This is a genomic window from Candidatus Poriferisodalis sp. (genome assembly GCF_965208485.1).
GTDB lineage: Bacteria > Actinomycetota > Acidimicrobiia > Acidimicrobiales > Poriferisodalaceae > Poriferisodalis.
This window is the reverse complement of the sequence record NZ_OZ242344.1, coordinates 2925242-3040341: the sequence shown is the minus strand read 5'-3', so window position 1 is coordinate 3040341 and position 115100 is coordinate 2925242. Positions and strand designations below refer to the sequence as shown.

102 protein-coding genes, 2 tRNA genes and 2 pseudogenes (2 of these 106 running past the window's edge) are annotated in these 115100 nt (G+C 66.2%); 77 read left to right on the top strand and 29 right to left on the bottom strand.

From position 1 onward, the window contains the following. On the bottom strand, positions 1-2298 hold the start of the coding sequence (locus tag ACOGXQ_RS14235) for an Ig-like domain-containing protein (protein WP_419944285.1). Its footprint begins 6450 nt before the window's first position; the window shows 2298 of its 8748 coding nt (coding positions 1-2298); the start codon lies at positions 2296-2298; the stop codon falls past the left edge of the window. Between the two features lie 607 nt (positions 2299-2905). Between ACOGXQ_RS14235 and ACOGXQ_RS14230 the strand changes: the two genes are divergently transcribed. Further along, positions 2906-4237, top strand: a complete 1332-nt coding sequence (locus ACOGXQ_RS14230; RefSeq protein WP_419944284.1) for an IS1380 family transposase — start codon at positions 2906-2908, stop codon at positions 4235-4237. Positions 4238-4426: 189 nt separating this feature from the next. On the opposite strand, the gene ACOGXQ_RS14225 is transcribed toward ACOGXQ_RS14230, so the two are convergent. The 5 genes from ACOGXQ_RS14225 to ACOGXQ_RS14205 form a co-directional block, all read right to left on the bottom strand. Further along, complete coding sequence (locus tag ACOGXQ_RS14225) at positions 4427-5299, bottom strand: IS5 family transposase (protein WP_419947325.1); 873 nt, start codon at positions 5297-5299, stop codon at positions 4427-4429. Between the two features lie 919 nt (positions 5300-6218). Beyond that, complete coding sequence (locus ACOGXQ_RS14220; RefSeq protein ID WP_419944283.1) at positions 6219-6740, bottom strand: hypothetical protein; 522 nt, start codon at positions 6738-6740, stop codon at positions 6219-6221. Further along, positions 6741-8171, bottom strand: coding sequence for a ThiF family adenylyltransferase (locus tag ACOGXQ_RS14215; protein WP_419944282.1), 1431 nt, complete (start codon positions 8169-8171; stop codon positions 6741-6743). After that, entirely contained in the window at positions 8153-8533 is a 381-nt protein-coding gene (locus tag ACOGXQ_RS14210; protein ID WP_419944281.1) for a hypothetical protein, read from the bottom strand. The genes ACOGXQ_RS14215 and ACOGXQ_RS14210 overlap by 19 nt, the downstream gene beginning before the upstream one ends. A 10-nt stretch (positions 8534-8543) precedes the next feature. Continuing rightward, positions 8544-8816, bottom strand: coding sequence for a multiubiquitin domain-containing protein (locus ACOGXQ_RS14205; RefSeq protein ID WP_419944280.1), 273 nt, complete (start codon positions 8814-8816; stop codon positions 8544-8546). Positions 8817-8919: 103 nt separating this feature from the next. Between ACOGXQ_RS14205 and ACOGXQ_RS14200 the strand changes: the two genes are divergently transcribed. The 8 genes from ACOGXQ_RS14200 (at position 8920) to ACOGXQ_RS14165 (ending at position 16199) form a co-directional block, all read left to right on the top strand. Beyond that, complete coding sequence (locus ACOGXQ_RS14200; RefSeq protein ID WP_419944279.1) at positions 8920-9279, top strand: helix-turn-helix domain-containing protein; 360 nt, start codon at positions 8920-8922, stop codon at positions 9277-9279. A 3-nt stretch (positions 9280-9282) separates the two neighbouring features. Then, positions 9283-9894, top strand: coding sequence for an ImmA/IrrE family metallo-endopeptidase (locus tag ACOGXQ_RS14195; protein ID WP_419944278.1), 612 nt, complete (start codon positions 9283-9285; stop codon positions 9892-9894). Further along, entirely contained in the window at positions 9894-10763 is an 870-nt protein-coding gene (locus ACOGXQ_RS14190; protein ID WP_419944277.1) for a trypsin-like peptidase domain-containing protein, read from the top strand. Before ACOGXQ_RS14195 ends, ACOGXQ_RS14190 begins: the two co-directional genes overlap by 1 nt. A gap of 166 nt (positions 10764-10929) precedes the next feature. Next, positions 10930-11856: a DNA adenine methylase gene (locus ACOGXQ_RS14185; protein ID WP_419944276.1), complete on the top strand. Its 927-nt coding sequence runs from the start codon at positions 10930-10932 to the stop codon at positions 11854-11856. A gap of 35 nt (positions 11857-11891) precedes the next feature. Further along, positions 11892-12743, top strand: coding sequence for a DUF7687 domain-containing protein (locus tag ACOGXQ_RS14180; protein ID WP_419944275.1), 852 nt, complete (start codon positions 11892-11894; stop codon positions 12741-12743). A gap of 657 nt (positions 12744-13400) precedes the next feature. After that, complete coding sequence (locus ACOGXQ_RS14175; protein WP_419944274.1) at positions 13401-14294, top strand: hypothetical protein; 894 nt, start codon at positions 13401-13403, stop codon at positions 14292-14294. Beyond that, positions 14287-15999 (top strand): hypothetical protein, encoded by a 1713-nt coding sequence (locus ACOGXQ_RS14170; RefSeq protein ID WP_419944273.1) that lies wholly within the window; start codon positions 14287-14289, stop codon positions 15997-15999. The genes ACOGXQ_RS14175 and ACOGXQ_RS14170 overlap by 8 nt, the downstream gene beginning before the upstream one ends. Positions 16000-16126: 127 nt before the next feature. After that, positions 16127-16199: transfer RNA gene (locus ACOGXQ_RS14165), tRNA-Arg, on the top strand. 320 nt (positions 16200-16519) lie between these two features. On the opposite strand, the pseudogene ACOGXQ_RS14160 reads toward ACOGXQ_RS14165, so the two are convergent. The 5 genes and pseudogenes from ACOGXQ_RS14160 to nthB form a co-directional block, all read right to left on the bottom strand. After that, positions 16520-16600 (bottom strand): annotated as a pseudogene (locus tag ACOGXQ_RS14160) (hypothetical protein); the annotation flags it as partial. A 505-nt stretch (positions 16601-17105) separates the two neighbouring features. Further along, a complete protein-coding gene (locus tag ACOGXQ_RS14155) occupies positions 17106-17912 on the bottom strand; it encodes a DM13 domain-containing protein (RefSeq protein ID WP_419944272.1) in 807 nt (268 codons plus the stop codon). 332 nt (positions 17913-18244) lie between these two features. Further along, a complete protein-coding gene (locus tag ACOGXQ_RS14150; RefSeq protein ID WP_419944271.1) occupies positions 18245-18598 on the bottom strand; it encodes a nitrile hydratase accessory protein in 354 nt (117 codons plus the stop codon). A 10-nt stretch (positions 18599-18608) separates the two neighbouring features. Beyond that, positions 18609-19235, bottom strand: coding sequence for a nitrile hydratase subunit alpha (gene nthA / locus ACOGXQ_RS14145; RefSeq protein ID WP_419944270.1), 627 nt, complete (start codon positions 19233-19235; stop codon positions 18609-18611). Positions 19236-19257: 22 nt separating this feature from the next. Beyond that, positions 19258-20001: a nitrile hydratase subunit beta gene (gene nthB / locus ACOGXQ_RS14140; protein ID WP_419944269.1), complete on the bottom strand. Its 744-nt coding sequence runs from the start codon at positions 19999-20001 to the stop codon at positions 19258-19260. Positions 20002-20136: 135 nt separating this feature from the next. Between nthB and ACOGXQ_RS14135 the strand changes: the two genes are divergently transcribed. Beyond that, entirely contained in the window at positions 20137-20787 is a 651-nt protein-coding gene (locus tag ACOGXQ_RS14135; protein WP_419944268.1) for a 5' nucleotidase, NT5C type, read from the top strand. Between the two features lie 10 nt (positions 20788-20797). On the opposite strand, the gene ACOGXQ_RS14130 is transcribed toward ACOGXQ_RS14135, so the two are convergent. Next, positions 20798-20932 carry a hypothetical protein gene (locus ACOGXQ_RS14130; protein WP_419944267.1) on the bottom strand — a complete coding sequence of 45 codons (135 nt, stop codon included), beginning with the start codon at positions 20930-20932 and terminating at the stop codon, positions 20798-20800. Positions 20933-21232: 300 nt separating this feature from the next. Between ACOGXQ_RS14130 and ACOGXQ_RS14125 the strand changes: the two genes are divergently transcribed. Beyond that, complete coding sequence (locus ACOGXQ_RS14125) at positions 21233-21823, top strand: TetR/AcrR family transcriptional regulator (protein WP_419944266.1); 591 nt, start codon at positions 21233-21235, stop codon at positions 21821-21823. Here the strand turns inward: ACOGXQ_RS14125 and betA are convergent. Further along, positions 21733-23448: a choline dehydrogenase gene (gene betA, locus ACOGXQ_RS14120; RefSeq protein WP_419944265.1), complete on the bottom strand. Its 1716-nt coding sequence runs from the start codon at positions 23446-23448 to the stop codon at positions 21733-21735. The two genes, ACOGXQ_RS14125 and betA, sit on opposite strands and share 91 nt — an antisense overlap. A 626-nt stretch (positions 23449-24074) precedes the next feature. Between betA and betC the strand changes: the two genes are divergently transcribed. Together betC and ACOGXQ_RS14110 are read left to right on the top strand one after the other, a co-directional pair. Further along, a complete protein-coding gene (betC, locus tag ACOGXQ_RS14115) occupies positions 24075-25577 on the top strand; it encodes a choline-sulfatase (RefSeq protein WP_419944264.1) in 1503 nt (500 codons plus the stop codon). 182 nt (positions 25578-25759) lie between these two features. Beyond that, positions 25760-27148: an ammonium transporter gene (locus ACOGXQ_RS14110; RefSeq protein ID WP_419944263.1), complete on the top strand. Its 1389-nt coding sequence runs from the start codon at positions 25760-25762 to the stop codon at positions 27146-27148. Between the two features lie 188 nt (positions 27149-27336). On the opposite strand, the gene ACOGXQ_RS14105 is transcribed toward ACOGXQ_RS14110, so the two are convergent. Then, positions 27337-29871, bottom strand: coding sequence for a leucine-rich repeat domain-containing protein (locus ACOGXQ_RS14105; RefSeq protein ID WP_419944262.1), 2535 nt, complete (start codon positions 29869-29871; stop codon positions 27337-27339). A gap of 517 nt (positions 29872-30388) precedes the next feature. On the opposite strand from ACOGXQ_RS14105, the gene ACOGXQ_RS14100 reads away from it, so the two are divergent. From ACOGXQ_RS14100 to ACOGXQ_RS14040, 13 genes are all read left to right on the top strand, one after another. Beyond that, complete coding sequence (locus ACOGXQ_RS14100; RefSeq protein WP_419944261.1) at positions 30389-31285, top strand: DUF368 domain-containing protein; 897 nt, start codon at positions 30389-30391, stop codon at positions 31283-31285. 94 nt (positions 31286-31379) lie between these two features. Next, positions 31380-34169, top strand: coding sequence for a type I DNA topoisomerase (gene topA / locus ACOGXQ_RS14095; protein WP_419944260.1), 2790 nt, complete (start codon positions 31380-31382; stop codon positions 34167-34169). A gap of 97 nt (positions 34170-34266) precedes the next feature. Beyond that, the gene (locus tag ACOGXQ_RS14090; protein ID WP_419944259.1) at positions 34267-35757 is read left to right on the top strand and encodes an MFS transporter; all 1491 of its coding nucleotides are present in this window, start codon (positions 34267-34269) and stop codon (positions 35755-35757) included. Further along, complete coding sequence (tmk, locus tag ACOGXQ_RS14085) at positions 35754-36488, top strand: dTMP kinase (protein WP_419944258.1); 735 nt, start codon at positions 35754-35756, stop codon at positions 36486-36488. The genes ACOGXQ_RS14090 and tmk overlap by 4 nt, the downstream gene beginning before the upstream one ends. 100 nt (positions 36489-36588) lie before the next feature. Beyond that, on the top strand, positions 36589-37965 hold the full coding sequence (locus tag ACOGXQ_RS14080; RefSeq protein WP_419944257.1) for a hypothetical protein: 1377 nt from the start codon (positions 36589-36591) through the stop codon (positions 37963-37965). Between the two features lie 280 nt (positions 37966-38245). After that, a complete protein-coding gene (locus ACOGXQ_RS14075; RefSeq protein WP_419944256.1) occupies positions 38246-39430 on the top strand; it encodes a UTP--glucose-1-phosphate uridylyltransferase in 1185 nt (394 codons plus the stop codon). 122 nt (positions 39431-39552) lie between these two features. Next, a complete protein-coding gene (gene glp, locus ACOGXQ_RS14070; protein ID WP_419944255.1) occupies positions 39553-40764 on the top strand; it encodes a gephyrin-like molybdotransferase Glp in 1212 nt (403 codons plus the stop codon). Positions 40765-40991: 227 nt separating this feature from the next. Then, entirely contained in the window at positions 40992-42020 is a 1029-nt protein-coding gene (gene moaA, locus ACOGXQ_RS14065) for a GTP 3',8-cyclase MoaA (RefSeq protein ID WP_419944254.1), read from the top strand. A 223-nt stretch (positions 42021-42243) separates the two neighbouring features. After that, positions 42244-42687: a cyclic pyranopterin monophosphate synthase MoaC gene (gene moaC, locus ACOGXQ_RS14060; protein WP_419947405.1), complete on the top strand. Its 444-nt coding sequence runs from the start codon at positions 42244-42246 to the stop codon at positions 42685-42687. 346 nt (positions 42688-43033) lie between these two features. Further along, positions 43034-43552, top strand: a complete 519-nt coding sequence (locus ACOGXQ_RS14055) for a hypothetical protein (RefSeq protein ID WP_419944253.1) — start codon at positions 43034-43036, stop codon at positions 43550-43552. Between the two features lie 85 nt (positions 43553-43637). Further along, positions 43638-43710 (top strand) — tRNA-Ala (locus tag ACOGXQ_RS14050). Positions 43711-43733: 23 nt separating this feature from the next. Beyond that, a complete protein-coding gene (locus ACOGXQ_RS14045; RefSeq protein ID WP_419944252.1) occupies positions 43734-44450 on the top strand; it encodes an SCO family protein in 717 nt (238 codons plus the stop codon). Positions 44451-44452: 2 nt separating this feature from the next. Beyond that, positions 44453-45355 (top strand): cytochrome c oxidase assembly protein, encoded by a 903-nt coding sequence (locus ACOGXQ_RS14040; protein WP_419944251.1) that lies wholly within the window; start codon positions 44453-44455, stop codon positions 45353-45355. A 146-nt stretch (positions 45356-45501) separates the two neighbouring features. Here the strand turns inward: ACOGXQ_RS14040 and ACOGXQ_RS14035 are convergent, their stop codons facing one another. Continuing rightward, positions 45502-48087 carry a M1 family metallopeptidase gene (locus tag ACOGXQ_RS14035; protein WP_419944250.1) on the bottom strand — a complete coding sequence of 862 codons (2586 nt, stop codon included), beginning with the start codon at positions 48085-48087 and terminating at the stop codon, positions 45502-45504. Between the two features lie 77 nt (positions 48088-48164). Between ACOGXQ_RS14035 and ACOGXQ_RS14030 the strand changes: the two genes are divergently transcribed. Further along, positions 48165-49337, top strand: a complete 1173-nt coding sequence (locus tag ACOGXQ_RS14030; protein WP_419944249.1) for an adenosine kinase — start codon at positions 48165-48167, stop codon at positions 49335-49337. Here the strand turns inward: ACOGXQ_RS14030 and ACOGXQ_RS14025 are convergent. Further along, on the bottom strand, positions 49334-51049 hold the full coding sequence (locus ACOGXQ_RS14025; RefSeq protein WP_419944248.1) for a phospho-sugar mutase: 1716 nt from the start codon (positions 51047-51049) through the stop codon (positions 49334-49336). The two genes, ACOGXQ_RS14030 and ACOGXQ_RS14025, sit on opposite strands and share 4 nt — an antisense overlap. Positions 51050-51240: 191 nt before the next feature. On the opposite strand from ACOGXQ_RS14025, the gene ACOGXQ_RS14020 reads away from it, so the two are divergent. Then, entirely contained in the window at positions 51241-52692 is a 1452-nt protein-coding gene (locus tag ACOGXQ_RS14020; RefSeq protein WP_419944247.1) for an MBOAT family O-acyltransferase, read from the top strand. 3 nt (positions 52693-52695) lie between these two features. Beyond that, positions 52696-53844: a DUF459 domain-containing protein gene (locus tag ACOGXQ_RS14015; RefSeq protein ID WP_419944246.1), complete on the top strand. Its 1149-nt coding sequence runs from the start codon at positions 52696-52698 to the stop codon at positions 53842-53844. A 96-nt stretch (positions 53845-53940) separates the two neighbouring features. On the opposite strand, the gene ACOGXQ_RS14010 is transcribed toward ACOGXQ_RS14015, so the two are convergent. The 3 genes from ACOGXQ_RS14010 to ACOGXQ_RS14000 all read right to left on the bottom strand — a co-directional run bounded on the left by ACOGXQ_RS14010 (position 53941) and on the right by ACOGXQ_RS14000 (position 57160). After that, positions 53941-55650: a polysaccharide deacetylase family protein gene (locus tag ACOGXQ_RS14010; RefSeq protein ID WP_419944245.1), complete on the bottom strand. Its 1710-nt coding sequence runs from the start codon at positions 55648-55650 to the stop codon at positions 53941-53943. 79 nt (positions 55651-55729) lie between these two features. Beyond that, positions 55730-55816, bottom strand: coding sequence for a 50S ribosomal protein bL37 (locus ACOGXQ_RS14005; protein WP_419947404.1), 87 nt, complete (start codon positions 55814-55816; stop codon positions 55730-55732). 204 nt (positions 55817-56020) lie between these two features. Then, a complete protein-coding gene (locus ACOGXQ_RS14000; protein WP_419944244.1) occupies positions 56021-57160 on the bottom strand; it encodes a CaiB/BaiF CoA transferase family protein in 1140 nt (379 codons plus the stop codon). A gap of 526 nt (positions 57161-57686) precedes the next feature. On the opposite strand from ACOGXQ_RS14000, the gene ACOGXQ_RS13995 reads away from it, so the two are divergent. From ACOGXQ_RS13995 to ACOGXQ_RS13985, 3 genes are read left to right on the top strand one after another with little or no spacing between them, the layout of a single operon-like run. Further along, positions 57687-59834, top strand: coding sequence for a DNA methyltransferase (locus ACOGXQ_RS13995; protein WP_419944243.1), 2148 nt, complete (start codon positions 57687-57689; stop codon positions 59832-59834). A 24-nt stretch (positions 59835-59858) separates the two neighbouring features. After that, the gene (locus tag ACOGXQ_RS13990; protein ID WP_419944242.1) at positions 59859-60113 is read left to right on the top strand and encodes a type II toxin-antitoxin system Phd/YefM family antitoxin; all 255 of its coding nucleotides are present in this window, start codon (positions 59859-59861) and stop codon (positions 60111-60113) included. Further along, a complete protein-coding gene (locus tag ACOGXQ_RS13985; RefSeq protein ID WP_419944241.1) occupies positions 60106-60519 on the top strand; it encodes a type II toxin-antitoxin system VapC family toxin in 414 nt (137 codons plus the stop codon). The genes ACOGXQ_RS13990 and ACOGXQ_RS13985 overlap by 8 nt, the downstream gene beginning before the upstream one ends. A 122-nt stretch (positions 60520-60641) precedes the next feature. Here ACOGXQ_RS13985 and ACOGXQ_RS13980 read toward each other — a convergent pair whose 3' ends face one another. Continuing rightward, positions 60642-61436, bottom strand: coding sequence for a hypothetical protein (locus tag ACOGXQ_RS13980; RefSeq protein ID WP_419944240.1), 795 nt, complete (start codon positions 61434-61436; stop codon positions 60642-60644). Between the two features lie 374 nt (positions 61437-61810). After that, positions 61811-62527, bottom strand: coding sequence for a hypothetical protein (locus tag ACOGXQ_RS13975; RefSeq protein WP_419944239.1), 717 nt, complete (start codon positions 62525-62527; stop codon positions 61811-61813). Between the two features lie 416 nt (positions 62528-62943). Here ACOGXQ_RS13975 and ychF point away from each other — a divergent pair, with 416 nt between their 5' ends. From ychF to rsmI, 3 genes are read left to right on the top strand one after another with little or no spacing between them, the layout of a single operon-like run. After that, positions 62944-64053 (top strand): redox-regulated ATPase YchF, encoded by a 1110-nt coding sequence (gene ychF, locus ACOGXQ_RS13970; protein WP_419944238.1) that lies wholly within the window; start codon positions 62944-62946, stop codon positions 64051-64053. 2 nt (positions 64054-64055) lie between these two features. Beyond that, positions 64056-64391, top strand: coding sequence for a DUF192 domain-containing protein (locus ACOGXQ_RS13965; protein WP_419944237.1), 336 nt, complete (start codon positions 64056-64058; stop codon positions 64389-64391). After that, positions 64388-65245 (top strand): 16S rRNA (cytidine(1402)-2'-O)-methyltransferase, encoded by an 858-nt coding sequence (rsmI, locus tag ACOGXQ_RS13960; protein WP_419944236.1) that lies wholly within the window; start codon positions 64388-64390, stop codon positions 65243-65245. The genes ACOGXQ_RS13965 and rsmI overlap by 4 nt, the downstream gene beginning before the upstream one ends. Positions 65246-65552: 307 nt before the next feature. Here rsmI and ACOGXQ_RS13955 read toward each other — a convergent pair whose 3' ends face one another. Further along, a complete protein-coding gene (locus ACOGXQ_RS13955; RefSeq protein WP_419944235.1) occupies positions 65553-66857 on the bottom strand; it encodes a geranylgeranyl reductase family protein in 1305 nt (434 codons plus the stop codon). A 201-nt stretch (positions 66858-67058) separates the two neighbouring features. After that, complete coding sequence (locus tag ACOGXQ_RS13950; protein ID WP_419944234.1) at positions 67059-67832, bottom strand: c-type cytochrome; 774 nt, start codon at positions 67830-67832, stop codon at positions 67059-67061. 306 nt (positions 67833-68138) lie between these two features. On the opposite strand from ACOGXQ_RS13950, the gene ACOGXQ_RS13945 reads away from it, so the two are divergent. The 24 genes and pseudogenes from ACOGXQ_RS13945 (at position 68139) to ACOGXQ_RS13830 (ending at position 91637) form a co-directional block, all read left to right on the top strand. Continuing rightward, complete coding sequence (locus ACOGXQ_RS13945) at positions 68139-68573, top strand: hypothetical protein (RefSeq protein ID WP_419944233.1); 435 nt, start codon at positions 68139-68141, stop codon at positions 68571-68573. A gap of 12 nt (positions 68574-68585) precedes the next feature. Beyond that, positions 68586-69002, top strand: a complete 417-nt coding sequence (locus ACOGXQ_RS13940; protein WP_419944232.1) for an ATP-binding protein — start codon at positions 68586-68588, stop codon at positions 69000-69002. Positions 69003-69149: 147 nt separating this feature from the next. Further along, the gene (gene extP, locus ACOGXQ_RS13935; RefSeq protein WP_419947403.1) at positions 69150-69866 is read left to right on the top strand and encodes a selenite/tellurite reduction operon b-type cytochrome ExtP; all 717 of its coding nucleotides are present in this window, start codon (positions 69150-69152) and stop codon (positions 69864-69866) included. 47 nt (positions 69867-69913) lie between these two features. Next, positions 69914-70699 carry a menaquinol-cytochrome c reductase cytochrome b subunit gene (locus ACOGXQ_RS13930; protein WP_419944231.1) on the top strand — a complete coding sequence of 262 codons (786 nt, stop codon included), beginning with the start codon at positions 69914-69916 and terminating at the stop codon, positions 70697-70699. A gap of 12 nt (positions 70700-70711) precedes the next feature. After that, a complete protein-coding gene (locus ACOGXQ_RS13925; RefSeq protein ID WP_419944230.1) occupies positions 70712-71602 on the top strand; it encodes a ubiquinol-cytochrome c reductase iron-sulfur subunit in 891 nt (296 codons plus the stop codon). Then, entirely contained in the window at positions 71595-72767 is a 1173-nt protein-coding gene (locus ACOGXQ_RS13920) for a c-type cytochrome (RefSeq protein ID WP_419944229.1), read from the top strand. The genes ACOGXQ_RS13925 and ACOGXQ_RS13920 overlap by 8 nt, the downstream gene beginning before the upstream one ends. Continuing rightward, positions 72764-73681 carry a hypothetical protein gene (locus ACOGXQ_RS13915; protein WP_419944228.1) on the top strand — a complete coding sequence of 306 codons (918 nt, stop codon included), beginning with the start codon at positions 72764-72766 and terminating at the stop codon, positions 73679-73681. The genes ACOGXQ_RS13920 and ACOGXQ_RS13915 overlap by 4 nt, the downstream gene beginning before the upstream one ends. A gap of 68 nt (positions 73682-73749) precedes the next feature. Beyond that, positions 73750-74388, top strand: coding sequence for an NADH-quinone oxidoreductase subunit A (locus ACOGXQ_RS13910; protein WP_419944227.1), 639 nt, complete (start codon positions 73750-73752; stop codon positions 74386-74388). A 35-nt stretch (positions 74389-74423) separates the two neighbouring features. Further along, positions 74424-74886 (top strand): annotated as a pseudogene (locus ACOGXQ_RS13905) (NADH-quinone oxidoreductase subunit B); the annotation flags it as partial. Between the two features lie 121 nt (positions 74887-75007). Then, positions 75008-75535, top strand: coding sequence for an NADH-quinone oxidoreductase subunit C (locus ACOGXQ_RS13900; RefSeq protein WP_419944226.1), 528 nt, complete (start codon positions 75008-75010; stop codon positions 75533-75535). 320 nt (positions 75536-75855) lie between these two features. Next, a complete protein-coding gene (locus tag ACOGXQ_RS13895; protein WP_419944225.1) occupies positions 75856-77148 on the top strand; it encodes an NADH-quinone oxidoreductase subunit D in 1293 nt (430 codons plus the stop codon). Positions 77149-77206: 58 nt separating this feature from the next. After that, a complete protein-coding gene (gene nuoE / locus ACOGXQ_RS13890) occupies positions 77207-77842 on the top strand; it encodes an NADH-quinone oxidoreductase subunit NuoE (protein WP_419944224.1) in 636 nt (211 codons plus the stop codon). 61 nt (positions 77843-77903) lie between these two features. Beyond that, the gene (gene nuoF / locus ACOGXQ_RS13885; protein WP_419944223.1) at positions 77904-79355 is read left to right on the top strand and encodes an NADH-quinone oxidoreductase subunit NuoF; all 1452 of its coding nucleotides are present in this window, start codon (positions 77904-77906) and stop codon (positions 79353-79355) included. After that, positions 79348-81867: an NADH-quinone oxidoreductase subunit NuoG gene (gene nuoG / locus ACOGXQ_RS13880; RefSeq protein WP_419944222.1), complete on the top strand. Its 2520-nt coding sequence runs from the start codon at positions 79348-79350 to the stop codon at positions 81865-81867. The genes nuoF and nuoG overlap by 8 nt, the downstream gene beginning before the upstream one ends. Positions 81868-81937: 70 nt before the next feature. Further along, complete coding sequence (gene nuoH / locus ACOGXQ_RS13875; protein WP_419944221.1) at positions 81938-83176, top strand: NADH-quinone oxidoreductase subunit NuoH; 1239 nt, start codon at positions 81938-81940, stop codon at positions 83174-83176. Next, positions 83176-83883, top strand: a complete 708-nt coding sequence (gene nuoI, locus ACOGXQ_RS13870) for an NADH-quinone oxidoreductase subunit NuoI (protein WP_419944220.1) — start codon at positions 83176-83178, stop codon at positions 83881-83883. The genes nuoH (ACOGXQ_RS13875) and nuoI overlap by 1 nt, the downstream gene beginning before the upstream one ends. Next, the gene (locus ACOGXQ_RS13865) at positions 83883-84521 is read left to right on the top strand and encodes an NADH-quinone oxidoreductase subunit J (protein WP_419944219.1); all 639 of its coding nucleotides are present in this window, start codon (positions 83883-83885) and stop codon (positions 84519-84521) included. Before nuoI ends, ACOGXQ_RS13865 begins: the two co-directional genes overlap by 1 nt. Further along, positions 84518-84832 (top strand): NADH-quinone oxidoreductase subunit NuoK, encoded by a 315-nt coding sequence (nuoK, locus tag ACOGXQ_RS13860; RefSeq protein WP_419944218.1) that lies wholly within the window; start codon positions 84518-84520, stop codon positions 84830-84832. Before ACOGXQ_RS13865 ends, nuoK (ACOGXQ_RS13860) begins: the two co-directional genes overlap by 4 nt. Positions 84833-84925: 93 nt before the next feature. Continuing rightward, complete coding sequence (gene nuoL / locus ACOGXQ_RS13855) at positions 84926-86830, top strand: NADH-quinone oxidoreductase subunit L (protein WP_419944217.1); 1905 nt, start codon at positions 84926-84928, stop codon at positions 86828-86830. Between the two features lie 193 nt (positions 86831-87023). Further along, positions 87024-88658: a complex I subunit 4 family protein gene (locus ACOGXQ_RS13850; RefSeq protein ID WP_419944216.1), complete on the top strand. Its 1635-nt coding sequence runs from the start codon at positions 87024-87026 to the stop codon at positions 88656-88658. Continuing rightward, positions 88658-90247 carry an NADH-quinone oxidoreductase subunit N gene (locus tag ACOGXQ_RS13845; RefSeq protein WP_419944215.1) on the top strand — a complete coding sequence of 530 codons (1590 nt, stop codon included), beginning with the start codon at positions 88658-88660 and terminating at the stop codon, positions 90245-90247. The genes ACOGXQ_RS13850 and ACOGXQ_RS13845 overlap by 1 nt, the downstream gene beginning before the upstream one ends. Before the next feature lie 191 nt (positions 90248-90438). After that, complete coding sequence (locus tag ACOGXQ_RS13840; protein WP_419944214.1) at positions 90439-90642, top strand: CopG family transcriptional regulator; 204 nt, start codon at positions 90439-90441, stop codon at positions 90640-90642. Beyond that, on the top strand, positions 90639-91034 hold the full coding sequence (locus ACOGXQ_RS13835) for a type II toxin-antitoxin system VapC family toxin (RefSeq protein WP_419944213.1): 396 nt from the start codon (positions 90639-90641) through the stop codon (positions 91032-91034). Before ACOGXQ_RS13840 ends, ACOGXQ_RS13835 begins: the two co-directional genes overlap by 4 nt. Before the next feature lie 21 nt (positions 91035-91055). Further along, a complete protein-coding gene (locus ACOGXQ_RS13830) occupies positions 91056-91637 on the top strand; it encodes an HAD family hydrolase (RefSeq protein WP_419944212.1) in 582 nt (193 codons plus the stop codon). Between the two features lie 142 nt (positions 91638-91779). Here the strand turns inward: ACOGXQ_RS13830 and ACOGXQ_RS13825 are convergent, their stop codons facing one another. After that, complete coding sequence (locus ACOGXQ_RS13825) at positions 91780-92991, bottom strand: FxLYD domain-containing protein (RefSeq protein ID WP_419944211.1); 1212 nt, start codon at positions 92989-92991, stop codon at positions 91780-91782. Between the two features lie 140 nt (positions 92992-93131). On the opposite strand from ACOGXQ_RS13825, the gene ACOGXQ_RS13820 reads away from it, so the two are divergent. The 6 genes from ACOGXQ_RS13820 (at position 93132) to ACOGXQ_RS13795 (ending at position 100075) form a co-directional block, all read left to right on the top strand. After that, positions 93132-93338 carry a hypothetical protein gene (locus ACOGXQ_RS13820; RefSeq protein ID WP_419944210.1) on the top strand — a complete coding sequence of 69 codons (207 nt, stop codon included), beginning with the start codon at positions 93132-93134 and terminating at the stop codon, positions 93336-93338. Positions 93339-93491: 153 nt separating this feature from the next. Continuing rightward, positions 93492-95258, top strand: coding sequence for a zinc-binding dehydrogenase (locus ACOGXQ_RS13815; protein WP_419944209.1), 1767 nt, complete (start codon positions 93492-93494; stop codon positions 95256-95258). Next, positions 95255-96193, top strand: coding sequence for a 1-phosphofructokinase family hexose kinase (locus tag ACOGXQ_RS13810; protein ID WP_419944208.1), 939 nt, complete (start codon positions 95255-95257; stop codon positions 96191-96193). The genes ACOGXQ_RS13815 and ACOGXQ_RS13810 overlap by 4 nt, the downstream gene beginning before the upstream one ends. Next, entirely contained in the window at positions 96190-96867 is a 678-nt protein-coding gene (locus ACOGXQ_RS13805; RefSeq protein ID WP_419944207.1) for a hypothetical protein, read from the top strand. The genes ACOGXQ_RS13810 and ACOGXQ_RS13805 overlap by 4 nt, the downstream gene beginning before the upstream one ends. Then, complete coding sequence (ptsP, locus tag ACOGXQ_RS13800; protein WP_419944206.1) at positions 96864-98570, top strand: phosphoenolpyruvate--protein phosphotransferase; 1707 nt, start codon at positions 96864-96866, stop codon at positions 98568-98570. The genes ACOGXQ_RS13805 and ptsP overlap by 4 nt, the downstream gene beginning before the upstream one ends. Continuing rightward, complete coding sequence (locus ACOGXQ_RS13795) at positions 98567-100075, top strand: BglG family transcription antiterminator (RefSeq protein WP_419944205.1); 1509 nt, start codon at positions 98567-98569, stop codon at positions 100073-100075. The genes ptsP and ACOGXQ_RS13795 overlap by 4 nt, the downstream gene beginning before the upstream one ends. Before the next feature lie 853 nt (positions 100076-100928). Here ACOGXQ_RS13795 and ACOGXQ_RS13790 read toward each other — a convergent pair. From ACOGXQ_RS13790 to ACOGXQ_RS13770, 5 genes are all read right to left on the bottom strand, one after another. Next, on the bottom strand, positions 100929-101231 hold the full coding sequence (locus tag ACOGXQ_RS13790; protein WP_419944204.1) for a hypothetical protein: 303 nt from the start codon (positions 101229-101231) through the stop codon (positions 100929-100931). Between the two features lies 1 nt (position 101232). Further along, on the bottom strand, positions 101233-101496 hold the full coding sequence (locus ACOGXQ_RS13785) for an HPr family phosphocarrier protein (protein WP_419944203.1): 264 nt from the start codon (positions 101494-101496) through the stop codon (positions 101233-101235). A 37-nt stretch (positions 101497-101533) separates the two neighbouring features. Then, positions 101534-102001 (bottom strand): PTS sugar transporter subunit IIA, encoded by a 468-nt coding sequence (locus ACOGXQ_RS13780; protein ID WP_419944202.1) that lies wholly within the window; start codon positions 101999-102001, stop codon positions 101534-101536. Positions 102002-102009: 8 nt separating this feature from the next. Further along, positions 102010-102339, bottom strand: a complete 330-nt coding sequence (locus ACOGXQ_RS13775; protein WP_419944201.1) for a PTS lactose transporter subunit IIB — start codon at positions 102337-102339, stop codon at positions 102010-102012. Positions 102340-102457: 118 nt separating this feature from the next. After that, positions 102458-103612, bottom strand: a complete 1155-nt coding sequence (locus tag ACOGXQ_RS13770) for a PTS transporter subunit EIIC (RefSeq protein ID WP_419944200.1) — start codon at positions 103610-103612, stop codon at positions 102458-102460. 429 nt (positions 103613-104041) lie between these two features. On the opposite strand from ACOGXQ_RS13770, the gene ACOGXQ_RS13765 reads away from it, so the two are divergent. The 12 genes from ACOGXQ_RS13765 to ACOGXQ_RS13710 form a co-directional block, all read left to right on the top strand. Next, the gene (locus tag ACOGXQ_RS13765) at positions 104042-104407 is read left to right on the top strand and encodes an NADH-quinone oxidoreductase subunit A (protein WP_419930652.1); all 366 of its coding nucleotides are present in this window, start codon (positions 104042-104044) and stop codon (positions 104405-104407) included. A 20-nt stretch (positions 104408-104427) separates the two neighbouring features. After that, positions 104428-104976: an NADH-quinone oxidoreductase subunit B gene (locus ACOGXQ_RS13760; protein WP_419930653.1), complete on the top strand. Its 549-nt coding sequence runs from the start codon at positions 104428-104430 to the stop codon at positions 104974-104976. Positions 104977-104978: 2 nt separating this feature from the next. Continuing rightward, positions 104979-105713 (top strand): NADH-quinone oxidoreductase subunit C, encoded by a 735-nt coding sequence (locus ACOGXQ_RS13755; protein WP_419944199.1) that lies wholly within the window; start codon positions 104979-104981, stop codon positions 105711-105713. Continuing rightward, on the top strand, positions 105710-106891 hold the full coding sequence (locus ACOGXQ_RS13750) for an NADH-quinone oxidoreductase subunit D (protein ID WP_419930654.1): 1182 nt from the start codon (positions 105710-105712) through the stop codon (positions 106889-106891). The genes ACOGXQ_RS13755 and ACOGXQ_RS13750 overlap by 4 nt, the downstream gene beginning before the upstream one ends. Beyond that, positions 106888-107916 carry an NADH-quinone oxidoreductase subunit NuoH gene (gene nuoH, locus ACOGXQ_RS13745; RefSeq protein ID WP_419863466.1) on the top strand — a complete coding sequence of 343 codons (1029 nt, stop codon included), beginning with the start codon at positions 106888-106890 and terminating at the stop codon, positions 107914-107916. Before ACOGXQ_RS13750 ends, nuoH (ACOGXQ_RS13745) begins: the two co-directional genes overlap by 4 nt. Then, positions 107917-108534: a NuoI/complex I 23 kDa subunit family protein gene (locus ACOGXQ_RS13740; protein WP_419944198.1), complete on the top strand. Its 618-nt coding sequence runs from the start codon at positions 107917-107919 to the stop codon at positions 108532-108534. Between the two features lie 8 nt (positions 108535-108542). Then, on the top strand, positions 108543-109037 hold the full coding sequence (locus ACOGXQ_RS13735) for an NADH-quinone oxidoreductase subunit J (protein ID WP_323671378.1): 495 nt from the start codon (positions 108543-108545) through the stop codon (positions 109035-109037). Positions 109038-109043: 6 nt separating this feature from the next. Continuing rightward, a complete protein-coding gene (nuoK, locus tag ACOGXQ_RS13730; protein WP_419930657.1) occupies positions 109044-109343 on the top strand; it encodes an NADH-quinone oxidoreductase subunit NuoK in 300 nt (99 codons plus the stop codon). Between the two features lie 10 nt (positions 109344-109353). Next, on the top strand, positions 109354-111537 hold the full coding sequence (nuoL, locus tag ACOGXQ_RS13725; protein WP_419944197.1) for an NADH-quinone oxidoreductase subunit L: 2184 nt from the start codon (positions 109354-109356) through the stop codon (positions 111535-111537). 145 nt (positions 111538-111682) lie between these two features. Next, positions 111683-113254: a complex I subunit 4 family protein gene (locus tag ACOGXQ_RS13720; protein WP_419944196.1), complete on the top strand. Its 1572-nt coding sequence runs from the start codon at positions 111683-111685 to the stop codon at positions 113252-113254. Positions 113255-113256: 2 nt separating this feature from the next. Next, on the top strand, positions 113257-114921 hold the full coding sequence (locus ACOGXQ_RS13715; RefSeq protein ID WP_419944195.1) for an NADH-quinone oxidoreductase subunit N: 1665 nt from the start codon (positions 113257-113259) through the stop codon (positions 114919-114921). 47 nt (positions 114922-114968) lie between these two features. Next, positions 114969-115100: the beginning of an SAM-dependent methyltransferase gene (locus ACOGXQ_RS13710; RefSeq protein WP_419944194.1), read on the top strand. It continues 1182 nt past the right edge of the window; 132 of the gene's 1314 nt are visible here — the first part of the coding sequence; it begins with the start codon at positions 114969-114971; the stop codon falls past the right edge of the window.

The window sequence follows — 115100 nt, the reverse complement described above, 5'->3', positions numbered from 1 at the left end:
AGCGCTGTCGGCGAGCACCAAGAACGACTCCGCCCCGGTCGGGCCGACCTGCACCGACACCGTCGCCGCCGCATCCAAAGTGAATGTGTGGCGACGCGCGTAGTGCGTGTCGGTGCTCTGGGGGTCGCGCAGCGACGACGTGCAGCTGCCGTCCACCGCGATCGTCCCGGAATCCGACGGCGACGGGTTCGCGCCGTCCAGCGTGCCCAGGTCCTGCTCGCACGCATCCGCCGCGGCCCACGACACGCCGAACGAGTAGCCACCGGTTTCGCCCGCGGTGACCGTTGTCGCCTCGATCGTGTAGGTCCCCGCCTGAAGCAGCAGATAACTCAGCCCCGAGCCGCCATAGCGATGGTGACCTGCGGCGCGGCCCACCTCTGTTCCGGCGCCGTCAGTGAGCACCAGATACGTCACCACCTGCCCCGGCAAAGAGCGGCTCAGACTGACCGATACCGTCGCCGCCGCATCCAGCGTGAACGTATGGCGCCGCGCATAGAACACCTCGGTGGCCTGGGGGTCGCGCAGCGACGACGTGCAGCTGCCGTCGACCGCGATGATCCCCGAACCCGACACCGACGGCGTCGCAGCGTCGAGTGTCCCCAAGTCCTCTGCGCATGTGTCCGCGGGCCACCATCGCGCCTGCAGCGAGAACTCGCCGGTGTCGTCGGCCCTCTCGGTTGTGGCCTCCACGGTGTAGGTGCCGGCGTCGAGCAGCAATTGCGGACCGCTGCTGCGGCTGATCACCATCCCCGAGCTGTCAGAGAGCACAAGATGAGTCCGAAGCGGCGTCGCCCCGCCCAGCTGCACCGACACGGTCGCCGCGGCGTCGAGCATGAACGTGTAACGCCGCGCGTAGAACACATCGGTGCTCTGGGGGTCGCGCAGCGCCGACACGCATCCCGCGTCCTGAGCGATCACCCCCGAGACGGACACAGTCGAGTTCGAACTGCCGAGCGTGCCGAGGTCGCGCACGCACGAATCCGCCGCGAACCATTCCACCGAAGCGGTGTAGTGGCCGACGCTTCCAGCGTCGGATTTGGTGGCCTCAACGGTGTAGGTGCCGACGGGCAGCCGGAACGCCCGACGCGCCGGCTGGGATCGCGCATTGTGGCTGCCCGATGTGCCTTGGGCGCGACCGATTTCAGCCCCGGTGCCGTCGCTCAACACCAGAAACGAACTCGGCCCCGCGGGGTCGACCTGCACCGACACCGTGGCAGCCGCGTCCAGCGTGAACGTATGACGTCGGGCGTAGTAGGTGTCGGTGCTCTGGGGGTCGCGCAGCGAAGACACACAACTGTTGTCCACCGCGACGATCCCCGACCCCGACAAACTCGAATCGGCGCTGCCCAATGCGCCGAGATCCTCGACGCACGCATCCGCCGGCTCCCAATACACCCCCAGCGTGTAGCGTCGGACAACCTCGGGGTTCGCAGTCGTCGCTTCAAGGGTGTAGGTGCCCGCTTGAAGCAGATACAGACCTAACCGCGCCGGGCGGCTCCCGCGTCTGCCCGAGTGGCCTTGATCGCGGCCGACCTCGACGCCGCCGCTGTCGATGAGTATCAGGAACGACTCCGACCCGGCCGGCCCCAGCTCCGCCGACACCGTCGCCGCCGCATCGAGTGTGAACGTGTGCCGCCGCGCGTAGTGCGTGCTGGTGCTCTGGGGGTCGCGCAGCGACGACGTGCAGCTGCCGTCCACTGCGATGATCCCCGACCCCGACACCGACGGATTCGCGCCGTCGAGTGTTCCGAGGTCGCGCACGCACGGATCCGCTGCAGCCCACGACACTGCCACCGAGTAGCCGCCTATAGCACCCGCGGCGACCGTGGTGGCCTCGATCGTGTAGGTGCCTGCCTTCAGAAGCAGATAACTCAGCCCCGAGCCGCCGTGACGGTGATGCCCCGCATTGCGGCCCAACACGGTCCCCGAGTCGTCTGTGAGCACCAGGTACGTCACCACCTGCCCCGGCGAAGAGCGGCTCAGACCGACCGATACCGTCGCCGCGGCGTCCAGCGTGAACGTATGGCGCCGTGCATAGAAGACCTCAGTGCTCTGGGGGTCGCGCTGCGACGACGTGCAATCAGGATCCGCGTCAATCGACCCTGACGCCGACAACGAGACAGATGTCGCGGACAGCGTCCCCATATCGCTCCCGCATGTGTCCATACCACTCGACTGCGCCCCGGACAGCGCCGACGGCACCAACGCCAACACGAAGAACGCCACAGCAGCGGCGGTCCACAACGACCTACGCGCCGTGACACCGCGCAGCCGGCCCGTCGCCCGAGACAGATCCACGCAAGCGAACAATTGGGGACTACAACTTTCGCTTGACAGCGGTTGCTACCGGTCTCGGTAGCGGGGGTGCTTGCACCTGGCGCAGTGCGCTTACTTCGCTGACAAGAGCGCTAACACGCCGACAGCGATCTTCGGGTCCTTGTCGCGCTTGAATCGGATGTAGGCCGATCCGCACCGCGGGCACGGCGTCAGCGCTTCCATGTCGTGCACAGGGAAATTGCCGGGTTCGATTTCCGCAGCACGCCAGCACAGCCGAGTCGCGACCAGATCGGCCTCCATCTGCTCGTGTTCCTCGCCAGTCGCTGCCTTCCACAGACGAAAGTGCTCCTTCGCAGCAGGCTGCGCACATTCCTGCCCAGTACAGGCCGTCAGCACGAGCGACGGCCATCATGTGCGCGGGCGACACGACAGTGCTCATGGGAGGCCCCTCTGGTCAGCGTGCGCCGCGACGGGTCGCATCTCGGTTGTGGTCGCGGCCGTCACACTTAGCCCAGATCCATCGGTTTGGTTGGGCTGGTGGGGTTTGCGTCCACCAGAAAGGCCTCCTGAGGTGGCATTTTGCCGGTTGTGAGATCGCGGCGTGATGCCATGACGGGAGGCGCTTTCTGTGAGCGATGATACGCGGTTGTTGGACCGGGTCGTGGCAGTGTTCGACGAGGGCTCGTTGGTGGGGGACGCTGGTCTGCTGGCGGTGGGCACGCTGGCGGGCCGGCTGGGCTTGGAGGGCTTGATCGACGAGACGGTGCGCCCGCCGGCGGCGGGCCGCGGGTCGGGAGCGAAGGTGCTCACGGCGGTGTGCTCGATGCTGGTGGGCGGGTCGTTCTTTTCTGACGCGGACAGGCTGCGGGCCGGCTCGGCGGGGTCGGTGGTTGGGTTCGCGCCGGTGGCGCCGTCCACGTTGGGGACGTTCTTGCGGTCCTTCACGTGGGGTCATGTGCGTCAGCTGGACCGCGTCCAGGAGCTGGCTTTGGGCCGCGCGTGGGACGCAGGCGCCGCCCCGGCGGCGGAACGGGTCACGGTCGATGTCGATTCCACGGTCGCGGTGGTGCACAGCGACGCGAAGGGCGGCGCTGCATACGGGCACGGTGGGCGGCTGGGATATCACCCGCTGGTGGCTTCACGCGACGACACCGGCGAGATCGTGCACAGCCGGATGCGCAAGGGCTCCTCCCAGCGGGGCCATGTCCGCTTCTTCGCCGAGACCGTCAACCGGGTGCGCCGTCTCGCCCCGGACGCGGAGCTGACGGTTCGCGCGGACGCGGGGTTCTTGTCGTGGGGCCTGGTCGACAAGCTCGACGCGCTCGACGCCAGGTTCGTGATCGCTGTCGCCTCCAACCCCGCCGTCGGCAGGGCCGTCGCGGCCGTCGACGATGCGGACTGGACCCCGATCGGCTACACCGACGACGGCGAGGCCCAAGTCGCCGAAACGACGCTCACCAGCGCACGGCGGCCCAACCGCAAGCCCGAGCGCACGGTGCGGCTGGTGGTGCGCCGCACCCGCCTGGTCGGCGACCAGGCCGACCTGTTCCCCAACTGGCGCCACCACACATTCGTCACCGACATCAGCGAAGCCGAACTCGACACCAAAGCAGCCGACGCCGCCTGCCGATCCCACGCACGCGTCGAGCTCGCCACCGCCGACCTCAAAGCCGGCGGCCTCGCCCACAGCCCCTCAGCCAGCTTCACCGCCAACGCCGCCTGGCTCGCCTGCGCCGCCTTGGCCCACAACATCGCACGCTGGACAGCACGCATCGGCCAAGTCCACGACCCCCGAAAGCTCACCGTTGGGGCCACCATCGCACGCCGCCTGCTCACCATGCCCGGCCGGCTCGTCAACCGCAGCGGCCGACCCACCCTGCGGCTCCCGGCCCGACGGCCCTGGGCCGACACGTTCACCACAGCACTGCGACACATCCGCAACCTGCCCCAGCGCTGCTGAACAAACCCCAGCGCCACGCCACGCCGCGCAGCACACCCCCCGGGCGCAGCACACAAACCACCCCCCAAGCCGCCGCCGACCACCCACGCGTCCGCCCAGCCCTCACCCCGCCCCGACCCCAAACCGCACCACCGACATCCCACCCGACCCCACACCGCACACCCCACCGGTGGATCTGGGCTAAGAGCGTCAGCGGATAGGTGGTTCGGTGGGCTGCCAGCGGTTGCGGTGGTCGATGAGTTTGATGACGATGATGAGCGTTATGGCGAGGGCGAGTTGGGCGAGGCGGTGCTGGGGTTTGCGGTCGGTGTTGCGTCGTAGCTGCCCGTAGTTGGACAGCCAGGAGTTGGTGCGCTCCACTGTCCAGCGCAGCCCCATGGGGGCGGCGGCCGGTTTGGGGTCTGTGGTTGTGGGGGGCCGCTTGGCGGGCCGCTCGATGTCGGCGATGCCTGCTTTGTGGACGGCCCGGTCGACGCGGGCGCCGATGTAGCCGCGGTCGAGATGGACGGTTTCGATGTCGTGGTGCAGGCCTCGGCGTTCGATCTCGGCGAGGGTGGGCTCGAACAGCATGATGTCGTTGCGGTTCGCGCCGTCGGCGGCCCACGCGACCGGGGTGCCCGCCGCGTCGGTCGCCAGCGACCACTTCCAGCCCAGTTTCCGCCTGTCAACAGGGCTTTTGCCAGTCCCCGCCCCGCCGCAAGGGGCCTTGTGGACCGAGCCGTCGACGCACAGATCGGCGAGCCGCAGGCCCATGATGCGGTCCCACGCGGCGATCGCCTCGGCCGCGATGTGATCGAACACCCCGGCGGCGACCCATTCGTCGCGGCGCGACCGCAGCGTCGTGTCAGACACCTCGCCGTCCAACAGGTGCTCAACGGACTCCCACGAGCAGCCCGTCACCAGCCTGATGATGATCCCCCGCAGGCACAGCCGATCCGATATCCGAGGCCGGTGACAGCCCAGCGGATGCGACCGGGGACGAGCCAACCGCGGCTCGACCGCAGCCCAGATGACATCCACCACCACCTTGCTCAAAGCGCGCATGATGAAACCGGCCTCCACGGTCGTCAAGTTCAGGACAACCCGACCAATACACCGGCGAACCAGACGACCCGTGGACGGCCGCCTATCCGCGCGGCCTCTAACAAGACGCTCTAACAAAACGCTCACATTTCGGACACACGCGGGCACACAGACGCATAGGATCGGGTGGCTCCCTCCGAGCCGGGGGCGTCCGTGTGCGACCACAACCGCGCTGGCCGGCCCGGAGGGAACCATGTCTGCCCCGTCCGGTCAACGCCGGACAATTCAGCGCGCCCCGCGGATGCACGGAGCTTCGTCGTGGCCGCAGCGGACACGCTGGGCCGCGCATCGAATGCATGCAGGGGCTCGCTGGATGCCTCTGCGGACGTCTGCACGCAGATGCCATGACGAGCGAACCCGCCCGAAACCGGCGTCCGAGCGGGTCACGGTAGGGCGCCTTGCTCCGAGGCAGAGCAGCCGGTTCAGGACCGACGCGGCACGGGCTCAAGCCCCGCACCGTCCACCTCACGCCTATTGATACAGCCCAGCGGATACAGCCCAGTGCAGGCTTGCAGGCACGGTGCTTGACTGCGCAGCACGCCACAAGATCGCACGAGTGTTCGCAGTATGACGGCCCGCTGAGACCCAGTTCGTCAAGTCAAACTTGCAATCCCCCAGGCTGAGCAAAGCCAAGGGATTCGCCGAGCGGACCGAGTTCTGTCTTTGGTTCGTTGTGCCTGGGTGTCGCGGTGTCGATCGCCTCAGTTCGGAGTCGGTCGGCTTGACGTGTGCCGGCCTGGCCCGGTAGTTGACGATGTCGTCGTGGACGCTGGCGCAGCCGGCTTCGGAGGGACCCGGGCGGTTCGCCTGGGTCCCTCTCGGCGGTGTCGCGCGATGCCGACGCGAGCTGCGCAGTTCCTCAGTGTTGGTGTGTGTGCGTCTGCGCCGAACATGCGGTTCATCGTCGCCGCGTTCGGCGTGTTCGACTTCGGCGACCGCGGCTACGGCTGCGATGGCGAGTTCGTTGTCCTGATCGGCGTCTGCGGCGGCGACGGGGTGGACGGCCTCGGAAGCGGCTGTCGTTGTCGTCGTCGGAGCTGCCCAGCAGATAGACGACGAGCATCACGATGGCGATTGCGGCGCTGACGATGAATGCCAGGAACAGCACAGCGGACACGGTGAACACGGAGGCGTGCAGGACTCTTTGCCCGCCGGTGGACCACTTGAATTCGCGCCATGCGAGCCATGCAGAGAGAAAGGTCGCTGCGGTGGCTGCGAGGTTGAGGATGGTGAAGGCGGGCCATGTGAGCCATGCTTTGGCGGCCCCGAGCCATCCGTCGCTGATTGTCAGGTAAGCCACATATGCGAGCGACAGTCCGGTGAGCGTCGTTGCTATGAGCGCGAGCGGATGGTCGAGCAGCCGTGCGGCTGCCGATCGTTCGTCTACGGCGGTCGGGGTTTGATGGGTTGTGTGAGTCATCTATTGGCTCCGTTCTCGTACTGGCAGGGGCTCGAGCGGTCCTGCTGCGAGGTGCCCTCCGCACTGCGGGCAGCCGGGCTCGCTGGCTGTTTTGAGCTGCGCGAAGTACTCGCTGAGGGGGTGGTGCCTGATCCACTCGGCTCGCGCGCTCGGGCTGGTGAGTCCGACGGTGGTGAACAGGTAGTCGTCGACGGCGTGAGCTGCCGCGACGGCGTTGAGCGTGATGACGCTGGGGTTGGGGATTTCGTCGATGTAGGTCTGCGCGGCGCGTTGTTGGGGCGAGGCGGCTTCCTCGGCGAGCCGGGTGCGGTCGATCAGTCCGCTGCACCACAGGCAGGACTCGCCGGGCACGAGTCGGCGGACAACAGAGAACACGTCTGCGATGTCGCCTGTGGAGTCGTTCAGGTGGACTTTGGTGCCTGCCTGCCAGACCGGGATCAGGTAGCGGTGGCAGATCGAGTTGACGACGTGGCGGGCGCGCATGGTGTCGGCTGCGAGGAAGATCGCGTCGCAGTCCACGAGCCGGTCCGCGGCGTGGGGGTCCACGATGTCTGCTTCGATCGCGTCGAACCTGATGTCGGGGTTGGCCTCTTTGGCGACTCGTTCGGCGATCCGGACTTTGGGGGTCGGCTTCCATCCGAGCAGGCGGGCGATCTTGGCCGGCAGCCATGTGGGTTTGCAGTCCGAGGCTCTGGCGCCGACGACTCGTGAGATATTGGTTGCCTCGATCGGGTCGTGGTCGATGACGACGAGATGGCCGATGCCGAGCCTGGACAGGTATTCGTTGACGAGCGAGCCGATGCCTCCGGCTCCGACGATGCCGATCTTCTGTGCCCCGAGGGCTTGCTGGCCGCGGTCGCCGAACAGTCTCGCTTGGCGGTCATAGCGCGCGTCGGCCGCGCGAGGCTTTCGCGGCGCCGGGTGGAGCACGTGCGGTGTGCGGCCGGTGACGACGGCGTGGTCGAGCTCGATCTGGTGCTGTGGGGACAGCCAGATGTCGCCGGCCGCTGCGTTGCGGGCGAACACCAGCGCCCCAGCCGGCGAGCCGTCGAGTATGTCCAGCAGCGCCGGGTAGCCGCGTCGGTGCGATGCCATATCGTCGCCTGAGAACGCGACCCGGTCGCTGCCGGGGTGGTTGTGCACTGCGAGGTACGCGAGTCCTTGCTGTGCGCAGGCGCGCACACAGCGCAGCACGAAACAAGGGGTGAGCATCCGGTGGCCGCGTTCTCCCGGCACGTAGTCGATGCCGTCTTCTGCCAGGAACAGGCGACGCGCGAGCAGCCGAATCCCTCGCCCGGTCTCGATGACCGATGCACCGATGACTGCCCCGTGCTCGTCGCCGTCTGGGCGGAACAGGTGCTCCCGCAGGTCGCCCATCAGCGCGGCGGGCAGTCGGAGGCACGCTGTGCTGTTCATTGTGCGTGCAGCCATTCGATGACTTTGAGGACTTTGCGGGCTGCGGTGTCGAACTCGGCGGTCCGATGGTTGCTGCGGCGTGAGAGCTGCAGCGCTGATTCGTCCCGGTACGACCCCGTGGCGAAGCCTTTTCCGTGCCTGCGGCCGTCGACTCGACGAAGGTCGGGGCGCACGAACAGCGGATAGACGTCGGCGTCGGGATACATGTGGTTGATGTGGAACTTCAGCCGCGTCCTGCTCTGGCGGTACGCGGGACCCGGGTCGATCGGGTCGATGGTGACGAACGCTCCCCCGCTGCCGTCGTCGTCGGCTGTGACGACGGCGGCGGGGAAGCACGCTCGCAGCTCCGCGACGGCTTCTTGGACTTTGGGCTTCATCAGCCGGTTCCTAGGAGTTGTCGTCCCCGGCGACAGCGAAGAACTCCGAGCCGTGATGCAGTCGGACAGGCTGGTCGTCGCGGACGGGTATCTCCTTGCCGTCTTCGCCGATGACTGACAATTTGAAGTCGAGCTGGATCGACACCCCTTGGTCGATCGCGGCCTGCTTGATCTGCAGGCCGGTCGCGGTCGGCCCGTCGACCTTGACGGGTTTCTTGTTCACCTTGATCGGCACGGGCCGTTCGCGGCCCGGCTCGCCTGGTGTTTCTGCCTTGTCATTCATCAGCTACCCTCCCGAGTATCAGTTGCGTTTCTGATGGCGGATTGCCATCGTGCATTTGCACTATAGAGGTGTAATTGCGAAACTGCAACTGACGGAGGGGCGCATGGATGGCAAGAGCGGCTGGTTCGACAGTGACGCGTTCTACGAGGCTCTCGACGCCGAGCGCCAAGCACGCCGGCTCACCTGGAAGCAGGTCGCCGGCGAGTCTGGCGTGAGCGCCTCGACGCTGACGCGCATGGCCCAGGGCCGGCGGCCCGACGTCGACGGGCTCGCTGCGCTCGCGGCCTGGTCGGGACTGTCAGCCGACGACTTCGTGCGGTCCGAATCCGACCGCCCACAAGCCGAGCCGCTCGCCCAGATCGCCACTCACCTGCGAAGCGACAAGAACCTCACACCCGAAGCCGCCACAGCGCTCAACGAAGTCATCAAGGCCACCTACGCAAGGCTCAGAGCACAGGACTAGGCCATGGCACTGCGACGCGGGTTCAAGACCGAAGCGACCGCTCTCGCGTCCGAGCTGAGAAGCGAACTCGGACTCAGGCCGTTCGACCGGCTCGACCCGTTCGCACTCGCGCACCATCTCGATGTGCCCGTGCTGCCGCTCACCGAACTCAGGGCCATATGCACCGCAGCTGAGCACTTCATCACCGAGGAACCCGAAGCCTTCTCCGCGCTCATAGTGTTCGAAGGCCGCCGGCGCATCATCGTCTACAACGACACGCACTCAACAGCGCGTCAGCACAGCAGCATCGCCCACGAACTCGGCCACTGCATCCTCCAACACACTCCCGCACCCGCACTCGATCCGCTGACCGGGTGCAGAGACTGGAGAGCCGACCACGAACAAGAGGCCGACTGGATCGCCGGCGCACTCCTCGTCACCAGACAGATGGCACTCGCCACCGCCCGCGGCCGGTTCGCCTTCGCCGGCGCCCTCCGACGTCTCGCCGTCAGCCCTGAGATGCTGAACTGGCGCATGAACGTCACAGGCGCACGCTCGCAAGCCCAGCGCGAGCGCGGCAACGGCAGCCGTACATCCACAGCCGGCGTGGCGTCGCGAACAGGAGGCCGCGCATAGTGAGCATCGACGACGCTCTACATGCCGTGTCAACGATCATCGAGGCAGAGTTCCCGGTCGGCAGCTCACAGGCCACAGCCTTCTTCTACAACCAACTCGAGTCCAAGAACGGGAACGGCCCCCAGTGGAGGACGGTGATCGAAACTTGGCTGGTCACCAACCGGCACGCCCTCCTGCACCCATCCGCGCAGAACGAGACGCCAGCAAGTCTCATCACTTTCAACTTGCGCGAGTACACAGACGCTGGAACACTGAAGTGGGTGCCCATCGAGCTGGGTTCAGACGAATGGATCGACCGCGCACTCTTCCATCCGGACCCTTTTGTCGACATCGCAGCGATCCGAATGTCGGACTTGATTGCCGAAGGCGTAGAGGCTGGTGCCAACTACATGTCCACTTGGATGCTCAGCGCGGAGAATTTCGCGGGTCAGAACAACATCGACGTCAATACAGCGAGTGATGTGCTAGTCGTCGGCTATCCAGAAGGATTCTACGACAAGACCAACGTGTTTCCGATTATCAAATCAGGCGTAGTCGCATCCCGTTGGGGCATGCACTTCGGAGGCAATCCTTACTTCCTGATCGACGCAAAACTCTTCCCGGGATCATCGGGCAGCTTGGTCATCTCAAAGCCCACCGACACCGTTATGAAGAACGGACGCATGCTCTACTCGCAGGAGAAGCAATTCGCATTGCTCGGTGTTTTCTCCGGCACATACCAATATGCTGAACCGCCAGTTCAGGTGGGCAACCTGTCGATATCCGTAACGGCTGGCTACGATCTCGGCATAGTGTGGTACGCGGAACACATCGAAACGACAGTGCAAAAAGGCGTGCCGCTTGATCAGGCGGTTACTAATCACGCCTAACGTTGTTCTGCCGTTCGGCCGAAGCAGTACGTGCCCTGAACGCCGCCCTCCCTCTTGCCCAGGCTTGGAACTTAGTCACGCAGAGTCAGTCAGGCATCTATGAAGTGGAACCAGCCAGAAAGAAAAATAGCTTGACGCCAACTCTTCTGGCGACTAGTACGTGTCTATGGAAATCCATTCAGCGATTGTGCAACGCGGCTATGCTGATGAAGTGCTTCAGCTGACATTGCCTAGCCTTGATGAAGAACCGAGATCGGTTGCCCCTTTCAAGACGCAACTGCTCAAGTGGATCGGCAATAAACAGCGATTCGCCCATGAGATCATTGAATGCTTCCCGCATAATTTCGGCACGTATTTTGAGCCGTTTCTCGGCAGCGGCGCCGTCTTGGCGACACTAGCGCCCGAAAGGGCTGTGGCAGCTGATGCTTTCTGGCCATTGATCGACATCTTTGTGGCACTTCATGAGCGGCCAAACGAGTTGCGTCAATGGTATCGGTCTCGCTGGGAACTCATGAATGCAGTTGGCAAGAAGGATGCCTACGAGCGGGTACGAGCTTCATACAACGCGCGACCGAATGCAGCTGATCTGCTCTACCTGAGCCGTGCCTGCTACGGAGGTGTGATCCGGTTCCGCAAGGATGGTCACATGTCGACGCCATGCGGCGCGCATTCGCCCATAGCTCCCGAATCGTTCTCGCGGCGCGTCTCGATCTGGTCCCAGAGAACCGCGGGTGCCCGATTCTTGCACCAGGACTTCAGAGACACCATGGCACAGGCGACGGCGGGTGATCTGATCTACTGCGATCCTCCGTACTCTGATACGCAGAGCATCATCTACGGGGCGCAGGCGTTCGATCTTGCCGATCTCGTCGAGTCGATCGCTGACTGCAAGCGCCGAGGGGTCCTTGTCGCCTTGAGCATCGACGGCAGCAAGGCATCGGGCCGCACCGTCGTCGAATTCGATTTCCCGCGTGGACTCTTCGAACGCGAAGTCGCCGTGAACTGTGGACGATCAATGCTGAAGCGCTTTCAGATGGCGGGAAACTCCCTAGAGCACGAAGTCGTCACCGACAGGCTCCTGCTGACATACTGACACCCGTTTGTGGGTGCCCACGTCGGGAGTCGAGAATGCAACCTGATCCACGCTTTCTGAACCAATCTGATTTCTTCTGGGCGTACGTCCGAGCCGTCGGCGAACAGCACGGGTATTCGATACACGGGAAATCCGAAGTCAAGGCTCCCAACGAGCGGGCTCTGGACCAGACGGCCCAGAAGCTCGGCATCCCCAACACGCGAATTCGTACCACCGATGGGCTGACACCACTCGGCGAACACCTACTCGACTATTTCCAGTATCGCGCCGAGGCACTCAATTCCCATGTCCAGCACCACCTAATGGACGTAGAGGAAGTCAGCACGCTCTACATGAGCAAGTTGGCAGAACTCGATCCGTCCAGTCCTCAGCCCATGAACAAGCAAAGAGGCGAAAAGAAGGTGCCGGCGTACTTCACGGGTCTCATCAACATGCTCATCGAAGCAGCAATCGGCGATACTGAATGTGATTACGATCCCAAGCAGCTTACAAAGGTAACAGATGATGCCGGCCTTGTTGGAACTCTCGCCCGCCGTGTAGACGGCGCATATCGCTCAGTCATCGACCCGATAGCGATATGGGAGATCAAAGAGTATTACTACACCACCACCTTTGGGAGCCGGGTCGCCGGGGGAATCTATGAAACGCTGCTTGACGGCATGGAACTCAAGAAACTTGCTACAGTGTCAGAAAAGAGTGTCGCACACTATTTCTTCCTCGACTCTCACAGAACCTGGTGGGGCATGGGCAGGTCGTATCTGTGTCGGCTAGTCGATGCCATGCACATGGGTTATGTCGATGAGGTGATCTTCGGCCGCGAGATTGTCGATCGCATCCCGGCTCTCGTAAGGGATTGGACCGAAGCGACCCGAGATCGACAGGTGTAAGCTACTGTCGGAACCCTTAGACGCCTCTATAGCGATCGTGTGATCAAGCGAGCTTATTCTGAGCTAGGTCTCCGGTCTCCGTGCCCCTGCTGGTCTTAGGGGCAGCGGTAGAGCGGCGATGGCCCTTTGATTTTCCTAACGTACATAGCTCGCTAAACAATTAGACTCAACTGCAGTCTCAACATTCAACACAAGTTCTCGGTGTTGGATCACTCGCCGAACGCAATTCGAGTGCAGATTTCGGGGCCGAACTCGGATCGCTAACACGTCCGCTAAAGCCTTGACATAAGCGACATTGGCGCCTTACGGTTTTCTCGCCCACTGGTCGCGCCGTTGCCGCGATTCACGATGTTCGGACTGTCAGATGGCCGCATTTTCATTCAATGGCGTGAACGGCTCAAATTTAATTCGTGACCGATTCCGGCAAAACTCACTAAACTATGCGCACCACACATATTTGAAGCAACCGGCCACAGCGCCCAAATTGCACCTGGAACGCTGCAGCCGGTCACCAGTGCCATGGAACATAACGTCAATTTCTCGCCGACTCTGTTTCCGCTCGCCGGGAACACCTGGGGCACAGACGCGCGAGAAATCATCGACTCCGAGACATCCCACTATATCCGTGCGGCTGTATTCGCTTTGGAGCTTCAGTCGATGAATGAGCCTCGGATCGAGTGCTGGATACCGGCAATCATCGAAGCGGTCCGTGCGCGCTATATCGCAAACGCCGCGACCGCGAAGAAAGCCACCGAGGAAGCGACCCGTCTTCTGAGATATCTGAACAGCGTCGCGCGCACGTGGGATCGGGTCGTCATGGAGATGGTGTCGAACTGGTGCTGCACAGCACGGCCGAACGCGATGGGTGAGTACCGGCAGGTGGCGCCGAACACCGCGTCGAACAGGGCGTGGGCCGCGAGGTCGGTGCTGGAGGCGGCGCAGGCATTGGGCGCGAATGTCGAGGCTGCGTCGCTGCTCTGCGAGATGCCCAGGCGCCAGACGAGCGAGTCCGCTATGCGTCCTCTGACGGCGGACGAGACGCGGCTGGTGCGAGCCAGCGCCAAGGGCGGGATGATCACAACTGATCTGCCTCTGCTGGTCGCGCTCAGCGGTGCCGGCGCCACCGCGTCGGAGATCGCCACGATCACTGCGGGCCACATCGACCCGGTGCGCGGGTTCGTGCGCCTGCCCGGCGCCAAGGGAATCGCCGAGCGCGTCAACCCCTTCGACGACTGGGGACAGATAGAAGTCAGGTTCCAGCTGCGCAACCGCAGCGGTCTGTGCGCCTCGGCACCCTTGTGCGTGACGGCGGGACTTTCGCTGGACCGAGCGAAGCACTCGGTCACGGTGAGACTGCGAAGAGTGCTCGAAGACGCCGGCATCGCACACCGCCCGGGGGTCGTGGCGCGCTCGATCCGCTACACCACGGCGCACCGCATCGCCCACGCTCACGGGATCATCGCCGCCGCCAATTTCCTGGGTGTGGACTCCGTGGACGATGTCATCAAGGTGTTCCGACGCGCCCTGCCCGAAGGCGGCAGCGATGGCTGAGAACACGACCGTCGACCGAACATGCGAGACCCGTTATCGGGCGCTGTTCGCGGACGGCGAGCCGATCCGTGTCAAAGACCTCGCCACCGCCACCGCCGCTAGCAGACCCGACCACGACGACAAGCACAACAATGAAGACGACAAGGAGCGCAAGTTCAAAGGCTTCGGGGTGCGCGCCACCCGGGTGCAGCTGATCTGCGCGGTCGCCGCGATGGAGGCGACCTGGCAGATCGCTCAGGACTTCCAAGAAGAGATCGACGCCATTCGCCAGGGCACCAGAGGGCGCCGTCCCGGGTACACAGCGTTCGACGCGGTGGTGTTCTTGTGCGGCACCTACATCTTCGGCGGAGCCACCGCGATGCACTTCGAGATCAACCCCGATCTTGCTGCGGGACCTGCCGAGAGCCTGTGGCAAACGATCAACAGAAGACTGGACGCGGCCCGTCCCGACAGGCCCGAACAGCGGCTGTCTGCGAGCTTCAGCCGGTTCTGTCACGACCGGGTCCGCAAGGAGTACCTCGACGGCACAGTGCTCAACAAGCTCGAACGAGCCGCGATGGGACACTGCGTCGACGCGCTGCTCTCGATGGGACAGTTCAACCCGTCATCAGGCACCTACACCCTTCCCGACTCCACCCAGCTGATCGTCGCTGACGGCTGCAAGGTCGACGGGCTGTACAACAACACCGACCCGACCAAGCTCACCAAACGAGGCAACCCCCGAAACTGCGACCGCGAGGCGTTCACACCCGAAGCAGAACCCGGCAAGACCGCGCCCGGGCCGAACTTCGAGTACTGCATGCTGTTCTCGCGCACCCCCTACCCCCAAGAGCGCATGCTGCTCGGCTGCTACATCAAAGGCGAAGCGCAGCGCTCGTTCTCCGATGCCACGCTGTGCGTGCAAGTGCTCGCACAGCTGCTCGAAGAACGCACCGAAGTCATCGAAGGGCTCTACGGATTCGGGTACGACATGGCGCTGCCCGCAGCGGACCGCGACTGGCTGCTCAAGACAGGCATCCAGCCGATCGCCAAGCTGCGGCGCGTCACCAAGGAAAAGCCGGTCATGCGCAACTACGGCGAACAGGTCTTCACTCACAAGACCCTCGACGAGACCACCGGCGTAACCACCGAGACCATCGCGCTCGCCACCGAGGTCATCGCCATAGACGGCACCAAGACCGTCATCATGCCCAACGGCGACGGAGACGACTGCTATGTGCCGCTGAGCTGCATCCGCCGATACAGAGTCACACAGAGAACAAGCGGCTACGCCGTCTACAACGACCTCGCGCTCCCCGACCACCCCATCGTCCCCAAACACCAGCAAGGCGCGACGATCAGCATGCGCATGGACACACCACTCGAAGAACTCAAACTCGACAAGAACACAAGGCGCCCCGGCACCATCTCATCGATCCCCGAATCCGACCCCCACTTCGAAGACGTCTTCGGATGCCGAGAAGACGCCGAGTCCAGCAACCGAGACCTCAAAGCAATGCTCCGAGACAAGCGATGCATCACCAAATCCCGCGACAACAACCGCTACCAGGCACTCGGCTTCCAGCTTCTCCAGCTCGCCCGAGCCATGCTCGCCCACGCCAAACGCACCAACGATCACCACACCGAAATCTTCGGACAGCTCCTCGTCCCCGACGAACAGCAACAGCAGCAGCCACCGCCCCCGAAACTGACGATCGCGGCCTGAAACACCCCAAAATCAGCCCCGAAACCCAGCACAGCCGCCCCCACAGGCCACAATCAGACTGAACGCCGGTCTCCAATTCCGCACTTAATTCCGCACCGTATTCCGCACTACATTTCGCACACACCCCGCCCTCGTAGCTCAGGGGATAGAGCGTCGGTTTCCTAAACCGTGCGTCGCAGGTTCGAATCCTGCCGAGGGCGCAGAGATAATGCGGCTGTCTCAGCCCAATAGCGTGCTCAAGGTCGAGGTCAGGACGGCCTCTGTCTCGGTGGCGGACAGGCCGCGGCGGCGGAACGACGGCCAGCGATTCCAGCACCTTGGCCTTCAGCTCCTCATCCGCGAGGAAGCGGTCACAAGCCTCGGTGTGCAGCGGGGAACGCAGCGACTGCGGGTCCACTGGGATGACCCCGCCCTTGGGGCTGGCAACATCGACCGACATGCCAGCATCGGCGATCGACCCTGTGTCGACGGCGATGGTGAGCGACACCACCGTGCGGGAGCCTCGCTCGTCGAGATGCCAAGTGCTCTGCAGCGACCGGACCATGGCAGGCAGCCCCTCGATGACATAGCTGAGTTGTTGGCCGGGCGCCCACTCGACCACTCGCTCCACCAGCGTCCTGCGTCCGGTTCGGATGCGACGTACCGTGTCCACGCCCTCGGACTGGGCACTCAACAGGCATGAGTGATCGACGTTCGGAGTTCAGCGCACGATCTCCCCGAAGTCCGCCAGCGTTTCCCATACGTCGGCAGAGCGACCGGGATCGCCAACATGGTGGTTGTCTCGGCCACAAGCGAGCCCTAGCGGCGGGTCCATCTATTGCCGTTCTGACTGGCAATTGTGCCGTCCGCGTATCCAGTCTGGTGCACGGCCCTGGCCGCGGGCTGCGGCAGTGCGGCCGATTGCAGCAAGATGGCCCTTCGCCGAGCAGCGCCGAACCAGAGGAGACGCCATGCATGTCAGCGCGACACTGCCCCAGCGCAACCTGCAGCCGGATAGACCTGCCCGTCCTCTACCGCACCCGCCGACGCCATGCCCGGACCTCAGAGACTGTGCCCGATGGATGCGTCCGCCGTGCGGGACGGCGAGGCCCTGACAAGGCTGGAGATCAGCTCATCGGCACCAGCTCAGCGGTGCCGAAGACCACGCGGAAGCGGACACACCAGACTGATACGGTGCTGTAGCGGTTGAGGTCCACGTCGTCGGGAACCACGTAGTTCTGCGCCCCGATATTGCCCTTCAGGTCGCCCAAGTCGATGAAATCGCCCACTAGATCGTCAACCGAGGCGTCCGGACCCGCAGTGTGCAGGTACACGTTCAGATCGGGGCCGTTGTCGGTAGCGAAGTCGTCGTCGAACCGCAGGAAGGTCTGCGTACCGTCCGTGAGCACGACCGCCGTGCCCTCCGCGGGGTGCGACCGGGACCCGAAGCTCCCTACGTAAGCGACGCGGACGCCGCCGTCGTCGGGTTCCGTCGTGGCCGTCGCGGCTGCTGTAGTGGCTGGAACTGTCGCCGCGGACGCGTTCGCAGCGGGCGCATCTGTGGCGGCGGTGGCTGCCTCGCCTTCGTCATCAGGATGCTCGGCCACCGACATTGACTCGTCGGCGACCGGTGTGGCCCCTGAACCAGCGGTGCCGGATTCGCCGACATCGGACCCGCCCGTCGAGCCAGCCGATGCACTTGGCGCTCCCGCCGTCCCGACGGTGTCAAGCGCTTCACGGATCAGCTCGTCGATGTCGGCCTCGACGGCGAACTCAGGACCCTCCTCGTCGACCACCTCGTCCACGAAGATCAGATGAAACGCGAAAACGAAGAAGACCAAGTAGATGCCGACCCCGACTACAGCGGCAACGCCGAGGCCAGCCGCCCAACGCCCGCTGGTGGACCGGGGAATCAGTCTTGACAGAAATCTCATGGAAGCCTCGTAGTTCCTCACAGATCCTTGGATTCATCACCACCGTACGAGCCAAACGCGTCAGTTCATAGTCAAGAGCGGGTTGTTGTCGGCGACAGCCGGAGAAGAAGACGAGGGCTGCAAAGCTCAGGACGACCGAGAGATGTGGAAACCAGAGAGGGTCAATGGTCCACCCTGACCGAACACAAACCACAGGTCACAAGCCCACCACCACCCCAAACAGCCGCCGACCCGCCAAATTCAGGCCAGACACCCGTACGGTTCGGGCGCGTGCTGGCAGAAGCCGACAGATGCAGGCCGATGTCTGCGGACTCAGACGGACTCAGACGGACTCAGCAGTCGCCTGAATGGTCGTGGCCAGCCGGGCGGGAGGCGTACGCGGCGACGTGATCGGCAACCGCATCACCGCTCAGCAGGTCGCGTTCGGCCACTGTGTGCTCGAGTGCTGTCAGCCAGCACTGGTAGTAGTCCCACGGCTCAGCCACCTCGCCGCCGCCGGATGCCGTCTCCCAACGTGAAATGGCCTTGATGAGGTGGACGCGGAACTCGTCCCAAGTGAAGCAGCCGCCGTCGACGAGGTCGGCTGCCAGGCCGAATGCCCGGACTTGCCACGGTTCGGAGAAGACCAGCTCACCGTTGTCGCGCGGCATGGCGGCCGGGGTGCCCTCCAGCAGGTCGATGCTCATGGGCGCCGCCTCATTGATTGCCAGGGTCAGCCGCCCGCGCCACGCCGATCATGGAATCCCTGGTCACCAGTTCGGCGAGGCGCTCGACGGGCCAGCCCTCGGTGCCCGCAGGCCGCTCGGGCAGCACCAGAAAGCGCGTCTCCGAGCTGGAATCCCAGACGCGCATCTCAGTGTCAGGTTCGAGGTCCAAGCCCATCTCGGACAGCACCGCACGGGGCTCACGCACCATGCGTGCCCGGTACTCGGGACTCTTGTACCAATTCGGCGGCAAGCCCAGCAGCGCCCACGGGTAGCACGAACACAGCGTGCAGACCACCACGTTGTGCACGCCAGGCTCATTGGCCTTGATCTCGATGTGCTCGATCTCGGCGCCGCGCACGCCCAGCTCAGCCACGACGGCGTCGGCATCGTCGAGCAGGCGTGTCCGCAGGCTGGAGTCGACCCAGGCTCGGGCCACGAGACCGGCGCCGATCATCGGGCCGACATCGTGCTCGAAGCGCTCGATGGTGGCGTCGATCCGCTCACGGTCGGCAATGCCTCGCTCCACCAAGAGGTCTTCCAGCGCCTCAACGCGGATCTGCGGCGATGACGCGTCGCAGTGATCGTGAGTGTTCCCGTGTCCGTGATCGTCGTGCATCGGTTCCTCCGTTGCCGGCAGCTCAGTCTTCTGACGGTGCCGCCTGCAGGTAGCACTCGTAGAGGTCGACGTGAATGGTGGTGTTCGGTTCAGCCTCATCGCCCCACAGCGTCCGGGCGTCGTAGCCCACGCAGTAGACGTGCTGAGGTCGCTCGCCCATGTCGTGCGCCGTGCTGTCGGGCAGCACCTCGGCCGGGTGCAGCTTGGTGACCATGCCCACCTTGCCCACTGCGTAGTCCGGCCGCCGTGTGTGGCCCGGTTGCGCTGGACCCGGGGCAATCACCCGGTCGCCCACGCTGAAGCGGGGGCGCTCGGACAGTTGGCGTCGCACCGTGCGACGTCGGGGAGTCGGCGTGGGCCGATCAGGCGGCAGACGTCCCGAGTCAAGGACGGCAACGGGCGCAGCACGCTGAACCGGAGATGCACCGGCCGCCTCGGAGAGGGGAACTTCGGTGCGCTCAGCGACTTCGCTGGTCATCTTGCCGGGGCTGATCACGCTGTACTCAGCGAGCAGGACCTCGAAACCCGCCAGCCAGCGCCCGTAGTAGCCGTGATCGAAGTAATCGGCCGGGTCGAGGCGCTCAAGTGCGTAGCGAAATTCGCCCGGCCGACGGGCCGTCGCCGACGTCACGGCGCCCAGCAGGCCGAACACGCGCTTCTCCCAGTCGGCATGAAACGGTGGCTCCGCCGGATCATGCGGCACCGGCCCGTACCCCCTCACGCCGCCGAGGTCGTGAACGTTGCTCTCATGGGACTCGGACTGCATCTGCCACAGCTTCGCACTCCGGCGGCAGGCGACGCCGCCGAATGCACCAGTGGCGGAAACGGCGGCGACTGCGCCGGCGCGGGAACGACGGCAATTCACCCGAGTGAACACAGGCCGCGTTGTTAGGTTGCAGGGATGCCCGCGTTCGTATTGGCAGTGGATCTCGACGGTGTGTGCGGGAAGCACACCGAGGCATTCCGCCGCGTCGTGGCCTCCGAGCGCGGAGTTCCCGAAGAATCTCTGCCGCTTGTGCGCGGCTGGAACTTCACCGAATGGGACCTCACCGACGGCGAATTCGAGAAGCTGCACCACATCGCGGTGGTCGACTACCGCATGTTCCGCAACATGGAACCGATGGAAGGGTGCTCGGAGGCGCTGTGGCGACTCTCTGATGCCGGTGTGTGGATACGCGTGCTGACGCACCGCCTGTATGTGAGCTGGGGACACCGGGTCACGGTGAGCGACACGGTCGAATGGCTCGACCGCCAGCGCATCCCCTACCGCGACATCTGCTTCGTCGCCGACAAGGCGATGGTGAACGCTGACGCCTACATCGAAGACGCACCTCACCACATCATCGACATTCGCAAGGCAGGTGGACACGCAATCACCTTCGATCAGCCCTACAACGCCGATGTCGACGGACCACGCGCTCATGATTGGGCTGAAGCCGAAGAGATGGTGGTGCAGCTGCTGGCACAGCACAGCGGTGCGGTGTCCCGCCCGCTTCCCGGCATGGACGCCGGCTCGGATCGGCTGGAACGGCGCACACGGGACACCGCGTGAACGACTCCGCTCAGACGACGTCGCCGCCCCGGCCGATCGATGCAGCAACCGTCGTCGTCTTGCGCGACGGCACGCCGGCCGCTGCGCCGGGCCACGGCTTCGACGCTGCAGAGAGCGACGCCGGAGCGCATATCGAAGTGCTCATGCTGCGGCGCGGGGCCGTCGGGGCCACCATCGCAGCAGTGCGAGCGAAATCCGTCTCATATGGCTCTCGCACCGCTCGGCGGCCATGGCGGAGGAACCATTTCTCCATAGAGCTTGCCGAGCCTCCGTGTCCGACTCCATGGCCGGATTACCGTCCAGCCGGACGGGTTCGAGGTCTCGGTACGCTGTGCTGATTGTGGCACGAGTTCACCCCCGCGATGCGACGCATGCCGCAACGCCGGCTCCGGGTACCAAAGCGGAGGCAACCGGGTCGCGAACGGGTCCCGTTCAAGAACGCGCGGTGCAGACCCGCGAGCGCATCCTGCAGGCCGCCATTGAGGTCATCCAGACCGACGGCGCCGCCAGTCTCACGCTCGATCGGGTCGCGCTGGCCGCCGGGCTCAGCAAGGGGGGGTTTCTCTACCACTTCGGCTCGAAGGACGCCCTCATGGCCGGCCTGCTCGACGAGACGCTGACCGTGCTCGACGACGAGCTCGACATCCGCGAGGCCAGGTTCCGCGACGACGACCCCGCCGCCCGCGGCACCTTCGCGCTCGCCTATCTTGACTACGTCCGCGAGCCGTACAAGGCGGCAGCCGACACCTCGGCGTCGATCCTGGCGGCGGCGTCGCTCGACGACGAACTGCTCGCGAACACCCGCGCAACGTTCGAGCGCTGGCAGGAGCGCCTGCTGCACCATGACGGGCTGGCGGAGGCAACGGGTCTGCTGGCGCGCATTGTCGGCGACGGCCTCTGGCTCATCGATCTCTTCGGTCTCGCGCCGCCGACCAAGGCCGAGCGTCACGAGGTGCTCGACCTCGTATCGGCGATGATCTCCGGAGACGACGGCAGCGAGGGTCCCGGCGACGAGGACCCGCACGACGGTCCGTAGACTGGCACATCCAGCGGTTTGAGCGGCTCGTTGCCGAGCAGCAGGTCGGCAGCCTTCTCGGCGATCATCATCACCGGGGCGTAGATGTTCCCGTTTGTGACCGTCGGCATCACCGAGGCATCCACCACGCTGAGGCCCGAGGTGCCTCGAACGCCCATGGTCGCCGGGTCGGTCACCGCCAACTCGTCGGTGCCGAGCCGAGCCGTGCCTGCGGGGTGCAGCGCCGTCTCGGCGTCGCGCGCTACCCAGTCCATGATCTCGTCGTCTGTCTGGGTGTCTGGGCCGGGGGACAGCTCGCCGTCGTTGTACGGCTCAAATGCCGGCTGGTTCATGATGCGGCGTGTCACCCGCACGGTCTCGATCCACTCCCGACGGTCCTGTGCAGTGGAGAGGTAGTTGAACCGGATCGCAGGCTTCGCCTCGGGGTCGCGAGAGCGGATCCGCACCCAGCCGCGGGCATCGGAGTACATCGGCCCGACGTGCACTTGGTAGCCGTGCTTGCTGACCGGCGCCGAGCCGTCGTAGCGCACGGCGAGCGGCAGGAAGTGGAACATCAGGTTCGGGTAGGCCTCGGACGTGTTGCTGCGCACGAAACCGCCCGCTTCGAAGTGATTTGTGGCACCCGGCCCGCGCCGCGCCAGCCACTGCAGGCCGATCCACGGATGCCGCCATCGACGCAGATGCGGCTGCATGGAGACCGCCCGCTTCGAGGCGTACTGGATATAGACCTCGAGATGGTCCTGAAGGTTCTCGCCGACGCCTTCGAGCGGCGAGACGACATCGACGCCGTGTCGGTCGAGCAGCGTCGGCGGCCCGACACCCGACAGCTGCAGCAGCTGAGCGGAGCCGAATGCACCCGCACAAAGGATGACGTGCCTGGCGCGGGCGACACGCTGCCGGCCCTTGCGGCGATAGGAGACGCCGGTCGCACGGGTGCCTTCGAACAGTACCTGACCGATGAGCGCGCCGGTTCGCAGTTCCATGTTCGGGCGGTCCAGCACCGGATGCAGGTAGGCGCGCGATGCAGACAATCGCCGGCCGCGGTGGATGTTGCGGTCGAACGCTGCGAAGCCCTCCTGGCGAAATCCGTTCACATCGTCGGTGAGCTCGAAGCCGGCCTCCTGCACAGCGGCGAAGAAGGCTCCGAACAGCGGGCTGGCGGCCGGACCGCGCTCCAGCACCAGCGGTCCCTCGTCACCGCGCCACTCGTCGCCCCCCGCTAGGCACGTCTCCATGCGCTTGAAGTACGGCAGGCAGTGCCGGTAGTCCCATGCCTTCATGCCGGGCTGGTCGGCCCACTTGTCGTAGTCGGCGGGATTGCCTCGCTGGAAGATCATCCCGTTGATGGAGCTGGAGCCGCCCAGCACCTTGCCCCGAGCGTGGTACACGCGTCGCCCGCCCATGTGGGGCTCGGTCTCGGTCTCGTACTGCCAGTCGTAGAAGCGGTTGCCGATCGGCATCGTCAGGGCCGCCGGCATGTGGATCAGCACATCCCAGCGGTAGTCCCGGCGGCCGGCCTCGAGCACGAGCACCTTGGTGCTGGGATCGGCGCTGAGGCGGTTTGCGAGCGCGCAGCCGGCTGATCCGCCGCCGACGATGACGAAGTCGTATACGGGGTCCGTCATGGGTTCACCGACTCAACTGGGCGAAGGATGTCCTCAGACGTGCCGGACGAACCCCGCCGACGCCGACCCAGGCGGGCCGACGCCGACGGGTCGCCGTCTCGCTGGGAGATGTCCTGCGGAGCCATTGGAGCCAAGCGCTCCAGGTCGCCTCGTTGTCAGCGATCCACTGTGCAGCGGCATCGTCTGCCACGGGCTCGGGAGCCGCGTCATCGTCGCCCGTGCAAGCTGCTGCGAGCAGCCCGCAGGCTGCGAACAGCGCTAGTGGTGTGTCGTGGTTTTCTTGCGGGCAGGTCGCGGCCCGCTGACCTGCGGAAACAGGCTTCGGCAGGCCCTGTGCAAATTGCCGACGCACCACTAGGAGCAGCTGCCAACCCCGCAGTCTCGGACGTCGATGTGTTCGTCGGTCGGTACTGCGTGTATCGGACATGGGCACCCCCCGGTTCGTCGTCCGACCGTCCCCTACGCCTGGTGCCTGCGCCGAGCAGTCGGCCTGGCCGGTTCCGGTCCCTGGCCTTCCTCTGCTAAAACAGGCTACTTAGACGGTTTTGAATATTATAGCACGGTCGGTAGCTGCCTTTGCCGCGCACTGGCGCGCGTTGAGTTCCGGGAGGCGTACTGTTCGAATGATGACAGCTCCCAACGTGTTGCTCGTGATGGCCGATCAGCTCGCGCCGCACTTCACCGGTACCTACGGACATCCGGTCGTCCAGACGCCCGCCTTGGAGGCACTGGCAGAGCGGGGAGTCCGGTTCGATGCCGCGTACTGCCCGTCACCGCTGTGTGGGCCCTCGCGCTACTCGATGATGACCGGTCGCCTGCCTTCGAGGATCGGCGCCTGGGACAACGCCGCCGAGTGGAGCGCGGCCGCTCCCACCGTGGCCCACTGGCTGAACCTCGCGGGCTACCGGACGGTGCTGGGCGGCAAGATGCACTTCGTCGGCCCCGACCAGCTTCACGGCTTCAGCCGGCGTCTCACCACCGACATCTACCCGGCGAATTTCGCCTGGACCCCCAACTGGGACGCGGCCGACGAACGGATCGATGCCTGGTACCACAACATGTCCAGCGTTACCGATGCCGGCCAGGCGCTCGCCACCTACCAGATCGACTACGACACCGAAGTCGGAAACGCCACCCGCCGTTGCCTGTACGACTTGGCCCGCGACAGCGACACGCGTCCGTTCTTCCTGGCGGCGGCCTTCATCCACCCGCACGACCCCTACGTGGCTCGCCCCGAGTGGTGGAACCTGTACGACCACGACGACATCGACCTGCCCGGACCGTTGCCGTCCGGACTGGACCCGCACACCGAGCGCATTCGCCGCGGCATCGGGGCCGAGAGCGTCGGCTGGACCGACGAGCAGTGCCGCAACGCCCGCCGTGCCTACTACGCCAACACCAGCTATTTCGACTGGTGGCTCGGCGAGCTGCTCGCAGTCCTCGACGAGACGGGCCGAACCGATGACACCGTGGTGATCGCCACCAGCGATCACGGCGACATGCTCGGCGACCGGGGCGCCTGGTTCAAGATGTCGTTCTTCGAGCGGTCTGCCCGAGTCCCGCTGGTGATGGCCGGCCCCGGCATCGGAAGCGGCACCGTGCCCAACGTGTGCTCATTGCTGGACCTGGGTCCGACGCTGACGGACATCGCGGGGATCTCCGCTTCTGAGCTCGGCGCACCGCTGGACGGGCACAGCCTGTGGCCCGCGGCCACCGGAAGCGACGATCCGATCGACGAGACCGTCGGCGAGTACATGGGCGAGCTGACCTCCCACCCGATGTTCATGATCCGCCGCGGTCGCTACAAGTACATCCACTGCGACACCGATCTGCCGCAGCTCTACGACATCTCCGCCGATCCGGCTGAGCATCGGAATCTGGCTGAGTCGCCCGATTCAGCCGAGCTGGCTGATCTGTCGGCTGGCTTCGCTGCCGAGGTCGCCCAGCGCTGGGACTCTGCAGCCATTCGCGAGCAAGTGCTCGCCTCACAGCGGACCCGGCGGGTGGTGCATGCCGCTGCCGTGCAGGGTTGGGACTACCTGCCGCCGCGGAATCCGGCCAACGAGTACATCCGCGATCACATGGACTGGGCCGAAGCCGGTCCCAAGCTGCGGTATCCAGCCGACTGAGCAGTTGGTCCCGCGGCTGAGCGGGGCACGCAACGCGGCCGAAACATCACGGCAACAGCGCCGACCCGCGCTGTGCATCGAGCGGTCACAGCGAGGTGACCCTCGCGCAACACGCCGTTCCTAGGTTCGCCCCGTCAGCCAGATCACTGCCAGCCAGCAAGCCGAGTCCTAGGAGATTCGACATGAGGAGATTCGACATGAAACGCAAGCTCTTCGTCGTTCTCGCGGGCGCAGTCGGCGGTCTGTTCCTCTTCGTCGGCCCTGTCGGCGCACAGGACGACGCCGTTACATCTGAGGTCGTTCAAGCTGTCATGGACAACCTGTGGGTCTTCATCGCCGGCGTGCTGGTGTTCCTGATGCAGGCCGGCTTCGCCATGCTCGAGTCGGGCCTCGCCCGCTCGAAGAACGTGGCCAACATCATGGCCAAGAACCTGGCTGACGCATCCATCGGCATCTTGGCGTTCTTCGCGGTCGGCTACGGGCTGGCCTACGGCGACGGCGGCAACAGCCTGTTCGGCTGGGGTTCGTTCGCCTTGGCGGGAGTCGACCTGTTCGACATCTCCGAGGGACTGTCCGGCTCGACCGACTTCTTCTTCCAGGCGGTCTTCGCCGCTACAGCCGTGACGATCGCCTCGGGCGCGATGGCTGAGCGCACGAAGTTCAGCACCTACCTCATCTTCAGCCTCGTGACCACGGCGATCATCTACCCGATCGTCGTGCACTGGACTTGGGGCGGCGGCCTGATCGCCAGCATCTCCATCGGCGATGCCGTCTACAGCGACTTCGCCGGCTCCACCGTCGTGCACAGCGTGGGCGGCTGGATCGCCCTCGTCGGCGCCTGGATGCTCGGACCCCGCATCGGCAAGTACGCCCCCGACGGGACATCGCGCACCATCCCGGGACACAACGTGACGCTCGCCATCCTGGGCGTGTTCATCCTGTGGTTCGGCTGGTTCGGCTTCAACGCCGGCTCCGAGCTGGCAGCCAGCGCCAACGTGATGTATGTGGCGCTGAACACGGTGCTGGCGGCATGCGCCGGGACCATCGGCGCCACGGCGCTGAACTGGCTGCGCACCGGCCGGCCCGATGTGCCGATGGCAGGCAACGGGGCGCTGGCAGGCTTGGTCGGCATCACCGCCGGCTGCGGCACGATGACGCCCTGGGGCGCGATCGTCACCGGCTTCATCGCCGGGCTCATCGTGGTCGTCGTCGTCGGCTTCGTGGATCGCAAGCTGAAGATCGACGACCCCGTCGGGGCCTTCGCCGTGCACGGCGCGGCGGGCATGTGGGGCACGCTCGCCATCGGCCTGTTCGGGCGTTACGACGACGCGTTCTTGGGACGCGAGAACGCGGGTCTGTTCTACGGCGGCGGCATCGAACAGCTCGTCGTGCAGTTCCTGCTGGTGGTGATCGTGGCTGTGTGGGTGATCGTGACCGCAGCGATCCTGTTCGGGGTGCTTCGGGCTGCGATCGGGCTGCGAGTGTCGACAGAGGAGGAGAGGGTGGGCCTCGACGTGTCCGAACACGGGGGGCCTGGCTTGGCGCTGGACGATGTGGTCTCGAGCGGCTGACACTCGGCCATGGGCTGAGTTGCCCAGCGGCCACCTGCTCTGTTGTCAGCGGAAGTCCCCGGGTTTCGGCCCGGGGACTTTCCGCGTCCAAGACCGACGCGCTGCGCAGGATGCCGTCAACGACCGACAAACCCGACTATGCACAACAGGAGCCTTCGCGTTTGTGGGTTTGGACCTGCTGGTGCGGGTCAGTTTCCTTCGAGGATGTGCCGGGCTGCTCGGACGGCGGTGTCGGTGCGGTCCTGGCCGCTGATGCGCTCGATGCCAGTGCCGTCGGGCGCTGCCGCGGCGACAGCGTCGCGGACCTCGTCGCTGACCGCCGAGCGGCCCCCGACGATGATCACCGACACCGGCTCGTACTCGTCGATGACCGCCTCCGCGGCCCCGGACAGCACCCCCGCCGCGGTGTAGACCACAGCCGCGTCGTCGGTCACCGCCGCCAACGCAGCCGCCACGCCCACATCAGCCGCGGACCAGCCGTTCGCCACCACCAACGTGACCCCGCCGGCCGAAGCGGGGTCGCCCAGCACCCGCCGCGCCGCGGCCGCCGCAGTCTCCACACGATCCTGCCCGGTCACACGCGACACACTCGCCTGCTCACCCGCCGCCTCCCGAGCCTGCTGCTCCGCGGCCGCGCTGACCGCCGCCACGCCGCCCACCAGCACCACCTCCTCGGTGGGATACTCCCGCAGCAACGCAGCCGACTCCTCAGCCAACGCATCACCGCCGGTGTACAACACCGCCGCCCGGCCCCCGCCGGCAGCCGCCAACGCAGCCGCCACGCCCGCATCAGCCGCGGACCAGCCATTCGCGACCACAAACGTGACCCCGCCGCCCGCGACACCGCCCAGCGACTCCCGCGCCGCAGCCGCCGCAGTCGCGACACGACCCTCCCCCGAGACCCGCCGCACCTCAGAACCCGGCGACGCCTCCCGGATCTCGTCCACCACCGCCCGCGACACCGCCGCCGGGCCGCCCACCACCAGCACCTCAGCCGGCAGCGCATCCCCCAACAGCCTCTCCACCCCCGCGGGCAACTCCCCCTCAGCGACATACACCACCGCGCCGCCCTCACGAGCCGCCAGCACCGACGCCGTGCCCACATCAGCAGGACTCCACCCATCAGCCACCACCAACGTCGCCACACCCACATCCAAACCAGAACCGCCGCCCGCACTGCCAGTGCTCACGCGATAACCGCTACTGCCGCCGTTGCTCGCACCGTCGGCCACAGTGGTACCAGGCGCCTCGTTGTCGGGCACGTTGTCAGCAACCGGCACGGTGTCATCGAGCGGGGTGTCATCGAGCGGGGTGTCATCGAGCACGGTGTCATCGAGCACGGTGTCATCGAGCACGGTGTCATCGAGCACGGTGTCATCGAGCACGGTGTCATCGAGCACGGTGTCATCGAGCACGGTGTCATCGAGCACGGTGTCATCGAGCGGCGTGCTGGTGATGGGCGGTATGTCGTTGTCGAGCGCTTCCCTGTTGAGCGGCATGTCTTCAGGACTGCATTCGCTCAGTCGGACGAGCTGCCCTTTCAGCAGATCTGCCAATTTGACAGGAATACACCCCGACAGGTCGTTGCCGAATAGCATGAGATAGTCGAGGTTGGCGAGGTCACCCAAGGTTCGCGGAATCTCACCCGTCAATCCGTTAGCTCTCAGGGAGAGGTTTCTGAGGTTTCTGAGGTTTCCTAGCTCGGACGGAATCGCGCCCGTCAACGCGTTTTCGTCCAGATAGAGGTTTCTGAGGTTTCTGAGGTTTCCTAGCTCGGACGGAATCGCGCCCGACAGATTGTTGGCGGACAGCCGGAGTTCGGTGAGGCCGGTGAGGTCGCCGAGCTTAGGCGGAATCGCGCCAGACAGCCTGTTTTCATGCAAATAGAAGCTGCTGAGGCTTCTGAGGTTTCCTAGCTCGGACGGAATCGCGCCCGTCAACGCGTTTCCTTGCAGCTGGAGCGAGGTGAGGCTTCTGAGGTTTCCTAGCTCGGACGGAATCGCGCCCGTCAACGCGTTTCCTTGCAGCCAGAGCTGGGTGAGGCTTCTGAGGTTTCCTAGCTCGGACGGAATCGCGCCCGTCAACGCGTTTCCTTGCAGCCCGAGCGAGGTGAGGTTGGTGAGGTTTCCTAGCTGGGTCGGAATCGTGCCCGTCAACCCCGCGCCCGACAACCCATTGAAGGACATCTGGAGCGAGGTGAGGTTGGTGAGGTTTCCTAGCTGGGTCGGAATCGTGCCCGTCAGCCTGTTTATCTGCAGCCAGAGCTGGGTGAGGTTGGCGAGGTTGCCCAGTTCGCTTGGGATCGAACCCGACAACCTGTTTGCGCGCAGGTGAAGCGAGGTGAGTTTGGTGAGGTTTCCTAGCTGGGTCGGGATCGAACCCGTCAGCCAGTTTGAGGCCAGCCAGAGCCGGGTGAGGTTGGTGAGGTTGCCCAGTTCGGTCGGGATCGAACCCGACAACCTGTTGTACGACAGGATGAGGTCGGTGAGGTTGGTGAGGTTTCCCAGCTGGGCCGGGATCGAACCCCAAAGATCCTTGAAGGGCAGCACGAGGCGAGTGACGCGGGCGGGGTTGCCCGCGACGGTGATGCCGTCCCAGCGGGACATCGCCACGGTGGTGCTCCAGTTCAGTGGATCGGCGCTGGTGGCGCGGAAGGTCGGCTTCGCTGCGAGCAGGTTGTCGCAGTCGGCGATGAGGCCGGTGTTGGTGGTGGAGTGCGACACCGCAGCAGTGCCAGAGCACACCGAATTCATTTGAGCCCCAACAGGCCCGCCTAACCCGAGAACTGCCACGACCGCAGCAACGAGCACCTGTGCCGGCATCGTGGACACGAACCTGCGTCTGCCGACATGCACCTCAAGGAGAAGTCCGCCCGTCCGCGGCGTTGAGTTTTCTCGAGGAGGGCGTCGGCTCATCTGCGGAATCCTTCTGCTTGCTAGATTCTGGGCATCCTATCTTGACTGCGCGCGCGGGTTCGCTGGTCGTCTCTTGACCTTTCGGCCCTTCGCGACTTCGTGGGATGACGGGAGTCGAGATTCCGTTTGCAGGAGTCGAGGCCCTGCTGGGATCGGTGTGTGGTGAGAGTGTCCGAACCCGGGGTGTGAATGCACGCCTCACCCGACTCATCGCCCTCACCGCCGCCATCTGGCACAACCAAACCACCAACCGACCCGGCCCCGCACGCTCACTCACTGACTACGACAGCTAACCCCTTGGAACTAATCATCTAGTGTCCTCCCGATGGCTTGGCGGGTGGTCGCGAACGTGGCGCGGGGCTTGGCGATGGGCGCCGCCGATGTTGTGCCGGGTGTCTCGGGCGGCACGATCGCCCTGCTGCTGGGGATCTACGACCGGCTGGTGCACCAGCTAGCGCTGGGAAGCGCCGCAGCCGGCCAATTGCTGCGAGGCCGGCTGCGACTGGGGTTCGCGACTGCAAGGCGGGTGGAGTGGACGTTCTTGGTCAGCTTGACTGCCGGCATCGTGACTGCGGTAGTGGGTCTCGTCGAGCTGGTGCGGCTGGGCATCGAGCGCCAGCCGGTCGCCCTGTCGGCAGCCTTCTTCGGACTCGTGGCGATGACCGTGGTCATGACGCGCCGCGAGGTGCGGCAATGGCGCCGGGGACTCGTGCTGATCGCTGCTGCCGTGGCGGTCGTGGTGCTCGTACTCGGCGGGGTACGGGCGGGCAGCGTTGCCGACCCGGCCGGGGCGGTCATCATCGGTGCCGGCGCGCTGGGGGTGTGCGCCATGATCCTGCCTGGCATCTCCGGAGCGTTCATCCTGTTGCTGGCAGGCCTCTACGACCCGATCACCGAGGCGGTGGCCGCTCGCGACGTCGCCACCGTCGCGTTGTTCATGCTGGGGGCTGCAATCGGGCTGGGCCTGTTCTCGCGCTTGCTGCAGCGTCTGCTGGAGCGCCGCCGTGACGTCGTCGTGGCGGCGATGATGGGTCTCATGGCGGGTTCGCTGCGCGTGCTGTGGCCGTGGCCCGTCGGCGACCTCGACGCGGAGGGCTTCGGGAACTCGGCACTCGGTGCGCCGGTTGCAGGCGATGTGGCGGTGGCCGTCGTGGTCGCCGCTGTGGCCGCCGCCGTTGCCTGGGCCCTGCACCGGCTGGGTGCACAGCAACAACCGCGCTAGCGGCAGGCCACCGCCGCACGCCGAGCCCGTTCCGCTACCGTCCGGCGCCGGCGCACCCGGCACCCTCCGGCAGTCGCGCTCAGTTCGGAGGCTCATGGCCACCTCTCTTGTCATCGTCGAGTCACCCGCGAAGGCGCGAACCATCTCGCGTTTTCTGGGTGACGACTACGTCGTGGAGTCCTCCGTCGGTCACATCCGGGATCTGCCGCGCAACGCCTCGGAGGTGCCCGCGGCCTTCAAGTCCGAGCAGTGGGCGACGCTGGGCGTCAACCCTGACGACGGCTTCAAGCCGCTGTACGTGGTCACGGCCAAGGACCAAGTGCGACGGCTGAAGTCGCTGCTGCGCGATGCCGACCGGCTGTATCTCGCCACCGACGAAGACCGCGAGGGCGAGGCCATCGCTTGGCACCTGCTCGAGGTGCTCAACCCGCAGATCCCGGTGCACCGCATGGTCTTCCACGAGATCACCGCGGCAGCCATCCAGGAGGCGATCGATCGTCCCCGTGAACTGGACCGGCGGCTGGTCGACGCCCAGGAGGCAAGACGGATCTTCGACCGGCTCTACGGCTACGAGGTCTCGCCGGTGCTGTGGCGCAAGGTGGCCCCGAGGCTGTCCGCCGGACGCGTCCAGAGCGTCGCGAACCGGCTCATCGTGGAGCAGGAGCGCCAGCGGATGGCCTTCCGGGCCGCCGAGTACTGGAGCCTGGTGGCCACGCTCGACGCCGGCGCCAATCCCACCGGCGCCGCCCGGCCCGAGCAGTTCGATGCGTCGCTGGTGTCGCTCAACGGCCGCCGCATCGCGACAGGGCGGGACTTCGACCAGCAAGGCGAGATGCGCTCGAACGAGCCAGCGGTGCTCGACGGCGTCGCAGCGGCCGCGCTGGCCGGCAGCCTCGACGGCGCAACCCTCACCGTTGCGTCCCGCGAGTCCAAGCCGTACCGCCGCCGCCCCCCGGCGCCGTTCATCACCTCGACGCTCCAGCAGGCCGCGGGCGCTCGCCTGGGGTTCTCTGCCTCACGGACCATGGCGGCGGCCCAGCGGCTGTACGAGAACGGCCGCATCACCTATATGCGCACCGACAGCACCACTCTGTCCGATCAGGCGCTGGGCGCGGCACGGCGGATCGCGGCCGGACGCTTCGGCGCCGAGAACCTGCCGCCCAAGCCACGCATCTACACCCGCAAAGTCAAGAACGCGCAGGAGGCGCACGAGGCCGTCCGCCCGGCCGGCGAGAACTGGCCCGCGCCGGGGGGCGTCAGCGACCTCGGAGGCGACGCTGCCCGCCTGTACGACCTGATCTGGCAGCGCACGGTTGCCAGCCAGATGATCGACGCCACCGGCGAGACCGTCACCATCCGGCTGAACGGATCCGCCGACTGCGAGCTGGCGCCGGTGCTGGCCGGCGGTTCGGGTGGGATCGGCCCTCACGACGTGGAGTTCTCCGCCGCAGGCACGGTGGTGCGCAGCCCGGGATTCCGGCTGGTGTACGCGCCGGCCGCGGCGGGCGCTGACGAGGAACCCGAACGCATTCTGCCCGACATCGACGCCGGCGACACGGCGACGGCGGTGGCGCTCGAGGCGTCCGAGCACTCCACCAGCCCGCCGGCCCGCTTCACCGAGGCGTCGCTGATCCGGCGCCTCGAGGAATTGGGCGTCGGCCGGCCGAGCACTTACGCCAGCATCATCGAGACGATCCAGGCACGTGGGTACGTGTGGAAGAAGGGATCGTCGCTGGTCCCGGCGTTGGTGGCGTTCGCCACCGTCGGTCTGATGGAGCGTCACTTCGACCACTTGGTCGACTATGCGCTCACGGCCCGCATGGAGTCCGACCTCGACGAGATCGCGAGCGGCGAGCGTGACGCCGAACCGTGGCTCACTGCGTTTTACTTTGGCGATCGGGATGCCCCCACGCCCGAGGCGGCCGGCGGCCTGCGCTATTTCGTCTCGGACGATCGGCTGGCAGACATCGACCCGGCTGAGATCAACAGCATCCCGATCGGCGTCGATGCCGACGGCGAGCTGGTGATGGCCCGGGTGGGGCGCTACGGCCCGTACCTGCGGCGTGGCGATGCCACCCGACCGCTGCCCGAAGATCTCGCGCCCGACGAGCTCACCTTGGACCGGGCACTCGAACTGCTGTCCGAGCCCACCGAACGGGTGCTGGGCACCGACCCCGACACCGGTCTCGACGTGATCGTGCGGCCCGGCCGGTTCGGCCCGTACGTCTCGGCGGGCCGGCCCGATGAGACCGAAGAGCGTCCCCGTACCGCATCGCTGCTGTCAGACCAGACGCCCGAGACGGTCACGCTGGCCGATGCGCTGGCGCTGCTCTCGCTGCCGCGCGCCGTCGGCGCCGACCCCGCCGACGGCGCGGAGATCACCGTGCGCAACGGTCGTTTCGGGCCATACCTGACCAAGGAGGCCACTGAGGGAGGCAAGGCGGAGAATCGCAGCCTGGAATCGGAGTCACAGCTGTTCACGCTGACGCTCGAAGAAGCGTTGGCACTGCTCGCGCAGCCCCCTCGCCGGCGCGGTCAGAGGGCGGCGAGCGCGGGTCGCGAGATGGGCACTGATCCCAACAGCGGCAAGCCGATGATCCTGCGGGACGGTCGCTTCGGCCCGTACGTGACCGACGGCGAGTACAACGCGTCGCTGCGCCAGGGCGATGATGCCGAGACGCTCACGGTCGAGCGGGCGGCCGAGTTGCTGGCCGAGCGGCGGGCGAAGGGTCCGGCCAAGCAGCGAGCGGCCAAGCGCAGGACGGCATCGAAGAAGAAGGCGCCTGCCCGCAAGAAGGCCGCTGCCCGCAAGAAGGCCGCCGCGAAGAAGTCACCTCCCCGCAAGGCGTCAGCTCGAAAGAAATCTCCCGGCACGAACGGCTGATGGCGTGCGGTGCCGCGGTGCACGAGCCCGCGTCGGACCGACGCACTGGTCTGGTGAGAAAGCGCATGACGCGCCCGCTCCTAGCCTGCTGAGTGCCATGAGTTCGGATCGCTCGACGCAGTCGTCCGGCGGCTCGGACGCGCCCGACGCTGACGCCGACACTGAGGCCGAAGCCGAGGCCGGGGTCGAGCCGGCGCAACCGGGGTTGTTCGCTGCGCCGGGGTTCCTGCGCCTGTGGATCGCGCAGGCGGTGAGCTCGTTCGGCGACTGGATCGGCTTGCTGGCAATCCTCGTGGTGGCGAACCGTGTCGGCGGCGATCAGCCGGGCGGGGCCATCACGCTCGTCATCACGGCTCGGATCCTGCCGGGGTTCTTCCTCGCGTCTGCGGGCGGCATCATCGTGGACCGCTTCAACCGCAAACGCCTCTTGGTGATCTGCGACATCGTGCGGGCCAGCGTGCTGCTGACCATCCCGTTCATCGACCGGGTGTGGACCTTGGTGCTGGCGTCGCTGGTGCTGGAGCTGGCGACCTCTCTGTGGAGCCCGGCCAAGGAGGCCATCATCCCCAACATCGTGCCGGAGAGGCATCTGACGGCGGCCAACTCGCTCGGCATGGTTGCTGCGTACGGGACCTTCTTCGTGGGAGGGCTGGCATTCGCCGGTATGGCCAAGCTCGGCGCGGCGTTCGGCTGGACCGACATCGGGCAAGTGGAGATGGCCCTCGTCGTTGACTCGGCAACGTTCTTGGTGGCTGCTCTGCTGATCGCCACACTGCCCCTGGCGCCGCACATCACCGCAGCACATCGCAAGCGTGACACCGATCGCCGCATCGACTGGGGTCAGGGCTTCCGCGACCTGCGCGAAGGCTGGGACTTCATCTTCCTGAGCCCGCAGGTGAGAGCGGTGCTGGTGGGACTGAGCACCGGCATGATCGCCGGCGGCATGCTGATCCCGCTCAGCGTGGTCTTCAACGACGAAATCCTCGGCGCGGGCAGCGCCGGTCACAGCACGATTCTCGTCGTCATGGGCGTCGGCGCCGGGGTGGGCGTCAGTCTCGTCACGCTGCTGCAGAGCATCACCAGCCGCCGACGCCAGCGCGCCGGCAGCGAGCCGCTCGGTCGGACACGGCAGTTCGTGACGTCATTGTTCCTCGCGGGCGGGGCGCTGGGACTCGCTGCGACCGTCTCGATCTCCCTTGCTGCATACGCAGCTGTGTTTGTCCTCGGCGTGGCCGCCGGTTCGGTCTATGTCAACGGCGTGACGCTGCTGCACGAGAACGTGGAAGAAGTGCTGCGAGGGCGGATTTTCGCTGCGATGTTCACCCTCGTGAGATTCTTCGTGCTCGTCGGCATGGCGATCGGCGGGTTCCTGTCCGACGGCTTCAACTGGCTTTTCGGTGAGCTCTTCGACAACCGCATCGAAATCGGCGACTGGGAGCTCGCGCTGCCCGGGGTGCGCGGGGCGCTGTGGCTGGGCGCGCTGCTGATGCTGCTGGCCGGTGCTCTGGCCGGCATGTCGCTGCGCAGCCGCCGGGGCGCGGGCCGCCGGGCGCCGCAGTCGGCGGGAACCGGTGAGGATGCGTCATGACCGACCGCGGCCGTTACATCGCGCTGGAAGGCTGGGAGGGCAGCGGCAAGACCACGCAGGCCGCTCTGCTGGCGGAGCGTCTCGAAGCGGTACTGAGTCGCGAGCCTGGGGCAACTCCCTTGGGCGAACATCTGCGTGAGGTGCTGCTCGGCGCGGACTACTGGCCGAGTCCGCGGGCGGAAGCCTTGCTGTTTGCAGCTGACCGGGCCCAGCACATCGCCGAAGTCGTTTCTGGGCACTTGGCGCAGGGCCGGGATGTCGTCACGGACCGTTCGTACGGTTCGACCCTTGCGTACCAAGGTTACGGGCGAGGTTTGCCTCTCGAGGAGCTGCGAGCGCTGATCGAGTACGCCTCAGGTCGCCCCGATCCGCCGTCGGCGGGTCACGAATTGCCAGAGGTGATCCTGCCCGATGTTGTCGTCCTGCTCGATGTGCCGCTTGCTCATCGCCGAACTCTTCAGCGCCAAAAGAGCAAGCAAGCCAAGAGGAAGGACGACATCGATGGGATCCAAATGACGCTCTTAGGCGCCGGGGAGTCTCACACCGCGCTTCAAGGAGACAAGTTCGAGGATGCTGACAGCTTGTTTCGCGAGAGGGTCTGGCACGGGTTCAGGGACTTGTGTGCAGCGGAGCCCGAGCGCTGGGTGCTGGTCGATGGGACTGGCCGAAGACCAGAAGTTGCGGAGCGTGTCAGGGAGGCTGTCGCGGGAAAGCTCGCGGGAGATGCGTAGGGCGTCCTCGCACGCAGGTGCTGTTCCACTGCATCCGCCCCGGAGGTCGCCGCGTATCAGGTCAGCACGGCAGCACGGCTCGGCGAGCTGAGGGACTGCCGTGTCGCCAGACTCCGGCAACGAGGAACAGGTGGCTCCGGCCGAACCGGTAGAGCTCTCGTTGTTCGATTTCGGCGATGCGCCGGCTGCGACAGCACCGGAAGCCGAGCCGCCAGCTCCCGAAGCAAAGACTGCGCCTCCGCCAGCGTCGGAGTCGCCGCCGCCTGCACCAGGACCACAGCCCGCGCCCGACGTCACGCCGGGACAGCTTGACCTGCCGAAGCGTGCGCCTGAGGCGAAGCCGGAGGCAACCGAGAAAGCGCCGCCGGCCGCAGATGCTGCCCGTGCTCAGTCCGCCCCGTCATCGCTCGACCAGCCGCCAGTCGACGAGCCGCCGGTCGGCAACCTGCTGGACGGCATCGTCGGGCAGCCGTCTGCGGTTGACCGTTTGCGGGCAGCGCTCGACTCACCGCTGCCGTCCTACCTGTTGGTGGGCCCCGCAGGCGCCGGCCTGCGCGCCGCGGCCTGCCGGTTTGCGGGCGAACTGCTCGCGGCCCGCAGCGCCACGCCGGAGCGGGAGCGACGTCTCGCCCTCGCCGAGCAGCATCCTGGCCTGCTGGTATTCGACCGCGTTGGCGCCGCCATGACGGCAGAGCAGGCCCGTGACGCCGTCAAGGCCGCGGCCGCGGCGCCCGTCTCCGGAGACCAGAAGGTCATCGTGCTCAGCGACGTCGACCGCGCTGGGCTGCAAGCACCGATCCTGCTGAAGTCCGTGGAGGAGCCGCCGCCGTCGTGCGTGTTCGTGCTGCTCGCCGAGGAGGTCAACCGGTCGATGGAGACTCTCGCCTCCCGCTGCGTCCGCGTCGACTTCGAAGCGCTGAACGAGGCGGACCTGCGTGCCGTGCTGCGCGACGACGGCATCGCTGATGAGCGTGCATCGTTTGCCGCAGCCGCAGCCGGAGGTTCGATCGAACGCGCCCGCCTGCTGGCCTCCGACGACGCTGCGGCGGCGCGCATCGACATGTGGCAGGGCCTGCGCCGCTCACTGGACGGCACCGCGTCGAGTGCCATGACAGCCGTCGATGCCGCGCTGGCAGCCACCGAGGCCGCGGCAGCCCCGCTCGAGACCCGTCACAAAACCGAGCGGGTGGAAGCCGATGAGCGTGCCGAGCTCTATGGCACCAACCTTGGCCGCAGTTCCCTCGACGAACGCCACCGACGCGAGCTGCGACGGGTGCGGACCGACGAGCTCTCGATGGGCTTCGCCGTGTTGTCAGCGCAGATCCGCGAAGAGGCCGGCTCAGGCGTACTGCCGCCGGAGGCCGCGGCCACCGAGTTGGGCGCCATCGCAGATGCCGCCGAGGCCCTGCGCTTCAACGCCAACCAGCGGCTCGCTCTGAGCTGCATGTTCATCCGCCTCGGCCGTTCCCAGCGCTAACGCGCAGCCGCGGATGCAAAGCGGAGTCGCAGCCCGAGAGCGTCGACAATCTTCAGCACGGTCGCGAATTCGGGATTGCCGTGTTTTTGGTGCCAACCTTGGAACCAATCATCCAGAAGACTGCTGAGAAAGCCGGTTCTTGGGCAGTGGCCGAATATGAATCCGCAGTTCAGGGGCTTGCACCTTTGGCCACACCCGCATATTTCAGCATTCTGCCAGGCGCAGAAGGCGGAGTATCCGTCGATCGCTGCGGGCGCGTTCTTGGTTAGGTTCAGTCGCCGTGCAGCACGCCGATCTCGTTGACCGTTACGGCATCGACCAAGGTCCGGCGGAGACGCTTGCCGCCTATGGGTTCGACCCGGACGTGTTCGACAAGCTGCGGGCACGACTGGTCAGTGGCGCCCGATCAGGCGACGGCGGCGCTGCTTCGAACTGGATTCGAGGCGACATCGAGCCGCCGCGGGACGCCGACCTCGTGCGATTGCCGCCGACGGGTTCCCCTGAGCGCTCTCGACTCGACCGTGCTGGCCGCGACGCGATCGCCAGTGGGTACGTCGGCGTGCTGCTCCTCGCGGGAGGCATGGCGACGCGCTTCGGCGGAGGAGTCAAGGCACTCGCTGAAGTGCTTCCAGGCCTGACGTTCGTCGGTGCCAAGCTGGCTGACCTTCGGCGCCTCGCAGGCGAATTGGGCTGCACTATCCCGCTGTGGCTCATGACCAGCTTCGGGTCGGATCGAGTCCTGCGGGAATGGGCGCAAGCATCGAGAAGTTCCACGGTTCCGACCGGCTGCGTTCCCCAAGGCGTCTCGATGCGCCTTACCGCGGGGGGTGATTTGTTCCGGGACGCTGACGGCGCCGTCTCGTTGCACGCTCCCGGGCACGGCGATGCGCCGTGGGCGATGTCCCACAGCGGTGTGCTAGCTCAGTTCGGCGAACGCGGCGGACGGCACCTGTTCGTCACCAACGTCGACAACGCCGCTGCCACACTCGACCCTGCCGTCATCGGAGCACACTTGGCCGCGGGCCGTCCGCTCACCTGCGAAGTCGTCAGTGGCGACGCAGTCGGCGGCGCGCCGTGGCGGGTGGACGGGCGGCTGCAGATAGTCGAGGCTTTCCGCTTGCCGCCGACCGTCGATCCGCAGGCGTCCGATGCCACCAACACCAACTCCCTGATCGCCGACGCGGAGGTATTCGAGGCGGATTGGCCGTTCACCTGGTTCGAGGTGCGCAAGGTCACAAACGGCGTCGAGGTCGTCCAATTCGAGCGCTTGATCGGCGAATTGTCTGCCTTCGTGGACACCACGATGCTGTGGGTCGATCGCGAGGGACCTGACGGCCGCTTCCAGCCGGTCAAAGACCCCCAAGAACTCGAGGCACGTCGTCCAGAGATCGCCCGCATCCTGGCCGGCAGAGGCATCCAGAGGCTGAGCCACGGGCCAGAACGGCCCGCGAGCGAAGCGAGCTAGAGCGGGAGGCACAGGGCGAAGCCGTGGCCCGAGGGGTCCGTGAGGCCGTGTTGAATCGAGATTGGGAACAAGAGCGGGGAGCACAACCCAAGGGGTAGCGCAGCGCCGGTACATTGCTCCCTGTGCTGCCGCTCGAGACTGCCCGCACCTACGTCTTGGACCGATGCAAAGCGCCCAAGCCGGTGCGTGTGCCGGTCGCTGACGCACTGGGTTTGGTGACGGCCAGCGAGATCATCGCATCGGAGAGCATTCCCCAGTTCGCAAACACGGCGATGGACGGCTTCGCGGTGCGGTCTGCCGATGTGACGGACGCCCCCTGCGAGCTGCGTGTCGTCGAGACGATTCCGGCAGGCCACGCACCGCGGGTCACCGTGGGCCCCGGCGAGGCAAGCCGCATCATGACCGGCGCAACGATCCCGCCCGGCGCCGACGCCGTCGTCATGGTCGAACGCACCGAAGTCATCTCAGCACCGTCCGCCGACCCCGAAGTCGTCCGGGTCGAGGTCAGCGTCCCTGCGGACAATCACGTCCGCCCTGTCGGCGACGATCTGCACGCCGGCGACAACGTGTTCCCGGCCGGGACAGAGCTCACCGCAGGCCGCCTCGGTGTGCTGTGCAGCCTCGGCATGACCGATGTCGAAGTGTTCGGGCGCCCGCGAGTCGGGGTGATGTCGACCGGCGATGAGCTGGTCGACGACGGCAGTCCACTGCAACCGGGCCAGATTCGCGACTCCAATCGCCGGACGTTGCTGGCGCTCGCACATCGGGCGGATGTGACGCCGATCGATCTCGGCTTGGTGCCCGACGACCCGGCCGAGATTGAGGCTGCATTGCGAACCGGGGTCGAGACGTGCGATGCGATCGTTACCTCCGGGGGCGTCAGCATGGGCGACTTCGACTACGTGAAGGCAGTGCTCGATCGCATCGGCGACATGAGGTGGATGCAAGTTGCCATCAAGCCGGCCAAGCCGCTGGCGTTCGGCACGGTGGGTGACGTGCCGGTGTTCGGGCTGCCCGGCAACCCGGTGTCCTCGATGGTGTCCTTCGAGCTTTTCGCCCGCCCCGGCCTGCGCTCGATGATGGGCCATCGGGAGCCGATCCGGCTCACGAATCTGGCATTCGCCGCAGAAGACCTGCCCCGGCGTCCCGACGGCAAGACGCATTTCATGCGAGTGCTGGCGACGCCGGTGGGCGGCCGGATCGAGGTGCGTTCAGCCGGCGGGCAGGGTTCGCACATGCTGTGGGCCATGGCGAAGTCGAATGCGCTGGCGGTCGTGCCTGACGGGACCGGGATTCACGCCGACGACAAGGTCGACGTGCTCCTGCTGGACTGAAGTTCTTCAGGTGTTCAGAGGCAGAGTCCCGGGTCCGAGCGGCCCGCGAACCCGCAGTGAATCGAGATCGGGAGCTAGAGCGGGAGGCACAGGGCGAAGCCGTGGCCCGAGTGGCTCGTGAGCGGAGCGAACAACAGCGGGAAGAAGCTGGTGCCGCGATGGAAAGTTCCGCAAATCCGCGCATGCACTGAAGAATCTGTCATCGGGCACTGGGTACGCTCACATCGATGAATGGTGCAGCGGGTGCCGTAGCGCAAGCGCGACCGGCGGATCTCGTCGATCCGTTTGGCAGGATCGTGGGTGATCTGCGCATCTCCGTCACCGATCGGTGCAATTTCCGCTGCCAGTACTGCATGCCTGCGGAGGGCATGACGTGGCTGCCCCGTTCGGAGATCCTCAGCTTCGAGGAGATCGAGCGTTTCGCCAAGGTCTGCGTAGAGCGCTTCGGCTTCGAGAGCATCCGGCTGACCGGAGGCGAACCCTTGGTGCGGGCGCACCTGCCCCAGTTGGTGCAACGCCTCGCCGCGTTGGGTGTCGATGTGGCATTGACGACCAACGGTGCCACCTTGCGCATGCACGCCAAACCGCTGGCGGACGCGGGACTGTCACGAATCAACATCAGCCTCGACTCGTTGCAGCGGGACCGCTTCTTGGAACTGACCCGTCGGGATGAGCTGGATCGCGTGCTCGACGGCATCGACGCAGCCATCGATGCTGGGCTCGCCCCGGTGAAGATCAACACGGTCATGATGCGCGGCATCAACGACGACGAGGTCATCGACTTCGCCCGGTTCGGGCGGGAGCGCGACATCGAGGTCCGCTTCATCGAGTTCATGCCGCTCGAGGCCGGAGACGTCTGGACCTCAGCGGTGGTGGTGCCCGCCGGCGAGATCCTGGCGACGATCTCGGCGGTATTCCCGACCGAGTCCGTGCTGCGTGCCCACGAGCCTGCCGAGCGTTACCGCTACCTCGACGGCGGCGGACATGTCGGTGTCATCGCGAGCGTCACCAAGCCGTTCTGCGACAACTGCGACCGGGTGCGTCTGACGGCCGAGGGCCAATTCCGCACGTGCCTGTTTGCGCTCGACGAGTTCGACATGCGCAAGATCCTCCGCAGCGGCGCCGTCGGCCCCGAGCTCGACGACCGGCTCGCATCGGCAATCCGAGATGCGGTTGGCACCAAGTGGGCAGGCCATTCAATCGGCCAGGTCAACTTCATCAAGCCCAAGCGAACAATGAGCCAGATCGGTGGCTGAAAGCCGCCGATCCATCAGATACAGGGGGTGGCTAATGGTCGCCGATCCATCAGATACAGGGGTGGCTAATGGTCGCCGATCCATCAGATACAGGGGTGGCTAATGGTCGCCGATCCATCAGGCACAGGGGCTGCTGAAAGCCACCGATTCATGAGACACAGCGGAAGTTGAGGTTGTGACCGAGTCTCCATTTACTCACCTCGATCCGCTCGGCCGTGCGCGCATGGTGGATGTAACGCCGAAGGAACCCACGCATCGGCGGGCGATTGCCCGGTGCCGAGTGCACATGGCGGCCGACACGGCCTTGCTGGTCGCCCGCGGCGCTATTGCGAAGGGCGATGTGATCGCCGTTGCCCGGGTAGCGGGCATACAGGCCGCCAAGCGCACGCCGGACCTCATTCCGCTGTGCCACCCGCTGCTGGTCGGCTCGGTTTTTGTGAACTTCGAGATAGCCGACACTTGGATCGAGATCGAGGCGCAGGTCGAGACGGTGGATCGCACCGGCGTGGAGATGGAGGCGATGACCGCCTGTTCGGTCGCTGCACTGACCATCTACGACATGTGCAAGTCGGCAGACCGTTCCATGGTCATCGGCGACTTGGTCCTGTGGGAGAAGACGGGCGGCAAGTCAGGCACGTATCGGCGGTCAGAATTGGCCGAAGATTGAGACACGCCCCGGGAGGACACTCCCCGGCTGGAGCTGTTGATCGCTTGCTGCAGCGTGCAAAACGGGGAGCAACTTCCGAGCATCAGCGAAGCTTGGGCCCGATCAGAACGGCCACAAGAACGATCGAGCAGTGGCTTGGATGAGCTTGGAAAGCCAGTGGTGCGTCGCGGGTTTCGTTGCGCGGTGCGCTGGTCATCTGATCTGCGCAAACAGCGGATGGCACCCCGCGAGCAAACCTCAGACATACCACTAGTCTCCGACTCTGCGTGCGCGGAGCTAATGCGCGTTATGAAGCGCGTAGGATGGCACTCTGTGTGGGCAGGCCAGCCAGCGAGGCAGGTATTGCGTGACACAACTGGTCTTGGTGCTGTTGGCGATTGCATGGATTGTCGTCTTGACGCCCGATGTCGCGCGACTGTTTCAACCGAGACGCCGAGTGACCTCATCGGTCGATCAATTCCGCCAGCAGCTCGACTCGCTCGGCCGGTCGGTGCCCGCTGCTGCCCGCCTCTCGCAGCGACACCGCGTCAAGGACTCCGACGCATCGCAGCCTGGCCCAGGGCGGCGTTGGGCCGGCCCGTCCACGACGATGCCCGCCACACCGCATCAGGCAGCAGTCCGTCGTCGCGACATCGGATCGCTGCTCGTGCTGTGCATGCTGGTGACCTTGGCCGGGACGCTGGCTACCGGATCTTTGTGGGCGCTCGGCGCCTTCGTGTGCATGCTCGGATTCACGACCGCCTACGCCGCATTGGTGGTGCGCCGTCGCCGTGCGGCGCCGACGGCTGAGGTTCACTACCTGCCGCTGCGAGACCAGTCCGCTCCCTCGACGGTGAAGATGGTTCGCCGTACGGCGAACGAATAGACCTGACGCCGGAGGAAGCCCGGCGCTCAGCGGCCCCAGACGGGTCCCGCCAGAGCCGCAGGTATATTCGGCCCCCGCCCGTTACGGGGGTGTAGCTCAGTTGGTAGAGCGCTTCGGTCGCATCGAAGAGGCCAGGGGTTCGATTCCCCTCACCTCCACGGCGAGCTTTGCGGATCGTGCGGTGGCGTTCCGGCGGATCGGAAATCCCTCGAATCTGAGCCGGATCATCGTGTGCCTGCTGGTGGCTGCGGTCGCGGCGGTCGCCTGCGCCTCTGCGGACGAGGCCGAGTCGCGCTATGAAGGTCTCGCCGTGGCACCCTCACAGCTGCGGCAGATCCCCCAGATGGCGCTTGCGGACACGTCCGGCAACGACGTCCATCTCGCGGCCGACACGCAGGGGAAAGTGCGGCTGGTGTACCAGCTCTTCACGAACTGCCCCGACATCTGCGGGGTGCAACTGGCGCAGCTCGCCAGCGTGCTCGCACGGCCGGGTGCGCCCGGCAACGTGGCTGTGCTCGCGGTGACCGTCGACCCAGATCGGGACACGCCCGAGGTTTTGCGCTCTTATCTCGACCAATTCAGCACGGACTTCGTCGGCCTCGTCCCCCGCAGCGAAGAGCAGCTGACCGACCTGCAGAATGCGCTCGGATCGCTGGCGTCGATCAAGATCTTTCCTGAGACCGCCACCACAGAGCATGTCCACGACGACGGCGAGGGGGCCATGACGCACGACCACGGCGCTTACGACATGGCCCACGACGGCCGTGTCTTTGCGTTCGCCCCCAACGGCTACGGCTACGCGCAGTATCCGTATCCCACCCGGCAATCGGAGTTCGACCACGACTTGCCGATCCTGGCGGGCATCGAACCCGATGCTCCGGCTGAGGCAGGCTTGTAGTCATGCGGTTCTGGTGCTCAGCGCTGCAAGAGCCCTGGACGTGGGCGTGGCGCGCCTACCCAGGGGTGTGGGCAGCGACGGCGGCCATCGCCGTGCCGTACGTGTTCGCCCGACACCGCATCCGGCGGACTCACGCTCTGCCGCTGGAGGAAGCAACCGTCGCGTTGTGGCGGCGGCAGACGTGGTTCTTCGGGGCCGGGGTGATGGCGTTCTGGCTGGCCTCGGACTGGCCGCTGGGCGTCCTCGGCGCCGGCTACTTGGCCTCCGCGCACATGGCACAGTTCATGCTCTACACGCTGGTGGCGGCACCGCTGCTGGTGCTGGGAACGCCCGAGCCGATGGCCCGCCGGATCCTGGCGAAGCTGCGCCTGTACCGCTTCATGACCCGGCTCACCCATCCTGTCTGCGCAGGCCTCGCGTTCAACGGCTGCCTGGTGGCGACCCACTCGCCGTGGGCGACCGACACGCTGCGGGCGAATCAGTTCGGCTCGTTCGTGATGGACGTGGTGTGGCTGACCTCCGGGGTGGTCGTGTGGCTGCCGATCTGCTCCCCGCTGATCGAGCACAGGCTGCGCGCCTACCCCGGAAAGATGGTGTACCTGTTCTTGGCACTCGGCGTGGTGCCCGCTGTACCGGCCGGGTTCTTGACCTTTGCCGGCTTTCCCCTCTACGCCACCTACGAGTTGGCGCCGCGTTTCTACGGGCTTGACGCAGCCACCGATCAGCAGATGGCCGGACTCATCATGAAGCTGGGCGGAATCCCGATCGTGTGGGGAGCGATCATCGCGATGATGCTGCGCTGGGCCGACGAGTCACGGGCCGAGGCTCGAGGGGCGCTGCCGGCGGTGCCGCCTGCCCCCGGCAAGCGGGTTGAAGCGAAGCGATCAGGACCCGCAGGCGACTGAGACGGCCAGGTTGGGATGTCAGTCGACGATGACCACCGCCCAGTAGATGACCACGGCCAGCAAGGCTGCAGCGGCAGCGAGCGCTCGCACGGACAGCCACACCTCGTCGCCTGGCCGCATCGGCCGCCGAGGTGGCCGGCCGAACATCAGCCGATGCGGGCGCTCTCGCGCTCGCGCAGCCGGACGTTGACCCACATCTTCTCGATGTGCTGGGCCACGGTGAGCGCGCCTTGCGGCACTTCGTGCTCGGCGAAGAATGTCTCGACCTCGGTAGCGAGCTCACGGGTGTGCAGGCCGCGTATCCCGCCCACCATGCGGGAGATGGAGTTCTGCGGGAAGCGGCTGGTCAGCTCGTCCCACTGATCCCGGACGAACTCCCACGCCACCGGACCACAGTTCAGATGCGTCATCGCAGCGCCCAGCAGGTACGGCGCGTTCTGCGTGCGCACCTCGGTGGCGAACAACTCGAGCGTGCGGGCGAACAGATCGCGCTGGGAGAACAGCAGGAGCGCCTGCAGATACCTCAGTTCGCTCTGCGGCGTGTCGGCCGAGCGGTACAGGTCAAGCATTCGCTCGTAGTCGGTCTGGTCGCCGGCTGCTGCAACGACCTGTAAGGCAGCGGCCGCCAGGTTCGGCTCGATGGCGGCGCTGCTGCCGATGGAGGTCTTGAAGATCTCCCGCGCGCGAGTCCGTACCAGCTCGTCACGCCCCCGGCCGCCTGCGGCCTCGAAGAGCACCCCGCGCAGTTCCCGGTCGAGGTCCGGCTCGCCCGGTTGGGGCTCGAATCCCAGCACTCCCAGTGCAGTCGTCGCCACGTCCCGGATCAGCACCTCCAGCGCGGCCTGCCCCGGCGCTTCGGCGATGGCGTGCAGTCCCTTGAGACCCCAGATCATCCGCTGCCACACGTGCAGGTCCGTCTCGAGTCCCAAGTCGGTGACGAGCTCGATGAACTCGGCTGCACTTGCGTCGCCGGCCACGACGGCTGCGTAGGTGTCGTCCACCAGTCCGTATCGCTCGATGGGAGCGAGCACCTCGAGGGCCTGTCGTGCCACTGCCCCGAGCAGATCGCCGCCGTAGCGCACCCGGTAGTAGCCGTGCCCGCCCGAGTTGACGACAGCCCACTCCACCGGCCCGCCCAAGTTGACCACGGTCGAGGTGCCCGAGAGCAGCAACCGCTGTTCGACGGTGGTGCCGTCACCGAGATGAGCGCGAATCATGACCGGCACGCTCCACAGCGAGTCGCCGCCCGACACTGCGCCTTGGGCACTCCCGGCATTGTTGCTATAGACGAATCGCTGCTGGGATATGGTGAGTCCGTCGGGGTGCCGCTCGACGGACACGATCGGGTAGCCGCCCTTGAAGATCCAGCCGTCCATGACTGATCGCACCGGCTCGCCGCTGGACGACTCGAGAGCGTCCCACAGGTCGGTCGTGGTGGTGTTGGCGTAGCTGTGGCGTTCGAGGTAGTGCTGCACGCCTGCCGCGAACCGGTCCGCGCCGAGGTACTGCTCGAGCATGCGCACCACCGCCGCGCCCTTCTCGTAGGTCAGCACGTCGTACATGCCCTCGGCGTCAGCGGGCGAGATCACCTCGTACTCGACCGGACGGGTGGTGCTCAGGGCGTCGACGTCGAACGCGGCGCCCCGTTCGATCGAGAACTCGTCCCAGCGCTTCCATTCCGGCCGGAATGCATCAGTGGTCGCCACCTGCATGAACGTGGCGAATGCTTCTTTCAGCCAGATGCCGTTCCACCAGTCCATCGTGACGAGGTTGCCGAACCACATGTGGGCCAGTTCGTGCGCCACGACGTCGACGATCCGCAGCAGCTCTGCGGTCGTGGCCTTCTGCGGGTCGGCCAGCAGCAGCGTCTCGCGGAAGGTGATGGCGCCCATGTTCTCCATCGCACCGAACGCGAAGTCCGGCACGGCGATGAGGTCCACCTTGGTGCCCGGGTAGGAGATGCCGTAGTAGTCGATCAGCCACGCGAGCGCGAAGGCCCCGGCTTCCAGTCCGAACTCCGTCAGGTTCGATTTGCCGCGTACGTGGACGATCCGCAGCGGCACGCCGCCCACATCGACTGGCTCGGTTGCCTCGAGATCACCGACGACGAAAGCCATGAGATAGGTGGACATCAGCATGGTGTCGGCGAACGTGTCGCGCCGCCGGCCGTCAGCCAGGATCTCCGACGACGACACCTCGCCGCAGCTGACTGCCAGCAGGTCGGCGGGCACGATCATCGTGACGCCGAAAACGGCCTTGAGATCCGGCTCGTCGAAGCAGGGAAACGCCCGCCGGGCGTTGGTGGATTCGAACTGGGTCGTGGCGACCGTGCGGGTCGCTCCTGTCTCGTCGACAAACGTGGATCGGTAGAAGCCCCGGAGCTGGTCGTTCAGCATGCCTGCGAATGCGCACGAGATCTGGATGTCGCCGGGTTCGAGCTGGCTGCCGTCGATCGGCTGCAGCGTCATGCGCTCGGTATCGGCGTCGAACGAGACGCCGGCCTCGACGACCCTGTCGCCCTGTTGCAGGGTTGCCGATGAGCAGTCGAGCTCCGCAGCGTTGAGGGTGACGCTGTCGACGGGCGCCTGCACCGCCGCCGAGATCACGACCTTTCCGACAAACCGTGCAGCGTCGAGGTCGGGCTCGATGACGATGTCGTATCGGGCCGGCAGCACATCTCGGGGCAGCCGGTAGGGATTGGCACCGGGCGGGCCATCAGGCAGGAACGTCACGGCGCGCACACTACCGACGCCTCGGCGGTGGAGGCAGATCGTGCGAGTGGGCAGGTCGAGGTGCTAAGCCCACGGGCGTGGAATCGGGGGAGCAGCTTGACGCGGTCGGCATCGGGAATGCGCCCGATGCCTCTGGCCGTGCAGATGCGCTTGATGTGGTCGGCATCGGGAATGCGCCCGATGCCTCTGGCCGTGCAGATGCGCTTGATGTGGTCGGCATCGGGAATGCGCCCGATGCCTCTGGCCGTGCAGATGCGCTTGATGTGGTCGGCATCGGGAATGCGATGGTGGATGTCCTGCTGCGAGCCGATGACGCCGTCGTCGAGCGACTCGGCATCGTCAAGGGCGCAATGACGCTGGTGGACACCCGGCGAGCGACCGAGCTTGCCGCGATGGTGGAGTTGCTCGGCGGCGCCGACGAGATGACGCCCGGCGGCTCGGTCGCCAACACGATGCTCGGCATCGCCGCGCTCGGCGCTCGTGCCGGCTATATGGGACGGGTGTGCGCCGACGGACTCGGCGACCTGTTCGTGGCTGACATGGCTGCCCACGGCGTCACCCAGGCCACCGCGAGAGCGCCGCGTGACGACCCGACCGGACGTTGCACGGTGGTCATCACGCCCGATGGCGAGCGCACGATGAACACGTACCTGGGAGCGTCCGCCGGCTTCGCCCCTGCCGATGTGGACTGGGACATGGTGGGCCGTGCCCGCACCGTGCTGCTCGAGGGCTATCTGTGGGATCCCACGGCCGCCCGGGCTGCACTGCGTGAGGTCGCGGAGCACTGCGCCGCGCCCGGCAACGACTGCCAGGTCGCGCTCAGCCTCTCGGACTCATTATGCGTGAAGCGCCATCGTCGCGAGTTCGTCGACATGGTCGAGCGCTGCACCAACATCCTGTTCGCCAACGCAGCCGAGCTGAAGGCCCTTCACCAGACCGACGACCTCGACGAGGCCCTCGCCGCAGTGCAAGGACGCGTCGACATCGCATCGGTCACGCTGTCGGCGGCCGGTGCCGTCTTCGTGACTCCTGACGAGGTCGTGGAGGTGCCCGTCGAACCGGTCGATGAAGTCGTCGATCGCACGGGGGCGGGCGACTTGTACGCAGCCGGTGTGCTGTACGGCCTCGCCAAGGGCTGCGACTTGGAGCAGTGCGGGCGACTCGGCTCGCTCGCTGCGGCCGAGGTCATCTCCCATGTGGGCACGCGCCCCGCGGTGCCGCTCGACGAGCTGGCCGCCGACTTGCTCTAAGCGTTCTCGAACCAGGCGCTGACGTCGGCAGCAATAGCGTCGAGCAGCGATCGCAGCCGGCGACGTTCGGCCGGAATGTCACCGGGATTCTGCGCGACAGCTTCAAGGTAGATCTTCGCTTTGGGTTCGGTGCCGCTCGGTCGGATGCAGACGCGCACCTGGGCGTCGACGTCATCGTTGCCGTAGTCGGCTGCCAGTGCCCCAAGTTCGAGCTCGACGAGGTCGGCGGGATGAGACGTTGCGGTCTCGAGCCAGTCGGTGAACTTCCTGACGGGATAGCCGCCGATAGTTCGGGGAGGATCAGCCCGCAAAGCCGCCATGACGGCCGTGATCTCGGGCGAGCCGGCACGCACCGACGCTGCGCCGGTGACATGCAGTCCGACCTCGGCGGCCAGCTCATCCAGTCGCTCCAGGGGGCCGATGCCGCGAGCAGCCAAGGCTCCAGCCATCCGCGTGAATTCCACTGCAGCCGTGATGCCGTCCTTGTCCAGCACGGCATCGGTGACCGAGTAGCCCAACGCCTCCTCGTAGCCGAACAGCCAGCCGGCGTCGGGGCGAGCGAGGCGCGGTTCCATGATCCACTTGAACCCGGTCAGGGTGCGGTGGTGTGCGACACCTCGGGAGGCGCACAGGGCCTCCACCATGCGTCCCGACACCACCGACGATGCCGAGGTGAGCGGTTGCGCAGCCCGATGCTCACCCGGCAGGTCGCTGAGCCAGTCGCACAACAGCACGCCGAGCTCGTCGCCGCTCAGACGGTGCCACGAGCCGGACTGATCTCGAACCGCCACCGCCAGTCGATCCGCATCGGGATCGTTGGCAAGGACAAGATCGACTCCCTGATCAGCAGCAAGTGACATGGCGTCGTCGAGCGTGCCGGGCTCCTCGGGATTGGGGAAGGGCAGCCCCGGAAACGACCCGTCGGGACGTCGCTGGTGCTCGACGTAGTTCGGGGGCGGCAGGCCGGCGGCGGCAAAGGCATGGCCCAGCGTCTCGGCGCCGACTCCGCACAGAGCCGTGTAGATGATCGGCGGCACGTCGATCGGATCGACCGGTCGACCGTTCGTGTCGAAGACGGGACGGCGCACCGCAGCACCGACGTATTCGGCGATCACCGACCGCACGTCGAGGCTCTCGACCTCATGCCGGGTGGCCAGATCGCTGTCGCTCGGGAGCGACGAGAGGTCCATGCGTGCCTCGATGCGCTGGTCGATCGGCGGCCGGATCTGGGTGCCGTCGACCCAGTACACCTTGAGGCCGTTGTCGTCGCGGTGGTTGTGGCTGGCGGTGATCATCAAGCCGGCGCCGGCCGAACGGGCGAGCATCTGGCGGGCCAGCAGGGGCGTCGGCGCAGGTCCGTCGATGATCGCCGTGGGGATCCCCATACCCGCCAGCAACCGGGCGACGTCGATTGCCATATCTGCTGAGCCCGGCCTGGCGTCGAACCCGACGACCGCACCACGGCCGCCGAGGCCGCTGGCAATCAGTTCAGTGCCGACCGCTCGGGCTGCGACGCGGGCCATCACGCGGTTCATGCATGCTGGCCCAGGGCCGGCAGCCGCGCGCATCCCCGCGGTGCCGAAGCGCAGCACGCTCCCGAAGTGTGCCTCCACCCATTCGGGGCGATGGCGCCCGGCCTCGATGGCTTGACGGGTGGAGGGGTTCGGGTCGACGTCTAGCCAGGAGTCGAGCAGCAGTGCGGGAGTCGTCATGTCGTCACTCACCGCTGTCCATCTCAGCCTCTCGTTTGCCGCTCATGTTCGCTGTCGCTCACGGGCCGCTCGGGCCACGGCTTCGCCCTGTGCATTCCGCTCTAGCTCGCTTCGCTCGCGGGCCGCTCGGGCCCAGCGGCTCAGCCTCTCGCCCCGCTGGGCAATAGGAGCGCCAGTATGTTCGGCCCGGCATGTTGTTCCCGACGTTCGTCTTCGGAGCGTTCTTCGTCGTCGTCTTCGTCGTGAACTGGCTCACCCGGCCGCATCCGACGCTGTGGAAGCCGCTGATGCTGGCCGCCAGCATCGTGTTCTACGGCTGGTGGAGCTGGCGCTTCGTCTTCCTGCTGCTGGCGACCATCATCATCAACTGGGTCGTGGGGCACTATGCCGCAGCATCGCTGCGCGAATCTGATGCGGCAGCCGTCAGCGGCGCAAAGCGCAGAAGGTGGTGGATCCGGCTCGGTGTGACCGCCAATCTCGGCATCCTCGGCGTCTTCAAGTACTGGGACTTCTTCGCCGTCGAGATGTCGAACCTGCTCGAGAGCTTCGGCGTTTCGGGCGCCCTGCCGGTGCTGGAGTACACGCTGCCGGTCGGCATCTCCTTCTACACGTTTCAGGCGATGAGCTACATCATCGACATCGGCCGGGGTCGCATCCGCGAGATGGCGCCGATGGATTTTGCGGTCTACCTGTCGTTCTTCCCCCAGCTCGTGGCGGGTCCTATCGTGCGGGCCGCGGAGATGGCCCCGCAGCTCGCCGCCCGACCCGACCCTCGCTACGTGCCCGCGGCGGAGGCGTTCGGCTTGATCCTCAGCGGGCTGTTCAAGAAGGTGGTGATCTCGAGCTTCTTGGCGAGCGAGATCGTGGACGGCGTCTTCGCCGATCCTTCGGCGCACAGCGGGCTGGAGGTGGTGCTGGCTGTCTACGCCTATGCCGTCCAGATATACGCGGATTTCTCTGGCTACACCGACATCGCGATCGGCGTGGCCCTGCTGCTCGGCTTCCGCTTCCCGCAGAACTTCGACAACCCGTACCGGGCCCTCACGCTGCAGGACTTCTGGCGACGCTGGCACATGACGCTGTCGCGCTGGCTGCGCGACTACCTGTACGTGCCGCTGGGAGGAAACCGGCTGGGTCGGGCCAACACCTACCGCAATCTCATGATCGTCATGCTGCTCGGCGGTCTGTGGCACGGCAGCACTTGGAACTTCGTGATCTGGGGCGGCATCCACGGTGTGGTGCTGGCGGTCGAGCGGCTTCTTCGGGAGCATCGCGAGCGCACCGGCATGAGTCCGCTGCTGCCGTCGGGCATCGGCGAGACGGTGCGCTGGCTCGTCACGTTCCATGTTGTGTGCTTGGCGTGGGTGTTCTTCCGGTCCGAGTCGCTGTCGGCGGCGATGGAGATGCTCGGCGCCGTCGTCAGCTTCGGCAACTACGCCGGTACTGCGACGCCGCTCGTCATCGCCGTCACCTTCGGGGCGCTGGCCTTCCAGTTCATGCCGTCGGACTGGTTCGAACAGCTCCGCGACGGCTTCGCCAGCTTGGGCTGGGCCAGCCAGGGGGCTGTGGTGGGACTGTCCCTCGTAGCAATCGACGTGCTTGGCCCGACGGGCGTAGCCCCGTTCATCTACTTCCAGTTCTGAGTCATGCCGGCATCGCACGCACCCTCCGAGTACCAGAGCGGACCGTCACAGGACCATCCGCGTCTTGATGCGACGAATCGTCGCACTGGCGTTGCTGCTGGCAGGGCGCTTGCCGCCGGCGCGCTCGGGCTGGTGCTGGCGATAGCGCTCAACGCTCAGCAGCTTCTGCGTGAGGCACAGCAGAAGCCGTTCGGCTGGGAGCGCGACTCGTCAGTCGCGATCTGGGAACCCGTCGATAGCGCTGTGAGCGCCGCGGGGCTGCACCTGCCTCGCCTGTGGGTTGACGAGGCGCTGGGCCGCACGGCGGCTGATCCAGGCGGCACGCCTGCTGCACCCACCGGCGTCAACGCCGAGGTGACTGTGCCAGCCGCAGGCAGCACCGACGCACACCCCAGCATCGTTGTTGCGGAGGCCGACGACGATGGCGAGGCGCCCGGGGTCCCGTCGACGAACCCAGTCTCCGAGACTGTGCCGGATGCCGTCGGCGAGCCGGTGCCTGCGGTCGCCCCGACACCGGACAATCCGCTGCGCCTGGCGGTGATCGGCGACTCGATGGTCAGGTTCTTCGGCGACACCATGGTCTCGCTGGCCCATGAGACCGGTGTCATCGAGGCCCAGACCGAGCATCGGCTTTCCAGCGGCCTCACCCGTCCTGACTTCTATGACTGGCCGACGCGCATCGTCGAGGTCATGGCCACCGACAATCCCGACGCGGTGGTGCTGATGTACGGAGGCAACGATGCGCAGGGGCTGGTTGTGGACGGCCAGATCGCTCGCCCGTTTTCGGACACTTGGTCGGGCGAGTACTCCGCTCGCGTCGGTCACGTGATGGACCTGGTCACGACAGATCCCGACCGCCTGCTCATCTGGGTCGGACAGCCGATCATGCGCGACCCCGACTTCGATCACAAGATGGTTGAGCTCAACAAGATCTACGCAGCTGAGGCCGCCGCTCGTGAGCAGGTCCGCTACGTCGATACACGGGACCTCTTCCGGGGACCCGACGGCGGCTTCAGCCGTTACGTGATTGACGAGGCAGGTCAGCGCACCGACGTGCGCCTCACCGACGGAGTCCACCTCAGCACGATCGGCGGCCAGTGGCTGTCGCAGCTCCTGCTCGATGAGCTCGGCGAGATGGTCGACTTGGGTTGAGTTCCGGCGCCGTGTCATAAACCGGCACCGCCCGCGATCGGCGGGCGCCGATGCGGACTGATGTCTCGCGTGCCCACGCAGCGGCAGCCCAGTCTCTCAACGGCAGAGCGCCTTGAACTCGAATCCGGAGTCGGCCAGCTGCTCGAGCGCCATATCGAGGCCTCGGACGGTTGACGAGCGATTCCCGCCGCCATCGTGCAGCAGGATCACTGCGCCCGCAGACGCACTGTTGACGATGCCGCTCGCGATGGTGCGGGCGGACGGTCTCTTCCAGTCGTGAGGGCTGTAGGACCAACTCGCCAATCGCAGCCCGTGCTCGGCAGACCACTGCTGTGTATGCGTGCCGATGTCGTAATAGGGCGGCCTGATGCACGCTGTGGCGAGTGGCCCCAGTATTTCCTGGGTACGGCTGACCGAGCGGTCGAACGCCGCCCTCGACATGCGAGCCACCGACCGGTGATCCCAGGAGTGATTGGCCAGGGTGTGGCCCTCATGTGCGATCCGCTGCACAATCAATGGATGTCTCTCTGCGAGGTAGCCCACGACGAAGAACGTCGCCTGTGCGCCGTGCTTCGCCAGCACATCGAGCACTTGCGGCGTGTAGGTCGGATGCGGGCCGTCGTCGAACGTCAGATACATCGTCGGGCCGTCGTCGGGCACCACCGGAGGCGACGTGCGGGTGCTCGACCAGAAGCCGTCGAGGTCGCGCGTCGCAATCCGGTCGCCCTTTCCGAGGGGAAGCACCTCGATCGAGAGCCGGTAGCCGGTCGGCTCTATGAGCGACGAGACAACCGTGACGTGCCAGGCGCCTCCCTCAGGCAGCCGGCTCGCGAACCGCTGGGTCTGCTCGGCGACGGGCACCAGGACAGTGTCGGGGCTGAGACGAGCCTCCAGCCAGACGCCATCGGGCGCCTCGAGCGTTGCCACCATGACATCGTCCTCGGAGGCGTGGACCACGAACGGATGCCGTTCGCGCAGTTCGATCCGCTCCGACATGGCGGCGCCGAACTCGTCGAGCTGGAACGCCACGGGGACCGGGGATCGCGTGAGTTGCAGCGACGGCATGTTGTGGATGGGTTCGACCCGGGTAGCCGTCACGGATGCACCCAGGCGGTCTGTGCCGTCTGCAGCGTCGGCGCTGTCTGTCTCGTTGGCCTCGTCTGCGCTGTCGACCCTGATGCTCAGCGTGACCCGTCTCGTGATCACCGTCGGCGGCTCATACGGCGACCGGTCGAAGAGGGACACTTCGATGGTGTTGTCCCGGATGTCGATCGTCTCGATGATGACGCGTCGTCCGAGCTCGATCGGTTCCCGAAGTCGGAATGCCCCGCCTGCATCGACAGCGGGGACGAGCCAGTCGGTCGGCAGTGAGCCTGAGGCCTCCTCGGTGACATGCAGGACGTAGTCATCGATGCCGTCACCGTTCAGATCGCCTTGAACCATCCCGGGCTGCAGTGCGAAAGCGCGATCTGGGAATGACGACGCGAGCGTCGCCTCGACAGCCGTCGCAAACCTCTCCTCCTCCGGTACGTCGGCGTCGGTGTCTCTGGACTCGAGCGGAGACTTGATGATGGGCGGGCCGTCAGCCTCGCCGGTCGGTGCCTCGCTTGTCGAGCGCGGCGCAGCCGATGTCGAGGTGGGTGGCGGCTCAACTGATGTCTCGGGCGTCGCCGCGCCCTCGGTCGCAGCGTCGTCGGGCGTCGCAGTATCCGGCGCGCCCTCGTCGGCGAACTGTGCGTTGCACGCTCCGCATATCAACGCCATGCCGAGCACGCCGACCAGCGCATGTCCGCGAAATCCGCACATTGGCACTGACAATGGCCGATTCAGCACAGCGCGATGCAGCGCGTGAACTCTGCCCGAACAGCGGCGCGGCAGCGGGCTTCTAGCCGCGACCGCAGTTGGGGCGCTTGCCGTGATTGGCCCTGCTGCGGCGCGCCCGGAGCTTCCGTTTCTTGGTGCGCTTCGACATCGGAGACTCAGGCTACCGATGCAGTCGGTGTAAGCGTCTTGAGTCACCGGACGCGGTGTCAGGAGCGGCGCTGGCGGGCGAGTCTTCCCGTTGTTGTTCGATTTGTTTCCCGCTCTTGTTCCCAATCCCGATTCAGCATGGAATCACGGTCGACACGGACTCACGGGCCGCTCGGGCCACGGATTCGCCGAGCGGATCCGCCTCTCAGCCGACGGCGCCCACCTCGCGCAGCTTCTCGATGCCGTCTGCGTCGAATCCCCAGTCGGCCAGCACCTCGTCGGTGTTCTCGCCGGGGGATGCGGGCGGCCGGGCGACCTCGCCGGGGGTGCGGCTGAAGCGAGGCGCGGGAGCAGGCTGCATCACCCCTTCCACCTCCACGAAGCTGCCACGGGCGACGTTGTGCGGGTGGTGGGGTGCTTCGGACAGGTCCAGCACCGGGGCGTAGCACACGTCGGAGTCAGCCATGACCCTGTCCCACTCGTCGCGGGTCTTGGTCCTGATGACCTCCGCCAAGCGCGCCCGCTTGTCCGCCCATGCGTCCCGGTCGTTGCGGTCCACGGTGGGAGCGTCGGTCAATCCGGTTTTCTCGAGCAGTTCGTCGTGGAACTTGCCCTCGATGGAACCCACCGAGACGAACTTGCCGTCGGAGGTCTCGTATACGCCGTAGTAGTAGGCACCGCCGTCGAGGAAGTTGGACTCCCGTTCGTCCGCCCAGCCGCCAGAGCCGTAGATGCCGTAGATCGCCGCCATCAGCGATGCTGCGCCCTCGGTCATGGCCGCGTCGACCACCTGGCCCCGGCCGGAGTCGCGCGCTTCGAGCAAGGCGGCACACACGCCGAACGCCAGATACATGCCACCGCCGCCGAAATCGCCGACCAAGTTGAGGGGCGGGCTCGGCGCCTTGGAGGGGCCGATGGCGTGCAGTGCACCGGTGAGAGCGATGTAGTTGATGTCGTGACCGGCGGCGTGCGCCAGCGGGCCTTCCTGCCCCCACCCGGTCATGCGGCCGTATACGAGCTTCGGGTTGCGGGCGAAGCAGTCATCAGGCCCTAGGCCGAGCCGTTCGGTCACGCCCGGTCGGAATCCCTCGATCAGCGCGTCGGCTTGCTCGACCAGCTTGAGGACCGTCTCGACGCCGTCGGGTGACTTGAGGTCGACTGCCACCGAGCGGCGGCCGCGGTTCAGCACATTGAACTTGCGGCCCCGGTCGATTCCCAGATCCTCAGGCGCCATGCGATCGATGCGCACGACGTCGGCACCTAGATCGGCGAGCAGCATCGCGCAGAACGGTCCTGGGCCGATGCCGGCCAGTTCGATCACCTTGAGTCCTTGCAACGGTCCCATGGGTTCCTCCCTGTGCGTGGGCGTCGCGGGCCGCAGCGCCCGCGTCGGGGGAGTCTTGCACGCCGCACTTCGTACCGTCCAGGAGCCCTGCCCTGTGCTTCCCGCTCTTGCTCGCTTCGCTCACGGGCCGTTCGGGCCACGGCTTCGCCTGCTGGCTCAGCCCCTTATCTAGCAGGCTGCTGAAATATGCAGGTCTGGCCGGAAGCGCAAGCCCCTGACCTGTGGGTTTGCAACTGGACACCGCCTGAGAATCGACTTTTTCAGCATCCTGCTAGAAGCCAGGGTCAACGGTTGCGGTCGCTGGCCACGTCGGATGCCTTCGCCACGTCTGCGGAGAGCTGAGCCGTCGCGTTTCTCGTGTGGCTGGGTGAGAATCCCGACGCGTTGCGTCCAGTCGTGTCGCACCCCTTCGGCAAGCTCGGGATCGTGTTCTGGTGCAGAACGGCATCCCTGACCGGCTCCCTGAGGCCTCTTAGGCTTGACGAAGTGTCTGGGCCTCGCTTGAGCGGCACGAAGGTGTCGGGCGATGGCTGACACGACGCCACGGGACGTGGCACGCCGTGCCGCTCAGACCCGGTTTCCGATGACCTCGGACATCCGGGGCGGCAAAGGAAGCGTCTTCTACCGTGCGCACTCGTATCACACGAAGGTGCCGGTCGAGAGCATCGTTCAGCTCATCGAGCATTACACGGACATGGGCGATGTTGTGGTTGATCCGTTCTGCGGATCCGGCCAGACTGGTGTCGCTGCGGTGCTCACGGGCCGGCACGCGGTCGTCTCGGACCTGTCGCCAGCGGCGGTTCATATCGCACGCGGATACACCGCGCATGTGGACCCTGTCAGCTTCGGCCAAGTCGCTTCGCGGTTGCTGGACGGACTCGCGCCGCTGGAGCGGGAGCTGTACGGGGTGCCCGGTGGACGCATCGAGTACACGGTCTGGTCGGACGTGTTTCGCTGCTCGACGTGCGCGAGGGAAATTCTGTTCTGGGAAGCGGCCGTCGATCACAGGGCCGGTCAGGTGAAGCGATCGCTCTCCTGCCCCGTAGGTCATGGACCCTTCAACAAGAGCGAGCTCGATTGGGCCGGCACCCGTCCCGTGCAACGGAACATCAGCGTCGACGGTCAGCGAGCCCGCGCGGTGGCGCCGGTGTGTGCGTCGAGCGACCGGGGCGCTCACGACCGGTCCGGCATTCCCCTCTGGTTCCCGACGGAGCCGTGGGAACGCTGGCGCGAGATGTGGCGCGCCCAGCACGACGTGCAAGGCATCGACACCTCCGCGGACTTCTTCACGGACAGAAACCTCTGGGCGTTGGCGGCACTGTGGGATGCGATCGGGCAGGTCGACGACGAAGCGATTCAGACTGGCTTGCGGTTTGTCTTCACCGCCAGCGTCAATCGGGCGTCACGCCGCTACCAGTGGCATCCGTCGCGTCCCACCAACGTCCTGTCGTCCACGATGTACTTGGCATCGCTGAACTACGAGTTCAACGTGTTCAGCCTCTTCCGCCGCAAGCTCTCGACGATCGCTCAGATGTACGAGCAGACATGGCTGGCACCCGGTTCATGCGAGGTGCACCTGGGTTCCGCCGACAGCTTGGACTGGCTGGCCGACGGCGTCGCGGACTACGTGTTCACCGATCCTCCGTTCGGTTCCAACATCTTTTACGGGGACTCGTCGTTTCTGTGGGAGGCATGGCTCGGCGAACGGACCGACATCGCCGCTGAGACCGTGATCAACAAGCGGCTGAACGATGACCTCGGCCGCACGACTCTGTATGGCTACGAGAAGTCGATGAGTCGTGCGATGGAAGAGATCGGCCGCGTGCTGCGCCCGGGTGCGTGGGCATCACTGCAGTTCCACAACTCCGACGACGCTGTCTGGTCTGCGATCCAGCGCGCAGTCGATGCTGCTGGGCTGAGCGTTGAGGCCGCAGTCGTCATGGACAAGGGCCAAGCGTCGTTCAAGGGCCTGCGTCATCAGCAACGAGGCGAGAAGGTCGCCAACTTCGACCTCGTGCTGCACCTCGCCTCGGTGTCACAGCGGGGGACATGCCCCCAGCGTCGCGAGATTGGGCGAACCGACATTCAGCGAGTGCTCGAGGAGTATGTGGCGCACCAGCCGCCGTCGCGCTGCACCACGCCGTGGCTGCACTCCCAGGCGATGCGTCATCTGATAGCGAGCGGCGCGTCGCCGGCGGGATGGAGCTTCGCGGCGGTGGAAGCACTGTGCGACGAGACATTCGAGAGGAAAGGCAGCTCATGGCGTCTGCGAACAACAGCCGAAACGAAGACCGACAGCTTCGACTGGGCCTCGGGCAGGTCCTCAGCTACGCGTATTTGGTCGATTGGGGTGCCGCGACGAATCGTCCCGTCCTCGCAGTCGAACGAAAGCCGTCAGCCCCGCACTGGCCCGACCTCTGCGCATCACACGGCGTCAAGCTCTCTTGGCCCGAGACCTTCGAAGAAATGCTCGACGCCTGCACTTGACCCGTCGCCTGCAAGACACCGTCAATACGCCGGGTCTCCGTCACCGGCTCTGGGGCATCACCGCCTGCGCTGTGCTCGGCTAGGACGAGGCCGAGTTCGCCTAGCAGGCGCTCCGAACCCGAGTACGCCCATCAGCGCTCGATACTCGACCGGCACGGAGCGAGACCGCCTGAAGCCCGGCATGTAGCACTGTGTGCTACACTCATGGTGCATGAGTGCTGAGATCAGCCAGCGAGAGCTGCGAAACGACAGCGGTCGCATCATGCGCGCCGTCATCGAAGGCGAGACCTTCATCGTCACCCGTAATGGTGAGCCAATCGGCGAGCTCAGTCCGCTCCGGCGCCACCGGTTCGTGCGAGCCGAAGCGGCTATCGAACTGTTCCGAACCGCGCCGGCCATCGACTTCGAACGCCTCCGCCGCGACCTCGACGGCATCGCCGGCCAGACCATCACCCCACGTGCGTAGCGGCGACCGGCCCGAGCGCGGCCTGCTGGACACCTCGGTCGTCATCGACCTCGAAACCGTCCCCGCCGCCTCCCTCCCCATCGAGGTCGCCATCAGCGCCGTCACGCTCGCCGAACTCGCCGCCGGACCACACGCCACTGACGACCCCGCCGAGCGCAGCCGCCGCCAGGATCGACTGCAACGAACCGAAGCTGCCTTCGACCCCCTCCCATTCGACGCCGATGCCGCCCGGGCGTATGGCCGCGTCTTCTCGGCCGTCATCGCCGCCGGACGCAAGCCTCGCGGGGTCCGAGCCGTCGACCTGCTCATCGCCGCCACCGCCCTGGCCGCGGGCCTCCCGCTCTACACCCGCAACCCCGACGATTTCCAGTCGCTCGACGATCTGATCGAGTTGATCGCTGTCTGACGAAGAGCGCCGTGACTGGCGGAAGCTCGAGACCGGCGTGACCTTCGACGCCGATGCAGCCCGCTCCTGCAGCCCTCGTGGGCGTCCAGACGATTGGTAGTTTCGGCAACGAACCAAGCCGACTAGCCCTGATTGTTCACGTGAATTGCTCTGATCGTTTTGGCTCTTCGTTTTTTGGGTGTGGTGGGTGCCGGTTTTGGGCGGTGTGTGGTGGCGGGGCCGGTAGGGGTGGGGCCGTTGGGGGTGCGCTGCGCGCCGGGGTGGCGGGGCTCTCGGCGCACCACGAGCCGCGTGCGGGGCGGCCGGCCTGAGAGATCGGCGAGGTCCGCGACCTGAGCGCGGCTGCGGCGCTGCTTTGGGCGGTCGAGGACGTCGTGGCACAGGCTCGGCTCCCCCAGTGCGCTGCGGACCGCCGCTGTGACGGCCGGCGAGGAGCGCGCCGAGATGACATAGCCGATGTTGCGCTCGACCAGTTCGCCGACCAGTGCCGGCGAGGCGCCCGCGGCGTCGACGCGCGCCACCAGCGGGCCGCCGCGGTCACGACCGGCCCACATCTGCGGGCGCACCTGCGCTGCTGCGCCCAGCAACGCCGCCGCGCCGCCCGCGCCCAGCCCGGTGATCACCCGGCACAGCGCCGAGTCCGACGCCACACCGCCGAACAGCTCCCGCTGCGCTCGCAGATGCTCGATGTCGCTGCACGCCTCCCCGCCCGCGGCCACCGTCAACAACGCGTGCACCAGCACCGCGCCCCGATCATGAACCGGGGCGCGCTCCCCGCGTCGGGGCACCGCGGCCGACAGCGCGCCGGTCAGCCCCACGCAGTCCGCGAAGCCCCCCAAAGCGAACAGCCCGGCGCCCCACACGACCCGATCCCCGCCGCCTGCCAGACACGCGTTCGCGACACTGACAGACTTCACCTCGCAGATGCCCCCCTGAACCCGCCGATGCGGTCGTTGAACACACGCATCGTCGCAGGCCAGAGAGGCTTTTCCGCGGACCCCAACAGCCCCGAACACCACACTCGTGAATAGTCAGGGCTAGTGGTGCGTCGGCAATTTGCACAGGGCCTGCCGAAGCCTGTTTCCGCAGGTCAGCGGGCCGCGACCTGCCCGCAAGAAAACCGCGACACACCACTAGCTGCGACGACACTCGCTGCGGCGCTTGGCGAGGTGCAGTCGAAGCGTGTAGTGCAGTCAGAAAGCTCTCGACGAAGGCGAACTGGCCGATCACGAGCGGAGTTGAATCGTGCGCCGTGGAGCTTTGGGAGATTGCTCGATCGAGTGGGCGTTGGTCACTTGGAGTAGTGGCACGATCCCGTGACGGCGATTTCTCCGAAGTGCTCTGCGAGGAATTCGGAAATCGGCGGGTCGTACGCAGCGAGTTCGTGCCGCTGGCGGGACAGGTCGAACGGCCGGTTGAGGGTCATGGTCCACACGTAGTCGTTGTCGTTGGTGCCGGACCAGTACTGGAACATCTCTGCGAAGTACTCGCGGTTGTTGGTTGCGGCGTAGTGGCCTTCCCAGATGCCCGATGCGATTGCGTCCTCGTAGAGGCGCTGCAGTTGCGCGTCGAACGTCTCCGGATCGTCCCATGCGAGACCTGACGACTGCTCTTGCATCTCGAACGACGAGTGGATGCCGTGGGCCAGCTCATGCACTGCGACGTCTTCGGTGGTGTGAGTGTCGATCGGATGGCCGCTGCACAGCACGTTGGCCTCAGAAACCATCGTGTGCGGCGTTGCACCGCCGCCTTCGCATCCCAGACACACCGACGGACCCCAGCCGCCGCCGATGATCTGGTCGAAGTCCACTTCCCATTCCTCGATCAGCTGCTGCGGCAGCGCCCGGACCTCGGGCACACTGCTGATGAGCAGCTGTGTCTTGCCGACTACGACGTAGGTCCAGCGGGCCATCTGCTCGATGACATCGGGCCGGTTCGCGAGCATCTGCGTGATGATGTACGCCGTCCGCTGAAGGGCCTCAGGGTCGACCCCCGCGTCGGCGATCACGCAGCGACCCGACAGCGACTGCCACGGACACCACGACGAGCGACGCTGTCAGCAGTGCAATCGCCGCGGTCAGCGCAGTGTTCGTCCGCCTCCTGCGCATCTTCGATCTCCTGTAACTGATCCGACCCAGTCCAGCGGGCAACACCATAGAGTTGGACTTTGACGTGTCAGTGCACTCGCCGCATGCTCTAGGCGGCACTGAAATATGTAGGTCTGGAATATGTAGGTCTGGCCGGAAGCGCAAGCCCCTGACCTGCGGGTTTGCAACTGGACACCGCCCGAAAATCGACTTTTCGGCATCCTGCTAGTGGTGCGTCGCGGGTTTCGTTGCGCGGTGCGCTGGTCCTCTGACCCGCGCGAACAGCGGGTGGCACCCCGCGAGCAAACCTCAGACATACCACTAGCCTCGCCGGGCGATGGAGCGCTTTGGGTTCGTCGGCCTGCCCAATGCGGGAAAGTCGTCGCTGTTCAACTCCCTCGCCGTCGGCGGTGCGCTGGCGGCGCCATACGCGTTCGCCACCACCGATCTCAACGTCGGCGTCGCCCGCGTACCGGACGCGCGGCTCGAGGCGCTGGCCGCGATGAGTTCGAGCCGCAAGGTGGTGCCGACGACGACCGAATTCATCGACATCGGCGGTCTGGTGGAAGGCGCCAGCAAGGGCGAGGGGCTCGGCAACCGTTTCCTGGCCGGTATCCGCGAGGTCGACGCGATCGTGTTCGTGCTGCGCGCTTTCGGTGATCCGGATGTGCCCGGCCCGGCTGACCCGCTCGAGCACCTGCGCATTGTCGAGACGGAGTTGACACTCGCCGACTTGGAGTCTGTGGAGTTGCGGATCGACAGGCGGCGCAAGGCATCACGAAGCCAGCCGTCCGATGGCGCGCTCGCCGCCGAAGTGGTGGCACTGGAGGCGGCGCTCGAGCATCTCGAGGCTGGTACGCCGCTGTTCCGGGCCTGGCCGATGGCCGCGACCTGCGACGGCTCTGATGCGCATCCGTTCCGAGCAGCGCTGCGAAGCCACTTCTTGCTCACCGACAAGCCGGTCATGGCGGTGCTGAACCTCGGCGAAGATCAGCTTGACGAAGCCGACGGGCTGGCTGTGCCCATCGAGGCCGAGCTGCCAGGCGCCACCGTGCTGCCGCTGTGCGTGCAACTCGAAGCAGAAGCAGCGCAGCTCGATCCGGATGGGCGCGCTGAGATGCTGAAAGGACTCGGCTTGGGCGAGGGCGCTCTGGAGCGATTCGTCACTGCAGCACACGGCTTGCTGGGCTTGCGCACTTTCCTCACCACGGGCGAGAAGGAATCCCGCGCTTGGACATTCCGTGCCGGCTGGCGGGCACCGCAGTGCGCTGGGCGGATTCACACCGACTTTGAGCGCGGCTTCATCCGGGCCGAGGTGATCAACTGGTCTGAGCTGCTGGACTTGGGTTCGTGGGCTGCAGCGCGTGACGCCGGTCGGCTGCGAATCGAGGGGAAGGACTATCCGATGCGCGACGGCGACGTCGTGGAGTTCCGCTTCAACGTGTAGCCATGCCGTGGCTGGCGTGCGGGGACCGGGTGGTGGCGAGCCTCGAGGTCGCTCGTGCCCGTTCGGAACGCCGCCGGGGCCTGCTGGGGCGTGACGACCTGATCGGGGCGTTGCTGATCGAGCGGTGCCGCGCCGTGCACACCATCGGAATGAGCTTCGACATCGACGTGGCGTTCGTGGACGCTGACGGGTGCGTGATCGGCATCGTGACGATGCCGCCGGGGCGGATCGGTCGGCCTCGCCTCGCGGCCCGGTCGGTGATCGAGGCTCGAGCGGGCGCATTCGAGCGTTGGGGGGTGGCCGTCGGCGATGCGCTCGATGTCCGGCTCGACCGATGAATGCTCAGCAGCCCGTCGGGTTGTGGCTGGTGGCGACCCCGATCGGCAATCTGGGGGATATCCCAGAGCGGGCGATCGACGTGCTGCGCGACGTCTCGTTCGTGGCCTGTGAGGACACCCGCCGCACCGGCTTGCTGCTGCAGCGGCTGGGCATCGGACATCGTCCGCTGGTTGCGCTGCACGAGCACAACGAGGCCGCCGCTGCGCCGGTCATCGTTGAGCGATTGACGGCGGGGGAGACCGCCGCCTATGTCACCGATGCCGGCATGCCCACGGTGTCCGATCCGGGACAGCGCTTGGTGGAAGCCGTGGCTGCGGCGGGGCTGGGGGTCAGCGTGGTGCCCGGGCCGTCGGCGCCGGTTGCCGCGCTGGCGGTGTCGGGCTTGCCGGCGCGGCGCTGGGTCATGGAGGGCTTCCTGCCTCGCAGCCGCAAGGCGCGTATGTCCCGCCTCGCTGAAGTCGCGGCTGAGCAGCGCACGGTGGTGCTGTTCGAGTCGCCCAGACGGCTCGGCGCAACGCTGGCCGATCTGGCTGAGGCGTGCGGCGCCGACCGGCCTGCGGCGGTGGCGCGTGAACTCACCAAGCTGCACGAGGAGGTGGTGCGCGGCACGCTGGCCGATCTCGCCGTCGCCTATGCCGAGCCTCCCAAGGGCGAAATCGTGCTGATGGTGGGCCCGGCGCCGCCCGCAGCCCCCACAGACCACCAGATCAGAGCCGAGCTCAGAGCCGAGCTTGACAGCGGTGCCAGTGCACGCGACGCCGCTGTAGCAGTGGCACAGCGGCTCGGCGTGAGCCGCAGTCGGGTGTACCGGCTGGCTGTCGAGTTCGCCGGTATGAAATGCGCCGAGGGCTGAGGCGCACGACTCTGGATTCTGCCCCAATTCCTCGAACTCGTTCCTCGAACTCGCTGAGCCACTGAGCCGACACCCCCACACGGCTCGCTGCCTCAGCCTGGGTGAGTCCGAGGCGGCGGCGGACTCGCAGAGATCGGGCGAGACGACGCGACATGCGCACGTCGAAATCGATGGGTTCGGCGGGTCGCCGGATCAGTCATGGAACTAGATTCCGTGAGAAGCATCGATACCTGCTGGCCGGCACGGTCGTCGTGCAGGCGTCGGCGAAACATGACACCGCCGAATGATCAGGGCTCTGCGGGGTCGGCTAGGTGCGGTCCCGCCACAGGCGCGCCACCGACGAGGCGATCTGGTAGATCCGCCGGGGAGTCTTGGGACCGCCAGCGCTGGCCAGCAGATCGGTCGAGACGCGCATCGCCAGGTCGCCCATCCGGGGAGACCGGATCGCGAGCTGCGTCAGCTTCCGCATCAGCCCGGGTCGGCCTAGGGCGCGGGTCGTCAGGCGGCCGAGGTGGTGGTAGCGCTCCCAGCGCTCGGCGAGGGCTGCCTCGTAGCGGCGCAGCATGAGACCGTCGTCAGTGTCGAGTGCATGACCGATGACTTCCGCGGCCAGCCGTCCGGTTGCCAGTGCTGGCCCGATGCCATCACCATTCCACGGGTTGATGCTGCCCGCTGCGTCGCCGACGACGACCCAATTCGGCCCTGAGCGAGGTCGCACGGAGCCGCCCATGGGCAGTCGCCCGCCGACCGGCTCCGAACGCGCCCCGGTTGGGTCGATTTCCCAGCGGTCGGGGATCTGCTGCGTCCATTGCTCGAAGAGCCGCTCGAGCGAGATGGCCTTGTTGCCGTAGTGGTGGCTGAGCAGCCCGACCCCGACATTCGCGGTGCCGTCGCCGACCGGGAACACCCAGCCGTAACCCGGCAGCTGGTCGCCGCTGGAATCAGTCAGGGCGAAGACCGACTCGATCCATGGCTCGGCGTGCCGTGGCGTGGGGTAGTACGCACGCATCGCCAAGCCCTGCGCGTAGGTCCGGGTCCGCACGGTGCCGAGGGCACGGCCGAAGCCCGAACGCGGCCCGTCGGCGATGACGACATACCGGGCGCGCGCGGTCAACTCCCCGCGGCGACCGTCACCGCCGTGCGCTGCGATGGCACGACAGCCCCGCAGGTGCCCGTCGGTGATCAGCGGCGCCGTGACCTCGATGCCCGTGAGCGTGCGCGCTCCGGCAGCTTGGGCGCTGGCGAACATCAGCGCGTCCAGCCGCGGTCGGCGGACGACTGCGCCGTAGTTGGGCCATCGAGCACCTTGCGGCCACAGGACCTCGAGGCTCTGACCGTGCGCCGTGATGCGCAGTCCCCGGTGCAGGTGCCAGCGCGCGGCGCCCGGATCGCAGCCCATTGCGATGAGCTCGCCGACGGCGACCGGCGTGAGCGCATCGCCGCATGCGCGTTCACGCGGGTGCGACGAGCGCTCGATGAGCAGAACATCACGCCCTTCGCGTGCCGACCAGTACGCGGCTGCGCAGCCGGCCGGACCGCCGCCTACGACCAGCACGTCGCACGACAGCGTCTTGGGAGCCGCGCGGGTCGATGTGCCTTCTTGTTGTCGCACCAGTTGTTGCCCGCTTTTGTTCCCAGTTTGCATTTGATTCGGGCTCACGGGCCGCGCGGGCTGCGGCCTCGTACTGTGCCTTCCGCTTTAGCTTGCTTCGCTCGCAGGCCGCTTGGACCCAAGGCTCAGCCTCTCAGTCACGATCTCGGTTCGGGACAGGGCGCGGTGTCACGGATGGGCCGACGACCTACCCGACGGGCTCTAGTGGCCTCCGCCTCCGCCCCCGCCAGTGACCGCGCCACCTCCGAGGTGCTCCCACTCCGCGTCACGTTCAGCGGCGACTTCGTCGCTGATGTCCTCGCCGCCGATCACCTCGCGCACGTATCGCGCCACCGAATAGATCTGGTGCTCGTTCAGCACCTCGCCGAATGCAGGCATGTTGGAGCCTGTCTCGCCGGAGATGTGGGTGCCGCCGGGACGATTCGGATCGCCGTAGGACTGTCCCAGCCCAATGCCTTCGGAGCCGACGGCGAGCCACTCGATGAACGAATCGTCCAAGCTCGGGAACGTCAGCAGCACCTCGCCGTTCCACAGCGGCCGCCCCACGCCGCTGCCGTCGCTGCCGGAGCCATCGCCGACATGGCAGCTCGCGCAGCGCACTGCGTAGGTCGCCGCTCCCTCGTTGATGGCAGTGATCGGCTCGGGTGGCGGTTCGGTCAGCTTCACGTACACAAATGCCCACAGCGGCAGGCAGAACAGCACAGGCAGCACCCAGATCGGGATCCGGTGCCGGGTCTGCGCCGCCACGACCCACGTCGGGTCTGCCGGGGCCTCGGGTTCGACTTCGAGCTTGGCGGCCTCCTTGGCAGCAGCGATCATCTGCGCCTGCGAGGGTCCCGCTGCCGCAGTCTCGGCTGTCGCGGCGGCCGCGGGTGCCGCCGCGCCGCCTGCGCCGCTGCCGTCGTCTTCGAGTACACCCAAGGCGATGCGACGCTGTCGCGAACGCTCCAGCAGGTACTCGGGAACTTCGGTCACGGGTTCCTCCGCGGGGTTGCCCACTGGGGTTTGGCATGGGCGGCGGCGCCTGGTTCGCGGGGCACGATACGCGCCCCGGCACACCGAGGCGCAAGTCTGCCATGCCACCGTGCCGATGGCGCGGCTGGAAGCTGAGCTGATGGTGGCGACCGTACGCTGCCGTGCTAGAACATCACGCGCCATGGCCGGGGCGCCGGTAATCTTTACCCCGGTCTTGCTGCGGCCATCGCACCCGATGCACTATCGGATGCACTGGCACCAAGCAGCCGACAGTCGCCGACGGGAGAACGTGGGAGGAGCGAAGGAGTGGTCGCACTCGTCACATCCATCCTCGTCACCGCGCTGATGGTCTACGGCATCGTGTGGTACGGCAAGCGCCGTCCGTCTGACCGTCCCACGACGTGGGGCGAAGCCATGCTGGGCGCGGCCTACGTCTTCATGATCCTGCTCATGGTCTTCGGCATCGTTCCCGACCGCTGGGTCCGTCTCACCGACAACGAGTGGGGCTGGTCCGTCGAGCGCTTCCTGGTCACCGAGGGGCAGTTCCTCACCTCGCCCATCACCTTCCCGCCGATGCGCATCGACCTGAAGAAGGTCAGCGACATGGTGGTGGTGATCGAGCACGTCGCGGCATTGGTGGGCCTGCCGATGCTGTGGCTGTGGTGGCAGCGGCGCGACAAGGCCCAGCCCACCGCCGAGCCGACTTCTGACTACGGCCGACCCCTCATCAAGGGCAACTGAGAGCGCGATCCGATGGCTGCGACCGACGCAAACCCGCCAATGCCCAAGTTCCGGGATGACTACGTCCTGCATCAGGTCGACGCCGCCTATCTCGACGCCGCGGTCAAGCCCAAGCAGTTCATCAACATCGATCAGTCCGAGTGCATCCAGTGCGAGGGCTGCGTCGACATCTGCCCGTGGAAGTGCATCTGGTACGTGTCCACCGAGGCGGTGGACGAGGCCGTCGGCGTGGATCTGCCGGGGCTGGACCCCACCGACAACGCGATCTTCATCATCGACGACGACGTGTGCACTCGCTGTGCGCTGTGCGTCGATCGCTGCCCGACCGGCGTGATCACACTCGGCAAGGTCAGCAACAATCCCCCGCCGTCGGGCGACGTCCACGGCCGGACGCACACCCACGGCTACGCCTACGGGATGCGGCTGTAGTCCGGGCCCGATGCTTGTAGTGCTGCGACAGCGAAGGATCTGATCCACCTAGATCGAACAGTTATGGCGAACACCCTCGAGTCCCCCAAGAGCAAGCCGAACCTGCCGCAGCGCCTGCAGAACGCGCAGCAGCAGGCGGCCGATTGGATGCAGGACAGCCAGTTCTGGACATCGATCTTCCGGCCCGGGTCGATCTTCCGCAAGGGCTACACCGACAGCCCCCGGAACCGCTCCTACGTCATCATGAACAGCGTCCTCTACCACCTTCACCCGGTGAAGGTGAAGCGGCACGCCGTCAAGGTCAGCTACACGCTGTGTCTCGGCGGGCTCAGCTTCTTCCTGTTCATCCTGCTGACCATCACGGGCATCTTCCTGATGTTCTTCTACCGGCCCACCGACACGGCGGCGTGGCCAGACATCGAGAGCCTCCATACGCAGGTCGCGTTCGGTCTGCTCGTGCGCAACATGCATCGATGGGCGGCGCACCTCATGGTGCTCACAGTGTTCCTGCACATGGCCCGCGTCTTCTACCACGGTGCCTACAAGGCGCCGAGAGAGTTCAACTGGGTCATCGGCGTGATCCTGCTGAAGCTGACGCTGTTGCTCAGCTTCACCGGCTACCTGCTGCCGTGGGACCAACTGGCACTGTGGGCAGTGACGGTGGGCACGAACATGATGGGATTCACGCCCGTCTTCGGCTCTCAGGTTCGATTCGTGCTACTAGGAAGCCAGAACATCGGATCCGAGACGCTCTTGCGGTGGTACGTGCTGCACGTCTTGATGCTGCCGTTCGTGATCGTCATCTTCATGGCGATCCACTTCTGGAGAGTCAGAAAGGACGGCGGCATATCGGGACCCCTGTAGGTCCCCCTCGATGCCTCCAGCGATTGCATGCCGATGAGTACTCGCAGATGACTGAGATTCCTGAACACCTCCTGCGGCGCAGCGCCGAAGCCAGGGTTCGTGCCACGGGCGCGCCCGCGCCCGGCGACGCCGATGCTCCCGCTGGCGCGCAGCCGGATGATGACGACGGCGTCACGATCCCGCGTTCGCTGCTCGAGGCCAGCCAGCAGCCGGGCGGGGTGCCCGCAGTGGCCGGCCTGGCGCCGTATGGAGCGGCGCAAGCAGGCTCAGGGCCGGCCGCGGCCGGCGGCGGTGTGGCCACGACGCTTCCGCCGCTCATGGCGGGACCGGCGGGCAACACCCACCGCCTGCTGACGGTCGTCAAGTCGGGTTCGATCCAGGACGTCAAGGCCTCCCCGGGCGACAAGGTTCATGTCTGGCCGCACCTGCTGGCGGCCGAGTTCACCGCGGCGCTGTTCATCACGGCCTTCACGCTGGTGTTCTCGCTGTTCATCAATGCGCCGCTGCTGGAGCTGGCCAACCACAACGAGACGCCCAACCCGTCCAAAGCGCCGTGGTACTTCCTGGGTCTGCAGGAACTGCTCACGATGTTCGACCCGATGATCGCGGGCGTGACGATTCCCGGGATCGTGCTGGTGCTGCTGGGGTTTGCTCCCTACATCGACAAGAACCCGTCACAGCGACCCGAAGATCGCAAGTTCGCCATCTCCGTCCAGACGATCCACCTCATGTTCTGGGCGGTTCTGGTCATCATCGGCTCGTTCTTCCGCGGGCAGGGCTTCAACTTCACCTACCCGTGGGACACCGGTCTGCACGGCATCTTCCACTTGTAGGAGCACGTCGGCATGTCCACCGGAATCATCCTCGCGATTGCCATCCCGGTCATCTTCGTGCTGGGTGCGGTGGTCGCGTCCGTGTCGTTGCGCCGCCGCGATGTCTCCGGTCTCGGCTACCTGTCGCGTGAGACGCGCCGCCGTGACGAGATGGCGGCCGCGAGCGCAGGCGCGACACCGGCCGAGGACGACGCCGGCGTGTTCGGCGTCAGCTCGGAGGCACGCGAACTCGAACGCGCGGTGGCACTGGAGCGCCGTCCCCCACCGGTGGCGGTCGACGAACCCGCGCTGCCGCAGGACTGGGCGCCGCCGCCTGCCGCAGAGGTGGGTGTCACGCGCCGGCAGTTCCTGAACCGGTCGTCGGTCATCTTGATGGCAACCGGCTTGGGCACCTTCAATGCCGCCATGATCGCCTTCCTGTGGCCCCGGCCGACGGGCGGCTTCGGCTCGAAGGTCAAGATCGGCACGGTGGATTCCGTGGACGAGGCGATCGCTTCAGGGACGCCCGCGGAGAACTTCTCGTATTTCTCCGAAGCCCGCAGCTATATCCAGCCGTATCCGACCGATGCGGCGACGCTGGCCAATGCCGAGGCGACCTATGGCGGTTCTGTGCTCGAAGGCATGAAGCTGGGCTACGTGGCGCTCTGGCAGGTGTGCCCGCACCTGGGCTGCAAGGTGCCGGTCTGCGGCAGCTCACAGTGGTTCGAGTGCCCCTGCCATGGTTCGAAGTACAACCGTGTCGGCGAGAAGAAGTCAGGTCCCGCGCCGCGCGGCATGGACCGATTCCCGGTGACGATCGAAGACGGGAACGTCTTTGTCGATACCGGGCGCGTCTCGCAGGGCCCCGCCATCGGCACGGACACCACGGGGCAAGGCCTCGAGGGGCCGCACTGTCGTGCCTGAGTTGAGCTACATGCTGGGCGTCAGCACGGAGCGGTCGATCGCGATCGTGCTCTTGGCGATCGTGGTGCTCGGTTGGGCGATCTACGTCTTCGTCAACATCCGCCAGGCCAAGGCCGAGATTGGCAGCGAGATCGCGTTGGCCCCCAATCGCGGCAGCCTGCCCGACGACGAGGAGCTGGAGGGTCGTCGTTTGGAGAAGGTGCAGGCCTTCGGTGTCCTGATGCTGCTGATCATGGCGCTCGTCCTGCCCATCTACTGGATGCTCGAAGGCGGACGCCGCTCCGGCGCCGAGACGGCATTCTCGGAGCAGTCCGTTGCCCGCGGCGAGAGGTTGGCGGCTGAGTACGAGTGCACCGACTGCCATGGCGCCGATCTGGGAGGAGCGCGCTTCGCTGCAGTGGTGCTGGACATCGGCAATCAAGTCGCCGACAAGGAGTCTTTCATCATCAACACGACTTGGGAGGCGCCATCCCTTGACGACGTGTTCACCCGGTTCGATACCGATGCAGAGACGTTGGATGACGTCACCGAAGTCCGCCAGATTGTTGTGTACGGCCGCGGTGTGATGCCGGCGCACGGCCTTGAGGGCGGCGGCCAGCTGAACGACCAGCAGATTGACGATCTCTTGGCCTGGCTGTGGGACGCGAGGATCGGCAAGGAGGATGAAGCAAGTGACGGAGACGACGACCCCCTAAACGAGGCGGCGAACGCTCGGGCCAAAGCTCGCTTCGACGTCGCCAAGGCGTCTGAGGAGTACAGCGGAGCCTCCGATGGCAAAATCCTGTTCGACTTGCACTGTGCGCGCTGCCACACACCGCGTTGGCCGGGCCGCGGACCCGCCCAGTTGCCGAACAACGGCGGCACCATCATGGTCGAACCAGGACCTGACGGCGCAGGGCGCTATGGGCCTCCGCTCAACCAGGTGAGCTTGGAGCGGCTCTTCCCCGACATTGAAGATCACATCTCGTTCGTCTCTGAGGGTGCTGCCGACGATGTGCCGTATGGAGAACGCGCGAGATTGGGCAACTACGGCATGCCGGGCTTCAAGAAAGTGCTGAGCGAAGAGGACATCCGGAAAATCGTTGAGTTCGAGCGCGGCCTCAAGGCGGAGGACCAGATGTTGCCTACCTTCGAGGAGTTGCATGAGCCGGAGGACGACGAATGAACGCCGCGTACCTACTCGGCATCGTCAGCTGGGACCCGGTTCTCACCGGCTACCTGGCTGTCATCATCAGCGTTCTCGTCCTGTGCGGGTCGGTGTACCTGCTGCTGGCGACCAACCTCGGCGTCCGGCTCGGCTTCCTCGTCGCGTGGACGGGGCTGTGGGGCTGGATGCTGCTGATGGCGATCGTGTGGTGGGTGTTCGGCATCGGCTGGATAGGCAGCCAGCCGGGCTGGAACGCATTGCAGGTGACTGGAAATCCGCAGACGTCACTGATCCCCGAAGTGCAGCAGATCTCGGCATACCGCGTCGATCAGCCACCCCGCGACTGGATCGAGATCCCGGTCAAGAGTGCCGAGGAAGAAGATGACGAAGAGGACGCGGACAGCGCCGACGAGATCGTCGATCCTGAAGTCCTCGAGGCTCAGGCATTCGTTACGGACATTCGGTCAGCAGCCGACAGCCACATCGTGTGCGACGACGCCGACCCACGCCGCTTGCTGGCGGTGAACTCGTGTCTGTTCAGCGCGCCCGACCAGTACAAGACGTACCGAGTGCTGATTCGGGGCGGTGAGCGCTACCGGCCGCTGGGCATTCCCGACAACGTGATCACGCAGTACTTCTTCCCGAGCCGCGGCAAGCCGCACTATGCGGTCGTGCAGATCCAGTCGTACCAGCCGAGGGCCGATCTCGATCCGAACCTCATCGATGACGAAGGCAAGATTGTCAAGGTAGTTCCCGTTGTCGACGACGACGCTCCCGTGTACTCCGTCGTGATGGTGCGAGATCACGGCAGCGTGAGGCTCCGACCGGCCCTGCTGACGATCTTCTCGGCGTTGCTGTTCGGATTGGGCTGCTATCACCTGCATCGCAGGGACCAGGCCATCTGGGCGGTACGCGAAGCTGCGGGCCAGTGACCGTCTGGCCTCGTCTGGGCCAGACTGGGACCGGCATCTGATCGACGGCGCGCGAAGGAGGCCAGCTCATGAACAGCGGCTTGGCTGAATACCTGCCAGTTCTCGTGCTCGGCGTGCTGGCCGTCGTGTTCGTGCTGCTGAGCATCGTCGCGTCACGACTGCTGGCGCCCCAGCGCAGCACCAACGCCAAGCTGGCGTCCTACGAATGCGGCATCGTCGACCAGGCGGCCATCCCCGAACGCTTCCCGGTCCGCTTCTATCTCGTGGCGATGCTGTTCATCATGTTCGACATCGAGATTGTCTTCCTGTACCCATGGGCGGTCGCGAACGCCCAGCTGGGACTCTTCGGGTTCATGGCAATGCTGATCTTCGTCGTGATCTTCTTCCTGTCGTTCGTCTATGAGCTGGCGATGGGCGGGCTGGAATGGGGGCCGCGCAAACGCCGGGCGGTCCCGTTGCCGCCGGCCACCCGCAGTGGCGTGACCGGGGTGCGAACCGTCGGGCTGGTCGGCCGCGAGTTCGTGCCGACCAGCGCCGCATTGAGCGGCGTAGATCAGCCCAGCGCCGCATTGAGCGGCGTAGATCAGCCCAGCGCCGCATTGAGCGGCGTAGATCAGCCCAGCGCCGCATTGAGCGGCGTAGATCAGCCCAGCGCCGCATTGAGCGGCGTAGATCAGCCCAGCGCCGCGATGGCGGAGACCGGCTGATGGCTGGGATCGACGATCTCAAGTCGCGTCTCGGCATGGGTGACGGTCTCGCCGGACTCGGTCACAACGTCTTCACCGCACCGGTGGAAGAGCTGGTGAAATGGGCTCGGCGACGCAGCCTGATGCCGGCCACGTTCGGGCTGGCCTGCTGCGCGATCGAGATGATGGCGACCGGCACCGCGCACTACGACCTGGCCCGCTTCGGCATGGAGACGTTCCGGGCGTCGCCGCGGCAGGCAGACCTGATGATCGTGGCGGGTCGTGTCAGCCAGAAAATGGCACCGGTGCTGCGCCAGATCTACGACCAGATGATGGAGCCCAAGTGGGTGCTGTCGATGGGCGTCTGCGCATCCAGCGGTGGGATGTTCAACAACTACGCCATCGTGCAGGGCGTCGATCAGGTGGTGCCCGTCGACATGTACGCGCCGGGCTGCCCTCCGGGACCCGAGACGCTGCTGCACGCCATCTTGGCACTCCACGAGAAGATCCGCACTGGCGAGCTGATGCAGCGGCGCTCCGAGCGCGGCGGCGGTGCCGCGCTTGAGCTGGCGGCACTTGGTGTGCCGCAGTCGGGGTCAGCGGCAGGATCGGGCGAGCCGAGCGCGGCGGTCACGCGCTGATGGCTGACGCCGCCGCAGAGACCGACGACATAGCGCCTGAAGAAGCGGCGGCTTCGGGGCCGACGATGTACGGCGTGCCCTGCACGGATGGGCGCGGCCAGACGGTGCTCTATCCGAGTCGCGAGGAGTATCTCGATGTGCTGGCTACGGCCGCCGCGGACGGCTTTGAGCTCTGCGTCGACCTGTGTGCCGTCGATGCGCTCACGAATCACGCCCGGGTCTTGCCCCCCAGCGTCGAGCCGGAGCGATTCGAGGTCGTGGTGAACCTGCTGGACATGCGCGGGCGGCGGCGGCTGCGTCTCCGCACGCAGGTGCCCGCTGACGATCCGGAGGTGCCCTCCGCAGCGGGCCTGTACCCGGGCACGGAGGCACCGGAGCGGGAGGCGGCCGACCTGTTCGGCATCAGCTTCAGCGACCACCCTGACCCGAGCCGGATTCTCATGCCGCCAGACTGGGTTGGCCACCCGCTGCGCAAGGACTACGCGATCGGCGTGATTCCGGTGCAGTTCAAGGCGGTGGAAGGCTGATGAGTGCTGCCACGGTGCCCTTGTGTTGGTCAGCCGATGTCGTGTTGCGCGAGGACACTGCGTCATTCGGCGTGATTCCGGTGCAGTTCAAGGCGGTGGAAGGCTGATGAGTGCTGCCACGGCGCCCTTGCGTCGGCCAGCCGATGCCGTGCTGCGCGAGGACACTGCGTCATTCGGCGTGATTCCGGTGCAGTTCAAGGCGGTGGAAGGCTGATGAGTGCTGCCACGGCGCCCTTGCGTCGGCCAGCCGATGCCGTGCTGCGCGAGGACACTGCGTCATTCGGCGTGATTCCGGTGCAGTTCAAGGCGGTGGAAGGCTGATGAGTGCTGCCACGGCGCCCTTACGTCGGCCAGCCGATGCCGTGCTGCGCATCTCCGAGGATGAGGCGTTCGCTGCCGCTGTTGTCGACGATGAGGCGGCGGTGACTATGGCGGAATCAGACACCGCCGACGAGCCGATGCTCATCAACATGGGTCCCCAGCACCCTTCCACCCATGGCGTGCTGCGCATCGCGATGGAACTCCAAGGCGAGACGGTGCTGCGGTCCAAGCCGATCATCGGGTACCTCCACACCGGCATGGAGAAGACCGCCGAGGATCTCACCTACCTGCAAGGGCCGACCAACGTCACCCGGATGGACTACGCCTCGCCGCTGTTCAACGAGCTGGTGTTCTGCTTGGCGGTCGAAGATCTGCTCGGCACCGAGATCCCTCCCCGCGCCACGTGGATCCGCATGCTCATGTGCGAGCTGAACCGCATGAGTTCGCACCTGCTGTTCCTGGCGACGAACGGCATGGATCTCGGCGCGGTCGGCATGATGCTCTACGGCTGGCGCGAACGCGAGGAGATCCTGCGGTTCTTCGAGAGCGTCACCGGTCTGCGGATGAACCACAACTACATCCGGCCGGGCGGCGTTGCTGCCGATCTGCCCGATGAGTGGCAAGCGGATGTGGAGCACATCCTGGCTGTGCTGCCTGACCGGCTGGAAGAGTTCGACACGCTGATGACCGGTCAGCCGATCTGGCGCGACCGCACCCAGGGTGTCGGCGTCATCACCGCGGACGAGGCCATCGCCATGTCCGCGACGGGCCCGCTGCTGCGCAGCACCGGCGAGGCGTGGGACCTTCGCCGCACCATGCCGTACCTGGCCTACGACGAGGTGGAGTTCGATGTCGTCGTCGGCGCCTACGGCGACACCTTCGATCGTTATTCGATCCGGCTGAACGAGATTCGCGAGTCGATGCGCATCGTCTCCCAGTGCCTCGACATGATGCCGAAGGGTCCCTACCGCACCGAGGATCGCAAGGTCACGCCGCCGCCGCGTGCCCGCATCGACGAGTCCATGGAAGCCCTGATCCACCACTTCAAAATCTTCACGGAGGGCTTCAAGGTTCCGCCCGGCGAGACCTATGTGGCGGTCGAGTCGCCGCGCGGCGAGCTGGGCTGCTACCTCGTGTCCGACGGTGGCCCCAAGCCGCAGCGAGTGCACATCCGGGCACCCTCGTTCGTGAACCTGCAGAGCCTGCCTCACCTCATGTACGGCGGCCTGATCGCCGATGCGATCGCTGTCATCTCCTCCGTCGACCCGATCATGGGGGAGGTGGATCGGTGAGCATTCGCGACCGCCGCGTTCTCGCCCATCCCGCGCCGGACGGTGGGAGGTGCAGCAGATGAGTTTCTTTACCGAAGCCAATCGCATGCTGGCGCGCGAGATCATCGGCCGTTACCCGAAGCGTCGCTCCGCGATGATCCCGTTGCTGCATGTGGCTCAAGGTCAAGCCGGCTGGGTCACGTCCGAGGCGATGATCGAGATCGCCGAGCTGGTCGGCACCACGCCTGCGGAGGTGCTCGGCACCTGCTCGTTCTATGAGATGTTCAAACGTGAGCCCGTCGGCAAGTACCTCGTGAACATCTGCGTCACGATGTCATGCGCGCTCGCCGGAGCCACTGAGCTGATGGAGCATGCAGAAGAACGCCTCGGTGTGCGCGCCGGCGGCACGACCCCTGATGGGTTGTTCACCTTGGCGTCAGCGGAGTGCCAGGCGGCCTGCACCGAGGCGCCCTGCCTGCAAGTGAACTACCGGTACCGGTACCGGGTCGATCCCGGCCGGTTCGACCAGCTCATCGACGATCTGACATCGGGAAGCCTCGACGACGAGATCCCCCAGCACGGCATCACCGCGCGCGTGCGCCAGCGCATTCCCGGCGATCGGGCCGTCGGCGCCGTTCCACCCGATGAGGTGACCGAGGCACCTGTGTGGCTGGCCGCTGCAACGAACGGGGCTTCCGGCGGGGGTGCAGGCTGATGAGGGCTGACGGCCGCCGCGTTGCTGTTCGCTCCACGTGGGACGGCGAGAGGCTCAGTTGATGGCGTCCTACACGATTCCCCACGCACCCGGCTTCGTGGCCACCGACGCGCCGCGCATCGTCACCGGGCGGTTCGACCATCCCGACAGCTACACGCTAGAGCGCTGCTTGGCCACGGGCGGTTACGAGGGCATCCGGGCCGCGCTCGAGCGCTCGCCGGCGGATGTCCACAGCGAGGTGCGCGATGCCACCTTGCTCGGGCGAGGCGGTGCCGGCTTTCCCGCGGGCGTCAAGTGGGGCTTCTGCCCGCCGGGAGTGTGGCCCCGCTACCTCGTCGTCAACGGCGACGAGTCCGAGCCGGGCACCTACAAGGACCGTCTCCTCATGGAGCTCGATCCGCACCAGCTCATCGAGGGATGCCTGATTGCCTGCTACGCCGTGGGCCTGTCGCAGTGCTTCCTGTACATCCGGGGCGAGATGGCACTGGCGCAGGAGCGCGTAGCCCAGGCGCTCAACGAGGCGTACGAGGCCGGCTGGGTGGGACGCAACATCTGCGGCACCGACTTCTCAGTGGACATCGTGCTGCATTCGGGTGCCGGTGCCTATGTCGTCGGCGAGGAGACAGCCCTCATCGAGAGCCTCGAGGGCAACCGCGGCATGCCGCGTCTGAAGCCCCCTTATTTCCCCGCCGCGATCGGGCTGTACGGCCGGCCCACCATTGTCAACAACGTGGAGACGCTCGCGAACCTGCCGTGGATCATGCGCAACGGCGCGGCGGCGTTCACGGCCATCGGCACGCACACCTCGCCGGGCACGCGCATGATCGCTGTCAGCGGCCATGTTCAGCGACCCGGCGTGTACGAGATCACCAACGGCACCACTACCTTTCGTGACCTCATCTACGGCGAGGACTACTGCGGCGGCATGCGTCCGGGCCGCGAGCTGAAGGCGTTCGTGCCCGGCGGCGGCTCAGCCCCATGGTTCACGCCGGCACAGCTGGATCTGCCTTTCGAGGCCTCCGAGGTGGGTCCGCAGGGCTCGATGCTGGGTTCGGGGGCGGTGATGGTGATGGACGACACCACTGACATTCCCGCCGCTGCGCTGACGTTGACGAAGTTCTACGCGCATGAATCGTGCGGCAAGTGCGTGCCGTGCCGGGAAGGGGCCACTTGGCTGGAGCGGGTGCTGCGGCGTGTGTGCGACGGCACGGGCACGCCGCGCGATCTCGACGTACTGGCAGAGGTCGGCGCTTCGATCAGCCCTGGGGATTTTCCTCACGCAGCCGTGCCCGAGAGAGGTCTCGAGGCGAAGCCGTTCCCGTACCAGATGACCACCATCTGCTTCGTGGGCCCGTCGGCATTCGCGCCGCTGCACTCGGCCTTGACGCTGTTCCCGGAGGAATTCGACGCTCGGGTTGCTCCGAATGCCCACCTCGATGCTGAGATTGCCGGCTCAGGGCTTGCTCAGGGTCAGCAGGTCAGCGCCGTGTCGGAGGTGACCGTAAGTGTCTGACGCGACTGCCGCCAAGGCGGCACCCAGCACCGCGGCGTCGAACGCCGCGGCATCCGACGCAGTCGAGGTGACTATCGACGGCGTCGAGGTCGATGCACGTCCGGGCGAGCTCGTCATCGCCGCAGCGGAGCGCGCCGGAGTGCACATCCCGCGCTTCTGTTACCACGAGCGGATGAGCTCGGTGGGCATGTGCCGCATGTGTCTCGTCGAGATCGACACCGGCCGCGGGCCGCAGCTGCAGGCGTCCTGCATGGTCCCGGTCTCGCCGCAGATGGTGGTGGACACCGCCAGCGAGCGCACTCAGCGCGCCCAAGAGGGCGTGCTGGAGATGCTGCTCATCAACCACCCGCTCGACTGCCCCGTCTGCGACAAGGGCGGCGAGTGCCCGCTGCAGGACCAGACGATGGCCTACGGCCCGGGCGAGTCCCGCTTCGTCGAGGAGAAGCGGCACTTCGAAAAACCGATCCCGATCTCCGAACTGGTGCACCTCGACCGGGAGCGATGCATCCTCTGCGATCGCTGCACCCGGTTCGCGGACGAGATCGCCGGCGACCCGCTCATCGACTTCGTCGAGCGCGGCAACGAGACCCAGGTGCTGACGTTTCCCGGCGAGCCGTTCTCGTCGTATTTCTCGGGCAACACGGTGCAGATCTGTCCGGTGGGAGCGCTCACCGCGGCGCCGTACCGCTTCAAGGCGCGGCCGTGGGACCTCGCCCAGACCGAGTCCACGTGCACCACATGCGCGGTCGGCTGCCGGATTGCGGTCCAGTCGTCACGCAACGAGCTGGTGCGCTGTCTCGGGGTCGACATCGATCCGGTAAACCATGGCTGGCTGTGCGACAAGGGCCGGTTCGCCTATGGCTCGGTCAGCAGCCCCGAGCGCGTCACGCGGCCCCTGCGGGCGCGCTCAGGGGGTCGAGCTGCGGACATCGCCGACGTCGAGTCGATGCGCAACTTCGAGCCGTCGGACTGGGCCGGAGCGCTCGATGCAGTAGCCAGTGCCGTCAAGGCTGCGCGGCCCGGGGCGATCGCCGTGCTCGGCGGCGCTCGCGGCACGAACGAGGACGCGTATGCGTGGTCGAAGCTGGCTCGCACCGTGCTGCGGACCAACCACGTCGACGCCCAGATGGGCGATGGGCTGGCTGCGGAGCTCGTCGTCGGCCTCGGGACGGCGACGATCGACGACGCGTGCAACGCCGACACCACCCTGCTCGTCTGCGGCGACCTGCGCGAAGAGCTGCCGGTGCTGCAACTGCGGCTGCGGGGGGCGGCCCGAGCGGGCACGACGCGCTTGGTCGAGATTTCCCCGGTCAAGACCGGCCTGAGTGGCGATGCCGCGAGGAGCGAGCGGTGCCGGGGCGGCGAAGCGGCCTCGGTCCTGCGTGATCTGTTGAACGGGGACGACCCGTTGGGTGACGAGTTGGCCGGTGGCTCGGTGGTGGTGGTGCTGGGGCGCTCCTCGGTCGCGGAGTCTGCCGATGCGGCCGCCGAGGTGGCATCGGTGATCGCTGATCGGGTGCCCCACGCCAAGTTCTTGGTAGCTGCCCGTCGGGGCAACGTCCGGGGCGCGCTCGACATGGGCCTCGCGCCGGGCTTGCTGCCCGGGCGCAGCCTCAGCACCGATCCGACTCCCGGGCTTGTCGCAGCGTGGGGCGAACTGCCGGCTGAGCTGGGCTGCGAAGCGGCGGGGATCCTCACCGCAGCCGCCGCGGGAGACATCGACGTGCTCTTTCTGCTCGGCGCCGATCCGGTGACCGATTTTCCCGACAGCGTGCTGGCACGGCTCGGTATGGCGGGCGCCCGCACGGTCGTCGCGGTGGACACCTTCTTGAACCAGTCGACGATTGAGGCCGACATCATCCTGCCCGCGTCTGCGTTCGGGGAGAAGTCCGGAACCACCACCAATATCGAAGGGCGAGTGTCTGCGCTGAGCGAGTTGGTGACGCCGCCGGGCTCGGCGCGTCCCGACTGGATGATCGCCGCCGAACTGGCGATGCTCTGCGATGCCGACTTGGGATTCGTGTCGGCCTCGGAGATCACGGCCGAGATCGCCGTGGTCTGCGAGACGCATGCCGACGTGGCCGGACCTGGCATCGAAGGCGACGGCGTGCTGGTGAGGGGTGCAACGTTCGAGCCTGAGCTGCCGCCCGCGCATGCAGCGCCGCCCCGGGATGCCTACAGCCTCCGCTTGGTGTGCAACCGCAAGCTCTACGACGGGGGGGTGACGGTCGGGATGACCCCGGCGCTGGCGTCTTTGCGGGCCGAGACCGCCTTGCGCGTGCATCCCACCGATCTCGAGCGCGTGGGCGTCGAATCAGGCACCGAGGTGGAGGTTCACTCCGAGCGCGGCGCCTTGCGCTTGCCGATCGTGGCGGATGCGGCCGTCGGTCGCCATAATGCCGTGCTGTTGCTGCCGTCGCCCGCGCTCGACGTGGGTGCGCTCATAGACGCGACGGCAGCAGTCACCGATGTGCGCATCGAGACCCGCGTAGGGAAGGAGCCGGCGTCGTGACTTGCGACCCGCTCTTTGCGGATGGCCCCGCAGGGCATGGCGATGCCGCGGCGTGTAATGGAGCGTTGTCGTGACAGGCGATCCGCTGTTTGCAGACGGCGCCGACTGGGGCGACATCGCCGTCATGGGCGTCAAAGTGCTCGTGGCCTTCGGCGCGTTGCTCGTCGCCACCATGTTCATGATCTGGTTCGAGCGCAAGCTGATCTCGGACATGCAGCACCGCATCGGCCCCAATGTGGCCGGGCCGTGGGGGCTGCTGCAGGCGTTCGCCGACGGCGTGAAGTTCTTCTTCAAGGAAGATCTGCGCCCCGCCAATGCAGATCCGCTGGTGTTCCGGCTGGCCCCGTACATCTCCGCTGTCACTGCCTTCGTGGCGTTCGCCATCGTTCCCGTCGGCGGCGTTTTTGCCGACGAGCCGGGTCGTCAGGGCACGGTCACGCTGTTCGGCAAGGAGACGATCCTGCAGGTGGCCGACCCGCCGGTCGGCGTCCTGCTGCTGCTCGCCATGTCTTCGGTTGCCGTCTACGGCGTGATGCTGGCGGGCTGGTCGTCAGGCTCGAAGTACCCGCTGATCGGCTCGGTGCGCGCGTCCGCTCAGGCGATCTCCTATGAGGCGGCACTGGGCATGTCGGTCGTCGCCGTGGTGATCGTGGCGGGTTCGCTCTCCACCCAGAGCATCGTGGCGTCCCAGGCCGGAGGCGTGAACACCTGGCTGCTGCTGACGACCGGCATCGTGCCGTTCCTGGTCTTCCTCATCTCTGCCACCGCCGAGCTGAACCGGCCGCCGTTCGACCTGGTGGAAGCCGAGCAGGAGCTGGTGGGCGGCTTCCACACGGAGTACTCGTCGATCCGCTTCGCCTTGTTCTTCCTGGCCGAGTTCATGAACGTCATCACGATGTCGGCGATCATGGTCACGCTGTTCTTCGGCGGTCCGGCTGGGCCGGTGTTCTTCGGCTGGACGTGGCTGTGGCCGACCGTGTGGTTCTTGGCCAAGGTGCTCGCGTTCCTGTTCATGTTCGTCTGGTTCCGGGCGACGCTGCCGAGGTTGCGCTACGACCAGCTCATGTCGCTGGGGTGGAAGGTGCTTATCCCGGTGATGCTGTTCTGGCTGATGTTCTTGGGTCTGCGGCAACTGGTGTTCGAGCAGGAGGGTTGGAGCGTCGCGCAACGGCTCGCTGTGACGCTGGGGGTGAGCGCCGCAGTGTTCGCGCTGGGGTGGCTGCTGCTGTCAGCAGCCTTGCGAGCGGCCAAGCGCAACACGGCGGATGCGGACGAAGAAGTGCCGGCCTCGGCCACAGGGAGAAGCTGATGGGATATCTCGACGGGTTCGTTGTCACCTTCGGCAAGCTCTTCGATGAGCGTGTCACCACCGAGTATCCGCATGACAAGCGGCCGAAGCCGCCTCGCTTTCACGGCCGCCATGTGCTCAACCGCTACCCCGACGGCATGGAGAAGTGCATCGGATGCGAGCTGTGCGCCGGGGTGTGCCCTGCCCGCTGCATCTACGTGCGCGGAGCCGACAATCCCCCTGATAACCCGGTCGCGCCCGGGGAGCGCTACGGCTACGTCTACGAGATCAACTACCTGCGCTGCATCCACTGCGATCTGTGCGTGGAGGCCTGTCCCACCGAGGCCATCACCGAGACGAAGGTCTTCGAGTTCAGCTTCCCCACCCGGCGCGACGCCATCTACACCAAGGACGAGCTGCTCACTGACGACGACGGTCGTCCTCGGCGACAGCCATGGGAACTGTGGCATCCAGGCGACGACGAGCACACGTCAGGCTGGATGCGGGCGACATCCCCCTCGGGCCAGCCGGCCTATGAAGGGCGCGTCGCGTGGAGCGGCGAGCTGGGCTACGGGGTGAGAGCGCCAGAACAGGGCCAGCACGCCGAGCCGGACGACGATCTCGACGCTGCGTCGCCGACGGCAGCCGAGACAGCAGAAAGCAGCCACGCCGCCGCAGGTGAGCACCGGGACTCCGGTGATGAACACGGTCACGGGAACGGCCTCTGATGGTTGAGGTGGTCGTGTTCGCGGTTGCCGCCGCCGCGTGCCTCGTCGGCGCGATCGGCGTCGTGCTCTCGCGCAATCCGGTTCACGCGGCGCTCATGCTGGTGATGACGCTGTTCGGCATCGCAGTGCTGTTCGTGGCCCAGCAGGCGCACTTCATCGCAGCGGTGCAGGTCATCGTGTATGCGGGCGCGATCGTTGTGCTGTTCCTGTTCGTCATCATGCTGCTGGGTGTCGACCGGGCCGCTGATCTCTCGTTGGGGGCGCTGCCGGCACAGCGTTGGACCGCTGCGGCGTTCGGCCTCGGCGGTGCGGCCGTACTGGTCTGGCTGGTGGCTGCCGTCGACCGGCTGTTCAAGGGCGCCAAGTCGCTGGCGCTCGAGACCGCAGCAGCGGAGGGCGTCGATGTCGGCGAAGACCCCACGGACTACGTCGCTGATGTCAGCGCCCTTGCCCGATCGTTGTTCTCCGATTACGTGTACGCACTCGAGCTGACCTCGCTGATGCTCATCGTGGCCGTCATCGGCACGGTGATCCTTGCTCGTCGCAGCGATGGCGCCGATGGGCGGCGCACCAGCCAGCACAACGGCGGTGCATCAGGGGTTCGAGGGGTCAGCAGTTCGACCGAGGCCAACCGATGAGCGGTCTCGAGGTGGTGACGAGCTGGTACCTGATCCTCGGCGCGTTGCTGTTCATCATCGGCGGCACGGGATTGCTGGTGCGGCGCAACCCGCTGATCATGCTGATGTGCGTCGAGCTGATGCTGAACGGCGTCAATCTCAGCTTCATCGCGTTCGCGGATCGCTTCGGCGACGTGCACGGACAGACGGTGGTGCTGTTCGTTCTGGTGGTTGCTGCTGCCGAGGTCGTGGTGGGCCTCGGATTGGTGGTCGCGGTGCTGCGTGCCTCCCCGCACGCCACGGCGGACGATTTGTCCGCCCTGCGGGGTTAGAGGCGGAGGACTGAAGCGATGGTCGAGCCTCGAAGAGCGCTGCATCGGACAGTGGCAAGGTTCCTCCCGGCGACTGGCGGAGAGATCTGAGTCATGGTCGAACTGGTGTGGCTCATCCCCGCGCTGCCCTTGGCCGGGTTTGCGGTGCTCTTGGCGGTGGGACCTCGCCTGGGCGAGCCACGGGCCGGCTGGCTGGCGACTGCCGCCAGTGCTGGATCGTTCCTGCTGACGCTCATCACGTTCGGCGGCTTGCTGGGACTCGACAGCACGCCAGGCGGTGCGGGCGGGCACGGCGGGCGATGGTTCGTTTCGACGCTGTTCGAGTGGATGCCGATCGGCAGCCTCGAGGTGAACGCAGCACTGCTGGTGGATCCGCTGTCGATGACGATGGCCCTGTTCGTGACCGGCGTCGGCACGCTGATCCACCTCTATTCGGTCGGCTACATGGGGGGCGACCCGAAGTACTCGAAGTTCTTCCTGTACCTCAACCTGTTCCTGTTCTCGATGCTCATGCTGGTGCTGGGCGAGAACCTCGTCGTGACCTTTCTGGGATGGGAAGGGGTCGGCACCTGCTCGTACCTGCTGATCTCGTTCTGGCACGAGCGGCCCACCGCAGCCACCGCGGGCAAGAAGGCCTTCGTCACCAACCGGATCGGCGATTTCGGTTTCATGGTGGCCACGTTCCTGCTGTGGACGACGCTCGGCACGGTGTCCTACGCCGGTATCGCGGCGGCGGCCGGCGGTCTGGCGACCGGAACCGCCACTGCCGTGTCGCTGCTCCTGTTGCTCGCGGCCGCGGGCAAGTCGGCACAGCTCCCGCTGTACGTGTGGCTGCCAGACGCCATGGAGGGTCCCACCCCGGTCTCGGCCATGGTGCATGCCGCCACGATGGTGACGGCGGGCGTGTACCTGCTGGTGCGGCTCAACCCGGTGCTGGACGAGTCGAAATCGGCGCTGCTGGTCATCGCCATCGTCGGTGCTGCCACGGCGCTGTTCGCGGCGCTCGCCGCGGTCGCGCAGCACGACATCAAGCGAGTGCTGGCCTACTCGACGGTGAGCCAATTGGGCTATATGTTCTTGGCCATCGGCTCAGGCGCATATGTGGCGGCCATCTTTCATGTCGTCACCCACGCCTTCTTCAAGGGCCTGCTCTTCCTGGGCTCCGGCTCGGTCATCCACGGTCTCGGCGACGAGCAGGACATGCGACGCATGGGCGCCTTGCGTGCCGTCATGCCCATCACGGCGGTCACGTTCATCGTCGGCTGGCTCGCCATCGCCGGGGTGCCGCCGCTGTCGGGCTTCTGGTCGAAGGACGAGATCCTGCTGGCGGCCTGGGAGCAGCCTGACATCGGACCGCTGCTGTGGATCGTGGGCCTCGTCACCGCACTGCTGACCGCCTACTACATGAGCCGCCAGACCTTCCTGGTGTTCTTCGGCGGCCAGCGCTGGGACGACAGCGCCCACCCGCACGAGTCGCCGCCCACCATGACGCTGCCGCTCGTGCTGCTGGCCGGCGCGGCAGCCATTGGCGGCATCATGAATCTGCCGCTGGTGAAGGACTGGCTGGTGCTCGAGCACTTCCTGGAGCCCGTGCTGGCCCACTCGCACCAGTTCTCCTCGGGCACCGGCACGAAGCTGGTGCTGGCCCTGGTGGCCGTCATCGCGGCGGTCGGGGGCATTGCCGTGGCGGTGGCGGCATGGCTGCGCGCCCGCATCCCCGCCGACCGGCTTGAACCCGCCCTGCTCGAGAACGTGTTCTACGTCGACTCGACGATCTCGAACTTCGTCGGCGGACCAGGCGCCAAGGCGTTCGAAGCCGCTGCCAGCGCCGACCGGCGCTTCGTGGACGGTGCCGTCAACGGTGTCGCCAAGCTCGTGGCCATGCTGGGCCAGGCCGTGCGGCCGCTGCAGTCCGGCTACCTGCGCCATTACGCGTCGGGTGTCGCCGTCGGCGCCATCATCCTCGTCGTCTGGCTGGCGCTGCGGGGCGTCTCATGAATCTCATCCTGCTGGGCGTCATTCCTATCGTCGTCTGGCTGGCGCTGCGGGGCGAGGTCGATTCGGGATCCAAGCAGGCACCTGCATCTCAGGATCAGTGTGTGCGTCGGGTCTGTGCTGTGGGACGAGTCATGAGCGCGTCCGTGCTGGTCACAGCCGGGGCGGTCATCGCGATCATTGCGTGGGCTGGCTCATGACGGCGAATGCGCTGCTTGCCGCCTCGGACTCGGGAGCTGATTTCCCGTTCCTCAACGCGTTGATCTTCGTGCCCGCGGTGGGCGCGCTCGTGGTCGCCCTGCTGCCGCGAAGCCGGCCGGACCTCGCCCGACCGATGGGGGCGCTGTTCGCCGGTATCGCCGGCGCGCTGGCGCTGGCGTTGGCTTGGCAGTTCGACACTGCCGCAGCGAACAAGGCCGAATCGGTCGGAGAGGGCTTTCAATTCGTCAGCCATCAGTCGTGGATTCCGGACCTGGGGATCTCGTGGCATGTCGGCGTCGACGGCATCTCGCTGTGGCTGGTGGTACTGACCAGCGTGATCGTGCCGATCGTGCTGGCCGGCGTCGACCCGCACCACGATCCGAAGCCCTACACGGCGTGGATGCTGCTGTTGCAGGCCGGCTCTGTCGGCGCGTTCGTGGCGCTCGACCTGTTCCTGTTCTTCGTGATGTTCGAAGTGGTGCTGGTGCCCATGTACCTGCTGATCGCAGGCTGGGGCTACGACGGGCGCCGCTACGCCGCCACCAAGTTCTTCATCTACACGATGGCGGGTTCGGCACTGCTGCTCGTCGCGATCGTGGCCACCGCCGTGCTCGGCTCGCCCGACAGCGGCATCACGTTCGACCTCGTGACGCTGGCTGAAGGCCAGCAGCTGGCCACGAACGCGGCACGCCTCTGCTTCGTGGCATTCGCGATCGCCTTTCTGGTGAAGGTGCCGGTGGTGCCGCTGCACACCTGGCTGCCCGATGCGCACACCGAGGCACCGACCGCAGGTTCGGTGGTGCTGGCTGCGGTGCTGCTGAAGCTGGGCACCTACGGTCTGCTGCGATTCGGCCTCTACCTGTTCCCGGAGGCGTCCGACTGGGCCGCGCCGGTGCTGGCCACCGTCGGCGTCGTGGGGGTCATCTGGGGTGCGATCACCGCGGCGATGCAACGCGACCTCAAACGGCTGGTGGCCTATTCCTCGGTGGCCCACATGGGCTTCATCGTGCTCGGCATCTTCGCCTTCACCACTCAGGCCATCGGCGGCGGCGTGATCCAGATGGTCAATCACGGCATCAGCACCGGCGCGTTGTTCCTCTTGGTGGGGATGCTCTATGAGCGGCGCCGAACACGGCAGATCGACGAGCTCGCCGGAATCCAGTCGGCGGCCCCGGTCTATGCCGGGGTGTTCACCCTGATCATGCTGTCGTCGATCGGCGTGCCGGGTCTCAACGGCTTCGTCGGCGAGTTCTTGATCCTGATCGGCTCGTTCGAGACCAGGCGCTGGTGGACGATCATTGCTGCCACCGGCGTGATCCTGGCGGCGCTGTACCTGCTGTGGGCCTACCAGCGTGTGTTCCACGGTCCGCCCGCAGCGGCCGACCGCAAGACGCCTGACTTGCGCCGGGGCGAGTTGCTGACGCTGGCACCGTTCGTCATCGCCGCCGTGGCGCTCGGCGTGTACCCCAAGCTGCTGCTCCACGCCACCGAACCCGCCGCCGAGACACTGCTGGTGCATCTTGACGAGCACAGCGACTTCGATTTGCCAGACCCGGACGATCCGGTGATCGTCGACGCCGGTGACAGCTCCGCCGACAGTGCCGGCAGCCACGACGGGGACGATCACTGATGCCGCCGCTCGACGAGCTGTTCAGCGAAACGTTCGCTTCGCCGAGCGTCGACTGGTGGGTGCTCGTCCCGCAGATCATCCTGGTGGGCGCGGCGCTCGTGCTGCTGCTGGTGGCTTCGCTGGCACCGCGCACCCTGCCTGGCTGGGTGTCCACCAGCACTGCCATCGCCACGGGTGCGGCTGCGGCCATCGTCGCCTCCGTGCAGTGGGGAATGTGGGGAACGACACCCCGGCCCACGCTGGCAGGCGCATTCGTCAGCGACGGCTTCAGTCTCCTGCTCACGGTGCTGATCGGTGCTGGTGTCGTCATCACAGCGCTCGTCGCGCATTCGGCTCTCGATCGCTATGACATGGCGCCGCCCGAGTTCGCGGCGCTGCTGCTGGCATCGGCAGCAGGGGCCGTGGTCATGGCCGGCGCGAACGACCTCATCGTGCTGTTCCTGGGCCTCGAATCGCTGTCGATCGCCCTGTACGTGCTGATCGCGCTGGCAGGCCGGCGGGCCAGCGCTCGCGAGTCGGCCATGAAGTACTTCGTGCTGGGGGCGTTCAGCTCGGCGTTCTTCCTGTACGGCATCGCGCTCGTCTATGGCTCTACTGGCGGCACGAACCTCAGCGGGATCGGCGAGTTCCTCTTCGAGACGGTGCGAGAAGCCGACTATTTGCTGCTCGCCGGCATTGCGTTGCTGCTTGTCGGCCTGGGTTTCAAGGTCGCCGCCGTCCCGTTCCACTTCTGGGCACCCGATACCTACGAGGGGGCGCCCAGCCCAGTCACCGGCTACTTGGCGTCGATTGCCAAGGCAGCGGGATTCGCAGCACTGGCGCGCGTTCTGTACGTGGCGGTCTTTCAGCAGAGCACTGCGTGGTCGCCGATCATCGTCGCGCTGGCATTCGCCACGCTGTCCGTCGGCGCGGTGATGGCTATTTGCCAGTCCGACGTGAAGCGCATGCTGGCGTTCAGCTCGATCAGCCACGCCGGCTTCGTGCTGGTCGGTCTCTCCGCGGTCCCGGACGTCAGCGGGCTGGCGCAGTGGAACGAAGGCGGGGGCGACGCTGTTTCCTCAGCCCTCTTCTACCTCATTGCCTATTCGTTCATGGCGCTGGGCAGCTTCGCCGTGCTGTCGGTGGTCATCGGAGCTGCGGGGGATCCTGACGACGGCGTCAGCCGGCACGATCTCAGCCGCTACGGCGGGCTGGCTCGTCGCCGTCCGGTGCTGGCGCTCGCATTCGCCGTGCTGCTGCTGGCACAGGCGGGCGTGCCGCTCACTGCAGGATTCGTGGCGAAGTTCGAGGTCATCCGTGCCGCTATTGGAACCCGCGGCTACGTCCTGGCCGCCGTCGCCATGGTCACGGCCGTCGTGAGTGCGTTTGCCTACCTGCGCGTCGTGCTGGCGATGTATGCACCCGAGGGCGCAGCGGATGCGGACGAGACCGCTCCGGCTGCCCGACCCAGCCGCCCGCGCTGGGGGGACCTGCCTTTGACGACCGTGCTTGCCATCACGCTGTGCGTGGCAGTGACACTCGTTGTCGGCGTCCTTCCGCAGACACTCCTCGAGTGGAGCGCGGACGCAGTCCTGTCGATCATCCCGTAGACCACGCCCGCGGCGACTCCTTTTGCAAAGTCTTGGACAAGAAGTCAAACCCACAGCAAGTTTCATAACTTTGAGTCCGGCGCTCCGCGCACTCAGGTGGCGCGGTCACCGCCGCTGGTGGCCGCCATTCGCAACGGATGCCCAAGAGTTGCGCGGTGTATATTGCAGGTGTGCGGCGTATACAGCTCTATATGGAGCCCGACATTGACGACGCGCTGACAGCAGCGGCAGCGAAGCAGGGAGTGTCACGTTCGGCGCTGATGCGAGACGCTGTGCGCACATTGCTCGAGGCCCAACGACCGGTAGGGGACGATCCCGTCGACGCGCTCATCGGATGGCTCGATGTCGAACCCGACGACGACATCGATGCGGTCATCTACGGCTACGGCGAATGAGGTTCGCCGATACCTCCTACTGGATCGCGCTGCAAGTCACCCGAGACCGTAACCACGTCGCTGCGGCAGCTCTGTGGCGCCATGATCAACACCCGGTTCGAACGTCGACTGCCGTGCTCGGGGAGACATGGACGTGGCTGCGACGCAGAGCCGGCCACATGGCCGCCGTGCGAGCCGTCAACGACATCCGTGACTCGGCTCGCGTATCGGTCGCCTTGGTCGATGAATCGGTCGACGTGCGGGCGTGGGAATGGCTGCACCGGCGCGATGAACGCGCCTATTCCTACGTGGATGCCACCAGCTTCGAGATCATGCGCCGCGAGCGAATCACCGAGGCGTTGGCATTCGACGGCGACTTCAGCGCAGCAGGCTTCATCGAAGTCCGGCCGTAGCCCAAGATGGCTGCGGGCAGCATGAGCGATGTTCGTTGGCTTGTGCTGGATGCGATGGGCGTCATGTATCACGCCGGTGACGACGTCGCCGAGCTGCTCATCCCATACCTGCGCGGCAACGGCTGTCAGCTCGCTGATTCGGAAATCGAGGCCCTCTATCTCGACGCCAGCCTCGGCCGGATGACCAGTTCGCAGTTCTGGCAGCGGTGCGGCGTCGACGGCAGTGATGCCGACTACATCACAGGTCACACGCTTTCGCCTGGCCTCAAGGATCTGCTCGAGGAAGCGACAGCTCGCGGCATACGCGTCGCATGCCTGTCGAACGACATGAGCGAGTGGGCCGCCCTACAACGCGATCACTTCGGCTTGGCAGAGTTCATCGGTTCTTGGTGCATCTCCGGCGACATCGGTGTCCGCAAACCCGATGCCGAGGCCTTCCTCGCGCTGCTTGGCATGATTGGGGCTGAGCCCGGTAAGTGCCTGTTCGTGGACGACCGCCAGAAGAACACCGATGCAGCGCGTGCAGTCGGTTTCCGCACCGTGCTGTTCGAGGCCGGGTGTTTCTCATCCCTCAACGAGTTCCTGAGTCAGCTTGAGCGATAGTCCGCCTGACGCGGCAGATCCCCCGGCCCTGGCGGCTTGTTGCCGTCGGGTGCCGGGGGATCGCCTTGCGTGCTGCCCTAGATGCAGTGCGGTGATGGGAGGGGGTCACCGGCCGTCTGCGAAGGGCAGCCGGGGTGTGGGGTCAGCTGGCACCTCCTTCGTTGCCTTCGGCGTGGCCGCCTGCTCGCTCGGCGCCTTCGCCGCCGCCGGTGCCGCTCTCGCCGGCTTCGGCGTTGCCGACCTCGGCGTGCGGGCTCCAAGTGGCGAACGGCGCTTGGGTGGCGGGCAGGTCGATCCGGATGGTCTGCCCGGGCGCCAAGTCCGTCGGCGTGGTGGGTCCCAGCTCGGTGCCGTTGGAGAGGTGGATCTCCACCCGGGCTCGGGTCAGCACGCTGTTGGTGGTGTTGGTCACGGTGCCCCGGAACGTGTTCGTGGCGGGGTCGTAGGCCATCCTCAGCCGGGCGCCGTTGCGGGTCACGTCGTAGGTCTGGTTTGGCGTGAGCGCCACCGCAGTGTCACCCCCGCCTTCGCCGCCTGCCTCGGTCACCTCGCCGCCGCGCTCACCGCCGCGTTCGCCGCCTGCCTCGTTGCCTTCGGCGTGGCCGCCCGGGCCTTCAGCGCCCTCGCCGCCCTCGCCGCCGGAGTGGGGGATGGGGCCGGGCCCGTTGCAGTCGAACACCTCCATGTGCACCACGTAGCCGTCGAACGGCACTCCTGCCATCGTCGGCTCGCCGGCGACTGACAGCACCGACGTCGCCGACTGGCCGGGCGCCAGGTCGCCGAGCTTCTGGGGGCCCAGCTCGCCGACCGTCTGCGCGCCGAGCTTCATGTGCGGCTCGGACTGCACGTAGCACAGCGTCTGGGCGGTGGTGTTGCGCACAGTGGTGCGCACGGTCTGGGTCGCCGTGTCGTAGCTGGCCGCCACGTCCAGGCCGCCCAGGTTGCCGGTCCAGGTCTGATCCAGCGGGATCACCGGGCTCGACATCAGCGCCTCGTTGATCTCGGCGCTGCCGCCTTCGCCGGCACCCTCGACGCCCTCGGCGTGGGTCGGGTTCGCCTCAGCGCCCTCGCCGCCGGTCTCTCGACCGGTCTCGCCGCCGGCCTCACGGCCGTTCTCACGGCCGCCTTCGTTGCCCTCGGCGTGGCCGCCGGCGCCCTCGGTGCCTTCGCCGGCGCCTTGGCGCTCGCCGCCGCCCCGGTCGCCGATCACCTGGCCCGCCTTGGGCTCGGCAATCTCGGGGCCTTCCCCGGCACCGGCGCCGACGGCGAACCCGCCCAGCGCCGCCGCCGAGAGCGTGACTCCTGCGAGTGCTCCGGCAGCCCATTTCCTTGCTCTTGAATTCGTGAACCCCATGTCATTCTCCTTTCGTGAGGTTCTGACTTGGGGAGCAACGTAAGAACCGAATGTGACCCAAATGTGGCGACGCGAAACAAGCTGCCAAGACGTCTCGCGATGCGTAGGGTGACGTTGCGATGACACCGCTCGGACGTGAGATGCGCAGCCTCGCCCGCCAGATTGCGGACCAGGCATCGCAGGCGGGTGACATCGAACGTCAGCAATCGCTCCGGCAAGACCTGGAGCGCAAGCTCGCGAGTGCTGGCACAACAACGAAGGAAATTGCCAAGGCCGCCGGTGTGACCCGATTCACGGTGTATATGTGGATGCGGCAAGCCCACATGGGCCGCTATCCGACGCTCTAGAGCGACGGCCATCGCTGATGTGACAGAAGCGATCTATTGCGCCAGTTTGGCCGATCTGCTCTCAGCCAAACTGCCGGTTGCAAGCGTTTGAGCTGCCGTCAACGATGGAGCCTGCGGAGCTTGGGGTGAAGCTCCCGCAGGGAGGTTCGGCCCGTGACGGCGACCGGCGCATGGTCATACGACCGATACCGCGAGGGCACAGCACCCCTGCCTTGCCCGAATCTTGCATGGAACACCTACGGCGAGGGAGTCGAGAGCATCGGCCGCGACGGGCGTCCTGAACCGGTCGATATTCCTGAGCCTGCTCGCGATCAGCTGCTGGTGCGGGTTGACGCGGTCGGGCTCTGCTTCTCCGACGTCAAGCTGATCCGTCTCGGCTCGGAGCATCCCAAGCTGTACGGCCGCGATCTGTCGGTTGACCCCATTCGCCTCGGCCATGAGGCCGCGGTGACCGTCATTGACGTGGGTGACGATCTCGCTGAGCTCTACCGTACGGGTGATCGTCTCGCGATCCAGCCGGACATCTATCTGGACGGTCGCAGCACTGCCTACGGCTATACGATCCCCGGCGGCTTGATCCAGTACCACCTGATCGGCCCCGAGATCCTCGCAGCAGACGGCGTTTCGTATGTGATCCCGGTCGCTGACGGCATCGGGTACGCGGCGGCAGCGCTGTCGGAGCCGTGGGCATGCGTGGAAGCCGCGTACACGCAACGCCGCCGGCTCTGGCCGCTGAGCGGCGGAACGGCGTGGGTCATCGGTCGCCCAGACGACCAGCGCAGCTACGACTTTGGCGAGACGTTCCGGGATGCCGCCCGAGTGGTACTGACCGGTGTGGGCCCGAACACCGCCACCGCCGTGCTCGAGTCGATCGGCCCGCAGACCGAGACGTCGGTCGCGGACGCCATGGACTTGGACGCATACGCGTCGCTCGTCGAGCGCGAAACCGATGGCCACGGCTTCGATGACATCGTCCTTCTCGATCCCGACTCCGCTGCCCAGGTGACTGAGGTCGCACGGCACATCGCCTATCGCGGCACGCTCAATCTCGTCGGCGAGCGCCCGCTTGACGGTCTGTCATCTGTCGACTTTGGCCGTCTGCACTACGACTACACAGCCTTTGTCGGCACGCGTGGCCCGGATGTCGATGCCGCATACGGCGAGCAGCGAAATCGCTGCGACCTGCGTGCTCAGGGGTTGGCGGTGTTCGTCGGCGCAGGCGGGCCGATGGGCCAGATGCACGTGCAACGAGCCCTCGAGAAGGCTGATGGCCCGGCCACGATCATCGGCATCGACCCCGACAGGGAGCGACTCGACGTGCTGCAAACGTCGCTCGGCCCGCTTGCGGAGCGCTCGGGCATCGAGCTCATCGTGCTGAACGCCGATGCGTCCGACTCGAGCGTGCGTGAGTTGATCAACCAGCGTTCAAACGGAGCTGGCGCGGACGATGTCGTCGTCACCGTGCCGGTCGCGTCGGTCATGGCCTCGGCGGCGCAACTGATGAGCGCCGACGGGATGCTCGTGTTCTTCGCCGGTGTCGCGAACGGCACAACCGGGCCGCTCGACATGAGCCAGGTGTATCTGAGCAATGCCCAGTACACCGGCACATCGGGCTCGACACTCGACGATCAAGCGCTCGTGCTCGACAAGACAGCGCAGGGTTCGCTGTCACCCGACCTGAACCTGGCTGCGGTCGGCGGAATCGAGGCGGGGCGCGACGGCGTGCAGGCGATGCTCGACGGCCGGTTCGCCGGCAAGATCGTCATCTTTCCCCAAGTCTCCGGCATGCCGCTGCTCGGACTCGACGAGCTGTCCGACAGGTACCCCGAGATCGGGGGTGCCCTGGGACCGCAGGGCCAGTGGACATCCGAAGCTGAACGGCGACTCATCGAGGCCTATGGCGCCGTCGAGGACTCGTGATCACGACGCTGACCCCGAATCCGAGTTTCGATCGGACGCTGCGCGTCGACGCGCTTGATCGAGGTGAGGTCCACCGGGCATCGCTGGTGCGCATCGAATGCGCGGGCAAGGGAGTGAACATCGCCCGCGCCCTGGCCGTCAACGAACACCCGGCTCGGGCCGTGTTTCCGGCCAACGATGACGACTTTGCGGCTTTTGATGCCGCGTTGGCCGCAACCGGGGTGACGTCGCAGGCAGTGCGGATTCGAGGCTCCATCCGGAGCAACATCACGGTCGTAGAGCCCGATGGCACAACGACGAAGATCAACGAGCCGGGACCGGAACTCAATGGCGCGGAGGCCGGCGAGCTGATACGCGCCGCGGCGACGGGTTCGGGTTCGGACTGGCTCGTTGCCAGCGGGAGTCTCGCGCCCGGTACGCCGGCCGACTTCTACGCGCAGCTCGCCATGTCGCGCCCCGACGCGGCGCAGCGCCTCGCAGTCGATTCCAGCGGCGAACCGCTCGAGCTGCTCGTCGGGACGCCATGCGCCGTGGTGAAGCCGAACCTCAGCGAGTTGGTCAGTCTCACGCGCCGGCGGATATGCACATTGGGCGATGTCGTTGAGACCGCCCGGGACCTGTGTGAACGCGGCTGGGGTGCGGTGCTGGTCAGCCTGGGCCGCTTCGGTGCTGTGCTGGTGGGTGACGAGTTGGCTTACGGAACCGTCTCGGTTGCCGACGTGCGCAACACGGTCGGTGCAGGCGATGCACTCCTGGCTGGCTTTATCGCTGCGGGCGGTCGGGGCTCGGCGGCTCTCGCTGAAGGGCTTGCCTGGGCGGGAGCCGCGGTGAGATCGGTGGGAACGGCCGGCGCCTGCGTCAGCCTCGAAGATCGACAGGCGGTTGCCGTATCGCAATGCGTCCCGCAACATCTGCCGGTGGGGGAATCAGCATGAGCGAGCAGTTTCCGCTACGGATCTCGGCGATGTTCCGTTCCGGCATCTCGGGCTATGTCAGGAATCTGGTCCCTCTCACGGCTGCCGCCGCGGTCACCATTGCCGTATTCGGCGTCTTCCGCTTCTGGGCGCAGGTCGCGATCAACGACGGCAGGACCTTTCAGTCGATCGTCCTCGATCTCGTCGGGCTCGTGCTCGCCGGCACCATTGCGCTGCCGTGGTTCGCGTATGCCCTTGACGCTGCCCGCGACCAGCCGATCGATCTTGCCGGACCTTGGCGCAACGGCAAGCAGTTTCTTGCGCAGCTCGTCTGCGCCGTGTTTTTCTGGGCGGCCTTCCTGCTCGGCCTGCGGTACCTGGCCGGCATTCCATCGATTCTCGCCACGCTGTTCTACGGGTTCTATGGCTACGTCGTCGCCGACCGGGCGGCGAAGGGAGGCCTGCGAGCACTGGGCACCAGTGTCCGCCTCGGCACCAAGCGCCGTGTCGCGCTCTTCGCGATCCTGGCGCTGTTCGGGGCGTTCAATCTGCTGGCCGCGATCCCGCTCGGCTATGACGTGTCAGCTCTGACGGTCGTGTTCACGCTCGCCCTGCTGACCGTCACTGCGAGCATCACACTCGTGGGGGGAGCATGCCTGTACGACGCCCTGACCGAGCGATTGGGCGAGCAATGAACGACTCGGGGGAACTCCGGCTCGGCGGCACTCCAGCCTCGGCGGGTGTTGCCATCGGGCCAGCGATCGTCATCGACCCGCAGACAGCAGAGGTGCCCGACGTCGCAGATCCCGTAGCTGCGTTCAACGAAGCGAGCGCAGCGGTGAGCGAGCAACTCGGGATCATGTGTCAGACGGCTCGAGCGGCCGGGCGCTCCGAAGCCGGCGACGTGCTTGAAGCCCAGGCGCTGATGGCGCAGGACCCGATGCTCGCTGATGCCGTTGCTGCTGCCCTCGGCGACGGCGCCGCACTCGATGCGGCGCTGCAGCAGGCGCGCCAGCAGATCGAAGACGTGTTCGCAGCGATCGACGATCCGTACATCGCGGCACGCGCCCAGGACGTCGTCGAGGTCACCGACCGGATTCGACGCCAGCTCGCAGGCATCGAAACACCGGACTTGGGTCAGATCGACGTGCCGTCAGTGCTGGTAGCGAGAGCGCTCACGGCCGCCGATACCGCCGCGCTCGACCCCGCTGCGGTTCTCGGCTTCGTCACGGAGGCCGGCGGTCCTACCTCGCACGTTGCCATCATCGCTCGATCGCTGGGCGTCGCGGCAGTGGTAGGCGCCACTGGCATCGTCGAGCGCGCGCAAGCAGGCGTCCCAGTCGCCATCGACGGCTCGACGGGCGACATTGTCGTCCACCCGACCGATGTGACCGTCGAGGACTTTGCGGCACGCCGTGAAGCGCTCGAGGCTGCGATCGCTGCCGCCGATCAGTTCCGGGGGGTCGGCGTGGCCCTCGGCGACCATCGGATTCAGGTGCCCGCCAACGTGGGATCTCGCGACGATGTCGAGCGCGCCGTGGCCGCTGCAGCCGAGGGCATCGGCCTGCTTCGCACAGAATTCCTGTTTCTCGACCGGTCCGACGCGCCCAGCGAGGACGAACAACTCGACTTCTACTCCTTTGCCGGCACCAGCTTCAGCGAGCCGGTGGTCATCAGGACCTTTGACATCGGCGGGGACAAGCCTGCGCCCTACCTCAGCATCGCGGCAGAGGAGAATCCGTTCCTGGGCGTACGCGGTGCCCGTCTCTACAGCCAGTTTCCCGAAGTGTTCGAAACGCAAGTACGAGCAATCCTGCGAGCTGCGACCGACGCTCCGATCTGGCTGATGCTGCCCATGGTCTCCACAGTGACCGAGATTCGAGCGCTGCGCGATCGCATCGTCGAAGTCTCGGCAGGGCTCACGGCGCGAGGCATCCGTCATGACCTGCCGCCGATCGGGATCATGGTGGAAGTCCCCTCGGTGGCACTCATCGCCGACGCTGTGGCGCCTCATGTGGATTTCTTCTCGATCGGCACCAACGATCTCACGCAGTACGCCATGGCTGCTGATCGCACCAACATCGGGCTCGACGAGCTCCAAGATCCGCTCCATCCCGCGGTGCTCGCTCTGTGCGAGCGCACGGTGGCCGCCGCGAAGCGCAATGGCATCGGCGTGTCGGTCTGTGGCCTGGCTGCAGCTGATCCGCTCGGCGCGGCGGCGTTTGCTGCCATGGGCGTCGACAAGCTCTCCGTCAGCCCCCGGGCGGTAAATCTCGTCAAGTCGGCGATTGCGACGATGGATGCTTCCTCCGCCGAATCGATGATCCTGGCGGCGCTGGGTGCGGCGACTGCCGACGAGGCTCGCGGCATCATCGCCAACCCTCCGGCCGGACCATGACGGCGCTGCTCGACACGCGAGCGCTGCGGATCACCCGGTGGCTGCTGCAGCAGGATCAGCCGCGCAGCACTGCCGCGCTGGCGTCGGATCTCGGATTGAGCCAGCGCGTTGTCCGCTACCGCCTCGACCAAGTCGAGCACTTTCTGCGAACGTGCGGTGCCGAACTCGCGCGCAAGCGTGGTCAGGGCCTGCTCGTGACCGCCTCACCGGATGTTCGTTCGAGAATCGCCGCTGACATCCGGTCGTTGCCAGAAGTGCCGCGGGTCTATGCCCCGCCTGAACGGGCCCGGATTCTCCTCGCGGCGCTGCTGTGGGAGGCGCCGGACGTGGTGTCTCTTGAGGAGCTGCACCTAGAACTGGAGGTGTCGAAGACGTCGGCCCGACGCGACTTGCAGAGGTGTGAACCGTGGCTCGAGCGCAACGGGCTTCCGCTGGTGCGGCGCGCCGGCCGCGGCATCTCTGTCGTCGGTACCGAACGGCGCATCCGCCGCGTCACCGTGCAGCTCATTCTCGAAGCGATCCCCGAAGAGGTCCTGCACCTGCAGCTCGCTGAAGCGCCCTCTGCCGCGCAACAGGCGACCGCGCGGGTGCCGGTCGGCCTGCTGGAACGGATATTCACGCTTCCCCTCGTCGAGACCGCCGCGCTCGTCCGGGCCAGCGCGCTCGGCCAGACCCTCACCACCGGCCGCAGCGACGCGGTATTCGCGCTGTACCTCGCCGTGTCGGTGGCCAGGATCCGCGCAGGACGAAGCGTGGCACTCGATGCCGGCGTGCATCGCTCGGCGATGGATCACCCCATTGCCCGCAGCGTTGCGACCATCGTTCCGAGCTTGGAACAGCTCGCTGGCACCAGCCTGCCCGCTGCGGAGGTGGCGACAATCACCGAATATCTGCTCGGCCTCGATGCCCTGGACACCGTGCGTCCGGGTTCCGAGGGTGTCGCCGACAGCCTCCTCGACGAGATCATGCGGCTCGCCGGCGACAGGCTGCACACTGCCCTCGTCGACGACTCCGAACTCAGGCGCGGATTGGCATCTCACCTCGAGCGTCTCGGTGTTCGCCTGCGCTATGGCTTGCCCATCCACAATCCGCTGCTTGACGAGGTGCGAGAGCGCTATCCGGACGTCTATGCCGTTGCTGCGGAGATGGCATCGCTGCTTACCGAGGCAATGCACGTGGCGGTTGCCGAAGACGAGATCGGCTTTATCACCATGTACGTCTCGGGTGCCATGGAGCGAGCCAGGCTCCGGCCGAGGCGGCGCGCTCTTGTCGTCTGCCCCAGCGGGATGGCCACCGTCTGGGTGCTCGTCTCGCGGATCAAGTCTGAGTTCCCGGAACTGGACCTGGTGGAGGTCCTGTCCGAGCGAGGATTCGAAGATCTCCGCCATGACGACTTCGATCTGGTCATCTCGACGGTGCCGCTGCGAGCCAGCGGTGTACCGGTGGTGGTGGTCAGCCCGTTGATGTCGACCATCGACGTCGCACAGGTCGCGCAGTACGCCTGATCGCTCCGTCGCAGTCGGCCGCCGTTGTGACCGATTGGCGCTGTGACACCGTGCCGCGCGGGCACCGAAATGTCGTTGTCGACCGGTGCCGAATTGGCAGTAGAGCCGGGCGGATCCCAAGCATAAAGATGTACCTATCACTTGGAGTAACGTAAGGAGAAACCACATGCAATTGGCAACGTCTCATGGTAATGCGGAGTCACACGAGCGCCAGCCAAGTTGACATCGACCCGAATCCGTCGCGGATCCGCGGCTGTCTTGCTGGCGCTCGTAGTTTCTCTGGTTTCTTTCGGGCTTCCATTCGGCGGAATCACACCGGCCAGCGCCGACACGCAGGTTCATTGTTACGAGAGCGGTCGAGTGTGGGTTGTAGTCAACGGCAGCTATTTGGACCACTGGCAAACCGTTGTGACCTGTGAGAGCATCCCGCATGACCACAACTGGTGGGATCCCGACAAGTACCTCTGGTAGTCCGAGAGCCTTGGACCAGCGTGATCGGTCAGCGAAAGTTCGCCCTATTGGCAATCGCTCTAATTGCTTCGGGGTGCTCGGCACGTGGGTCAGCTATTGCGTGCGAGAACGCAGTTTTGAGACAGGTTGATCGAGAGCGCGAATACGTAGGTGCCATTGAGGCTCACGATGCTGCTCACGATGCGGGTGGTGGCCATGACGACAGTGATGTTGTCAGTGCCCGGGTAGCCATGATCCTCGCTGAGGTTGAGACACGCCGGCTCTGCGGATAGGAACTTGAGCAATGAGCGGCAGTGCGACGGCCGCAGGCTTGAATGTTCCTTCTTGGTGGGCGGCTTCCCGACAAATGAGAATCTTGGCTTAGGAGCTTCGGAACGTGCGCTCAGACCTTCCTGCGAGGTATGTCTGCGTTCTTGAGAATCTCGCCGTGAGCATCGATGATTCCGGCCTTGGAGCCCAGGGAAAGCGGGTTCGCGCCGAACAGGTCGGCGCGGTTGATGGCCACCCATCGGTAGCCGTCGATCTTCTTCACGCGCTTGAAGGCGCCCTTCAGTTCCTCGGCGCTGGCGGCGACGACGATGGAGCCCTTCTCGAACACCAGGTCGGCCGCGCCCGAGTCATCCACTGACGCCCCGACCGCCTCCGCTACAGCGGCAACCAATGCGTCATGCTCGAGTCTGCTCATGTCACTCCTCCTCGGTGAGAATGGCCACGACAGCCTCAAGCGCGGCCTCGGCCTGAGGGCCTTCGGAGTGGACACGTGCAGTGTCACCGTGCCCCGCTCCGAGCGCGAGCACGCTCATGATGCTCACCGCGTTCGCGGTCTTCTGGCCGGCCTCGATCGTGACTTCCGCATCGAAGGTCTTCAGTCGCTCGACCATGACCGCGGCGGGTCGGGCATGAAGTCCGTGGGGATTGGTGATGACCACTTCGGCGGACACTGCGCTCATCGAGGTCTCCAGTTCCTGCCTTCAATCGTCGCCGTACTCAGTCGTCGGAAGGGGGTGCAGCACTCAGCTGGGTGTAGACGAACTCGGCATCGCCCGTCTGCGCAAGCTGCTCGCAGAGCTCTTCGTCTTGCAGTATCTCCGCTAGCTGCGACAGGACGCGTACGTGATCGTCGCCGACCGCCGCGAGCCCGACCACCAGATGCGCCGTTCCCGGCCCCCAGTCGACGCCATCGGGGTACTGAGCGACCACGATGCCCGTCGACCGGATGAAGTCCTTGCTCTCGTTCACCCCATGGGGCAGGGCGACGCCGTTGCCCAGATACGTGGACACAACTCGTTCCCGCTGTTTCATCCCCTCGACATAGGGGGGCGTCACCGAGTTACGATTCACGAGCAGGCCGCCCGCGTGCTCGATGGCTTCGTCCATGGAATTCGCTCGGCACCCGAGCACAACGTCCGCTCGGGTCAGGACAGACCCAAGTCCGTCCTCTGCACTGTCGTCCACGTCAGCGCTCAGATCTTCGACACGACCGGATCACCGGCCTTCAGCGTTGCGACGAGCTGCTTCACCGACGGGTCATTCACGAACAGAATGAACGGCACGATGGCAGCCGTAGGAACCTTCTCCTTGGCCTGCTTCGCCAGACCTTGGTGGACCACGATCACGTCGGCATCGTCGGACAGCTGCCCCACCGGCCGGTGCACGACAGTGATGTCGAGCTTGGCCTTCTTGACCAGCTTCTTCAGCTGATTCGCGCCCATCAGGCTGCTGCCCATACCTGCCTCGCAGGCGAACACGATCAGCTTCACGTCGCTCGCCGTCTTGGTGACTCGCTCCGTCATCTTTGACCTCCGGTCGGTGCCGACGAGAATAGGAGGACCGGGGCAGTCAGCCATCCTGAACCGCCCCGGCCTCCTCAGGCTGCGCCCAACTGGGGGTCAGCGCAACCTCCGCGGCATCTCAGTTCAGCGGGACACCCTCCATGGCGTCGTCGAGCGAAGTGTCGTCGTCGCTGTCGTCGATCTCTGGGACCGGGAACAGTCTCAGCAGGATCGAGCCGACGATGAACGCAGCTGCGGCTCCTGCCGCGATACCTAGGAACACCCCCGCGATCGCTCCGCCGTTGGACGGCAAGAAGGAGATGTAGGCGAAGATGCTGCCTGGAGAGGGCGGCCCGGTCAGACCTGCGTCGAAGATCACGAACACGATGTCGGCCACGATGCCGCCTGCCCACATGGCACCGATCATCACCGGGTTCATCAGGACGTACGGGAAGTACACCTCGTGGATCCCGCCGAAGAAATGGATGATGATGGCACCGGGAGCGGACAGCTTGGCCAACCCCTTGCCGGCAAACCAGTACGCGAGCAGCAGCCCCAGACCAGGTCCGGGATTCGACTCGAGCATGTAGTAGATCGAGCGGCCGGTCTCAGCCACGTCGGTGGTGCCCAGCGGTGTGAGCACCCCGTGGTTGATGGCGTTGTTGAGGAACAGCACCTTGCCGACTTCGATGGGCAGATCCATGAGCGGCAGCAGGCCGGCATCGCTGAGGGCCTCGACCATGTTGCCGAAGGCATCGGCAATCTCGCGCATGATCGGGCCGATGATCCGGTAGCCGAGCATCGCGAGGCCCAAGCCGGCGATGCCTTGGGAGAAGTTGTTGACCAGCATCTCGAATCCCGACGGCGTGCGGGGTTGGAGGAACTTGTCGATCTCGCGCATCACCAAACCGGCGAGCGGGCCGGCCACCATCGCACCCATGAACTGCGGCGCTCCACCGGCACCGGCGATTCCGAACTGGACACCGCGGTCCTCAGCGGCAGCGGCGGCGAGTTCTTCCCAGAAACCCGGTTGCAGCGCGGCGCCGGCGATGACGCCCATTACGGCGACCGCGCCGAGCACACCGCCTCTGTGGCCGTAGATCAGCTTGCCGCCGGTGTAGGCGATAAGAAGCGGCAACAGGTACCGGATCATCGGGACGACGGTCAGACCCGTAATCGTCCCCCAGTCCCAGCCGAGCGCATCGTTGCCGATCTTCGACAACCAGCCCGTTGGGATGAAGAGAGCTGTGATGAGTCCCCAAGCGATGAACGCACCGATGTTCGGTATGACCATGCTCGATAGGAACCCGCCGAAACGTTGAACACGTTGAAGCATGCGTAAACCCCCCTTGCTTCAGGCGATTGGAGCATCTTTGCCCCTGGGATCCGTCCGGCTCTACTGCCAATTCGGCACCGGTCGACAGTGACAATCTGGGTGTCTCGCGCCAGTTCTGGCCATTCGCAAGGCGGGTGACCCGCGCTTCTGGATGGTCGATCTCGATCCTCACCATGCCAGGTCGGCAACAGTTGCATAGCTGGTGCCGTGCTGCACACGAGCTCGGACCGCTTCAGTCTCGGCAAGCGAATGGAGACGATGTCGATCAGCGCTCTGTGGAGCTGAAGCGATGGCACCCCGGCGCCTGAGTGTCGCCCTTGGAACCGTGGTCGGCACGCTGGTCGAGAATCGGCGCAGGGTGGCGCGAAGTCGCTAGCGTTGCGGTCCGTGTCCGACCTCTTGCGGAGCTATCTGACTGTCGCGATCTTCGGCACAGCGGCAGTCCTGATGGCCTTCACGATGTTCGGTGTCGCACGAGTCCTGCGGCCCCAGCGACCGACGCCGCAGAAGCTCATCGCATATGAGAGCGGCGTAGATCCGGTAGGCAGCGACTGGACCCAGAGCCAGATCCGCTACTACGTCTTCGCGGTGCTCTTTGTCTTGTTCGACGTGGAGGCCGTGTTCATCTTTCCTTGGGCGACGCGGCTCGAGGTCTATGCCCTGTTCGGCCTGGTCGAGATGGCAATTTTCATCTTCATCCTGGTGCTGGGCCTGTTCTACGCATGGCGCAAGGGCGTCCTGCGCTGGGTCTGAGGGGCTGAGGGAATCCCACGATGGCACTGGTCGACAAGGTCAAACTGCCCAAGCCGCTCACCTGGCTGCTGAACTTCGGCCGGGCCCGCTCGCTGTGGGTGTACCAGTGGGGCCTGGCCTGCTGTGCCATCGAGATGGGTGCCGCGTTCGGTTCTCCCCGGTACGACGTGATGCGGCTCGGGGTCATCCCGTTCCCTGCCAGCCCGCGCCAGGCCGACCTGGTGGTGATCTCCGGCACCGTGACCGACAAAATGGCGCCGGTCATCCGCCGCCTGTACGAGCAGATGCCCGAGCCCAAGTACGTCATCTCGATGGGCTCGTGCGCCAACTGCGGCGGGCCCTACTGGGACAGCTACTCGGTCACCAAGGGCGTGGATCAGGTCATCCCGGTCGACGTGTACGTGCCCGGCTGCCCGCCACGACCCGAAGCACTGCTGGAAGGCATCGTGCTGCTGCAGGAACGCATCCAGCGCGAAGACATGCAGGAACGCTGGCGAGGCGAGCCGATAGTGGTGCCGCCCTCGGCACCATCATCAACACGTGTGCCGGCGGGATCGGCACAGGCGTAGACATGGCGGACGAAACCGGCGAGGACGCAGCGGAGCCAGGTGACGAGGCGCGTGAAGCGCTCGCCGCCGAGCTGTCCGAGCTGCTCGGCGACGCGATGGTGGAATTCCACGTCGAAGCAGGGCAGAACCTCTGGCTGCGCATCGACGTCGCGCAGTGGCATGCCGCGATGACGGCGCTGCGCGATGCCGGTTTCTCCTACTTCGGCTTCCTCTCCGCCATCGACTGGACCGATGCGCCCGAAGGCCGCTACGAGGACACTGAGTTCGACGCCGCGGGGGTCGGGCAGGACGACGAAGCCGCCAGCGCCACCGCCGAGGAGACGGTGCGGCACGGAGGCGGCGAGACACGCTTCCAATTGCTGGCGCAGTTGCACTCGCCGACCCGCCACGCCGCTGTCCTCATCAAGGCCGACCTGGCGGAGGTCGCCGACAGCGATGGGCGCAGTACGCCTGAGGCGGTGCCGTCGATCATCGATGTCTTCGCCGGTGCCGACTGGCATGAACGCGAGGCCCACGAGATGTTCGGCCTCGTCTTCGACGGGCACCCGAATCTGGCACACATCTACCTGCCCACCGAATTCGAGGGCCACCCCCTGCGCAAAGATTTCCCGCTGCTGGCGCGTGCGGTCAAGCCGTGGCCCGGCGTCGTCGATATCGAAGAGATCCCGCCGGAGCTCGAAGCCCAGCTTGAGGCCGAGGTGATGGCCGAGTTCGAAGCATCGGGCGCGGGCGCATGAGCGCTGCAACGGCGACTGACCTGCGCTCACAGCAGGCCTACGTGGCGGCCCAGGCCGCGGATGCCCGCGTCAACGTCGAGCTGGACACCGGCGACATGACGCTGAACATCGGCCCGCAGCACCCCGCCACGCACGGCACGCTGCGCATCGCCTGCCAACTCGACGGCGAGCAGGTCATCTCGGCCGAGCCGCTGATGGGCTACATGCACCGCGGCTACGAGAAGCTGTGCGAGGTCCGCACCTACCCGCAGTGCACCACGCTGATCAACCGCATCGACTGGCTGGGCAGCTTCGCCAACGAGGTGCCGTTCATCTTGGCGGCCGAGCAGCTGATGGGGGTGGAGGCCCCGCCACGCGCCCAGTGGATCCGCACCATCCTGTTCGAGTTGAGCCGCATTGCGAACGTGTCGCTGTTCCTCGGCGACATGGGCGTGCAAGTCGGCGCGCTCACCCCGGTGTTCTTCGCCTTCCGCGACCGCGAGCGGGTGCTCAATCAGATCGAAGAGGTCACCGGCGGCCGCTTCCACCCCAACTTCGACCGCATCGGCGGCCTGAAGGACGACATCCCCCGCGGCTGGATCGCCGAGACGCACGCCGTCATGGCCAAGATGCGCGGTTTCTGCGACGAGATGGAAGACCTGCTCATGGGCAACGAGATCTTCCAAACTCGCTGCCGCAGCGTGGGTGTGATTCCGGGCGACGTGGCGCTCAGCTACGGCCTGTCGGGCGCCAACCTCCGAGCCAGCGGCGTCGACTGGGACCTGCGCCGCGACGCAAACCCGGGCCTCGCCTGGGATCAGGTCGACTGGCGGGTCTGGACTCACCCCGACGGCGACTCGTTCGCCCGCTACTGGGTGCGCCTGCAGGAGACCCGCGAGGCCACCAAGATCGTCGACCAGCTGCTCGACGGCATCCCCTCGGGCCCGATCATGGCCAAGGTGCCGCGCATCATCAAGGTGCCCGCCGGTGAGGCCTACGTCTCCACGGAGAACCCGCTGGGCGAGATGGGCTACTACGTGGTGTCCAAGGGCGGTCTGGGCCCGTTCCGGGTGAAGATCCGCACGCCCAGCTTCAGCAACATCTCGGTCGTGCCGTGGGTGATGCGGGGCACGTACGTGCCCGACATCATCACCATCCTCGGCTCGCTGTACTTCATCCTCGGGGATATCGACCGGTGACGGACCTGCTGGGACTGGCGTACTGGGCGGAGACCAGCATCAAGCTGGGCGTCGCGCTCATCGTCATCCCGACTGCCGCGCTCATGCTCGGCTACCTGTTCCTGCTGAAGATGATGGCGTTCATGCAGAGCCGGCTCGGCCCCCAGGACGTCGGCCCCTACGGCACGCTGCAGCTCATCGCCGACGCGGTGAAGTTCCTCCAGAAGGAAGACATCCACCCCGCCGCCGCCGACCGGCGTGTGTTCCGGGCAGCCCCCGTGGTGGTGCTGGCCTCGTCGTTCCTGCTGTTCGTGGTGCTGCCCACGGGCCCCGACGCAGTCGTGGAGAACCTGGACACCGGCATCTTCTACGCGATGGCGGTCTCGTCGCTGTCGGTGCTGGGCGTGCTGATGGCCGGCTGGGCCTCAGCCAACAAGTACGCACTGCTCGGCGGCCTGCGTGCGGCGGGTCAGCTCATTGCGTATGAGCTGCCGTTGATCCTCGCTGTCATGGGCGTGGTCATCCAGGCCGACTCGCTCAACTTGCAGCAGATCGTCCGAGCCCAGGCGGAGGGCGAGATCTTCGGCTTCGGCCTCATCGGCAACCCGTTCATCCTGACGCAGTTCGTCGGCTTTCTGATCTTCATGATCGCCGCCCAGGCCGAGCTGACCCAGACGCCGTTCGACATGCCCGTGGCCGAGACCGAGCTCGTCGGCGGCTTCCACGTGGAGTACACGGGCTTCCGCTTCTTGCTGTTCTTCATGGCCGAGGTGGCCACAGCGTTCGCCTTCTCGGCGCTCGCCACGGTGATGTTCCTGGGCGGCTGGTGGATCCCCGGCTTCGACTTCGACGCGCCGGTGCTGAACGTGCTCGGCCCCGTCGTGATGCTCGTCAAGATCCTGCTGGTGGCCTTCGTCATCTTCTGGATCCGCTTCACCTACCCACGCCTGCGAGAGGACCAGCTGCAGAAGTTTGCGTGGAAGGTGCTCATCCCGCTGTCGCTCGCCAACATTGTCGTGACGGGCATTTTCAAGGTGGTGCTCTAGATGCCACAGCTCCCCGGACTCCTGAAGGGCCTCGGCGTGACGGCGCGCACCGCTGCACGCACGCTGTTTCCCAAGCGAGGCATTCGCACGCTCATCCCGGCGCCGCAGCAGGGCTCGGTCACCGTGCAGTACCCGCACGAGAAAGAAGCGCCGCCCGACCGGGCGCGCGGCGTGATCGCGCTGCACGAGGAGAACTGCACCGCCTGCATGCTGTGCTCGCGTTCCTGCCCCGACTGGTGCATCTACATCGAGGGCCACAAGGTGAAGGCGCCGCCCCGGCGAGCCGGCGGCGCGGTGCGCTCGGTCAACGTGGTCGACCGCTTCGACATCGACTACGCGCTGTGCATGTACTGCGGCATCTGCGTGGAGGTGTGCCCATTCGACGCTTTGTTCTGGACGCCCGAGTACGAATACTCAGAGCCGCACATCGCCGACCTGCTGCACGACCGCATCCGCCTCAGCGAGTGGATGGAGACCGTGCCCGAGTTCCTGGACTACGAGCCCGGCTCGGAGCAGAAGGTGCGCAAGGTTCCCGAGTTCGGCACTGATGACTTCGCACCGGCGCGCAAGCTCGAAGCCGATGGCGCTCGCAGGCTCGCGTCCGGAGCCGGGAGCTAGGTCGCACGATGGTTGCGCAGAACATCGCCTTCGGCATCATCGCGGGAATCACCGTGCTAGCTGCCATTGGCATGGTCTCGACGCGCAACATCGTGCACGCAGCCCTGTTCCTGGTGATGGTGCTGGGCGGCCTTGCGGCCAACTACGTGCTGCTGACGGCCGAGTTCATTGCCACCACGCAGGTGCTCGTCTACATCGGCGCCGTGATGGTGCTGTTCCTGTTCGGCATCATGCTGACGCGGGCGCCGATCGGGCGAATACCCCAGATGACCGGCGCCACCTGGCCGGTTGCGGCGCTGTCGGCGCTGGCGCTGGGCGGCATCACCGTCTACGCCCTCATCGACCGTTTCGGCACCGATTCGCTGGCCACCGACAACACGGTCTTCCGCACGGCTGACGTGTCGGACTCGGTTTTCTCGCAGTACATCATCCCGTTCGAGGCCGTCTCGGTGCTGCTGCTGGCAGCGCTGATCGGCGCCGTCGTGCTGGCGCGCAGGGACTGAGCGCTCATGCTGCTGAACCAGTTCCTGCTGCTCGGTGCAGTGCTGTTCGCCGTCGGCGTCTATGGCGTGCTGGCGCGTCGCAACGGCGTGATGGTGCTGATGTCCATCGAGCTGATGCTCAACGCTGTCAACCTCAACCTGGTGGCGTTCGGGCTGCAGCACGACGTCGTGTCAGGGCAGGTCTTCGCCCTGTTCATCATCGCGGTCGCGGCGGCCGAGGTCGGCGTGGGCCTGGCCATCGTGCTGCTGCTGTACCGCAACCGCAAGTCGATCGCGGTCGACGAGTTCGACCTGATGAAGGGCTGAGCGCCGGCGTATGTGGATCCTCGAGAACGCCTTCCTCATCCCGCTGATCCCGGCGATCTCCTTCGTCGTCATCCTGCTGTTCGGCCGCAGCGTCATCGGCGTGGAGCGGGTCCAGAAGGTGGGCATCACCGCAATCGGCATCGTGTGGATTCTCTCGATGATCGCCGCGGTCTCCTGGATCACCCGGGTGGAAGACAGCACCTCGTCCAAGTCCGACGACGCCGAACACGCCCAGATCGCAGTCAACGAAGGGCTGAGCGCTTCCGCAGCCGCCGGCGTCGACGGCGAGCTGCATCTCGCCGCCGAAGACGACGGCCACGGCGCCGACGGCCACGGTTACGCCACCACCGAGCCCGTCATCTCCGAGGCGGACGGCTGGTGGTCGAGCGGCGGCGTCGACTTCGCAGTGGGCACGCTGGTGGACGGCCAGACCGTGCTGCTGCTGCTGGTGGTCACGTCCATCTCCTTGCTGGTGCACATCTATTCCAGCGAGTACGTGAAGGGCGACCGGCGCTTCGTCCACTACTACGCCTTCCTGAGCCTGTTCACCGCCTCGATGCTCTTCTTCGTGATGGCCCAGAACCTGGTCCAGATGATCGTGGGCTGGGAGCTGGTGGGCGTGTGCAGCTTCGTGCTGATCGGGCATTGGTGGGAGGAACGACCGAATACCGACGCGGCCGTGAAGGCCTTCCTGACCAATCGCGTCGGCGACATCGGCCTGCTGGTCGGCGTCGCGATCCTGTTCGGCACCTTCGGCACGTTCGACATCGACGCGATCAATCGCGCCGTCGGCGAGATGGGCAGCGAGGTCCACTTCGCCCTGCTGATCGCCTCGATTGCGCTCATGGCTGCGGTGTGCTCCAAGTCGGGCCAGTTCCCGCTGCACACATGGCTGCCCGATGCCATGGCCGGGCCCACGCCGGTCTCGGCGCTGATCCATGCCGCGACGATGGTCGTGGCGGGCGTGTTCATGATCGGCCGGCTCTACCCGGTCTTCTACGAGGGCTTCTCCATCGGCACCTCGTCGATCAACCTGATGGCGTTCATCGGCGGCTTCACGGCGCTGGCCGGTGCCGGGCTGGCCTTCGCCCAGTGGGACATCAAGAAAGTGCTGGCCTACAGCACCGTCAGCCAGCTCGGCTACATGGTGATGGCGCTGGGCGTGGGTGCCTGGACCGCGGCCATGTTCCACCTGTTCACGCACGCCTTCTTCAAGGCCTGCCTGTTCCTGGGGGCCGGCTCGGTCAGCCATGCGGCCCACCACACCTTCGACATGCGTGAGATGGGCGGCCTGCGCAAGTACATGCCGCATACCTACAAGACGTTCGTGATCTCGACGCTGGCGCTGGCCGGCATCTTCCCCTTCGCCGGATTCTGGTCGAAGGACGAGATCTTGCTGGGGGCGCTCGCCGGGCAACAGAACGCGTACCCGCTCATGCTCATCTTCGGCTGCGTCGTGGCATTGCTGACCGCCGCGTACATGACGCGGGTGATCTGGTACACGTTCTGGGGCGAATACCGGGGTCACGGACACCCGCACGAGTCGCCCAAGGTCATGACGGTGCCGCTGTGGATTCTGGCGGTCATGGCGGTGGTGGCGGGCGCCTTCAATCTGCCGACGCCGGTGCTGGAGATATTCGGTCTTGAAGGCCTTGCGCATCTCGTGCAGACCTACGCCGAGCCGACGCACTACCTGAATGCGATCGGGCTGTCGCATCCCGATCCGTCGCTGTGGCTGGCGCTCGTTGGCCTCGCGCTGGCGCTGGCCGGCATCGCCATAACGTTCATCTACTTCTGGCGCAACACCGGGCCGCACGGGCTCACCGAGCGGAACCGCTACGCCAAGGCCGGGTACACGTTCCTCGAGCAGAAGTACTACCTCGACCACCTCTACACCGACATCGTGGTGGGCTCGATCAAGGCGCCGATTGCCCGGGCGGCGAACTGGTTCAACGACAACGTGATCGACAAGGTGGTCAACACCGCCGGCGAGGGGGCACGCGACAGCGGTCGCTGGGTGTATCGCTGGATCGACCAGGGCACCATCGACAACACCGTCAACGCGCTCGGCAGCGGTGCCGATGCCGGCGGGCAGGGTCTGCGGGTGATGCAGACCGGCAAAGTCCAGAACTACGGCTCGCTGCTGTTCGGCACAGCGGCCGTGGTCGCCATCGTGTTCGTGATCGTCCTGTGACCCGCGCTCGCTGTCACGCTGTCGTCGCAGGCTCCGCGCTGTTCGGGAGCTTCGCCGCCGGCCGACCTACCCACCGCCCCGCGGCCCCGGCATCTCGCCGCCTCAACCCCGCCGCACCGTGTTCTTACCGAGAGGGAGCTTCGTAGTGGACGCAACTGGATTCGACGCTTGGGCGCTGACGCTCGCGGTGTTCCTGCCTGCTGTCGGCGCGCTCGTGATGATGGCAGTGCCGCGCGCGCGCGAGCTCGAGCTGAAGATGATCGCGCTCGGCGCCTCGCTGGCGTCGCTGGCGGTCGGCGTGTACCTGCTGTTCGCCTTCGACTACGGCAACGCTGGGTCGCTGCAGTTCGTGGTGGACAAAGGCTGGATCAACGCCATTGACGCCGACTACATCATGGGTCTCGACGGCCTGTCCTTGCCGCTGCTGATCCTGTCGATGGTGATCATCCCGCTGTGCGTGATCTACTCGTGGGAGCACATCCCCGAGCCGGGCAATGCCAAGGCGTTCCTGATCTTGATGCTGATTTTGGCATCGGGCATGAACGGCACCTTCGTGGCGCAGGACCTCATCCTGTTCTTCGTCTTCTTCGAAGTGGTGCTGCTGCCGATGTACTTCATGATCGGCGTGTGGGGCGGCGAGAATCGTCGCTATGCCTCGCTGAAGTTCTTCCTGTTCACGCTGTTCGGCTCAGCGCTGATGATCGTCAGCTTCGTGGCGCTGTACTTCGTGGATCCCGCGGGGGTTGCGGAGGCCGGTGCCGCGTCTGGCACCTTCGACATGCGAATCCTCAAGGAGGCTGCCGGCGGCAGTCTGGTCGAAAGCACCCAGGCGTTGATCTTCGCGGGCCTGTTCATGGGCTTCGGCATCAAGGTGCCGATGTTCCCGTTCCACACCTGGCTGCCCGACGCGCACACCGAGGCGCCCACCGTGGGCTCGGTGATCCTGGCAGCAGTCCTGCTGAAGCTGGGCACCTACGGTTTCGTGCGGATCGCGCTGCCGTTCCTGCCCGAAGGCGCTGCGGCCTGGGCGCCGTGGATCGGCCTGCTGGCGGTCATCGGCATCATCTACGGCGCCTTGGGCTGCCTGGCGCAGACCGACATGAAGCGCCTCATCGCGTTCAGCTCGGTGGCGCACATGGGCTTCGTGATGCTCGGCATCGCCACGCTGACCGACATCGGCATCAACGCCGCAGTGTTCGGCATGGTGGCCCACGGGATCATCACCGGGATGTTGTTCTTCCTGGCCGGTTCGGTGAAAGAGCGCTACCACACGCTCGAGATCAGCCGGCTGGGCGGCCTGCTGAAGTCGGCCCCTCGCATGGGCTGGATCCTGGCCATCTCCGCGATGGCGTCGCTGGGCCTGCCCGGCCTGGCGGGGTTCTGGGGCGAGTTCCCAGCGATCCTGTCGGCCTACAACCCCGGTGCCGGTCTGTCTGAGGCGACCTTCCGCACCTACATGGTGATCGCCGCCGTGGGGACCGTGTTTGCCGCCGGGTACCTGCTGTGGCTGTTCCAGCGCAGCGCCTTCGGTGAGCCCAAGCCCGAATGGGAAGGCCACACGATCGCCGATGTCAACCGCTACGAGTGGGCGGCGTGGACGCCGCTCATCATCGCGATGGTGCTCTTCGGCTGGGTCCCCGGATTGATTTTCGGTGTGGTCGATGACGTGTCGGTGGGCATCGCCGAGAGCATCAGCGCAGCGGTGAGCGGGAGCTGACGATGAGCCTCGGGGCACTTCTCGCGTTTGTGCGGCCTGATCTCGACTGGCACGCGCTCGCGCCCGAATTGACCCTGCTCGCGGTCGGCACGCTCGTGACCGTCGCCGACATCGCGCTCGACGACAAGGCCAAGCGGATCATGCCCACGCTCACCGGCGTCGGCCTGCTGGCCACGCTGGTGCCGATCCTGACCTTGGCGGCCGACGGTGCCGAACGGTCCATGTTCGGCGGCGCGTACGTCGTCGACGACTTCTCGCTGGTGCTCAAGGCGCTGTTCGTCTTGGCCGGCTACGTCGTAGTGCTGATGTCGGTCGACTATGTGCGGGACGGCGACTACTACGAGAACGAGTACTACACGCTGCTGCTGACGTCGCTGCTGGGCATGGTCATGATGTCCAGCTCGCGCGACCTGGTCAGCGTGTTCGTGGCGCTGGAGCTGCTGTCGATTCCCGCGTACATGCTGGCAGCGTGGCGCAAGGGCGGGCCCCGTTCCAACGAGGCCGGCCTGAAGTACTACCTGATGGGGGTGTTCGCCTCGGCGGTGATGCTGTACGGCATGTCGCTGGTGTTCGGCGTGTCCGGCGGCACCGACTTCGGCACGATTGCCGAGGCGCTCAAGGGTGAGGGCGCGAGCCCGATTGCGATCGTGGCGATCCTGTTCGTGCTGATCGGGTTCGCGTTCAAGGTGTCGGCCGTGCCGTTCCACACGTGGGCACCCGACACCTACGAGGGTGCTCCGACGCCGGTGACGGCGTTCTTGTCGGTGGCGTCCAAGGCAGCGGGCATGGTGGCGCTGCTGGCCTTGGTGTTCGTGGCCTTCGAAGGTGCCGCCGACATCATCCAGCCGTTCTTCTGGGTGCTGGCTGTGGTGACCATGACGATCGGCAACCTGATCGCATTGCGCCAGACGAACATCGTGCGGATGCTGGCCTACTCGGGTGTGGCGCAGGGCGGCTTCATGCTGGTGCCTTTCGCCGTGGCGTTCGAGGGCGATTCCTGGACGGTCCCGGGCACCGGCGTCACCACATCCATACTGCCCAGCGCGTATGAGGCCGTCATCGTGTACGCCATCATCTACGCCTTCATGAACCTGGGGGCGTTCAGCGTGGTGCTGGCGGTGGCGCGCCGGACCCGCTCGGGCGAGATCGACAGCTATGCCGGACTGTTCAGATACGCACCGGGCATGGCGGTGCTGATGACGCTCTTCCTGGCAGCGCTGGCGGGGATCCCGCCCGCGGGCGGATGGTTCGCCAAGTTCGTGGTGTTCCGTGCGCTGGCGGAGGCCAACACGCCCGCCGGTTGGGTGCTGGCGGCGATCGTTGCGGTGAACGCGGTGATCGCCTTCGGCTACTACGCCCGGGTGCTGGTGCAGATGTGGTTCCAGCCGGTGCCCGAGCAGGTCTCGCTGGGAGTGGATGCCCGAGACGACGAGGCCGAAGCGAGTCCCGAGCCTGCCGATGCTGATCATGACGAACACGGCGCCGGCTTCCTGGCTACCGGGACGCGCCAGGCCACGATGGTGAGCTTCACGTCAGGCCCGATCCCGATGACCGGAGCGCTGGCGGCTGCGTTGGCCATCACGGCGATCGTTACGCTGGCGCTCGGGATCTTCCCCGGCCTCGTCAGCCACTTCGGCGACGTCGCATCGTTCTATCTCGGCGGCTGATCACCGGCGGGGCACGTGATCCCGGTCGGGCGTCCAGACTGAAGCCGATGTCTGGTCCCGTCGGCGGCACCGTGCGTTTCGATGCCTTCATGGAAGATGCGCTGTACGGCCCGTCGGGTTTCTACGTGCGCGGCGGCCGACCGGCAGCGCGCGATGGCGACTTCGCCACCTCGGTCGAG

Excerpts from the sequence above, each read along its gene's own strand:
- ACOGXQ_RS14220 (WP_419944283.1), bottom strand. The coding sequence starts at position 6,740 with ATGACTCACACAACCCATCAAACCCCGACCGCCGTAGACGAACGATCG.
- ACOGXQ_RS14215 (WP_419944282.1), bottom strand. The coding sequence starts at position 8,171 with ATGGCTGCACGCACAATGAACAGCACAGCGTGCCTCCGACTGCCCGCC.
- ACOGXQ_RS14210 (WP_419944281.1), bottom strand. The coding sequence starts at position 8,533 with ATGAAGCCCAAAGTCCAAGAAGCCGTCGCGGAGCTGCGAGCGTGCTTC.
- ACOGXQ_RS14205 (WP_419944280.1), bottom strand. The coding sequence starts at position 8,816 with ATGAATGACAAGGCAGAAACACCAGGCGAGCCGGGCCGCGAACGGCCC.
- ACOGXQ_RS14200 (WP_419944279.1), top strand. The coding sequence starts at position 8,920 with ATGGATGGCAAGAGCGGCTGGTTCGACAGTGACGCGTTCTACGAGGCT.
- ACOGXQ_RS14195 (WP_419944278.1), top strand. The coding sequence starts at position 9,283 with ATGGCACTGCGACGCGGGTTCAAGACCGAAGCGACCGCTCTCGCGTCC.
- ACOGXQ_RS14185 (WP_419944276.1), top strand. The coding sequence starts at position 10,930 with ATGGAAATCCATTCAGCGATTGTGCAACGCGGCTATGCTGATGAAGTG.
- ACOGXQ_RS14180 (WP_419944275.1), top strand. The coding sequence starts at position 11,892 with ATGCAACCTGATCCACGCTTTCTGAACCAATCTGATTTCTTCTGGGCG.
- ACOGXQ_RS14175 (WP_419944274.1), top strand. The coding sequence starts at position 13,401 with ATGAATGAGCCTCGGATCGAGTGCTGGATACCGGCAATCATCGAAGCG.
- ACOGXQ_RS14170 (WP_419944273.1), top strand. The coding sequence starts at position 14,287 with ATGGCTGAGAACACGACCGTCGACCGAACATGCGAGACCCGTTATCGG.
- ACOGXQ_RS14155 (WP_419944272.1), bottom strand. The coding sequence starts at position 17,912 with ATGAGATTTCTGTCAAGACTGATTCCCCGGTCCACCAGCGGGCGTTGG.
- ACOGXQ_RS14150 (WP_419944271.1), bottom strand. The coding sequence starts at position 18,598 with ATGAGCATCGACCTGCTGGAGGGCACCCCGGCCGCCATGCCGCGCGAC.
- nthA (WP_419944270.1), bottom strand. The coding sequence starts at position 19,235 with ATGCACGACGATCACGGACACGGGAACACTCACGATCACTGCGACGCG.
- nthB (WP_419944269.1), bottom strand. The coding sequence starts at position 20,001 with ATGCAGTCCGAGTCCCATGAGAGCAACGTTCACGACCTCGGCGGCGTG.
- ACOGXQ_RS14135 (WP_419944268.1), top strand. The coding sequence starts at position 20,137 with ATGCCCGCGTTCGTATTGGCAGTGGATCTCGACGGTGTGTGCGGGAAG.
- ACOGXQ_RS14130 (WP_419944267.1), bottom strand. The coding sequence starts at position 20,932 with ATGAGCACTTCGATATGCGCTCCGGCGTCGCTCTCTGCAGCGTCGAAG.
- betA (WP_419944265.1), bottom strand. The coding sequence starts at position 23,448 with ATGACGGACCCCGTATACGACTTCGTCATCGTCGGCGGCGGATCAGCC.
- betC (WP_419944264.1), top strand. The coding sequence starts at position 24,075 with ATGACAGCTCCCAACGTGTTGCTCGTGATGGCCGATCAGCTCGCGCCG.
- ACOGXQ_RS14110 (WP_419944263.1), top strand. The coding sequence starts at position 25,760 with ATGAGGAGATTCGACATGAAACGCAAGCTCTTCGTCGTTCTCGCGGGC.
- ACOGXQ_RS14100 (WP_419944261.1), top strand. The coding sequence starts at position 30,389 with ATGGCTTGGCGGGTGGTCGCGAACGTGGCGCGGGGCTTGGCGATGGGC.
- topA (WP_419944260.1), top strand. The coding sequence starts at position 31,380 with ATGGCCACCTCTCTTGTCATCGTCGAGTCACCCGCGAAGGCGCGAACC.
- ACOGXQ_RS14090 (WP_419944259.1), top strand. The coding sequence starts at position 34,267 with ATGAGTTCGGATCGCTCGACGCAGTCGTCCGGCGGCTCGGACGCGCCC.
- tmk (WP_419944258.1), top strand. The coding sequence starts at position 35,754 with ATGACCGACCGCGGCCGTTACATCGCGCTGGAAGGCTGGGAGGGCAGC.
- moaA (WP_419944254.1), top strand. The coding sequence starts at position 40,992 with ATGAATGGTGCAGCGGGTGCCGTAGCGCAAGCGCGACCGGCGGATCTC.
- moaC (WP_419947405.1), top strand. The coding sequence starts at position 42,244 with ATGGTGGATGTAACGCCGAAGGAACCCACGCATCGGCGGGCGATTGCC.
- ACOGXQ_RS14040 (WP_419944251.1), top strand. The coding sequence starts at position 44,453 with ATGCGGTTCTGGTGCTCAGCGCTGCAAGAGCCCTGGACGTGGGCGTGG.
- ACOGXQ_RS14025 (WP_419944248.1), bottom strand. The coding sequence starts at position 51,049 with ATGACGACTCCCGCACTGCTGCTCGACTCCTGGCTAGACGTCGACCCG.
- ACOGXQ_RS14020 (WP_419944247.1), top strand. The coding sequence starts at position 51,241 with ATGTTGTTCCCGACGTTCGTCTTCGGAGCGTTCTTCGTCGTCGTCTTC.
- ACOGXQ_RS14015 (WP_419944246.1), top strand. The coding sequence starts at position 52,696 with ATGCCGGCATCGCACGCACCCTCCGAGTACCAGAGCGGACCGTCACAG.
- ACOGXQ_RS14010 (WP_419944245.1), bottom strand. The coding sequence starts at position 55,650 with ATGTGCGGATTTCGCGGACATGCGCTGGTCGGCGTGCTCGGCATGGCG.
- ACOGXQ_RS14005 (WP_419947404.1), bottom strand. The coding sequence starts at position 55,816 with ATGTCGAAGCGCACCAAGAAACGGAAGCTCCGGGCGCGCCGCAGCAGG.
- ACOGXQ_RS14000 (WP_419944244.1), bottom strand. The coding sequence starts at position 57,160 with ATGGGACCGTTGCAAGGACTCAAGGTGATCGAACTGGCCGGCATCGGC.
- ACOGXQ_RS13995 (WP_419944243.1), top strand. The coding sequence starts at position 57,687 with ATGGCTGACACGACGCCACGGGACGTGGCACGCCGTGCCGCTCAGACC.
- ACOGXQ_RS13990 (WP_419944242.1), top strand. The coding sequence starts at position 59,859 with ATGAGTGCTGAGATCAGCCAGCGAGAGCTGCGAAACGACAGCGGTCGC.
- ychF (WP_419944238.1), top strand. The coding sequence starts at position 62,944 with ATGGAGCGCTTTGGGTTCGTCGGCCTGCCCAATGCGGGAAAGTCGTCG.
- ACOGXQ_RS13965 (WP_419944237.1), top strand. The coding sequence starts at position 64,056 with ATGCCGTGGCTGGCGTGCGGGGACCGGGTGGTGGCGAGCCTCGAGGTC.
- rsmI (WP_419944236.1), top strand. The coding sequence starts at position 64,388 with ATGAATGCTCAGCAGCCCGTCGGGTTGTGGCTGGTGGCGACCCCGATC.
- ACOGXQ_RS13940 (WP_419944232.1), top strand. The coding sequence starts at position 68,586 with ATGGCTGCGACCGACGCAAACCCGCCAATGCCCAAGTTCCGGGATGAC.
- extP (WP_419947403.1), top strand. The coding sequence starts at position 69,150 with ATGCAGGACAGCCAGTTCTGGACATCGATCTTCCGGCCCGGGTCGATC.
- ACOGXQ_RS13930 (WP_419944231.1), top strand. The coding sequence starts at position 69,914 with ATGACTGAGATTCCTGAACACCTCCTGCGGCGCAGCGCCGAAGCCAGG.
- ACOGXQ_RS13925 (WP_419944230.1), top strand. The coding sequence starts at position 70,712 with ATGTCCACCGGAATCATCCTCGCGATTGCCATCCCGGTCATCTTCGTG.
- ACOGXQ_RS13915 (WP_419944228.1), top strand. The coding sequence starts at position 72,764 with ATGAACGCCGCGTACCTACTCGGCATCGTCAGCTGGGACCCGGTTCTC.
- ACOGXQ_RS13910 (WP_419944227.1), top strand. The coding sequence starts at position 73,750 with ATGAACAGCGGCTTGGCTGAATACCTGCCAGTTCTCGTGCTCGGCGTG.
- ACOGXQ_RS13900 (WP_419944226.1), top strand. The coding sequence starts at position 75,008 with ATGGCTGACGCCGCCGCAGAGACCGACGACATAGCGCCTGAAGAAGCG.
- ACOGXQ_RS13895 (WP_419944225.1), top strand. The coding sequence starts at position 75,856 with ATGAGTGCTGCCACGGCGCCCTTACGTCGGCCAGCCGATGCCGTGCTG.
- nuoE (WP_419944224.1), top strand. The coding sequence starts at position 77,207 with ATGAGTTTCTTTACCGAAGCCAATCGCATGCTGGCGCGCGAGATCATC.
- nuoF (WP_419944223.1), top strand. The coding sequence starts at position 77,904 with ATGGCGTCCTACACGATTCCCCACGCACCCGGCTTCGTGGCCACCGAC.
- nuoI (WP_419944220.1), top strand. The coding sequence starts at position 83,176 with ATGGGATATCTCGACGGGTTCGTTGTCACCTTCGGCAAGCTCTTCGAT.
- ACOGXQ_RS13865 (WP_419944219.1), top strand. The coding sequence starts at position 83,883 with ATGGTTGAGGTGGTCGTGTTCGCGGTTGCCGCCGCCGCGTGCCTCGTC.
- nuoK (WP_419944218.1), top strand. The coding sequence starts at position 84,518 with ATGAGCGGTCTCGAGGTGGTGACGAGCTGGTACCTGATCCTCGGCGCG.
- nuoL (WP_419944217.1), top strand. The coding sequence starts at position 84,926 with ATGGTCGAACTGGTGTGGCTCATCCCCGCGCTGCCCTTGGCCGGGTTT.
- ACOGXQ_RS13850 (WP_419944216.1), top strand. The coding sequence starts at position 87,024 with ATGACGGCGAATGCGCTGCTTGCCGCCTCGGACTCGGGAGCTGATTTC.
- ACOGXQ_RS13845 (WP_419944215.1), top strand. The coding sequence starts at position 88,658 with ATGCCGCCGCTCGACGAGCTGTTCAGCGAAACGTTCGCTTCGCCGAGC.
- ACOGXQ_RS13840 (WP_419944214.1), top strand. The coding sequence starts at position 90,439 with ATGGAGCCCGACATTGACGACGCGCTGACAGCAGCGGCAGCGAAGCAG.
- ACOGXQ_RS13835 (WP_419944213.1), top strand. The coding sequence starts at position 90,639 with ATGAGGTTCGCCGATACCTCCTACTGGATCGCGCTGCAAGTCACCCGA.
- ACOGXQ_RS13830 (WP_419944212.1), top strand. The coding sequence starts at position 91,056 with ATGAGCGATGTTCGTTGGCTTGTGCTGGATGCGATGGGCGTCATGTAT.
- ACOGXQ_RS13825 (WP_419944211.1), bottom strand. The coding sequence starts at position 92,991 with ATGGGGTTCACGAATTCAAGAGCAAGGAAATGGGCTGCCGGAGCACTC.
- ACOGXQ_RS13820 (WP_419944210.1), top strand. The coding sequence starts at position 93,132 with ATGCGCAGCCTCGCCCGCCAGATTGCGGACCAGGCATCGCAGGCGGGT.
- ACOGXQ_RS13805 (WP_419944207.1), top strand. The coding sequence starts at position 96,190 with ATGAGCGAGCAGTTTCCGCTACGGATCTCGGCGATGTTCCGTTCCGGC.
- ptsP (WP_419944206.1), top strand. The coding sequence starts at position 96,864 with ATGAACGACTCGGGGGAACTCCGGCTCGGCGGCACTCCAGCCTCGGCG.
- ACOGXQ_RS13795 (WP_419944205.1), top strand. The coding sequence starts at position 98,567 with ATGACGGCGCTGCTCGACACGCGAGCGCTGCGGATCACCCGGTGGCTG.
- ACOGXQ_RS13790 (WP_419944204.1), bottom strand. The coding sequence starts at position 101,231 with ATGAGCAGACTCGAGCATGACGCATTGGTTGCCGCTGTAGCGGAGGCG.
- ACOGXQ_RS13785 (WP_419944203.1), bottom strand. The coding sequence starts at position 101,496 with ATGAGCGCAGTGTCCGCCGAAGTGGTCATCACCAATCCCCACGGACTT.
- ACOGXQ_RS13775 (WP_419944201.1), bottom strand. The coding sequence starts at position 102,339 with ATGACGGAGCGAGTCACCAAGACGGCGAGCGACGTGAAGCTGATCGTG.
- ACOGXQ_RS13770 (WP_419944200.1), bottom strand. The coding sequence starts at position 103,612 with ATGGTCATACCGAACATCGGTGCGTTCATCGCTTGGGGACTCATCACA.
- ACOGXQ_RS13760 (WP_419930653.1), top strand. The coding sequence starts at position 104,428 with ATGGCACTGGTCGACAAGGTCAAACTGCCCAAGCCGCTCACCTGGCTG.
- ACOGXQ_RS13755 (WP_419944199.1), top strand. The coding sequence starts at position 104,979 with ATGGCGGACGAAACCGGCGAGGACGCAGCGGAGCCAGGTGACGAGGCG.
- ACOGXQ_RS13750 (WP_419930654.1), top strand. The coding sequence starts at position 105,710 with ATGAGCGCTGCAACGGCGACTGACCTGCGCTCACAGCAGGCCTACGTG.
- ACOGXQ_RS13740 (WP_419944198.1), top strand. The coding sequence starts at position 107,917 with ATGCCACAGCTCCCCGGACTCCTGAAGGGCCTCGGCGTGACGGCGCGC.
- ACOGXQ_RS13735 (WP_323671378.1), top strand. The coding sequence starts at position 108,543 with ATGGTTGCGCAGAACATCGCCTTCGGCATCATCGCGGGAATCACCGTG.
- nuoK (WP_419930657.1), top strand. The coding sequence starts at position 109,044 with ATGCTGCTGAACCAGTTCCTGCTGCTCGGTGCAGTGCTGTTCGCCGTC.
- nuoL (WP_419944197.1), top strand. The coding sequence starts at position 109,354 with ATGTGGATCCTCGAGAACGCCTTCCTCATCCCGCTGATCCCGGCGATC.
- ACOGXQ_RS13715 (WP_419944195.1), top strand. The coding sequence starts at position 113,257 with ATGAGCCTCGGGGCACTTCTCGCGTTTGTGCGGCCTGATCTCGACTGG.